The 113996-nt window shown below is 57.9% G+C and carries 101 protein-coding genes and 6 pseudogenes (1 of these 107 only partly in view); 39 read left to right on the top strand and 68 right to left on the bottom strand.

The genetic code is table 11. The annotated features are described in order from the left end of the window. The 4 genes in view from ABRP30_RS15370 to ABRP30_RS15355 are tightly spaced (at most 21 nt apart) and all read right to left on the bottom strand, a layout consistent with a single transcriptional unit that may run on beyond the window. Positions 1-3029: the 5' portion of an amino acid adenylation domain-containing protein gene (locus ABRP30_RS15370; protein WP_349975816.1), read on the bottom strand. 76 nt of this gene lie to the left of the window's left edge; only the first 3029 of its 3105 coding nucleotides appear in the window; its start codon is at positions 3027-3029; the stop codon falls past the left edge of the window. Further along, positions 3026-8569 (bottom strand): amino acid adenylation domain-containing protein, encoded by a 5544-nt coding sequence (locus ABRP30_RS15365; protein ID WP_372490320.1) that lies wholly within the window; start codon positions 8567-8569, stop codon positions 3026-3028. The genes ABRP30_RS15370 and ABRP30_RS15365 overlap by 4 nt, the downstream gene beginning before the upstream one ends. 21 nt (positions 8570-8590) lie before the next feature. Further along, positions 8591-11959 (bottom strand): amino acid adenylation domain-containing protein, encoded by a 3369-nt coding sequence (locus ABRP30_RS15360; protein ID WP_349975817.1) that lies wholly within the window; start codon positions 11957-11959, stop codon positions 8591-8593. A 6-nt stretch (positions 11960-11965) separates the two neighbouring features. After that, complete coding sequence (locus tag ABRP30_RS15355; protein WP_125859231.1) at positions 11966-12943, bottom strand: TauD/TfdA family dioxygenase; 978 nt, start codon at positions 12941-12943, stop codon at positions 11966-11968. Between the two features lie 200 nt (positions 12944-13143). On the opposite strand from ABRP30_RS15355, the gene ABRP30_RS15350 reads away from it, so the two are divergent. Continuing rightward, complete coding sequence (locus ABRP30_RS15350; RefSeq protein ID WP_125859230.1) at positions 13144-13359, top strand: MbtH family NRPS accessory protein; 216 nt, start codon at positions 13144-13146, stop codon at positions 13357-13359. A 4-nt stretch (positions 13360-13363) separates the two neighbouring features. Then, entirely contained in the window at positions 13364-14779 is a 1416-nt protein-coding gene (locus tag ABRP30_RS15345) for a diaminobutyrate--2-oxoglutarate transaminase (protein ID WP_349975818.1), read from the top strand. A gap of 128 nt (positions 14780-14907) precedes the next feature. On the opposite strand, the gene ABRP30_RS15340 is transcribed toward ABRP30_RS15345, so the two are convergent. The 13 genes from ABRP30_RS15340 to ABRP30_RS15280 form a co-directional block, all read right to left on the bottom strand. Continuing rightward, positions 14908-15636, bottom strand: coding sequence for a TIGR03747 family integrating conjugative element membrane protein (locus ABRP30_RS15340; RefSeq protein WP_125859228.1), 729 nt, complete (start codon positions 15634-15636; stop codon positions 14908-14910). Between the two features lie 24 nt (positions 15637-15660). Next, entirely contained in the window at positions 15661-17787 is a 2127-nt protein-coding gene (gene traD / locus ABRP30_RS15335; protein ID WP_349975819.1) for a type IV conjugative transfer system coupling protein TraD, read from the bottom strand. A gap of 9 nt (positions 17788-17796) precedes the next feature. Next, the gene (locus ABRP30_RS15330) at positions 17797-18216 is read right to left on the bottom strand and encodes an integrating conjugative element protein (protein ID WP_125859226.1); all 420 of its coding nucleotides are present in this window, start codon (positions 18214-18216) and stop codon (positions 17797-17799) included. Continuing rightward, positions 18213-18767, bottom strand: a complete 555-nt coding sequence (locus tag ABRP30_RS15325; RefSeq protein ID WP_125859225.1) for a transglycosylase — start codon at positions 18765-18767, stop codon at positions 18213-18215. Before ABRP30_RS15325 ends, ABRP30_RS15330 begins: the two co-directional genes overlap by 4 nt. Further along, positions 18749-19468: a TIGR03759 family integrating conjugative element protein gene (locus ABRP30_RS15320; RefSeq protein ID WP_186556085.1), complete on the bottom strand. Its 720-nt coding sequence runs from the start codon at positions 19466-19468 to the stop codon at positions 18749-18751. The genes ABRP30_RS15325 and ABRP30_RS15320 overlap by 19 nt, the downstream gene beginning before the upstream one ends. A 10-nt stretch (positions 19469-19478) precedes the next feature. Continuing rightward, on the bottom strand, positions 19479-20150 hold the full coding sequence (locus ABRP30_RS15315; protein WP_349975820.1) for a hypothetical protein: 672 nt from the start codon (positions 20148-20150) through the stop codon (positions 19479-19481). Further along, the gene (locus ABRP30_RS15310) at positions 20147-20656 is read right to left on the bottom strand and encodes a PilL N-terminal domain-containing protein (protein WP_186556083.1); all 510 of its coding nucleotides are present in this window, start codon (positions 20654-20656) and stop codon (positions 20147-20149) included. The genes ABRP30_RS15315 and ABRP30_RS15310 overlap by 4 nt, the downstream gene beginning before the upstream one ends. A gap of 131 nt (positions 20657-20787) precedes the next feature. After that, the gene (locus ABRP30_RS15305; RefSeq protein WP_349975821.1) at positions 20788-21501 is read right to left on the bottom strand and encodes a hypothetical protein; all 714 of its coding nucleotides are present in this window, start codon (positions 21499-21501) and stop codon (positions 20788-20790) included. A 64-nt stretch (positions 21502-21565) separates the two neighbouring features. Beyond that, positions 21566-22060: a JAB domain-containing protein gene (locus tag ABRP30_RS15300; RefSeq protein WP_349975822.1), complete on the bottom strand. Its 495-nt coding sequence runs from the start codon at positions 22058-22060 to the stop codon at positions 21566-21568. A 68-nt stretch (positions 22061-22128) separates the two neighbouring features. After that, the gene (locus tag ABRP30_RS15295) at positions 22129-22386 is read right to left on the bottom strand and encodes a hypothetical protein (protein WP_349975823.1); all 258 of its coding nucleotides are present in this window, start codon (positions 22384-22386) and stop codon (positions 22129-22131) included. 67 nt (positions 22387-22453) lie between these two features. Beyond that, positions 22454-22981, bottom strand: coding sequence for an STY4534 family ICE replication protein (locus ABRP30_RS15290; protein WP_349975824.1), 528 nt, complete (start codon positions 22979-22981; stop codon positions 22454-22456). A gap of 743 nt (positions 22982-23724) precedes the next feature. Continuing rightward, positions 23725-25692: a DNA topoisomerase III gene (locus ABRP30_RS15285; RefSeq protein ID WP_349975825.1), complete on the bottom strand. Its 1968-nt coding sequence runs from the start codon at positions 25690-25692 to the stop codon at positions 23725-23727. 193 nt (positions 25693-25885) lie between these two features. Then, a complete protein-coding gene (locus tag ABRP30_RS15280; protein WP_372490319.1) occupies positions 25886-26050 on the bottom strand; it encodes a helix-turn-helix domain-containing protein in 165 nt (54 codons plus the stop codon). Positions 26051-26273: 223 nt separating this feature from the next. Between ABRP30_RS15280 and ABRP30_RS15275 the strand changes: the two genes are divergently transcribed. Further along, positions 26274-26501, top strand: a complete 228-nt coding sequence (locus ABRP30_RS15275; RefSeq protein WP_349975826.1) for a hypothetical protein — start codon at positions 26274-26276, stop codon at positions 26499-26501. 94 nt (positions 26502-26595) lie between these two features. On the opposite strand, the gene ABRP30_RS15270 is transcribed toward ABRP30_RS15275, so the two are convergent. From ABRP30_RS15270 to ABRP30_RS15230, 9 genes are all read right to left on the bottom strand, one after another. Further along, positions 26596-27024 carry a single-stranded DNA-binding protein gene (locus ABRP30_RS15270; RefSeq protein WP_349975827.1) on the bottom strand — a complete coding sequence of 143 codons (429 nt, stop codon included), beginning with the start codon at positions 27022-27024 and terminating at the stop codon, positions 26596-26598. A 4-nt stretch (positions 27025-27028) separates the two neighbouring features. Next, positions 27029-27523, bottom strand: a complete 495-nt coding sequence (locus ABRP30_RS15265; RefSeq protein WP_349975828.1) for a DUF3158 family protein — start codon at positions 27521-27523, stop codon at positions 27029-27031. Beyond that, on the bottom strand, positions 27520-28275 hold the full coding sequence (locus ABRP30_RS15260; RefSeq protein WP_349975829.1) for a PFL_4669 family integrating conjugative element protein: 756 nt from the start codon (positions 28273-28275) through the stop codon (positions 27520-27522). The genes ABRP30_RS15265 and ABRP30_RS15260 overlap by 4 nt, the downstream gene beginning before the upstream one ends. A gap of 150 nt (positions 28276-28425) precedes the next feature. Next, positions 28426-29643 (bottom strand): STY4528 family pathogenicity island replication protein, encoded by a 1218-nt coding sequence (locus ABRP30_RS15255; protein WP_349975830.1) that lies wholly within the window; start codon positions 29641-29643, stop codon positions 28426-28428. Next, positions 29637-30188: a DUF2857 domain-containing protein gene (locus ABRP30_RS15250; RefSeq protein ID WP_349975831.1), complete on the bottom strand. Its 552-nt coding sequence runs from the start codon at positions 30186-30188 to the stop codon at positions 29637-29639. The genes ABRP30_RS15255 and ABRP30_RS15250 overlap by 7 nt, the downstream gene beginning before the upstream one ends. 16 nt (positions 30189-30204) lie before the next feature. Further along, positions 30205-31743 (bottom strand): ParB family protein, encoded by a 1539-nt coding sequence (locus ABRP30_RS15245; RefSeq protein ID WP_349975832.1) that lies wholly within the window; start codon positions 31741-31743, stop codon positions 30205-30207. Between the two features lie 14 nt (positions 31744-31757). Further along, entirely contained in the window at positions 31758-32636 is an 879-nt protein-coding gene (locus ABRP30_RS15240) for a ParA family protein (protein WP_349975833.1), read from the bottom strand. 2 nt (positions 32637-32638) lie between these two features. Next, complete coding sequence (locus ABRP30_RS15235; RefSeq protein WP_349975834.1) at positions 32639-32854, bottom strand: AlpA family transcriptional regulator; 216 nt, start codon at positions 32852-32854, stop codon at positions 32639-32641. Between the two features lie 113 nt (positions 32855-32967). After that, positions 32968-33696 carry a hypothetical protein gene (locus ABRP30_RS15230; RefSeq protein ID WP_349975835.1) on the bottom strand — a complete coding sequence of 243 codons (729 nt, stop codon included), beginning with the start codon at positions 33694-33696 and terminating at the stop codon, positions 32968-32970. Positions 33697-34264: 568 nt separating this feature from the next. Between ABRP30_RS15230 and ABRP30_RS15225 the strand changes: the two genes are divergently transcribed. From ABRP30_RS15225 to ABRP30_RS15215, 3 genes are all read left to right on the top strand, one after another. After that, positions 34265-34558, top strand: coding sequence for an OprD family outer membrane porin (locus tag ABRP30_RS15225; RefSeq protein WP_372490318.1), 294 nt, complete (start codon positions 34265-34267; stop codon positions 34556-34558). Then, positions 34516-34632, top strand: a complete 117-nt coding sequence (locus ABRP30_RS15220; protein ID WP_372490317.1) for an OprD family outer membrane porin — start codon at positions 34516-34518, stop codon at positions 34630-34632. The genes ABRP30_RS15225 and ABRP30_RS15220 overlap by 43 nt, the downstream gene beginning before the upstream one ends. Positions 34633-35179: 547 nt before the next feature. Next, positions 35180-35371 (top strand): OprD family outer membrane porin, encoded by a 192-nt coding sequence (locus ABRP30_RS15215; protein ID WP_372490316.1) that lies wholly within the window; start codon positions 35180-35182, stop codon positions 35369-35371. A gap of 282 nt (positions 35372-35653) precedes the next feature. Here ABRP30_RS15215 and ABRP30_RS15210 read toward each other — a convergent pair whose 3' ends face one another. Beyond that, a complete protein-coding gene (locus ABRP30_RS15210) occupies positions 35654-36991 on the bottom strand; it encodes an aminotransferase class III-fold pyridoxal phosphate-dependent enzyme (protein ID WP_349975838.1) in 1338 nt (445 codons plus the stop codon). A 37-nt stretch (positions 36992-37028) separates the two neighbouring features. Beyond that, complete coding sequence (locus ABRP30_RS15205; protein ID WP_349975839.1) at positions 37029-38075, bottom strand: PhnD/SsuA/transferrin family substrate-binding protein; 1047 nt, start codon at positions 38073-38075, stop codon at positions 37029-37031. A 169-nt stretch (positions 38076-38244) separates the two neighbouring features. On the opposite strand from ABRP30_RS15205, the gene ABRP30_RS15200 reads away from it, so the two are divergent. Further along, positions 38245-39183, top strand: a complete 939-nt coding sequence (locus ABRP30_RS15200) for a LysR family transcriptional regulator (RefSeq protein WP_349975840.1) — start codon at positions 38245-38247, stop codon at positions 39181-39183. Between the two features lie 660 nt (positions 39184-39843). After that, positions 39844-40317, top strand: a complete 474-nt coding sequence (locus tag ABRP30_RS15195) for a TonB-dependent receptor plug domain-containing protein (protein ID WP_349975841.1) — start codon at positions 39844-39846, stop codon at positions 40315-40317. 501 nt (positions 40318-40818) lie between these two features. Here the strand turns inward: ABRP30_RS15195 and ABRP30_RS15190 are convergent. The 5 genes from ABRP30_RS15190 to ABRP30_RS15170 all read right to left on the bottom strand — a co-directional run bounded on the left by ABRP30_RS15190 (position 40819) and on the right by ABRP30_RS15170 (position 46271). Further along, entirely contained in the window at positions 40819-42237 is a 1419-nt protein-coding gene (locus ABRP30_RS15190) for an aldehyde dehydrogenase family protein (protein ID WP_349975842.1), read from the bottom strand. Next, positions 42234-43979 (bottom strand): thiamine pyrophosphate-dependent enzyme, encoded by a 1746-nt coding sequence (locus tag ABRP30_RS15185; RefSeq protein ID WP_349975843.1) that lies wholly within the window; start codon positions 43977-43979, stop codon positions 42234-42236. The genes ABRP30_RS15190 and ABRP30_RS15185 overlap by 4 nt, the downstream gene beginning before the upstream one ends. A gap of 106 nt (positions 43980-44085) precedes the next feature. Beyond that, complete coding sequence (locus tag ABRP30_RS15180) at positions 44086-44544, bottom strand: MarR family transcriptional regulator (protein ID WP_349975844.1); 459 nt, start codon at positions 44542-44544, stop codon at positions 44086-44088. Positions 44545-44645: 101 nt separating this feature from the next. Then, complete coding sequence (locus ABRP30_RS15175) at positions 44646-45857, bottom strand: FAD-dependent oxidoreductase (protein ID WP_349975845.1); 1212 nt, start codon at positions 45855-45857, stop codon at positions 44646-44648. A gap of 3 nt (positions 45858-45860) precedes the next feature. Next, on the bottom strand, positions 45861-46271 hold the full coding sequence (locus tag ABRP30_RS15170; RefSeq protein ID WP_349975846.1) for a hypothetical protein: 411 nt from the start codon (positions 46269-46271) through the stop codon (positions 45861-45863). Between ABRP30_RS15170 and ABRP30_RS15165 the strand changes: the two genes are divergently transcribed. Then, positions 46270-46473, top strand: a complete 204-nt coding sequence (locus ABRP30_RS15165; RefSeq protein WP_349975847.1) for a hypothetical protein — start codon at positions 46270-46272, stop codon at positions 46471-46473. The two genes, ABRP30_RS15170 and ABRP30_RS15165, sit on opposite strands and share 2 nt — an antisense overlap. Here ABRP30_RS15165 and ABRP30_RS15160 read toward each other — a convergent pair. Genes ABRP30_RS15160 through ABRP30_RS15150 form a run of 3 tightly spaced genes read right to left on the bottom strand, consistent with a single transcriptional unit; the run spans position 46457 to position 49168 of the window. Continuing rightward, positions 46457-47005 (bottom strand): 3-phenylpropionate/cinnamic acid dioxygenase subunit beta, encoded by a 549-nt coding sequence (locus tag ABRP30_RS15160; RefSeq protein WP_349975848.1) that lies wholly within the window; start codon positions 47003-47005, stop codon positions 46457-46459. The two genes, ABRP30_RS15165 and ABRP30_RS15160, sit on opposite strands and share 17 nt — an antisense overlap. Next, positions 47002-47799 (bottom strand): SDR family oxidoreductase, encoded by a 798-nt coding sequence (locus tag ABRP30_RS15155; RefSeq protein ID WP_349975849.1) that lies wholly within the window; start codon positions 47797-47799, stop codon positions 47002-47004. Before ABRP30_RS15155 ends, ABRP30_RS15160 begins: the two co-directional genes overlap by 4 nt. Before the next feature lies 1 nt (position 47800). After that, positions 47801-49168: an aromatic ring-hydroxylating dioxygenase subunit alpha gene (locus ABRP30_RS15150; protein WP_286113681.1), complete on the bottom strand. Its 1368-nt coding sequence runs from the start codon at positions 49166-49168 to the stop codon at positions 47801-47803. 601 nt (positions 49169-49769) lie between these two features. On the opposite strand from ABRP30_RS15150, the gene ABRP30_RS15145 reads away from it, so the two are divergent. Then, the gene (locus ABRP30_RS15145) at positions 49770-50090 is read left to right on the top strand and encodes a 2Fe-2S iron-sulfur cluster-binding protein (protein WP_349975850.1); all 321 of its coding nucleotides are present in this window, start codon (positions 49770-49772) and stop codon (positions 50088-50090) included. A gap of 162 nt (positions 50091-50252) precedes the next feature. After that, a complete protein-coding gene (gene hpaR, locus ABRP30_RS15140) occupies positions 50253-50693 on the top strand; it encodes a homoprotocatechuate degradation operon regulator HpaR (protein ID WP_349975851.1) in 441 nt (146 codons plus the stop codon). Between the two features lie 35 nt (positions 50694-50728). Here the strand turns inward: hpaR (ABRP30_RS15140) and hpaI are convergent, their stop codons facing one another. The 7 genes from hpaI to ABRP30_RS15105 all read right to left on the bottom strand — a co-directional run bounded on the left by hpaI (position 50729) and on the right by ABRP30_RS15105 (position 56747). Further along, complete coding sequence (gene hpaI / locus ABRP30_RS15135) at positions 50729-51532, bottom strand: 4-hydroxy-2-oxoheptanedioate aldolase (protein WP_349975852.1); 804 nt, start codon at positions 51530-51532, stop codon at positions 50729-50731. A 10-nt stretch (positions 51533-51542) separates the two neighbouring features. After that, positions 51543-52346 carry a 2-oxo-hept-4-ene-1,7-dioate hydratase gene (hpaH, locus tag ABRP30_RS15130; protein WP_349975853.1) on the bottom strand — a complete coding sequence of 268 codons (804 nt, stop codon included), beginning with the start codon at positions 52344-52346 and terminating at the stop codon, positions 51543-51545. 18 nt (positions 52347-52364) lie between these two features. Next, positions 52365-52769 carry a 5-carboxymethyl-2-hydroxymuconate isomerase gene (locus ABRP30_RS15125; protein ID WP_349975854.1) on the bottom strand — a complete coding sequence of 135 codons (405 nt, stop codon included), beginning with the start codon at positions 52767-52769 and terminating at the stop codon, positions 52365-52367. Between the two features lie 62 nt (positions 52770-52831). Next, on the bottom strand, positions 52832-53755 hold the full coding sequence (gene hpaD, locus ABRP30_RS15120) for a 3,4-dihydroxyphenylacetate 2,3-dioxygenase (protein ID WP_349975855.1): 924 nt from the start codon (positions 53753-53755) through the stop codon (positions 52832-52834). 93 nt (positions 53756-53848) lie between these two features. Next, entirely contained in the window at positions 53849-55309 is a 1461-nt protein-coding gene (hpaE, locus tag ABRP30_RS15115; protein ID WP_349975856.1) for a 5-carboxymethyl-2-hydroxymuconate semialdehyde dehydrogenase, read from the bottom strand. A 2-nt stretch (positions 55310-55311) separates the two neighbouring features. Continuing rightward, complete coding sequence (locus ABRP30_RS15110) at positions 55312-56079, bottom strand: fumarylacetoacetate hydrolase family protein (protein ID WP_349975857.1); 768 nt, start codon at positions 56077-56079, stop codon at positions 55312-55314. Then, positions 56076-56747, bottom strand: a complete 672-nt coding sequence (locus ABRP30_RS15105; RefSeq protein WP_349975858.1) for a fumarylacetoacetate hydrolase family protein — start codon at positions 56745-56747, stop codon at positions 56076-56078. The genes ABRP30_RS15110 and ABRP30_RS15105 overlap by 4 nt, the downstream gene beginning before the upstream one ends. A gap of 265 nt (positions 56748-57012) precedes the next feature. Here ABRP30_RS15105 and hpaR (ABRP30_RS15100) point away from each other — a divergent pair, with 265 nt between their 5' ends. From hpaR (ABRP30_RS15100) to ABRP30_RS15080, 5 genes are all read left to right on the top strand, one after another. Then, complete coding sequence (hpaR, locus tag ABRP30_RS15100) at positions 57013-57435, top strand: homoprotocatechuate degradation operon regulator HpaR (protein ID WP_349975859.1); 423 nt, start codon at positions 57013-57015, stop codon at positions 57433-57435. A gap of 653 nt (positions 57436-58088) precedes the next feature. After that, positions 58089-59396, top strand: coding sequence for an MFS transporter (locus ABRP30_RS15095; RefSeq protein WP_349975860.1), 1308 nt, complete (start codon positions 58089-58091; stop codon positions 59394-59396). A 341-nt stretch (positions 59397-59737) separates the two neighbouring features. Next, positions 59738-61063, top strand: a complete 1326-nt coding sequence (locus ABRP30_RS15090) for an MFS transporter (protein ID WP_349975861.1) — start codon at positions 59738-59740, stop codon at positions 61061-61063. 167 nt (positions 61064-61230) lie between these two features. Continuing rightward, entirely contained in the window at positions 61231-62652 is a 1422-nt protein-coding gene (locus ABRP30_RS15085; protein ID WP_349975862.1) for an MFS transporter, read from the top strand. A 58-nt stretch (positions 62653-62710) separates the two neighbouring features. Further along, complete coding sequence (locus ABRP30_RS15080) at positions 62711-63973, top strand: OprD family outer membrane porin (protein ID WP_349975863.1); 1263 nt, start codon at positions 62711-62713, stop codon at positions 63971-63973. A gap of 47 nt (positions 63974-64020) precedes the next feature. Here ABRP30_RS15080 and ABRP30_RS15075 read toward each other — a convergent pair whose 3' ends face one another. Continuing rightward, positions 64021-64446 carry a MarR family transcriptional regulator gene (locus ABRP30_RS15075; protein WP_349975864.1) on the bottom strand — a complete coding sequence of 142 codons (426 nt, stop codon included), beginning with the start codon at positions 64444-64446 and terminating at the stop codon, positions 64021-64023. A gap of 178 nt (positions 64447-64624) precedes the next feature. Here ABRP30_RS15075 and ABRP30_RS15070 point away from each other — a divergent pair, with 178 nt between their 5' ends. Next, positions 64625-65809, top strand: a complete 1185-nt coding sequence (locus tag ABRP30_RS15070) for an amino acid aminotransferase (protein ID WP_349975865.1) — start codon at positions 64625-64627, stop codon at positions 65807-65809. A gap of 588 nt (positions 65810-66397) precedes the next feature. Here the strand turns inward: ABRP30_RS15070 and ABRP30_RS15065 are convergent. Continuing rightward, positions 66398-66514 (bottom strand): hypothetical protein, encoded by a 117-nt coding sequence (locus tag ABRP30_RS15065; RefSeq protein ID WP_372490494.1) that lies wholly within the window; start codon positions 66512-66514, stop codon positions 66398-66400. 958 nt (positions 66515-67472) lie between these two features. On the opposite strand from ABRP30_RS15065, the pseudogene ABRP30_RS15060 reads away from it, so the two are divergent. Together ABRP30_RS15060 and ABRP30_RS15055 are read left to right on the top strand one after the other, a co-directional pair. Next, positions 67473-68444: pseudogene (locus ABRP30_RS15060) on the top strand (cache domain-containing protein); the annotation flags it as partial. Positions 68445-68555: 111 nt separating this feature from the next. Beyond that, complete coding sequence (locus tag ABRP30_RS15055; protein WP_372490493.1) at positions 68556-69350, top strand: methyl-accepting chemotaxis protein; 795 nt, start codon at positions 68556-68558, stop codon at positions 69348-69350. A gap of 138 nt (positions 69351-69488) precedes the next feature. On the opposite strand, the gene ABRP30_RS15050 is transcribed toward ABRP30_RS15055, so the two are convergent. Next, on the bottom strand, positions 69489-71549 hold the full coding sequence (locus tag ABRP30_RS15050; protein WP_349975867.1) for a TonB-dependent receptor: 2061 nt from the start codon (positions 71547-71549) through the stop codon (positions 69489-69491). 76 nt (positions 71550-71625) lie between these two features. Continuing rightward, a complete protein-coding gene (locus ABRP30_RS15045; RefSeq protein ID WP_349975868.1) occupies positions 71626-72030 on the bottom strand; it encodes a DUF2946 family protein in 405 nt (134 codons plus the stop codon). A 160-nt stretch (positions 72031-72190) separates the two neighbouring features. Here ABRP30_RS15045 and ABRP30_RS15040 point away from each other — a divergent pair, with 160 nt between their 5' ends. The 3 genes from ABRP30_RS15040 to ABRP30_RS15030 all read left to right on the top strand — a co-directional run bounded on the left by ABRP30_RS15040 (position 72191) and on the right by ABRP30_RS15030 (position 73790). Beyond that, positions 72191-72574, top strand: coding sequence for a DUF2946 domain-containing protein (locus ABRP30_RS15040; protein ID WP_349975869.1), 384 nt, complete (start codon positions 72191-72193; stop codon positions 72572-72574). A 190-nt stretch (positions 72575-72764) separates the two neighbouring features. Beyond that, positions 72765-73139, top strand: coding sequence for a DUF2946 family protein (locus ABRP30_RS15035; protein WP_349975870.1), 375 nt, complete (start codon positions 72765-72767; stop codon positions 73137-73139). Positions 73140-73214: 75 nt separating this feature from the next. Then, the gene (locus tag ABRP30_RS15030; RefSeq protein WP_349975871.1) at positions 73215-73790 is read left to right on the top strand and encodes a putative natural product biosynthesis protein; all 576 of its coding nucleotides are present in this window, start codon (positions 73215-73217) and stop codon (positions 73788-73790) included. Between the two features lie 34 nt (positions 73791-73824). On the opposite strand, the gene ABRP30_RS15025 is transcribed toward ABRP30_RS15030, so the two are convergent. The 4 genes from ABRP30_RS15025 to ABRP30_RS15010 all read right to left on the bottom strand — a co-directional run bounded on the left by ABRP30_RS15025 (position 73825) and on the right by ABRP30_RS15010 (position 77146). Next, complete coding sequence (locus tag ABRP30_RS15025; RefSeq protein ID WP_349975872.1) at positions 73825-74256, bottom strand: copper uptake system-associated protein; 432 nt, start codon at positions 74254-74256, stop codon at positions 73825-73827. A 56-nt stretch (positions 74257-74312) separates the two neighbouring features. Then, positions 74313-76229, bottom strand: coding sequence for a TonB-dependent receptor domain-containing protein (locus tag ABRP30_RS15020; protein WP_349975873.1), 1917 nt, complete (start codon positions 76227-76229; stop codon positions 74313-74315). Positions 76230-76332: 103 nt separating this feature from the next. Further along, complete coding sequence (locus ABRP30_RS15015) at positions 76333-76710, bottom strand: DUF2946 family protein (protein WP_372490315.1); 378 nt, start codon at positions 76708-76710, stop codon at positions 76333-76335. 145 nt (positions 76711-76855) lie between these two features. Continuing rightward, complete coding sequence (locus tag ABRP30_RS15010; RefSeq protein WP_349975875.1) at positions 76856-77146, bottom strand: c-type cytochrome; 291 nt, start codon at positions 77144-77146, stop codon at positions 76856-76858. Positions 77147-77540: 394 nt separating this feature from the next. On the opposite strand from ABRP30_RS15010, the gene ABRP30_RS15005 reads away from it, so the two are divergent. The 3 genes from ABRP30_RS15005 to ABRP30_RS14995 all read left to right on the top strand — a co-directional run bounded on the left by ABRP30_RS15005 (position 77541) and on the right by ABRP30_RS14995 (position 81786). Further along, entirely contained in the window at positions 77541-79847 is a 2307-nt protein-coding gene (locus ABRP30_RS15005) for a TonB-dependent siderophore receptor (protein WP_349975876.1), read from the top strand. 149 nt (positions 79848-79996) lie between these two features. Further along, a complete protein-coding gene (locus ABRP30_RS15000) occupies positions 79997-80677 on the top strand; it encodes a Fe2+-dependent dioxygenase (protein WP_349975877.1) in 681 nt (226 codons plus the stop codon). A 2-nt stretch (positions 80678-80679) separates the two neighbouring features. Continuing rightward, positions 80680-81786 carry an alpha-hydroxy acid oxidase gene (locus tag ABRP30_RS14995; RefSeq protein WP_349975878.1) on the top strand — a complete coding sequence of 369 codons (1107 nt, stop codon included), beginning with the start codon at positions 80680-80682 and terminating at the stop codon, positions 81784-81786. Between the two features lie 426 nt (positions 81787-82212). Here the strand turns inward: ABRP30_RS14995 and ABRP30_RS14990 are convergent. Beyond that, positions 82213-82596 (bottom strand): annotated as a pseudogene (locus ABRP30_RS14990) (MarR family winged helix-turn-helix transcriptional regulator); the annotation flags it as partial. Positions 82597-83089: 493 nt separating this feature from the next. On the opposite strand from ABRP30_RS14990, the pseudogene ABRP30_RS14985 reads away from it, so the two are divergent. After that, positions 83090-84073, top strand: a pseudogene (locus ABRP30_RS14985) (cache domain-containing protein); the annotation flags it as partial. Positions 84074-84388: 315 nt separating this feature from the next. Further along, the gene (locus tag ABRP30_RS14980) at positions 84389-84976 is read left to right on the top strand and encodes a methyl-accepting chemotaxis protein (protein ID WP_372490492.1); all 588 of its coding nucleotides are present in this window, start codon (positions 84389-84391) and stop codon (positions 84974-84976) included. Between the two features lie 465 nt (positions 84977-85441). On the opposite strand, the gene ABRP30_RS14975 is transcribed toward ABRP30_RS14980, so the two are convergent. Continuing rightward, on the bottom strand, positions 85442-86209 hold the full coding sequence (locus ABRP30_RS14975) for an IclR family transcriptional regulator (protein ID WP_349975880.1): 768 nt from the start codon (positions 86207-86209) through the stop codon (positions 85442-85444). Positions 86210-86572: 363 nt separating this feature from the next. On the opposite strand from ABRP30_RS14975, the gene ABRP30_RS14970 reads away from it, so the two are divergent. Both ABRP30_RS14970 and ABRP30_RS14965 read left to right on the top strand, forming a co-directional pair. Next, complete coding sequence (locus ABRP30_RS14970; RefSeq protein WP_372490314.1) at positions 86573-87721, top strand: aminotransferase class V-fold PLP-dependent enzyme; 1149 nt, start codon at positions 86573-86575, stop codon at positions 87719-87721. A gap of 133 nt (positions 87722-87854) precedes the next feature. Continuing rightward, positions 87855-89147 carry a dicarboxylate/amino acid:cation symporter gene (locus ABRP30_RS14965; protein WP_349976649.1) on the top strand — a complete coding sequence of 431 codons (1293 nt, stop codon included), beginning with the start codon at positions 87855-87857 and terminating at the stop codon, positions 89145-89147. Positions 89148-89287: 140 nt separating this feature from the next. Here ABRP30_RS14965 and ABRP30_RS14960 read toward each other — a convergent pair whose 3' ends face one another. Further along, positions 89288-89827 (bottom strand): peroxiredoxin, encoded by a 540-nt coding sequence (locus tag ABRP30_RS14960; protein WP_349976650.1) that lies wholly within the window; start codon positions 89825-89827, stop codon positions 89288-89290. A 17-nt stretch (positions 89828-89844) separates the two neighbouring features. Then, positions 89845-90837, bottom strand: coding sequence for a GlxA family transcriptional regulator (locus tag ABRP30_RS14955; RefSeq protein ID WP_349976651.1), 993 nt, complete (start codon positions 90835-90837; stop codon positions 89845-89847). Positions 90838-90972: 135 nt separating this feature from the next. Here ABRP30_RS14955 and ABRP30_RS14950 point away from each other — a divergent pair, with 135 nt between their 5' ends. Together ABRP30_RS14950 and ABRP30_RS14945 are read left to right on the top strand one after the other, a co-directional pair. Further along, positions 90973-92085 (top strand): S-(hydroxymethyl)glutathione dehydrogenase/class III alcohol dehydrogenase, encoded by a 1113-nt coding sequence (locus tag ABRP30_RS14950; protein ID WP_349976652.1) that lies wholly within the window; start codon positions 90973-90975, stop codon positions 92083-92085. Positions 92086-92153: 68 nt separating this feature from the next. Beyond that, a complete protein-coding gene (locus ABRP30_RS14945) occupies positions 92154-92537 on the top strand; it encodes a VOC family protein (RefSeq protein ID WP_349976653.1) in 384 nt (127 codons plus the stop codon). A gap of 101 nt (positions 92538-92638) precedes the next feature. Here the strand turns inward: ABRP30_RS14945 and ABRP30_RS14940 are convergent, their stop codons facing one another. The 5 genes from ABRP30_RS14940 to ABRP30_RS14920 all read right to left on the bottom strand — a co-directional run bounded on the left by ABRP30_RS14940 (position 92639) and on the right by ABRP30_RS14920 (position 97025). Next, on the bottom strand, positions 92639-93736 hold the full coding sequence (locus ABRP30_RS14940; protein WP_372490313.1) for an aminotransferase class V-fold PLP-dependent enzyme: 1098 nt from the start codon (positions 93734-93736) through the stop codon (positions 92639-92641). Between the two features lie 88 nt (positions 93737-93824). Then, positions 93825-94577 carry an amino acid ABC transporter ATP-binding protein gene (locus ABRP30_RS14935; protein WP_349975715.1) on the bottom strand — a complete coding sequence of 251 codons (753 nt, stop codon included), beginning with the start codon at positions 94575-94577 and terminating at the stop codon, positions 93825-93827. A 12-nt stretch (positions 94578-94589) separates the two neighbouring features. After that, on the bottom strand, positions 94590-95339 hold the full coding sequence (locus tag ABRP30_RS14930; RefSeq protein WP_349975714.1) for an amino acid ABC transporter permease: 750 nt from the start codon (positions 95337-95339) through the stop codon (positions 94590-94592). Positions 95340-95343: 4 nt separating this feature from the next. Continuing rightward, the gene (locus tag ABRP30_RS14925; protein ID WP_349975713.1) at positions 95344-96081 is read right to left on the bottom strand and encodes an amino acid ABC transporter permease; all 738 of its coding nucleotides are present in this window, start codon (positions 96079-96081) and stop codon (positions 95344-95346) included. Between the two features lie 56 nt (positions 96082-96137). Further along, positions 96138-97025, bottom strand: coding sequence for an amino acid ABC transporter substrate-binding protein (locus tag ABRP30_RS14920; protein ID WP_349975712.1), 888 nt, complete (start codon positions 97023-97025; stop codon positions 96138-96140). Between the two features lie 394 nt (positions 97026-97419). Here ABRP30_RS14920 and ABRP30_RS14915 point away from each other — a divergent pair, with 394 nt between their 5' ends. The 3 genes from ABRP30_RS14915 (at position 97420) to ABRP30_RS14905 (ending at position 98916) form a co-directional block, all read left to right on the top strand. Further along, positions 97420-98160 (top strand): IclR family transcriptional regulator, encoded by a 741-nt coding sequence (locus tag ABRP30_RS14915; protein ID WP_349975711.1) that lies wholly within the window; start codon positions 97420-97422, stop codon positions 98158-98160. A gap of 283 nt (positions 98161-98443) precedes the next feature. Next, the gene (locus tag ABRP30_RS14910; RefSeq protein WP_349975710.1) at positions 98444-98764 is read left to right on the top strand and encodes a transposase; all 321 of its coding nucleotides are present in this window, start codon (positions 98444-98446) and stop codon (positions 98762-98764) included. Then, a complete protein-coding gene (locus tag ABRP30_RS14905; RefSeq protein ID WP_349975720.1) occupies positions 98761-98916 on the top strand; it encodes a hypothetical protein in 156 nt (51 codons plus the stop codon). The genes ABRP30_RS14910 and ABRP30_RS14905 overlap by 4 nt, the downstream gene beginning before the upstream one ends. Here the strand turns inward: ABRP30_RS14905 and ABRP30_RS14900 are convergent. The 8 genes and pseudogenes from ABRP30_RS14900 to ABRP30_RS14865 all read right to left on the bottom strand — a co-directional run. After that, positions 98890-99057 (bottom strand): annotated as a pseudogene (locus ABRP30_RS14900) (GGDEF domain-containing protein); the annotation flags it as partial. The gene ABRP30_RS14905 and the pseudogene ABRP30_RS14900 overlap by 27 nt on opposite strands. Beyond that, a complete protein-coding gene (locus ABRP30_RS14895; RefSeq protein WP_372490491.1) occupies positions 99038-99298 on the bottom strand; it encodes a PAS domain-containing protein in 261 nt (86 codons plus the stop codon). The pseudogene ABRP30_RS14900 and the gene ABRP30_RS14895, both read right to left, overlap by 20 nt. Positions 99299-100568: 1270 nt before the next feature. Continuing rightward, positions 100569-101516, bottom strand: coding sequence for an alpha/beta hydrolase (locus tag ABRP30_RS14890; protein WP_349975708.1), 948 nt, complete (start codon positions 101514-101516; stop codon positions 100569-100571). Between the two features lie 200 nt (positions 101517-101716). Beyond that, complete coding sequence (locus tag ABRP30_RS14885; RefSeq protein WP_349975707.1) at positions 101717-102442, bottom strand: transporter substrate-binding domain-containing protein; 726 nt, start codon at positions 102440-102442, stop codon at positions 101717-101719. A gap of 13 nt (positions 102443-102455) precedes the next feature. Beyond that, positions 102456-103691, bottom strand: a complete 1236-nt coding sequence (locus tag ABRP30_RS14880; RefSeq protein WP_349975719.1) for an OprD family porin — start codon at positions 103689-103691, stop codon at positions 102456-102458. Positions 103692-103782: 91 nt separating this feature from the next. After that, on the bottom strand, positions 103783-105003 hold the full coding sequence (locus tag ABRP30_RS14875; protein ID WP_349975706.1) for a lactonase family protein: 1221 nt from the start codon (positions 105001-105003) through the stop codon (positions 103783-103785). Between the two features lie 71 nt (positions 105004-105074). Then, entirely contained in the window at positions 105075-106223 is a 1149-nt protein-coding gene (gene prpF, locus ABRP30_RS14870; RefSeq protein ID WP_349975705.1) for a 2-methylaconitate cis-trans isomerase PrpF, read from the bottom strand. Continuing rightward, on the bottom strand, positions 106220-108850 hold the full coding sequence (locus ABRP30_RS14865) for an aconitate hydratase (protein ID WP_349975704.1): 2631 nt from the start codon (positions 108848-108850) through the stop codon (positions 106220-106222). Before ABRP30_RS14865 ends, prpF begins: the two co-directional genes overlap by 4 nt. A 302-nt stretch (positions 108851-109152) precedes the next feature. Between ABRP30_RS14865 and ABRP30_RS14860 the strand changes: the two genes are divergently transcribed. The 5 genes and pseudogenes from ABRP30_RS14860 to ABRP30_RS14840 form a co-directional block, all read left to right on the top strand. After that, entirely contained in the window at positions 109153-110475 is a 1323-nt protein-coding gene (locus ABRP30_RS14860; RefSeq protein WP_349975703.1) for a CitMHS family transporter, read from the top strand. An 87-nt stretch (positions 110476-110562) separates the two neighbouring features. Further along, a complete protein-coding gene (locus tag ABRP30_RS14855; protein ID WP_349975702.1) occupies positions 110563-111870 on the top strand; it encodes an MFS transporter in 1308 nt (435 codons plus the stop codon). A gap of 68 nt (positions 111871-111938) precedes the next feature. Further along, positions 111939-112865: a GntR family transcriptional regulator gene (locus ABRP30_RS14850; RefSeq protein ID WP_349975701.1), complete on the top strand. Its 927-nt coding sequence runs from the start codon at positions 111939-111941 to the stop codon at positions 112863-112865. Between the two features lie 163 nt (positions 112866-113028). Then, a pseudogene (locus ABRP30_RS14845) lies at positions 113029-113618 on the top strand (Fe(3+) dicitrate ABC transporter substrate-binding protein); the annotation flags it as partial. 4 nt (positions 113619-113622) lie between these two features. Next, a pseudogene (locus ABRP30_RS14840) lies at positions 113623-113814 on the top strand (iron chelate uptake ABC transporter family permease subunit); the annotation flags it as partial. Positions 113815-113996: the final 182 nt, after the last annotated feature.

Genomic DNA, 113996 nt, shown 5'->3' with positions numbered 1-113996 from the left:
ATGCGACGCAGCTCGGCGATCTTCAGCAGCTTGCCTGGCTGGCTTTCCTGGGCGCGCAGGGCATCTGCCAGCGCCGCCACGCTGGGGTGGTCGAACACCAGCGCCGGGGCCACTTCCAGTTGCAGCAGGCTGCGCAGGCGGGTGCACAGCTTGATGACGATCAGCGAATGGCCGCCGAGGTCGAACAGGCTGTCGTCGATGCTCAGGGCCGCCCGTTCGAGCAGCTCCTTGTAGAGGTCGACGAGCAACGCATCGAGGGCGTCGCGCGGTGGCAGCTCGACCCGCTCGCTGGCCTGGCTGTCGGCGCTCGGCAGCGCGCCGAAGTCGACCTTGCCGTTGGCCAGGCGTGGCAGCTCGGCCAGGCACAGCAGTTGCGCCGGCACCAGGAAGTCGGGCAGCCGAGTGCGCAGTTCGCCGAGCAACGCGGCGCTGTCGCGCTGGCTGACGGCATAGGCCAGCAGCCTGGCGTTGTGGAACTGCACCACGGCCTGGCTGACCCCTTCGAGGGCGGCCAGGGCCGCTTCCAGTTCGCCGGGCTCGACGCGGAAACCGCGGATCTTGATCTGCTTGTCGCTGCGCCCGGCCAGTTGCAGCTGGCCACTGGCCGACAGGCGCGCCAGGTCGCCACTGCGGTACAGGCGCTGGCCGGGTTGCAGCGGGTCGTCGATGAAGGCATCGGAGCTGCGGTTCAGGTAGCCACGGCAGACCTGGGCGCCGCCGATGTACAGCTCGCCCAGGGCGCCGAGCGGGGCCGGTTGCAGGCCGGCCGGCGTGGCTTCGAGCAGGCGCACCCAGGTGTTGGCCAGGGCGTGTTCGAGGCCAAGCGGGGCGCGTGGGCTGTAGCCCTGGTCGAGGCTGTACAGCACGCCCACGGTGGTTTCGGTGGGGCCGTAGTGGTTGTGCACGCGGCTGCCCGGCGCCAGCTGTTCGATGCGCTGGCGCAGGCTGCCGGGGCAGGCCTCGCCGCCGAGGATCAGCACCTGGGGCAGGCTGCAGGCCTGCTGGCCTTCGAGCAGCGCCGCCAGGTGCGAAGGCACGATCTTCAGGCAGTCGACTTGCCCGGCTTCGAGATAGCGGGCGAAGGCGGCGGCATCGCGGCTGGCCTGGTCGTCGGCCAGCACCAGGCAACCACCGGTCCACAGCGCGGCGTAGAGGGTGGTGTTGCCAAGGTCGGCGGCCACCGAGGAAATCAGGGCGAAACGCCGGCACTGCGCCAGGCTGAGCGCTTCGCTGACCGCGGCAGTGTAGTTGAGCAGTTGGCCGTGCTCGATGAGCACGCCCTTGGGCTCGCCGCTGGTGCCGGAGGTGTACAGCAGGTAGGCGGCATCGGCCAGGCTGATGTCAGGGTCGGCCGGTGCGGCGGCGGGGGCTTGGAGCAGCTCGGCCAGGGCGTTGCCCTGCGGGCCGCCGATCAACAGCTGCGGCTGGGCGTCGGCGAGGATCCGCTCGACGCGCGCCTGTGGCCAGGCCGGGTCCAGTGGTACGTAGGCGGCGCCGGCGCGCAGCACGGCGAGCAGGCCGAGCAGCAGCTCGGCCGAGCGTGGCAGCAGCAGCGCGACGTTGGCGCCGCGACCGATGCCGCGCGCCTGCAGCACCCCGGCAAGGTGCTCGACCTGCGCATGCAGCTGGGCATAGCTCAAGGTCTGCCCCGCGGCCATCAGCGCCGGGGCGTCGGGGCTGTGCCGCGCCCAGTGGGCCAGGCGCTCGATCAGCGGGCGGCTGCCGAAGTCGCGCTGTGGGCCGCGCAGGCTTTGCTGCAGGCGCTGATGCGCCGCCGGGCTCAGTGGCAGTTCGCCGATGGCGCGCTGGCGTGGCTGTTCGACCAGTGCTTCGAGTAGCTGTGCATACTGCTCCAGCAGGCAGCGCAGGTCGGCCTCGAGGTACTGCGCGGTGGGTGACTGCAGGCTCAGTGGCTGCAGCTGGCCCTGGGCGTCGAGGGTTACCTGCAGCGCCAGTTCGAAGCCCGAATCGGCGCCGGGCAGGGTATCGACCGACCAACGCAGGCCGCCGCTGGCGAACGCCGCGCTGTGGCGCACCAGGTTGAAACCGACGGTGCGCTGCAGCGTCAGCGTGGTGTCGGCGACGTTCCAGTACTCCTGTTGCTGGGCATGGCTTTCGAGCTGTTCGGCCAGGCGTTGCAGCCAGGCGCTGAAGGGTTGGTCGAGCGCAGGTGCCAGGGCCAGGGGTAGGATCTTCTCGTAGACGCCGATGCCGTTGGCCAGGGTCTCATAGTCGAAGCGGCAGTCCTGTTGCCAGCCGGCGATGAACTCGGCGTTGCCGCCGATGCGCGCCAGCAGCGCCCACCAGGCTGCCTGCAGCACGGTATCCAGTGCTTGCCCGGCGCTTTCGGCCAGTTGTTGCAACTGTGCCTGCAGCGTTTCGGGCAGGGCCTGTTGCACGGCGTTGCCAGGGGCCTGCGGCGAGGCCTCGGCGAGGCTGCCCAGGCGTACCGGGGCCAGGTGTTCCAGGCGCAGGCCGGCCCAGTAGGCACGCCCGGCGGGGGCTTCCTCATCGGCGTCCAGGTCGTTGCGCCACTCGACGTACTGGCTGTACTGGAAGGCTTCCTCCAGTGGCGCATCGGGCTGGGCATACAGCGCGGCCAGCTCGCCGAGCAGGTTCTGCAGGCTCAGCCGGTCGCTGGCGCAGGTGGCGACGTACAGGTCCAGCCGCCACTGTTCGGGGCCCTGCTGGCGCAGGACAGCGCGCACCAGGGCACCCTGGTCGATGGCCAGCGGCTGGGCGGCCAGGGCCTGGGCCTCGGCGTGCTGCCCGGCGTCCAGCAGGTGCCAGTCGAGGGTGCTGGCGACCACGCTCTGGCGCAGGCTGCGGTAGAGGGTCGATGGGCGCAGCGCCACGCGCAGGCTGGTGTGGCGCTCGATCACCTGCAGCAAGGCTTCGTGCAGGCGGCCCGGCTGCAGGGGCCCGGCAAGGTTGACGCCCAGCTGCAGGGGCGCGCGGCCGTGCTGCACGGCCAGGGCCTGTTCGGCGCTGAGGGGTAGGTCGTGGCTCAAATCCAGGGTGTGGTTCATTGCGCGGTCTGATCCTGCAGTTCCATTGCGGTGTGTCGGGCGGCCAGCTGGGCCGGTTCATGCATGTCGCCCATGGCGACGGCGATCTTGCGCGGGCCTTCGTACGGGTCGCGGGCGTGGGCGGCGATCAGGTTGTCGAGCATCACCACGTCGCCGCGCTGCCAGTCGAAACGCACCGCGCAGGCTTCGTACAGGCGACCGATCAGGGCCATGCTGGCGTCGTCGATCGGGCTGCCGTCACCGAAGTACACCTGGCGCGGCATACGCTCCTGGCCGACCATGTTGAGCAGGTCTTCGCGTACCTGGGGCTCCAGGCACAAGGTGTGGTGCAGCTGCAACTGGTTGAAGAAGCTGCGCTCGCCGCTCAGCGGGTGGCGGATCACCGCCGGGCAACGGGTACGGGTTTGCAGTTCGTCGTTGGCCAGCCAGCGGAACTCGGTGTTGCTGGCCCGGCACAGGTCCTCGACCTGCTCGCGGCTGTCGGTCTTGAAGAACTCCCGCCAATTGACGTCCAGGCGCTCGGTGAAGGTGCGCACGTACAGCAGGCCCTTGCGTTCGAAGGCTTCGGCCAGCTCCGGCGGCAGTTGCCGGTACAGCTCGCGGCAGTCGACGATCGGCGTGGCGCCGCCGACCGGCGACGGTTGCTCACAGTAGAACCACTGCTTGCGCGGCGAGCGGGGCAGGTGCGAGCTCTCGTTGTGGAACAGGATCATTTCCCGCTCCGGGTAAGGCGTGGAGCGGTAGATGTTGCGCCCACCTTCCTTCTTCGGCAGGTCGCCGTAGCCGCCGAACAGGCCGGGGTGAATGGCTTCGGCGAAGGCTTCGAAGGCTTTCGGGTCGTCCAGGGCGAAACCGCGGAACAGCAGGCCACCGTGTTGGCACAGCAGGGTGTCGATCAGGTCGCGGGAGCTCTGCGCCCAACCCACCGGGTCCAGGTCCGGGGCCACGGGCTCGATCAGCAGCGGGAACTCGCGGCCGGGTTGCAGCGCCGAGGTGCGGATCAGTGGCCGGGGCGCGGCGGCGCGGGCCGGGAGTTTCTTCAGTTTGTCGAGCTTGCTGGACGATGGGGCTGGTTTTGCCAAGGCCGGTGTCTCCACGGTGGGCAGCGTGACGGTGAAATGGGCAAGGGCGGCGTGGGGCTGGTCGACCACCTGTTGCAGCAGGTTCAGCCAGGCGTCGATCAGTGCGTCGATGCGCTCGCCCTTGAACAGGGCGCGGGCGTAAACCCAGTCGCCGCGCATGACCTCGCCGTGGCGCTCGAGGAACAGCGCCATGTCGAACTTGCTGGTGCGTTCGGCGGCAGGCCGCATGCGCACCTCGAGCCCTGGGATCGAGAAGTCGCCCTCGGGGGTGTTCTGCAGCACGAACAGCGCCTGCACCAGTGGGTTGCGGCTACGCTCGCGCGGGACCTGCAGCGCCTCGACGATGCGGTCGAACGGCAGCGCCTGGTGCTCCAGGGCCTGCAGGCAGGTGTCGCGGGTGCGGCCGAGGAACGCGCGCAGGCTTTCGCCGGCCAGCCGGCGCGAGCGCAGCGGCAGGACATTGACGAAGAAGCCGATCAGGCCTTCGAGGTTGGCCTCCTCGCGGCCGGCGACGTCGGTGCCCAGCAGCAGGTCGTCGGCACCGGTGACCGCGTGCAGCAGCAGCTCGAAGCTGGCCAGCAGGAGCATGTACAGGCTCACCCCTTCGGCCAGGGCCAGGGCTTCCAGGCGGGCCAGCAGTGGCGCGGGAATTTCCAGCGCCCTGGCGGCGCCGCGGGCGTCGGCCTGGGCCGGGCGCGGCCAGTCGCTGGGCAGGGCCAGCACCTGGGGCGCGTCGTGCAACTGGCCCTGCCAGAAGTCGACCTCGCGCTCCAGTGCGGCGCCTTGCAGGCATTGGCGCTGCCAGGCCGCGTAGTCGGCGTACTGCACCGGCAGCGCCGGCAACGGTGCCTGGCGCCCCTCGCGCAGGTTGGCATACAGCTGGCTGAACTCGTTGACCAGCACGCCCACCGACCAGCCGTCGGCGACCATGTGGTGCAGGGCCAGCAACAGCAGATGCTGTTGCTCACCGAGCTTGAGCACCCGGGCCCTGATCAGCGGGGCCTGGCGCAGGTCGAATGGCAGGCGCAGGTTGTCCAGGCTTTCCTGTTCGGCCACCTGCTGGCGCTGGGCGTCGTCCAGCGCGCTGAGATCGCGCAGGGTGACGTCCAGTTCCAGCTGTTCGGCGATCAGGGTGATCGGCTCGCCGTCGATGTCCTGGTAGCTGCTGCGCAGCACTTCGTGGCGCGCCAGCAGGGCATTGAAGGTGGCGCGCAGCGCGGGCATTTCCAGCGGCCCGTCCAGGGTCAGGCTGGCGGCCATGTTGTAGGCCGCCGACGGGCCGTGCAGGCGATCGACCATCCACAGCCGTTGCTGGCTGAGCGACAGCGGCATGTGCGCCTGGCGCGCTACCGGCAGCAGTTGCGGGCCCGCCGTGGCCTGGGCCGGCTCGGCGGCCAGGGCATCCAGGCGGGCGGCCAGTTGCCACAGCAGCGGTGCCTCGAACACGCTGCGCAGCGGCAGCTCCAGGGCGCAGCGCTGGCGAACCCGGGCGATCAGCCGGGTGGCCAGCAGCGAGTGGCCGCCGGCCTCGAAGAAGTGGCTGTTGCGCCCCAGTGGCTGGGCGGGCAGCAGCGTCGCCCACAGCTCGCCCAGCAATCGCTCGTTTTCGCTGGCCAGGGGTTCGACCTCGGCCTGTTGCAGCGACGGTGGCGGCAGGGCCTTGCGATCGACCTTGCCGTTGGCGTTGGTCGGCCAGGTGTCCATGGCGACCCACAGCGACGGCACCATGTACGCCGGCAGGCTGTCGCGCACGTGCTGGGCCAGCAGGTTGTCATCGAGCTGATGGCCGCTGCGTCCCTGCCAGTAGCCAACCAGCATGTCGCTGCCGCCCAGGTGTTGCAGGCTGACCATGGCGCGCAGCACATCCGGGTGGCGCTCCAGGTGCGCCTCGATCTCGCCGGGCTCGATACGGAAGCCCCGCAGCTTGAGCTGGAAGTCCTTGCGGCCCAGGTACTGCAGGACGCCGTCGGCGTCCCAGCGGGCCAGGTCGCCGCTCAGGTACAGGCGGCTGCCCGGCGCGCCGAACGGGTTGGGGATGAAGCTGGCGGCAGTACGTGCCGGGTCGGCCAGGTAGCCGCGGCTGACACCGATACCGCCGATGGCCAGTTCGCCGACCACGCCGTCGGCCACCGGTTGCAGGTCGTGGCCCAGCACGTACAGCTCGCTGTTGGCGGTGGGCCGGCCGATGGCCACGTTGGCGCCTTGGCCAGGGGCCTGGTACAGCGGCTGGAAGGCTACGTCATCGGAGCATTCGGCCGGGCCGTAGGCGTTCATCAACGGGATCTGCGGGTAATGACGGAACCATTCCTGAGCGGTGGCGACCGGCAGCGCCTCGCCGGTGGGCAGTACCCAGCGCAGGTGCGGCAGTGGCAGCGGCTGGCCATCGAGGCTTTCGAGCATCGCCTGCAGCAGCGCCGGCACCGGTTCGAGCAGGCTGACCCGGCGCTCGCGCACCAGCTGCAGCAGCGCCTGCGGGTCGCGGACCAGATGATCGCCGATGATCTCCACGCAGGCGCCGAACAGCGGTGCGGTGAGGGTCTGCCAGACCGAGATGTCGAAACAGGCCGGGGCGGTCTGGGCGATCACGTCGTCGGCGTTCAGGCCCAGGGGCCGCAGCTTGGCCAGCATGTTGTTGAGCATGCCGGCGCGAGGCACCATCACGCCTTTGGGTTGACCGGTGGAGCCGGAGGTGAACAGCACGTAGGCCAGCTGGTCGGCGCGCGCCGGCTCGCTCGGCAGCATGCCGGTGGCGCTCATCTCCAGCAGGTCGGCAGGCAGTGCGCGGTGGCCCTGGTAGACCGAGGCCAGGGGTTCGGCGTAGGCCTGGCTGCAGACCACCAGTGGCGCTTCCAGGCGCGCCAGTACCTGTTGCCAGCGTGCCGGCGGCTGCGAGGGCTCCAGCGGCAGCCAGGCGCAGCCGGCACGCAGCGTCGCGACCATCAGGCAGAACCATTCGATGCCGCGCTCGGCCAGCAGTGCCACCGGCTGGTCGGGCCGCGCGCCGAGGGCCTGCAGGCCGCGGGCCAGGCGTTCGGAGTGCTGCCACAGTTGCGCGTAGGTCAGCGACTGCTCGGCACAGCGGGCGACAATGCGCTCGGGGTGGGCCGCGACCTGGGCGGCCACCCGCGCTTCCCAGCTGTGTTCGAGGCTGTAGTCGGCCGGGTTGAGCCCCCAGTCCAGCAGGCGTCGATGCTGTGCCGGGCTGAGCGTGGTGAGCTGCTCGAGGCGGGTGTCCGGCGGGCAGTCCAGCGCCTGCAGCAGGTTCAGCAGGTCATCGCCCAGGCGCTCCAGCGCGACGGCGGGCAGGCGCTGGGCGTCGGCGCTGAACAGCACTTCCAGGCAACGGCCTGGCAGCACTTCGACGGTCAGGCCGTAGCTGGTCTGCTCAAGGTTGTCGAGGACCTTGAAGGTCAGTTCGCCAGCCTGCAACTGCCGTTCGCTGAGCGCCGGCAGGTTCTGGAACACCAGCAGGGTATCGAACAGACCGGCACCGCGAGGGTGCTGCTGGAGGATCTGCGCCAGTGGCGTCTGCTCGTGCTCACGCATGGCCACGCTGACCGCCTGCACCTGTTGCAGGTAGTCGCACAGGGCCATGTCGGGGGCCGTGCGCAGGCGCAGCGGCAGGGTATTGATGAACACCCCGAGCATTTGCCCGGCATCGGCCAGTGCGTCCGGGCGGCCGCTGCTGGTGACGCCGAACATGACCTCGGTGTGGTTGTTGCCGCGGGCCAGTAGCAGGCCCCAGGCGGCTTGCATCAAGGTGTTGAGGGTGACCCGGCAGGCCTTGCCAAGGTCATTCAGGCGGCGGCTGTGGGCCTCGCTCAGGCGCAGGCTGTGGCTGTGGTAGCGCGGGGTGACGGGCTCGGCCGGGTTCAGGGCCGGCAGGCTGCCGACGCCCTCGAAGTTCGCCAGGTGCTGCTGCCAGTACTGCAGGCTGTGCTCGGCCGGTTGCGCCGCGAGCCAGGCGATATAGTCGCGGTAGGGCGGGCGGGATGGCACGGCGAGGCCGTTGTAGCGGGCCAGGATTTCCTCCATCAGCATCACCGAGCTCCAGCCGTCGGCAATCAGGTGGTGGCGGCTCCAGATCAGCCAGCTGTGCTGCGCGTCGAGGTAGATCAGCGCCACCCGCTGCAGCGGTGGGCGCTGTGGGTCGAAGCCTTGTGCGCGGTCGGCCTGGCAGTAAGCGTCCAGGGCCTGCTGGCGCTGCGTCGCGTCGAGGGCGCTCCAGTCCAGGCGTTGCACCGGCAGGGTCAGTTCACTGCACACGCCTTGCATCGGTTCGTCCAGCCCTTGCCACAGAATCGCCGTGCGCATCAGCGGGTGCGCGGCGAAGGTGGCGTGCCAGGCGGCCAGGTAGCGCTCGGCGTCCAGTGGGCCTTGCAGCTCGGCCTGCAGCTGGTTCACGTACACCCGGCTGGCGCCTTCGAGCAGGCTGTGGAACAGCAGGCCTTTCTGCAACGGCGAGAGCGGGTAGGCGTCTTACAGGGCTGTGCCGACCAGCGGTTGCAAGGCTTGGCGCTGGTCGGCGCCGAGCGACACCGAGACGCTGGCTGGTGTTGCCGGCGCTGGCGTGACGGGGGCGGGCTGTGTCGGCTGGCGCTGGCTGACCAGCAGGGCCAGGGCGTCGATGCGCGGGTGGGCGAACAGTTCCTTCGGGCTGAATTTCACGCCCAGCTTGCGGGCCTTGGCGATCACCTGCAGGGCGATGATGGAGTCGCCGCCAACGCCGAAGAAGTCATCCTCGCGGCCGATGTCCGGGCGCTCCAGCACCTCGCGCCAGACCGCCAGCAATTGCGCCTCCAGGGCCTTGAGCGGCGAGTCCAGGGTGGCCGCGAGGCGGGCGATGGTGGGGTGGGCGAAGAAATGCTTGGGGGTGAACTTGAGCTGGGCCTTGCGTGCCTTGGCGATCAGTTGCAGCGCCATGATCGAGTCGCCGCCCTGGGCGAAGAAATCGTCATGGATCGACAGTGTCGGCTTGTCCAGAATTTCGCGCCACAGTGTCAGCAACACTGCTTCGACCGGGTCGCGTGGGGCGTCTTGCTGCTGCGCGGCGGGTTGGCCCGGGGTCGGCAGTGGCAGGTTGTGGCGGTCGACCTTGCCGTTGCCCAGGCGGGGCAGGCGGTCGAGCTCCAGGTACAGGCTGGGCACCAGCGGCTCGGGCAGTTGTTCGGCCAGTTGCCGGCGCAGTCGATCATGGTCCAGCCCGGGCTCGGCCACCAGGTAGGCGATCAGCCGTGGTGCTTCGCCTTCGTTGAGGGCACGGGCGAGCACCGCCGCTTCGCGCACCCCGGCACAGGCGCGCAGGCAGGCCTCGACCTCGCCGGGTTCGACACGGAAACCGCGGATCTTGACCTGGTCGTCCATCCGGCCGAGGAATTCGATGGCGCCGCTGGCCAGCATGCGCACGCGATCGCCGGTGCGATAGAGGCGCTGGCCCAAGCCTGAGAACGGGTCGGGAATGAACTGGCGGGCCGTCAGGCCCGGTTGGCCCAGGTAGCCGTCGGCCACCCCGGCGCCGCCGATGTACAGCTCGCCGATGCTGCCCAGCGGCAGCAGCGTGAGGTGCTGGTCGAGCACCTGGGCCTGGACGTTGTCCAGCGGCTGGCCGACCGGGGCGAACCCGGACAGGCTCGGGGCGTCGTCCTGCACGGCGTGGGTCAGGCAGCCGACCGTGCTTTCCGTGGGACCGTAGTGGTTGACGATCCGGCAGCCCGGGGCCAGGGCCTGGATGCGCCTGATCAGGGCCAGGTCCAGGCCTTCGCCGCCGAGTACCAGGCACTGGTGGGGCAGCAGGCGTTGCGGTTCGGCCACGGCGAGCAGGGCACCGAGGTGCGAGGGCACGATCTTCAGGCAGTCGACCGGGTTGCTCGCCAGGAACTGGGCCAGTTCCTCCGGGGCGCTGGCCAGCTCGTCGCTGATCAACTGCAGGGTGCGGCCGCTGAGCAGTGCGCCGAACCAGGCGGTGTAGCCCAGGTCGGCGGCGACGCTGGCCAGCGCGGTCAGGCTGGCGTCAGGGCTCAGGGCCAATGGCTTGAGCACGGCCTCGGCGTAGTGGATCAAGTTGCCCTGGGTCACCCGCACCGCCTTGGGCGTGCCGGTGGAGCCGGAGGTGTAGATCAGGTAGGCCAGTTGCAGCGGGTGCGCATCAGCGCTTGCGACGCTGGCGTTGCGGGCCAGGCCGTGCAGCGTGTGGGTGGGGTCGATCAGCACGCTGGCGGCGCTGTCTTCGAGCAATTGCCGCTGCCGTGCGGTGGGCAGGGTTGGGTCCAGGCACAGGTAGGCCGCGCCGAGTTTCCAGCTGGCCAGCATGGCGGTGATCAGTGCGCGGCTGCGGGGCAGGGTGATGGCGATGATCTGACCGGCGCCGGCGCCCGCTTCACGCAAGCGCTCGGCCAGCGCGCTGGCGGCCTGGTCCAGTTCGGCGTAGCTCAGGCTGCCGTCGGCATCGCGCAGGGCGGTGCGCTGGCCGTGGTTGCGGACCTGGTGATCGAAGGCGGCCGTGGCAGTGGCGAAGGCCGGCGGTTGGCAGGCACCGGCGCGACGCGCGCTGTTGGCCGGTGGCGCTGCGGGCAACTGGTGAACGGGGGCGTCCAGGTGCGCCAGGGCGTTGCCGGCGAACCAGGCGAAGTCTTCAGCCAGGCGGGCGATACGTTCGGCATCGAACAGGTCACTGCGATAGCGCCACTGCGCCAGCAATTGTACGCCGTCGTCCTGCCAGCGCAGGTTCAGTTCATTGGCGGCGCCACGCTGGGTGAACAGGTGCTCGCGTACGCTGTAGTCGGCGAAGGCATCGTCACGCCGGCTTGGCATGTAGGTCATCATGCAGTGGAACAGGGGGCCGCTGGCGACCTCCTGTTGCAGGAGCGCCGCCGGGTAGCGGCGATGGCGCAGGGCTTCGCGCAGTTGCTGGGCGGTGTCGCGCAGGCAGTCGGCCAGGCTCGGGGCATGGCCGAAACGGGCGCGCAGCGGCAGGCTGTTGAGGGTGAAACCGATCAGTTCCTTGTAGCGGGCCTTGTGGCGGTCCATGGTCGGCGTGCCGATCAGGAAATCGTCCTGGCCGGTGTAGCGGTGCATGAATACCTGGAACAGGGTCGCCAGCACCACGTACAGGCTGACGCCATGCGCCTCGGCCAACTGGCGCAGCTGGTCGCTGCGGGCCTGGTCCAGCAGTAATTCGACTTCGCCGCCGGCAAAGCCGGGCGTGCGTGGGCGAGGGCGGTCGGCGGCCAGGGTCAGCGCCGTCGGGTTGCCCGTGAGCTGCTCGCGCCAGTAGGCGGCCGCGCCGAGCTTGTGCTCGGCCTGCAGTTCGCGTTGCTCGTCCAGCCAGTCGAAGTACAGCCCGGCCTGGGGCAGCACCAGCGGCTCGCCGGTGAGTTCGGCATGGTAGGCGGCGAAGGTCAGCTTGAGCATCCATTCGACGCTGAGGAAGTCGCCGCTGATATGGTGGGCGGCCATGCACAGGTACAGACGCCCCTGGCACTGCAGCAGGCGCAGTCGGCAGATGTCCGCCGCGGCCAGGTCGAACGGCTGGTCGGCGTGTTGTTCGATCCAGTCGGCGACGCCTTTGCTGTCCAGGCTATCGTTGTGCTCGACGCTGGCGTTCACCCGGACCTGCCCGGGGTGGTACATGAACACAACGCCGTTCTGCTCGCGGTAGCCGCAGTGCAGGGTTTCACAGTGCTCGACCACCCGTGCGAACGCCCGGCACAGGGTGGCGGGGTCGAGGTCGGCGCGCAGTTCGCGGGCGGCGACCATGTTGTATGCCGGGCTGGTTGGGTTGAGCTGGTGGTACTGCCACAGCGCCTGCTGGCCGGTGCTGGCGGCGTGCTGCGAATGGGAGGTCGTCATCCTGGGTCACTCCTGAGCCGGTTCGGCCATGGCCACGATCACTTGCCGTGGCCCTTTGAAGCTGGCGCGGCCATGGGCCACCAGCATGTTGTCGAGCATCAGCACATCGCCTTGTTCCCAGGGGAAGCGCACGGTGCATTGCTCCAGTACACCGCGGATTTCTGCCAGCGCGCTTTCCTCCAGCTCGCTGCCATCGCCGTAATACACATTGCGCGGCAGGTCGAGCGGGTCGTCGACCACGGCCAGCAGGCTTTCACGCACCGCTGGCGGCAGGTTGGAGACGTGGAACAGGTGGGCCTGGTTGAACCATACCCAGTCTTGCGTGACAGGGTGGCGAGCGGTGGCTTGGCACACCTGGCGGGTGCGCAGCTCGCCGTCGTCCTTCCATTCGAAGGCGATCTGGTTGGCCCGGCAGTAAGCCTCGGCGACGGCGCGGTCCTCGGTGTTGAAGGCCTGTTCCCAGGGCAGGTCGAGGCCATTGCCGTAGTTGCGCACGTACATCAGGCGCTTGTCGCTGAAACGTTGGCGCAGGGTGGGGTCGAGCTGCTGGTAGATCTGCCGGCTGTCGGCGATCGGTGTTTCGCCACCCTCTGCACTGGGCTGGACACAGTGGAACCAGATCTTCATCGGCCACTGCAAGGTATACGACTGCTCGTTGTGCAGCGGGATGACCTGGTGCGCGGGGTATTCGGTGGAGGTGTACACCCCCTGCTCGATTGCCTTGCGCGGGGTGGAGCCGAATTCGTAGTTGAGCAACGGGTGGCCAAAGCTGCGTACCAGTGCCTGGAACGACTGTTCACCCAGCACATCGAAACCCCGCAGCAAGAGGGCGCCACTTTCATGTAGGCACTCGTCGGCCAGTGCATGCAATGCCTCGATGCTCCATGCGCCGGGCTGCTCCGGCTTGACCAGCAGCGGCAGATTGCGGTCTGGCATGAGCGCTTGCACCGACAGGCCATTGTTCTGCCCGACACCTCGTCCCATGAGCTTGCTCCTTTGTTCTCTTAGTTGTCACAGCCAAATGCCATCGTGGGTAGACCACCGGGCGCCGGCGAAATATATACGAAAGATATGGCAAGTGTTAATGCTATTTATTAGCATTCGCACGTTTCGTAGCGCGCCTCGACTGGGCCTTAATCGGGCAGCCGGGATCCATGAAAAAACTCTTGTCCAAGGAATAGAAAATGAGTTGGGAAAAGGCTGAAAGCGGGTTCGTAGTGGTGGTCAATCATGAGGAGCAATATTCGATCTGGCCGGATTACAAGGCCCTGCCTGAAGGCTGGCGCGCGGTTGGCCAGCAGGGGGACAAGGCCCAGTGCCTGGCCTGGATCGAGCAGCACTGGACGGACATGCGTCCGCTGAGTCTGCGCGTTGCCCTTCAATCCGGCGGCCAGCGCTGATTACATGCAGACGAGGAGTTCATCCATGGAAGATGTTCAGTTCCCTCTGTTCAGCCTGGCGCATTTTCGCCAGCAACCCGCCCGCAGTTTCGAGGCTGAGCGAATGCTGGAGCGGCAGGCTGCGCGCGAGTCGAATGCTCGCTCCTACCCGCGTCGCATTCCGCTGGCGCTCAAGGAGGCGCACGGTCTCTATGTTCTCGACAGCCGTGGGCAACTGTTCATGGACTGCCTGGCGGGCGCTGGAACCCTGGCGCTTGGCCACAACCATCCGTGCACCCTGGCGGCGATGCGCGAGACCCTGGACAGCGGTGTGCCGCTGCACACCCTCGACCTGACCACCGCAGTCAAGGACGAGTTTGTCGAGACCCTGTTCAATGCCTTGCCGCCGGCCTTCGCCGCCCAGGCACGCATCCAGTTCTGTGGGCCGACCGGCGCTGACGGCATCGAGGCGGCGATTAAGCTGGCGAAGATCGCCACTGGCCGCAAGGGGATCTTCTGCTTCTCTGGCGGCTACCATGGGATGACCCACGGCGCCCTGAGCCTGATGGGCAACCTGGGGCCAAAGCAACTGCCGGGTTCGCTGATGCCTGATGTGCAGGTGCTGCCTTACCCCTATGACTATCGCTGCCCGTTCAGTATTGGCGGTGAGGCTGGGGTGGACGCCGGCCTCAGCTACATCGAGCAACTGCTGACCGATCCGGAGTCCGGCGTATCGCTGCCGGCGGCGGTGGTGGTGGAAGTGGTGCAGGGCGAGGGCGGCGTCATTCCGGCGCCGACGCGCTGGCTCCAGGGCCTGCGCAAGCTGACCCAGGCGCACGGTGTCGCGCTGATCATCGACGAGGTGCAGAGCGGCATCGGGCGCACCGGGCGGATGTTCGCCTTCGAGTACGCCGGCATCGAGCCGGACATCCTGGTGATTTCCAAGGCTGTCGGCGGCGGCCTGCCGTTGGCGGTAGTGGTTTACCGCGACAGCCTCGATGTGTGGAAACCAGGGGCCCACGCCGGAACGTTCCGCGGAAACCAGCTGGCGATGGCCGCCGGTACCGCGACCTTGCGTTACATCCAGGCGCAGGGCCTGGTGGCCAATGCCGAGCGCCTGGGCGAGCATCTGATGGCGCGACTGCGCGAGGTGCAGCGCGACTTTGCCTGCATGGGCGATGTCCGTGGGCGCGGTCTGATGGTCGGTGTGGAGCTCGTTTGCACGGCGCCGGGCCAGGCACGGGTGCCGGCTGGCGATGGCGCACTGGCCAAGGCCCTGCAGCAGCAGTGTTTGCGCGAGGGCGTCATCCTCGAACTGGGCGGGCGGCATGGTGCGGTGGTTCGGTTCCTGCCGCCATTGACGATCAGTGCCGAGGAAATCGACGTGTTGGTGGAGAAGTTCCAGCACTGTCTTTCTAGCGTTGTGGCCAGCACACACTGAAGTGTGTTTTGTTAACGCTGGAATAGTAGGTATGCAAAGCACGTCCCACATTGAATGGATCATCGAACAGTGAGTGGAAAAATCCGAATTTGTGGGATAGTGCGAGCTCTGATACTGCAGTCCATTTATCAGAGATATTTTTTGAAGGTAGCAGCTGTGATCGCCACCATGCAGCCGAGCAGTGCTGCACAAGGCACTAAGACCCAGATGGGGTTGAGTGTCCAAGGTAGGGAAAGGTAGATCACCCATGGGCTAACCATCAATGGAAATAATGTCCGCTTCGCTCGGTGGTAGACAAAACTGCTCTCGCGATCGGCGCTGAATTTGCGAAGGTCTCGGCGCATCAAGCCATCGACAGCGCCGGTGATCACGGCGAGCAGGAATAGCGGCGTGGCTAGGGTGAGGACGGCGAGGCGCACGACGAAGGTGAATACGGTGAATAGGGCGGCCAATAGGTAGTCCTGCAGCACAACGTACGCTTGAGCAAACTGACCCTGCACCGAGACTTCATGACTTAGGAGTTTCAGTTGAGTGTCTGAATGCGCCCAGCCGGTGCGGACCACGACCCAATCGCTCAAGTGCTGAAGCACTTTAGCGGTGGCTTGCGCGGGTTCCTCCACGAGCAGCGAGTTTTTGAAGTGATCGCTTAGCCATCCCAGCTCACTCAGCCACATGGCATGGCTGTGATGCCAGCCCTGCTCGGGCCAGAACCAGACCATGCCCACGAACTCCAGGATGATGGAGAAAATCAGCGAAGCGAACAGCAGACCGAGCAGCCGCAGACAAAGCTCAAGCGTGCCGAAGATCAGCCCCGGACGTTTTTGCGCAGGAGGTTGGCTGACTGGAGTGGTCGGCATAGGGGCTCCGCAGTACTTGGTCGCTTACGGCGCGTGCCTGCGCCCTGGTGGAGGCATCTCGGGATCGAAATCTGCCGTGGGTGCGCCTCCCGCGTTACTCCACCAACTCCCCGCATTGGCGTTATAGGACTCTCGCATACGCGCCGCCAGGGTCTGCAGGTCTTCTGGCATAGCATCATCGCTGGCCGGTTTCGGTAGCGGCATGCGCACCTTCCACAGTTGCCCGCCTTCCTGAAACGAGAACATCTGGCCCTTGGGCAGGGCGATAATTTGCGCCGGTTCGATCAGTGGTACGGCAGTGGTGGTGACCCGGTCCTGCGAAGAGGAGGTGAAGTCGGTACGGGCATCCGGATCGGCGGTGTCCGTCGCTCCGGAGACCAAAGTGCGTGTCTGCACGTTGACCTTGGGCAGCTGGTTGGTCAGTAGTTCAGCGGTGGCGGTTTCCCGTACGCGCAGCATCTGCAGGGTGTTGAAGTTGCCGATGACCTGGCCGGCCTTGGCCCGGTTGCCGATACGTGCCTCGATGTCGCTCAAGGTCTGGGTGTAGGCCGTGACCTGGATACCGGCACCGCCGCCCTTGTTGATCAGCGGGATGAACTCGTCGCCCATCAACTCGTTGAACTCGTCAGCGTGCAGGTTGATGGGCACCTTGTCCGCTGCGCTTGAGGAGCCGGGCAGGCCGTGATCGATGCCGTGTTTGTAGATGTGGCCGGCGACGGAGACCAGGTCGGCGAACATCGAGTTACCGACTGCGGCGGCCACTTCGGCATCCGATAACGCGTCCAGGCCGACGTAGACGATGCCGCGTTTGCGGATGACCTGTAGCCAGTCGAAGATCGGTCGCGGATCATCCAGGTCGGAGTAATTCGGGGCCAGCAGTTGTGCAGTCTTGCCACTGGTGAGTTTTTCCAACAGTGGCAGCAGCGACGCCACGATCTTGTCGAAGTAGGTGCGGTCGTAGCGCACGGCAGAGCGCAGGCCGTCCATTACCGGGTCGAAGATGCGCTTGGCGGTCAGGTACTGCTCGATGGCAACGACGCGCTTTTCCCGGCCAACCATATGCCGCGGAATGTTCTTCTCGTTCAAGCGGCCTTCGATCTGCACGATCGCTTCCCAGGCCAGCGGATCATGGCGGGCGAAGAAATGCTGGGCATACTCGATAAACAGCGCATCGATGTTCACCACATGGCGCTGGATCTGCAGGTAGTCCGGGCGGCGACCGAGCTCAATCAGCGCCCTCGCGATGATGTTGACGAAGCGCCAAGCAAACTCGCGAAAAGCCGCCGAGTTGCCTTCACCGCTCAACTGGCCGGCGATCCGGGTAGCGACTTCCGAAATGCGCCCAAAGCGGCCGATGGCGTTGTAGCGTGCGGAGATCTCCGGCCAGCCCAGGTGGAAGACATAGAACTCGTGCTCGCGGCCAGCGCGCCGCGCCTCGACGTACATGCGCTTGAGCAGGTCGGCGTCGCCCTTGGGGTCGAAGACGATGACCACTTCCCGGCTCGGTCGATGGATGTCCTGGGTGATATACACCTCGGCCAGGCGAGTCTTGCCCACCCGTGTGGTGCCCAGCACCAGGGTATGTCCAACGCGCTCGCTGAGCGGCAGACTGGCTTCCTGCTCCTTCGGTTCGACGCCGTGCAGCAATGGCGAGCCGCCTACCGGAGGTAATGGACGCACCGGATTGAACGGGCTGTCCCACGCGGTCAGGCGAGGCAGCAGTGATAGTACCGGTGGGGCTTTCTCCAGTAGCTGTTCCATGCGTCGCGCCCACTGGTGGGCAGTCGACTGGTTGACATAGCGGGCCAGCGCCGGGTCCTGAGCTTCGAGCAGGCGCTGCGTGTGCAGGCGGGTCCAGCGGAAGCCGCGGCCCATGAAAAGGCGCTTGCTGCTCACCGGAATCTGCCGGCTGGTCAGCGAATAGCGCGGCAGGCGGCGGATATTGCGCCGGTAGCGCAGGACGATCCGCGCTTCGTTGAGCCGCTTCAGACCGAACGCGGTGTAGGCCAGGGCCATGCCAGCCCCTACCTCAGGCGACAGGGCCACGGCCCAGGGTGAATGCAGGCACAGCGCACCGGCACCGGCGCAGAGACCCACGGTGTACAGTTCCACCGCCGGTCGCAGCAGGGATTCCATCGCATGCTCGCCCATGAAGTACCCTCACTGTTGCAGGTTGGTGGGCGTGATCAGCACCGGGTAGTGGTCCAGCTCCAACCGTTCGGCAATGTCGTCACCACTGACTGGCCAGATGTTCAGCCCGGGCGCTGCCGTCTGGATGCGACGCAGCGCCTGCACATTGTCTACTTCGACCGCCAGCCCGTTGGCGCCCAAGTCTTGTAGCGCCTGGGCGTGTCGCGACAGCCACTCCAGGGAAGTGGTGTCCTGGCCAACCAGGAACAGCGGCGTCATGCCGGGCAGGCTCAACGCCCTGGGCGGCACGGTGCCTGGCGAAAGGAGAGCGCTGCGCACCGGCAGCACCCAGTTCAGCGTGGAGGGGGCGGGTAGGCTGCTGGACTCAGCGCTCGCGGCAAACGACAGCCAAGGGCAGAGGGCCAGGGCCACCAAGCGCAAGCAGCTCATGGCTGTGTCCGTCCGGGGGCCGTCGCGACGGGCTGGACGCGCTGCCAGTGACGGGTGAACTGACGGCGATAGTGCGCCGCAGGAGGACCACCGGCAGGCCGGTGATAGCGGCCGGCGGCGACAACCCAATCACCGGTATCGGCAAAGTGCGCGCGCAACAGCTCGGCGGTGACAGCGAGGTTGGTGCGGGGATCGAGGGCATCGCAAGCGCTCGGGTAGCGGTCCGGGTGATAACCCAGGTTGGTTTGTCCCAGCCCGACATCAATGCGCTTGGGGTCGTGGCGACTGAGCGCTTCCCTCAGTGCGGCACAGGCCTGGCCGCGTCGGGCAAACCGCAGTGGTGAACCCGCCACATTCAGGGTCCACGGCCAGGGCATAAGCTGTCCGCGCAGCGGTGTACCACTTTCCTGCAGGGCGATGGCGAACAGCACCGAGGCGGGGATACCGGCACGCGCGGCCGCCAATTGATAGGCCGGCGGCGGCAGAGTATCTGCGTGAACGCTGGCCGCCCCGACCATCGCCAGGGCGAGAATCAGTCGACGCGCTGCCATTTTCCATCCACCTGCTGATAGCGGGCTGGCAGGGGCCGGCTGGCGCCCAGGGCAAACCAGCGGCCGCGGTCATGGTTCAAGGTGACCTGGCCGCCGCTGACCTGTGTGGCGGTAATACCTGCACCCTGCGCCCATTGGCGCAACCGCGTATCGTTGCCTTGGCTGCCGACCAGGTACACATCCAGCCGCGCCCCGGCCCGCAGCCATTGCTGGAGGCTGGTCACGCAGGCGGCGCATTTGTCTTCCACGAAAAGCGCCGTACGGCTGCTGTTCGAGGGTTCGGCATCGTCGCTCATGCCCTGCATGGGCTGCAGACCTGGAAACAGCCGTGCCCAGGCCGCGGAGTAGGCCTTCTGGTAGGCAAGTTCGCGCTCGGCACGCTTGGCTTCCAGACGGACCTGCAGCTCGGCGTAGCGCTGCCGCTCCTGATCCGAGTTGGCCTCGACACCCAGGGTGGTGAGCGGGTCAAGTTGCGGCGACCAGTAATGGCGGGGGCCGGTCTGCAGGCGCTCAAACGTGGCCCATTCGTCATCCGTCAGGCCCCAGGTCTTGGCCTGGTCTGCAGCAGACGCCTGTCGTGCCAGCGGCGACTGCTCACTGAACTGCACCTGAGCGTCGACATGCTTGGGGACACTCGAGCCCTGATCGGCGAACACGTAAGCCGGCAGTAGGATGAGCGCAAGCGCAGAGAACCTATGCACGTTCACCTCCTCATGGGATGGGCAGGGTGCGATCGCCATGGCCCGGAACGTAGAACACGGCCTGGCCCTCCCGAATCGCCCGCAGTTGCCAGCCGTTCAAGCTGTCACCGGGCTGAAGCAGGTGCACGGTGGACAGTGCATGGGTGCCGGCAGGCAACGCAGTCACGAACCTGATGGTGCCGCGCATCTCGATACCCTGCAGGGTGAAAGGCGGCTGCGGCGCCGTGGCTTTTGATTTTTCGCGGAAGGAGGCAGGTTGGGATGCGGCGGTAGCTGCTGGCACCTTAGGACCGGTCGAGAGCTTCTCGAGTGCCGCTTCTGCCTCCCTCATGCGTTGCGCCAGGGCGGTCAGATCGGCGCTGCTCGGTCCTGGCGGTGCCGCTTGCAGGACCCTGACGGAGGTCGCCAGCTCGTCGAGTTGCTGGCCGAGCGTTGCCTGCGCAGTGGTCTGCTGGTGTTGTGCGTCTTCCAGGGCCGCGACTTGTGGCGTAAGTGTGGCGAGTGTGGTGCGCAATTCCCCGATGTCGCGACGCAGTGACGGGCCAGGGTCAGCCGGCGCATTCCGTGCAGCAGTCTGCAGTTCTGACAGTTGCTGATGCTGGTTGTAGCTTTCAGCCGCGAGGACGGCAGCCCCCAGGCATAGCGCGCCGATCACCAAGGCCTGAAAATGGTGAACCTTCATGGTGCGGTCTCCAGTGTCGAGAAGGGCGGCTTGGGCGGGGGCAGGCGCAGGGCGTAGCACACGCTCCGCTCGACCGAATCAATGTCGAGCCGCCAAGCGGGGCCGCCGATGACGGTCAAGGCATCCAGTAGTGAAATCGGCCCGAGGTCGTGATGCACGGCAGGCAAGGGGCGGTGGAACAACCGCGCCACGGCAGGGTCATCGGGACAGAGGGAGTAGCCCGAGTGCTGCAGCACGTGGCGCAGCGCTTCACCGACCGTCGCGTGCAGCGCTGGAGCGATCTGGACGTTGATCAGCTGATACAGCGGTTGGCGCTGCTCCAGCGTTGGCCGGGTGCTGGCCAAGGTGTAGCGGTCCTGTCGGACCCAGGCGGGTACCGGGGATTTTGGCTTGGCCATTGCGGTCGGGGCCGGTGCAGGTGGCGTAGGGGTGGGCGCCGGTTGAGGCGTGCTGCAGCCCAGCAACGTGAGCATCAGTCCGAGTGTGAGGAGCGTGGGGGTATGCATGACCAGATCTCGACAAAAGATGCCGACACCTTGTCGAAAAGCCAGAGCGCGCCCCTACCGAAAAATCGAATCTCCCCGGCCGATTTACGCTGGCGCAACCATGAAAAAGGCGCCCGGAGGGCGCCTTGAGGTCAATCTTCGGTGAACAACGGCAGTTCGGGGAGCGGCCGCGCATCAGGGTCGAAGATCAGCAAACGGGTGTCTGCTTCACCGGCCATCAAGAGCAGGCGCAGCAGGACCGGTGGCACATGATCTGCGCGCAGACGTGCAGTCACTTCCTCAATGCGGCAGTAGCTGCCGCTGGCGGCAATGTTTCTGAGCCAGGGCGTCGAGTACAGCTTGCAGCCCACCGCGTTGTTGCTAGTCAGCACGAAGAATTCGAAGAAGCCCGACGGTGAGCGACACCAGGCGCACATCTGCAGGAACTCGAACTCATCTGCTGGTAGGTGCGCACTGCTGATTTCCCAGCTGCGGCTGTAGTGCCCGTTGGTGAATGACAGCTGCTCAATCAAGTGCTGTGCGGCTTCCTCGTTGGGGAGATCGCTGACGTGTTGCCGGCGGCCATGGTGCAGCCCTGTGACCTGGTAGAGCACCTGGCTCACGGTACCGTCGGCAGGGAACGGCATACGGACAAACTCGGGCACGCTTTTGCCGTCGGTGATCACCGCGAAGTCATCATCGAACAGGCACGGCTGGAAATTAATGCCGTCATCCGGCAGGTCATGCAGCGCAGGGTGAAGGGATCGGTAGCAGGGCGGGCAATCGTCGGCGTAGCTGATCTGCACCACGCGTTCGTAGCTCAGGTCCTGGAAGCCGCGGAGGAAGGGATTGGGAAGAGTGGACATGATGGCGCTCCAAAATGTGAAGGTCACCCCGTGCAGGCAGTGACCCTCCAAGTGGTGGGGATGGTCAGATCCAGCCGTATTCGGCCAGCGACAGCGGCGTGCCTTCACCCACGATGATGTGGTCCAGCACACGGACCTCAACCAGGGCCAAGGCTTCGATCAGGCGGGTGGTGAGCACCCGATCGGCGCCGCTCGGTTCCGAACAGCCAGAGGGGTGGTTGTGGCTGAAGATCACCGCAGCGGCGTTGTGCTCGAGTGCCTTGACGACGACTTGGCGCGGGTACACGGAGGCCCCATCGATACTGCCGGTGAAGAGGATGTCGAAGCTCAGCACGCGGTGCCGGGAGTCCAGGCAGAGCAGCGCAAACACCTCATGGTGATAGGGTGCGAGCTGCAACTTCAGATAGGACGCGGCATCGCACGGTGTGATCAGTTGTTCGCCGCGCTGGAAGAAACGTTGATCCAACAACTCCAGCGCTTCGGTCAGCAACGCATCCTCGCGGGCACGCTGGGCCAATGCAGGGTCGAGACGCTCGACTCGGTTCTGGGCAGTGTTCATGGGTAATTCCTCGTGGGAGACGGAGCGCCCCCAGGGGGAGAGCCCCAGGCTGGTGAGAGAGTGGTGAGTCACAGACGCGTAAAGCGATGTCGAGCTCCGTGCAGTGGGCTGTGGCAGCCCTCGCACGGTCGGGTGGAGAAGACCTCAGTGCCGGTGCCAGTGCAGGGATCGAAATCAGCACTCAGTGGCAACAAGGTTTGCAGTTCGCTGCGCAGATGGACGATGCGTTGGTCGACCTCAGCCGCGCTGTAGTAGAGCGACAGTGCACTGAAGTCGTCATAAGCAACTGCCTGCAAGCAGTCCTCGCATAGCCAGAAGCTTTCCATGGCGGCCTCCGACGTAGATGAACCACAGGCGATCGGGAGAACGCCTGTGGTTGCCGGTCAAGCTGCCTCAGGCAGACTGGCGAGCTGTGGTGGATTTACGTGCAGCGGCCGGGGCAGGCTGAGGCTGGTCGGCAGCAGTGTCTGTCTCGTCCACTTCTGCTTCGGCCTCAGGGGCGGCAGCAGATTCGGTGCGAGCAGGTGCGCGGTAGCTGAACTGACCATCGACCTTGATCCATTCGATGAAGATCAGCCGGCCTTTGAGGCTCGCGCCGGGTTGCCCCTTGCGCTCGCCTTTCTCGTACATGAACGGATCAACCCAAAGGTCGCCAATGCGAAACGCGATTAGAACCTTGCGTTCCGCGCGGACGTCTTCCAGGTGCTCACGGATCAGCCGGTCGGCTTCACCGCTGGCAACCTTGCAGTCGAAGCGGGTGTACTCGACGTCGTCAGCGGCACCGTGCAAGGCGGCAATGTCACACGCCATGAACGCTTGCCCACGGCGAACCGGGACTTCGCGCACACGGTTCAGGTAACCGATGCCTTGGGTGTGCAGATTGAAGTAGGTGGTAGGGGCGTTGTTGCTTGCAGTAGTCATGATTGATCTCCTGGTGACCAGAAACGCGGACAGCCACCGGCCCTGGCGGCTGGTGATTTCCGCAAGGGGACGTACACAAACGTGATCGTTTAGAGGGCGCTCATCACTGCCGGAGGCAGTAACCGTGCGAGCTACCGAACGCGGATCGCACTTGGGGAGAACCACCCGAAACGGGCGCAGCCTTGAAGGTTCTGGCTACCTGGGCGCTGTCAACGACAGCGGCGTGCAGCCCATCTATAAAACCCCGGGAAAGGCCCGTCAACTGCGAATTCATCGAGGTCTAGGCAAGCGGAAGCGGGTGGCTTTCAGTGGATTCTTCGAGGCGAAAAAATAGCCCAACGGTCGTCAGGCTAGGAGAAGTTGGACCACGCTTGACCCGGCAATCGGACACCGGGGTTCGTCGCAAAACCACCGCTATCGATCCACCTGAATCAACCGACCCTTGTCGTGGCCTGGGTCGGAATCAACTGGCACGCATCCGCGCACAAAAGGTGCCCAGTGTTTCGCCGGCGGGCACCGGAGCTGAGCATCGTCGCCGAAGCGGATGACCTGTACGACCTGGCATAAGTCGCACAGGTCATCCGCCTGGGTAACTTGAAAACGCTGAGAAGCGATCTGAGGACGCTGAGTAGTGTGGCTCCGAACTCTATGAGTCCGACCGAGCTGCCCGGAGCGAATCGGTCTTTGGTCGCCAAACGGCGAGGGCCGTGATCACTACACCAGCGCCGCTGCCCGGCGTCAAGTTATGCGTCCTTCGAACGTTTGGACTTGGCCACCGGCTTGGTGCCCTTGCAGTCCGGGTAGCGGGTGCACGACCAGAAGCTGCCGGTGCGGCCCTTGCGCTGGCGCATGGCGCTGCGGCAGACCGGGCAGTGCGGTCCTGAGACGGGAGGTGGGCGTAGGGTCAGCGAGGCATGGGCGCGGACCAGGTGGGTCAACCACTCCGCCTGCTTGGCAAGAAAGGTGTCGACGCCCAATTGGCCCGCTTCGATGCGGTCCAGCGCCTGCTCCCACAGTGCCGTCAGCACCGGGTCAGCCACCTCCGGCGGCACTGCCTCAATCAAGGTGTGGGCTGCGGCCGATGCCGCCAGGCTGCGTTTCTTCTTGGTCAGATACCCGTGGTCGATCAGGCCCTGGATAATAGCCGCACGGGTCGCCTCGGTACCCAGCCCGCAACTGTCTTTGAGCTTCTGCTTGAGCCGCGGGTCTGCCACCTGGTTGGCGATGGTTTTCATCGCCTTGACCAATGTGCCCTCCGTGTAAGCCTTGGGCGGCTGGGTACGCTGGGCCACGGCGATGGCATCCGTCAACGCCACCACGGCGGATTCGCGTAGCGTGGGCAAGCGTTGGGCCTGTTCGCCGGCCTCGTCGCCGTGGCTTTCGTCGATCACTGCCTTCCAGCCACGCGCCAGAATCTGCTTGCCGCGGGCCAGCAGTTGATCGGTCCCGCTCTGCAGCAGCACCTGTGATTTCAGGTATTCGTGCTCTGGCAGAAACTGCGCCAGGTAACGGGCGCGGATCAGCGCGTACACTGCCTGCTCGCGCTCGCTGAGCTTGGACAGGTCCAGGGAGACGGCAGTGGGGATGATGCCGTGGTGCGCGGTGATCTTGCTGCTGTTCCAGGCGCGAGAACGGCGGCAGGGGTCGACCTCTTGCAATATCTTGCCCAGGGATGGGCTGGCGGCAGCCAAGGCCCGAAGGATTCGCGGCACCTCGTCGAGCATGTTTTCGGGCAGGTAGCCACAGTCGGTGCGCGGGTAGGTCGTAGCCTTGTGGGTTTCGTACAGGGCCTGTGCGGTGGCTAAGGTTTCCTGCGCGCCTAGGCCCAGCTTGGCTGAGCAGATCTCCTGCAGCGTGCCCAGATCGAACGGCAGTGGCGGTCCTTCGTGGACGTGCTCGATATCGATGCTTTGAACGCGTGCTGTCGCCTGCTGGTTAAGGCGCCGAGCCGCTTGCTGCGCCGCGAGCTCTTCAGTGCAGCGGCCTGCGGCATCACAAGCGGATTCCGGCGGCTGCCAGCGCGCTTTGAAGGTGACGCCTTCAGCCTCCACTTGGGCATCGACGATCCAGAACGGCTGCGGCAGGAAGCTGGCAATTGCCCGGTCGCGCTCCACCACCAGGCGCAGTGTCGGGGTCTGCACCCGTCCCACCGGCAGCAATCCCTCGAAGCCAGCGCGGCGACCGAGCAGGGTGAACAGCCGACTCAGGTTGATGCCCACCAGCCAATCGGCGCGGGAGCGGGCCAACGCACAGTGGTACAGCGGCAACGTTTGCTCACCCGGGCGCAGTGTGGCCAAGGCGCGGCGGATCGAGGCATCGTCGAGCGCGGACAGCCACAGGCGCAGAATCGGGCCCTGGTACTGGCAGCGTTCGAGAATCTCCCGGGCAATCATCTCGCCCTCGCGGTCTGCATCCGTGGCAATGATCACCTCGCTGCAGGTGCGCAGTAGCTGGCTGATTACCTTGAACTGACTGGCGACCTTGGGTTTGACCACCACTTTCCAGCGCGCGGGGATGATGGGCAACTGCTCGAGCGACCAGCGCTTGTAATTGCCATAGGCTTCCGGCGGCGCGGTTTCCAGCAGATGCCCGACGCACCACGTCACGGTGACGCCTTGCCCCTGCAGGCAGGCGTCGCCGCGACGGTTGGCCTGTAGGACGCGGGCAATGTCCCTGGCTTGGGATGGTTTCTCGCAGATAAACAGGCGCATGATTTGGCCCTCTCGGTGAGTACCGACAGGGTGGCGGGGTGATACGTGAGTGCTAGCAAAAATGCGATGGCGCCGCGCTCATATCGACGGGACAGTACTACTTGCGTTGTGCAAGGTGGCTGGCCAGCGTTTGCAAAAACTGCAGGGCAAACTGCTTATCCGCTTCGCTCAGCTCCTTGATGATCGAGGTGATCTACTGACCTTGATCCTGCGGGCGCGGACTGATGGCCAACAGCAACTCATCGGCGGGGCAGCCATACAGGTCGGCCAAGCGCAGCAGCTTAGTGACCGAGAGCCCGACCTCACCACGCTCGAGACGCGACACGGCTTCACTGGAGATCCCCAGGTGTTCGCTCACCTTCGCCTGGGTCAGATCTCGGGCGCGACGGTACTCCGTCAGCTAGCGACCAATGTGATGTGGGCTAGGCTCTTACACGGGCAACGGGGCACTCTCCTTTTCGACGCATGTGGTCGACCAGCCACCCAAAGATATGAACGACCTGAAAGGTTTGCTGCCAACCCTATGAGGCGTATCACCAGAAATACCTGTAAGACCCGCCCGTCACTACGGAGGCAAGCCCTTGCACGGATCAAACCAGCGTCAGACGGATGCGCTCGCGATCAAGGCCTACGAGTTGTTCATGGCCACCCACCTGGAACCCGACAATGCCGAGGCGCGCGCCACGTTGATCGCTTGGGTTCAGGAGAGCCCGGAGCACTGGCAGGCGTTCCTTGCCCTGGACCAGTACTTGGCAGAGGTGTCGCACGTGTTACAGGGCGATGGGGAAGGGAGGTCCCGGCGGAGCTGAAGAGTGCCCGATAGCCTGGATTGCCCGCCGGGCAAGGCGTACGGACCCCAGAGGTATCGCGCGGCGGGCGCTCGTTCCACTGAGTATCACCTGATCAACTGGCGTTGCGTGGGGCTTTCTTGCCGCCCCCCTTGCGCCCGGAACCAGCGTTTTCCTGCGCCTTTTCACGCATGGACACCGACGCCAGGCGGTGCGGCAGGATGCCGATGCGTCGAGCCTCCACCTTGAAGGTCACCCGCGCGTTGTCCTCGCTGTCCTCCCATTCCTCTTTGACCGTGCGGCCCTCGACCAGGATGCGCATGCCTTTCTGGTACAAGGTGCTCCAGTGCTCGGCGTCGCGATGCCACAGCTCGACCGGGGCCCAGTAGCCGCCGCGGTCCTCGTAACCGCCTTCGCGCGGCACCGGGTTGTCGAAGTAGACGTTCAACCGCAGCAAGCGCCGCGGTTCATCCGGGTTGGTGTTGAACTCCTGATATTCCGGCACGCTGCCGATGTTGCCTTCGCCAACAAATAACGTACTCATGGGGCTACTCCTCGGTGGGGGAACAGGTAAGGGCGTGTTCGGCGGCCTCGAGCTTGCTGACACCGCTGCTGGCTTGGCGATACAGCGATTGCAGGCTGCTCATCTGCAGGTTCAGCACCACGCGGTTGGTCTCCAGTTGGTACAGTGCCTGCCGCAGTTCCGGGTGCAGGTACGGATGAACCACCGCTGTCTGCCACACCTGCACGCCCATGCGCTGAAAGTCAGGACTGCGCCAGCGCAGGAAATCGGTACCCGTCGCGCTGTGCTGGATGACCAGTCGTAGGTCCAGCAACACGAACGGCGGTTGCGCCATGATTGCCAGCATCACCCCCATCAATTCGGCGACCTGGGTGCGCAGGCGCAGGATCGTGTCGGCGAATTGCTGCAGCTCCCCCTTACCCTTAAAAGGCTTTAAAAGGCCTTTTAGGGAGGCACCTTGTGCGAACCCGCGATAGGCATCCGTCGATAAGCGTCGGGCAATCGCCTCAGCCAAAGTCATGCCTCACCCCCTTCGTCCGAGACATCCGGAAGAAGTGGGGGCTCGCCCTCCAGCGATTCAGCCGGCTCAGTTACAGAGCCCGCGCTGGTGCGCACAATCGGAGGCGCGAACTGGGAGCGGCGGGTGCCTTCCAGAATGTCCATGGGCGGCGTGCCAAATTTCTCGAGGGCTTCACGGGCTCGGGCGTTGTTGGCGGCCATATCCCCCCGAGTGACGCCCGCCAGGCGGTAGTTCTGGGCCAGGCCGAGCAGGCTGCGCAGGTGATGGGCGCCGCCATCGATCCAGCTTTCCATGTCGACCCGGCCGATCAGCGCGGTGTGGTGGGCGAGCAGCACACGACGGACCAGGGTGTCGTAATCGGTGAGCAGGTAGACCGCGAGAAAACCGAGCTGGCTGCCGATGTACAGCGGTAGGGTCACCGGGTGGATGTTGAGGTTGTCACCGATATCGACCTGGGTGGGCAGGTCGCGCTCCACCTGGCTGACCTGTTGGACCAAATTGCGTATCTCGGCCTTGGTCTGCAGCAGCTTTTCTTCCAACTGCAGCATGAACCAGTCGGCGTACGGGTCATCCTGACTGCTGGCTTGCTTGAGCAGATTGGTGACGGCGATGTAGCCAGGCATGCCGAGGATGGGATGCACGCCCTCGCGGCGGGAGCGGCCCTGCCACAGCCGCGCCGCATGATGGGTGTGCAGGGTCAGGGTGATGCTGCTGCGCAGAGACCCCAGGTTGAGTTGGTAGTGATCGGCCATCGCCTGTACCTCGCCGTCGGAATGACGCCGACGATGGGCTGGCCCAGGTAGTCCTCCTAGCATCAACACGAAGATGATCAGGTCGCATTTTTCCGGCTGTGGACGTCTCTGGAAATGATTGCAGAGGCATTGATTCCACTGAGGTCCACCCTACGTCGGCGCACTGACCCCGCGACAGCGTTGCTTCAGTTCCTCGAGGCAGGAAAGGGCCAGGGGCGAGACAGTACGTTGGCCGCTGCGGCGCGGTGGTTCGCTGCGTGGCTGTGGCATGGGTTCGGACTTCGCCGCCCGCGAAGGGGGGAGCGCCGAGGTCGACGCATCAGTGCGGGCGGCCCACAAGGTGAATTCGCCCTGGCAAGCGCGTTTGATCAAACCCATCAGGTAGGCGACCGGTTTGCGGATCTCTCCGCGGGCGCAGCGCACCGCTGCTTCGTTGATTACCGCTTGTTGCTGTTCCGGCTCGAGCTGACGCATCGCCTGGGAGGCCATGCGTCGCTCGGTCGGGTTTAGCGGTAAGTCTTCAGGCCATCGCGCTAGTCCAAATTCCACCTGCCCCAGTACCGTACTTTTTTTGCTTTTGTCTTTCTGTACTGTACGGCCAGCGTCGGCATTCCGAACGTCAGCCGAAACCGGCGCTTTGTCGCGAGATTCGGAATCGGTGGGGGCAGCGCGAGAATCCCGAACGGGGTGGCGCCCGCCTGGTTCGGAATTCTCCGCATTGCCACACATCAGCGGCAGCGTCTGCTGTTGCACCGGTGGCACTGCGGCGACTAGCCGGTCCTTGTCGACCTGGGCCACCTGCGTATCGGCCTGGATTTCTTCAATGACGTGCTTCGTGACATCCCGTACGCCTTTGGTGGCATGGCCAAGGTTCTGTTGCAGCAGTGTCGCGTAGCCGTTGTCGAGTTCGAGCTGCTCGGCCGGGGTCAACGGATCGCCGTGCAGCACGTAGATACAGCCGCGCAGGCAGCCCTGAGCATCACGTGAGCGGTCGACCAGGCTGAGCCAGCGTGTGGTCCGCAAGACGTTGAGCGCGCGCGCAATAGTTTCGCGCGAGGCTTGGGTGCCGCAGGGGCTGGTGGCCAGATACGGTTGCAGGTCTTGGTAGCGCGGGGTTCTGACCTTGCGCTCGGTGATGAGCCAGCGCAACACCTGCCAGGTATTGCGTTCCAGGGGGGTCAGTCGGCGATCCAGCAGCAGCGCCATCGGCAGCGGATTGTTGTCGCCGTAGTAGATGGTGCGCAGCGCTGGCGTCTCATCGGCCTCGGCCAGCTTGTCCTGCGCCGCTTGCCACTCGATCCGCCGGCGTAGTGCGTCGTAGCACTGACGCACCACGTCTTGCCAGTCGACTTCGTAGAAACTCAGCACGGTGCACCTCCGTACAGTTCGACCTGCTGCCAGACCAGGGTGAGGGTGATATGTTGTTCCTCGGCCAGCATCATCATCGTGTCCAGCGGGTCATTGTCAGGATCCTCCGCCCGCAGCTGGCTCCATCGGTTCCACACCGCATGCTCTTGGGCTTCGCTAAGTTGAACCGGTCGGCCGCGGTGGGTCTCGATCTTCAGCACGCGCCGGCGCAAGGCGGTTTCCGAATGGTCCAGACCAAAGCACCGGTACATGATGTTGGAGCTCGCTCCGAGCTTAAGTGCCCGGTTGATCAGCCGCTCGTTCTGCTCTTCACGTTCGGCCTGGGCAATGAGGCGACGCAGCACCGTGGTATCAACTTTTACTTCGACCCAGGCGATCGACGAATGCGCCAGGTGCGAAAGGGTGGACGGCGGCAGCGACTGCAGCACCTCGATGTCCTCATCGGCCAGCCCCAAAGCTTTGCAGCGCTGCAGCCGGCCATGGCGCAGCTCATGCAGCACCTGGTTCAACATCGCATGGTTCAACAGATTGAAGGTCGTGCTCATGAGGCAGTTCCTCACGTTAGCGAGTGGTCGACAGCGTCAACTCAATGAGCTGCCGGGCGTGGCGAATCAGTGCGAACAACTGCTCGAGTTGCGCGTCGGGGAGCCGCTCGAGGCCCACCGTTAGGGCCGGGCGTTCGGCAAAGGGGAGATCATAGGCACCGATTAGCAGTTGTCCGAACAGTGCTGCGGGCAACTGCTGACGTTCTTTCCAGCTCACGTCGTCCTGCAGCCGTAGCAGCGCGGAAAGCAGCAACTGAACGCCGGTATGCCGCGCACTCATCTGTTCGCCGTGTTCGGGTGCCAATGTGAAACCCAAACCATCCGCGTGAGGACTGACCATGGCAGTTGCATCGGCGAAGGTGGCGAGCTCCGACGCGAGCGCGGCGCAGCGCTCACGCAAGGCGTTGAGGTCATCCTCTGCCAAAATCTGGAGTGGCGCCGAGTCCACCGGTACCTGAACAAGTTCAGGGTCGTCCGATCTTTCGTCGAACGGCGGTTCGTCACTGAGTGCTTGGCGGATGTGGGGAAGACGTGGCGCTTGCAACGGGGTGGTGTCGCCGCCGCTTTCGCCCTGATCTGGGCTGGGCGACTCTGTCGCTGATTTGCGGACGTCGTCGATGGCCGATGACTGCGGCGGTGCATCGGTTGGTAGATCCTGGAGCAGGGGCCGGGCGGGACTCGACTTAAGTGGCGAAGGTTGGTGTTCTTGGTGCAACTCCAGGGCCAGCAGTCGAGGTGTCTGCTTGAGGATCACCGACATTCTGGCCAGCAGGTCGTCCTGCAACTCCCCCGCGTCCAGCTCGGGCTTATCACCGTCATACATCGACAGTACTTCGAGCCAGAGTTGTACGAACTGTAAAGCGTCGCCGAAATGCTGGTTCCAAATTGACTCCGCCCGACGTTGCAAGCTGATGAGCCGGGCAATGGTGGGTTTACCGAGGCCGGCGTAAAGTACCTGCGGAATAGCAGGCAGCAGGTACTCAAGCGTGTCGAACATACGGCTAATATGCGATTGTGAGATCGGGTAGCCGCCTTGGCTCAGGCGTAAAGAAAGCTCGCGCTGACTCAGTGACTCAGTTGGTCCTTGAAGCATGCCCTGCAGTTGCGCCACCGCCAGCGCCCGCTCAATGAAGGTGAGCTGGCCATGCAGATCGCTTTCGGCCAAGTGCCCGAGCAATGTATGGGCCTCGGACTGCCAGGGCCGGAACAGGCAGTGGATGCGGAAAAACCGTTCTTCGCGGGTTTCTTGCCAGAGTTCGCCAAGGATACTCAGGCGCGTGTTGCCACCGTTGCGGATGATGAAGTGCGGTTCGTTAGGGCGGCGTGTGATGGACGGCGGCTGGTCCAGCCCGCGTTCGCGGATCGAAGCCTTGATGTCGTCGTAGAGAGGGTTGCGAACCACACGTGGGTTCAGCTCATACGGGCGCAGTTGCTCGAGGCTGACCACCATCGGGGTATCGGCGATCGGTACGGACGAAACCTCGCGGCCGGGAGCTTGAGGAAAATGCGCCTGCTGCAGCTGACGCGTAATATCTTCGGATGTTGGCGGCTTCATTACCCATCCTCCGTTTAGCCGCGACGGACCAGTTCGTGCCCGACAACTGAGTTTTGGCCTGGCAGGTGTGCTTCCAAAGCAAGCAGCTGCTCGGTCCACTGAGGGAAGAGCTCGACGGCCAGTGCACGCATCACCCGGGCAGCGCAAGGACTGCGGCTACCAGAAGGTGGCGTAGGTTCCACTCGGTGCACAGGAAGCCCCAGCGAGGCCGCATTGGTGTAGGCCACGCGGTCGGGAATCGTCGTGTTGCAAAGGCTGACATGCGGATCGGCTTGGAAGGCAGCTTGCAGGCTCTGCATGATCAAGCGAGTGTCGCGGCGATTGGCATTGACCTGGTTGAGCAGTAACTTTACCGACGGCAAAGTGACGCCTAGGTAGCGGTAGGGCTCCAACTCTTCAAATAGACCCAGGGTGCCACGGCGTAACTCGCGTGCAGCGAGCATTTCCGGCGGGACCGGACACAACGCACAGTCGGTGGCAAGGATCACCATTTCGACCACCACGCTGCGGGCACCTTGAGTGTCGATGATCAACACATCGTACTCATCTTCGAAGGCTGACAGCAGGTTGCGCAGCCGCAGGCGGCCATCGGCCGCATGTAAGAGCAGGGTGCTGATGTGTCCCGCACGGTCGTTGGACACGATCAGGTCCAGGTGTTGAATGACGGTGGCGGAAATCACTAACTCAGGCGTTGTGAGCCCCTGCGCAATGAGTTCGTAACTGCCTGCTTCACGGGGCAAGCGCAAAGCGTAGTAACTCGACAGCGTCGGCTGGCTGTCCAGGTCCAACAGCAACACACGAATGCCAGCATCGGCAAGTAATCCACCCAGGTTGGCGGCGACGGTGGTCTTGCCCGCTCCGCCTTTGGTTGAGATCAGCGAAAGAACGTCCATGATCAGCTCCCGCAGGACAGCCGGTCCTGGACCCACTGCTCGATTTCCAGCGAATCCCAGCCGACAGCGCGGGTGCCGATGCGGCGACACTGCGGGAACTGGCCCGCCTTCATCAGGTTGTAGATGTGCGAGCGCTTGAAGCCGGTTTTCTGTTCCACCTCATCGCGGCGCATGATGTGGCGGTCTGCAGACACAGGGGCAGGGCTGGTCGATTGCATGATGTCACTCCTTAGCACCAGGTGGTGCGCGGTGGGAAGTGACGTTCAGTCAACAGCCGATGTCAGTAAAAGTCATTGCCTGGCAATTGTTTGGATTGCCAGGCAGTCACGTGTCATGACTGCTGCATCTGGGCGAGCCGCCGTCGAGCTTCAGCAAATTTCCGATCAAGGGTACGTTTGCTTAGACCTGGGGTCTCCGGAAACTGCAGAGTGATCGCGTCGACGATCGCTGACTGATTCCCGTAAATGGACTGTGGTTGACCATTTTTCGATCTGCCCAATGTAACTGAAAGGATGGAACCGATGATCGTATACAGCACTGTTGCTTGTGCCTCAGATGGATTTTCGATAGCGTCGATATGAGTGGGTGAAGTTACATGGTTGCCATGGCTTTCAGAGGGTCTCGTGACCAGTGTCGAAAACTCTTTGCGTAGTTTTGCAAGCTCTCGGTCGCTCGCATCTAATTCTGCCTTGAGCTCCAAGTAAGCACCGAGACTGATGCCGCAGTGTTGAGCGTTTTTATTTGGAGAGGCAAGGATTGACGATCCGCCAGGAGGGTGTTTGAGTATTGACTGTAAATATGTGGAAGTTGCCTTGGTTTTTAGGCTTTCGCTAGCATTGTCGTGGCTTATTGTTGGCGTGGCAAGGTGTAAATCAAACACCTGGCTAGAGCTGCCTGGGCCTCGCACCTGCTCGAAATAAATCTGTATAAATGGTCGTTGAAGTGAAAGCTCAAACAGGCTGTTGAAGTCGGGCCGCGCAGTTTTCGCCATGCCTCTTTTGAGCGCAGGCCAAGTCAGGATCCAACGGGTGGGGTGGTACAGTGATATGGCGAGGTTCATGGTCTAACTCCTGTGCCAAGGGCAATTCCATGCCTGTGTCCGTAGTGGTGATTATCCCTTGTGTTTGATTGCTTATATTTGAATCATATATGTTAGGCGATTTTTTTGAGTGAGCTAATAGTGTAGCTCTATTCTATCGATTTGCTGCAGTTATCGAGGCAGGTCAAGCTACATTGGGGTCTAATATAATCCTGGGTTTTTACGTGCTGTACTTACAGTTTCGTTTTTAGAGTCTGAATTAGTCAGGTATGGCGCTCACTCGGGCAGTAGGCTGAGAGATCCGCAGGCAGGAATCCAGTCATATGATAGAACGTGGAGTACGGTGTTCTCGAGGATTACAGTTTCGAGTCAGTCTTGTGCGACAAGCTTGAGGCTTGGCCGGCGTGCCGGCGAGCTACATCGCTGCGCGCACTGGGACAAGAGAAGTGGTGTGGGCGATACCCAATGCTGCCGCCAGAGGTAGCATTATGAAGTTGGCATTACTGAGTGTGGCGGCGGTACTGTGGTGTTGGAGTGCTGCGCTGGCTTCGGAGCATGAGCAGTTGGCAGATTTCGGTGAGGGGCGGGGTTGACGTTCAAGGCGCGGAATGACTATTTCAATTGTGAGCAGCGCGACCGAGGTGCGACCCAGAGCTATGGTGAAGAGTGGGAGCAAGGTTTCATCGGTACATTCCAGTCCGGGTTTACCACAGGTACGTTGGGCCTTGATGCGCTGAGCCTGTCTGGGTTACTTCAAGGTACCGGCGATGGCCGCACTGCGGTGGTGGAGCGCGTTTGTTGGAGCAGTGCAGCAGTGGCGCTAAATCGGCTTATAGGTCGATGGAGGACGTGGTCAAACTACGGGACTCCAATACGACGTTGAAATTATGTGACCAGATCGTTAATACACCGTTTTTGGACATGTCCGATAGCCGGTTATTACCTGAAACCGTGTAAGGGTTGTTGATCACCAGCAACGAAATCCCTAGGTCGGAGTTGCAGCGCGGTAATCTCACTGAACTCAAGCTGCATAATGACGGTACCACGACAACTGTGGTCTGACTGGCATCAACCTGTTCGGTGCAGTCTATGACTTCAATGCCCAGGTCCAGGCTGGTCTCTACCAGTCTAATGTGGACGTCCACTGGCGCATGACTTATGGCATGCTGGCCTGGTCTGGACCGTGCTCCTGAGCGATGCGCAGTCGTTGAAGTTCGACGCGAACTTGTAGCGCCCTCAGCAAGGGGGAGGAGCGGGGCGGCGAACTGGGCAACCGCATCTGGAACTAAGAGGCTTCCAACAAGACCTGAGCCCACAAGCTCATGCTGGAGCAACAGTAAGTCCGTGACACAGGGAACTTCCGCTACCGAATCGAGGGCAACAGCGCCATTTACGTCGCCAACTCCAGCCGGTATTCCGATTTCATTTACGAAGGCGCAAAGTCTTGGCAGGTGCGTTACGGGCCGAACGTGCCTTCCCCTACGGTATACTGGGCTTGGAGCTCATGGTGCGTTACATCAGAGGCATCGATTTCACGGCGGCAACTGAGCGAGACGGCATGGGATGGGAAAGGGATATGGAGTTGCGTTACGTCGTGCAGTTAGGACCTGCAAGATCTGAGTTTTCGCGTGTGCAATGCGATATACCGCAGCTCGGATCGAGGAGGAGATCTCAACGAAATGGTGATAACTACTGAATGGCCGATGAGGGTGTTTTAGTTCTGGGGTCTTAGTCATTTAACTTGATTTTTTTTGGTACGACTCCCGAGGTTCCCTTTGGCTGGGCCCCATCAATACTCCCTAGAGCCAAGCACAATGACTTTTTAAGTTGGTTTTGTGGAGCAAGAGCGTTTGTTGAGTGCTTGAATACAAATGTCATTATGTTTGGGTAGGTTTCTGCTGTGGATCACCGAAGGCTAGCGTTCCGCCCTTAAGCTTTTATTGCGATGGCTGAGTTTAGTTGGGCCTGGGACGCTTCCTCAGCCAGTCGAGATTACAGAGGTGAGGGCGTGCTTGAACGTTTCCACCATATGGTCGATTTCTTTTAGAGTTACTATATAAGGTGGTGCGAACATAACCGTATCACCGTTCTGGCCATCGACAGCTCCGTTACCACTATGAAACAAGACTCCTAACTCCTTCGCATGACCTACAACACGTTCTGCAAATTGCGACTTGCGTGAATAGGCGGCCTTGCTCCGTTTATCACTGACCAGTTCCACGCCCCAGAGAAGGCCTCGGCCGCGTATGGCACCTATGCTCGGGTGTTGGCTCAGTGTCGCCAGCTTGGCTTCGAGATACCGACCAAGCATGTTGACCGACTGTAATGTCTGGTTCTCTTGAATGTACCTCAACACTGCGTGACCAGTGGCGGCCAGCAGCGGGTGGCCTGTGAATGACTCGCTGTGCAGGAATGTACTGTTTGCCGCCTGAAGCACATCATGTACACGCTGTGCAATTAACAGCCCCCCTATCGGTACGAAGCCTCCCCCCAAACCTTTACCAACGGTAATGATGTCCGGGCATATGCCACTTTCATCAATGCCGAACCAATCCCCGGACCGGCCAACGCCGCTCACGACCTCATCCACGATTAGTAAAACGTCGTAGGTGTCACAAATCTGCCGCACCCGACGCAGATAATCTGGGGGGGAGACAAGAGCTCCCAATGGTGCCCCGGCGATGGGTTCGACGATGATTGCCGAAACGTTCTCTGCACCTAGTTCCTCGATTGCTGCTTCGAACTCCTGCGCACACGCCAATACGTATGTCCTGTCGTCAATACCCCCAGTTTTGCGATACAGGTCAGGAGGCGAGACCTGAGGTGCATCGAGCAGGTAAGGAGCAAAAGGTTTTCGCCTCGCTTGGGAGCCGGTAAGGGACAGCGCTCCGAGTGTGCTGCCATGATAGCTGTGCCGTCTGGACAGTACCTTGATCTTGTTGCTCGAACCGCGGCTCAAATGGTACTGCCGGGCAAGTTTTAGCGCCGCTTCGTTAGCCGTGGAGCCCGATGTGGTTAACATCGCATGGCTGATCCCCTTAGGTGCAATGTTTACTATCTCTTTGCAGAACTGCTCTTGGGAGTCAGAGGTGAAATGTGAGTTGTGAGCAAAGCTCAGGCGCTCCATCTGCCGGCTTATTGTTTGAGTCACCTGATCGTTGCAATGTCCTAAAATGGCAACGAAACCGCTGCTGGAGGCGTCGAGGTAGCGTTTCCCGGTATGATCCACAATCCAGCAATCCTTGGCCGTTACTGCGCGTGGTCGGATCGTTTTGGCGAGTGGAGCGTGGAAAACCGCGCTGGTGAGTTCTTCCATAGATCAGAGCACCTTTAGGGTTTTGTGCGAAGAAATGTCAGATGTCTTCCAATGCCAGCTGGAGTGCAAAGGAGCTGTCAATGTGCTGAGCGAAATCAAGGTTTCCCTTTTTGATCTGGCCTGCCTCGACGAGAAAATCAGCTTGTAGCTTTAGGCTGCGGATCACACCGCTGTCACGATCCCCAGGTGTACCCAGCCATTGCGGCGTTACCATCTCGCGCGGTGTAATAGGTTGGAACGTTTCCACATACTGCCGGGTAAGCTCGGGCGATAGGCGAAGGTAGTCTGAAAAGGCAGTGATTAACTTTGCCTGCTCATTTTTGTATAGTTTGGTCGTGCGGTTGAAGTCTCTCAGGTACTTTAGTAGCAAGTCAGGGTGCTTTGCCTTGAACTCATTTGTGACAATGATGCCATCAAACATGATAAGATCTTGACTTTTCAAGTCACCAATGATTGTCACGACAACCCCATCGTCTTTGACTAGCTGGCCCATCACAGGGTGCCAGACAAAAGCAGCATCTAGGCTCTTGGATGCCCAGGCAGAGGCTAGGGCATCGGGTTTTAGGTTGATCAGATGAACATCAGTGGCGGCGATGTTTGCCTCTTTTAACGTGGCAAGTAAGCCGAGGTGAGAACTTGTGTTAAAGGGTACGCCAATGCGTTTGCCTCTTAGGTCTGACGCTGTTTTAATGTCAGAATTTTTCCTGATGATCAAACCTTCACTGGAAGTGATTTCACGCTGCAAATAAACTAGGGAAAAATCAAGTTTGTTGGCAACCGTTGTAATAAAAGGGCTGGAAGCAATTGAACAGGTGTCCAAAGCACCCGAAACCATGGCGCTGATAAATTCTGGGGCGCTCTGTAGCGCATGGAAGGTAACCTTCGGGACACCCAGTTCGGATTGTAACGATCCTGTTATTTTTTCAAAGGTCTGGGGAGTGGCGTTATTAAAGTGTCCCAGTCGCATTGCTGCTGTGTCGGCAGCTAGCACGTTGGGAATCACGCTGGCAAGGCCGCCAATGGCCAAAACGTTGCGTGCTAATAAATTGAAGTCGCGACGTGAATACTTTTTCGTTATAACCATATACCACCTTCTGATTGTGGAGGGGTGCCGTCCTTTTTTGGTGGTCTGGCTTAGTAATCTTAGCGGATTATCCGAGTATCTCACCGGCTCTTCAACTGAGATTTATACATCTTGCCTGAATAAAATTCATGTCATAATGCATTCCTGGCAGACCTCCATGAGACACCCCATGAATGAATTGCTCCGCTTGCCATCTCTAACCGCCTTGCGTGCCTTTTACGCGACTGCACGCTTGGGCAGCATGAAGGAGGCCGCATCGTATCTATTCGTGACCCCATCATCCGTTAGCCATCAGATCCGTAATCTTGAAGAGGAATTGCGGACGGAACTTTTTGAAAGGGGCTTTAGGTCTTTAAAACTGACTGATAAAGGAAGAGTTCTGTTTGATGCTCTTCATCAGGCATTTCGACAAATTTCAACTGGCATCGAGCGTATTAGTCAGCAGGCTACACCCGCCGTACTGAATGTCTATACATCACCGCTCTTTGCCGCTAAATGGTTGTTACCACGACTCTCAGATTTTGAAGTGGCGCACCCTCAGATTCCGATTCGGGTCGAAACCACCCAAACTGTGGATTTGACCCACGGTAACCCTGACGTGATTCTTAGGTATTCCAATAGCGTGCCGGACGAAACGAGTAACGCTATCCACCCGCTTATTGATGTCACATTGATCCCAGTTTGTTCCCCCGATTTTTTTGAGCGTAATCCAATCAAAAGCCTTTATCAACTCAGCCAAGCAGTATTACTTCATGATGAGGGGGCGAACAAAGATAATTGGCTCATGGGTTGGCAAGAGTTTTTTTCTCGAGTGGGTCTCCAGCAGGTGGGGGGCGGACTCCAAGGCAAGTACTTCAGCAACACCTACATCGCAATGGAGTCTGCTTTGGCAAGTCAGGGGTGGGTCTTGGCGATCGAAGGGTTGGTAAGACAGGATATTCTCAGTGGACGTTTGGTTAATCCACTCGACATTAAGGTGGAAACGGAAGCTAAGTATTGGCTTCATGTGCATAATCGATTGGCCTGCCGTCCTGAGGTAGATTTATTCTGTACGTGGATCCATCAGTACTGCATAGCCGAAGCACATACAGGCTTCGTCCCAACGTGAGGTACATGTGGCTCATCCAAAAGCAATGATCGGTCCATTTGCCCATATTGGTACGACTTTATATTTTCAGTGGCCTGGCTCATTCGCGGCTGCTCGGACTTATAGAGACCAGCCTCATGGGAACTAGTGCTCTTGGCGTAACGGTTGGACTCACTGTGTTTTCGGGCGTTGCGTTCAGCTTTGACACTACTGAGACAAAGGTGTTCGCTTGGTTGGCCTGTCCATCTTGACGGGGCGTTGTAACAATCGACTTGATGTGGCTTGAAGATTGGCCAGGGCGGGTAACGGTCGATCAAGTTGTGGATTACCGATGCTTTTAAATTCGTTTTTCTTGGAGCAAGCGAACAGCTTGGCGTCCGCGCGGAGCGTCACTTGGAGGCTGAGCGGTTTATCCTGACTTTCAGTCCTGTACGTTTTCAGCGCTAGCCACCTGTAATATTTGTCAGGCGGCTTTCCATTGATGCTTGAGTGGTGAGGGGCGTTTCATAGGAACGGAGTGCTCGGGAGAGGGGGAAAGAATCAAGTTATATTCCGCGATTAGTCACTGGAACCGCCGGAAAATGCGAGTCTGCTCCGTCGTTGCCCAGGAATAATATTCCACCGCCATGCCGATACCCATTCGTAATTTGCACGAGGTGTAGGCCGAGGTATTCAGTCTCGGTGGTCACCCGCAAGCAGATCAAGGACCAGAACCTCACCAGCCTGACAGAGATAATGGACAAGACGACGGGCGTTACCCACTCGCGTGCCTCGCAAACAGCGGGTTCATCCCTTGGTAATGACAGCAACTTCTATTCACGTGGTTTAAAGGTCAATAACATCCAGATCGACTGTGGCCCCCTGGATACCGTCATGGTCGGGTTCGGTTCCGTCAGTCAACTCGACATGGCGCAGTTCGACCATGTCGAGTTTCTGCGGGGCGTGGATGGCTTGTATTCGGGGCCCGGAGATCCAGGCGGTAGGATCAACCTGGTACGCAAGCGTGCACTGGACCATATAGTGCAACCGTCAAGGGCGGACTCACCTGTTCGAACAGCACCACGACGTGGTGTTCGGCGCCGACTACCAGAAATTCAATGCCTGGACCGTGCAACGCACCAGTCAGTTCGTCGGCACCCCGGTGAATGTCATTGATCCACAGCTGCCAGACGAAGGACCAACCTACCCGCCCAAAGATGATTATACGTGCTACGCTCCTTGCGGTCCGCGAGGAGTTGAGTTGCCGGCGTCATGACCTTGTTCGGGTGCAAAGGCAATCGCTGAAGCGTTTGGTGAGCGCTGACTTCAATTACCACGCGGTGCCGGGGAACCTGATACGTCTTGTCGGTTTTCGGCTGGCGATTGTGCCGTCTCTGACGGTAAGTCCTCAAGTGCCGCAGTCAGCGCAACCGGCTTCAATAGTCACGTTTCGGACGCCTCGCTGACCTTTGTGTGCGGAGTCCTAGAAATGCGCATCCTTACCCTGAGGAACGCTTCGCGTCACATACCCGAGGCAGGAGTCGTATGCGGTAGGTCCGCACGTACGGATCTGGGCGGGAGACGGCAGGTAACTGCCGTTCCTGCTGCGACCGATGAGCAGGGAAACAAAACGCCGAGGCGCAAGCGCCCCAGCGTTGGCGCGAAACACACTCGTCGTTAACCGCCTTGGATTGATCTAAACACCAGCAGATCTTCGATGCCAAATTTGCCGTTCTCGCGACCGAAGCCAGAGTCTTTCCAGCCACCGAATGGCGTCGCCAGGTTCTGAGGTGCGCCGTTAATGACCACTTGGCCAGTCTGCAGTTGTTCTGCCACTTTGTTTGCTCGATTCAGATCGCGCGACCAGACCGCACCAGAGAGGCCGTACTTGGTGGAGTTGGCGATTTCGATCGCTTCTTCCTCGGAATCGTATGGAAGCAGGCAAACGACCGGGCCGAAGACCTCTTGTTGAGCGATCTCAGACCCAGCGTCGATGTTGCTCACAATAGTGGGAGCAACGAAGTACCCACTCTCGAAACCAGCAACGGGCAGGTCACCTGTCGAGCGAATTTCAGCTCCGGAGTCGACCGCATGCTGGATCATGCGCTGTACATGGCGGAACTGCTTTTCGTTGGCGACGGGGCCTAATCGAGTTTCCGGCTGGCAAGGGTCCCCGAGCTTCCACTGCTTGGCTTCGCTCAAGTAGCGCTCGGTTATTTCACCAACGAGTTTACGTGGAGCAATAATCCTCGACTGACTGACGCAGGTCTGACCCGAGTTGGCCAGCGACATGCGTACGATGTGAGGCATGGCTGCATCGAGGTCGGCATCTTCCAGCACCACTGCCGCTGACTTTCCGCCAAGCTCTAGGGTCAGGCGTTTAAGGCTTTCAGCCGCCTTGGCCATGATGGCCTTGCCAACAGGCGAGGAGCCCGTAAAGCTTACGTGGTTGATGTCAGGGTGAGTGACCAGATACTCACCTACGTCAGCCCCGCCCCAGACCATATTGAACACCCCCGCCGGCAGCGAAGTCTCGGCCACGCATTCGGCAAAGATCTCACCAACACCAGGGCTCACTTCACTGGGTTTGAGCACCACCGAACAGCCTGCGGCTATTACGGCTGCGACCTTGGCGACGATCTGATGCAGTGGGAAGTTCCACGGTGTCAGAGCTGCTACAACGCCCGCACCCACGCGCTGAACGCGGCCGTTGCCGACGGTCTCTTCCCAGGTGATCTGATCGATGCCTTCGATGGCTAGTTCGATTCCCTTGGTGGCCATACCCAACTGCATGCTTTGACCCAGGAATTTCGGGCAACCGATCTCAAGTGCCAATGCTTCAGCGATGTCTTCACTGCGAGCAGAGAGTGCAGTAGAGAGCTCGGCGAGCGCTTTTTTTCGATCTGAAAGCGAACTTCGGCTCCAAATGCGCTGGCCTTGTTTCGCACTGGAAATGGCAATATCCACGTCTGCGAGCGAAGAGAAGGTAACTCGGCCCACAACACGACCGAGCACGGGTGAGACCACGTCATAGCCGGTGTCACCAGAGCAGCGCGAAGCGCTGCCTTGGCTGAAGAACTTGTTGTATTCGATCATGAGAATACGGCCTTCAGGGGGTTGGCTGGGGTGTTAGGGGCAACAACGCCACCAAGCGGCTGCAGACGCAGCAGATGCCATGGGCTTGGCATGACCCCGACTTTTACTTCGATCATCAAAGGGCCATCCTTGGTGATCGATTCGCTGACCGCTTTGCCCAGGTCGGCTGGGTTGTCTACCGAAACGAAGTCAACACCAAAGGATTGAGCCAGCAGACCGAAATCAGGGTTGGCCAGTTCTACCGCCACTTCAGCGCCAAACTGACGTTTCTGGATCGCACGAACATTGCCGTAGTGGCCGTCGTTGAAAACGATCAGAGTGATCGGCAGGTTGTAACGGTTAGCGGTAGCCAGTTCCTGGAGGTTCCAACCGAAGCCGCCGTCACCGGTAATCGATACGACGCGACGGCCATCGCCTCCAACCGCAGCGCCCAAGGCAACCGGGAACCCGTAGCCGAGAGTGCCTTGGTAGCCTGGGCCAATGTAGGTGCGAGGCTCATATACTGGGAAGGCGATACGCGCCAAGTAACCAATCTGAGTCAGTTCGTTTACGAAGATCGCGTCGTCAGGCATGGCGTTGCGCAGTTGTGTGACATAGCTTGCCTGCGGTTGGATTTCCTCGATTTGCTGGGAAGCCCATTCTTTGACGGACAGGGCTTGTTCATTGGTCAGCGCTTTACGAGCTTTGACCAGGTTAGCAATCGCGGGAACTACATCACCCACATCAGCTTCAATTGCGACGCTAGGGGTGCGAGGTGCCGTCATGTCATCGGCGTCGATGTTGACGAAGATGAACTTGGCTTTATCCATCGGCCAGGATGTGTCGGGGCTCAACACGTCCATGAAGCGGCTGCCCAGCACTACCACCAGATCCGCATATTCGAACACAGCACGGCCGGCGAGCGAGTTCATTGCGAGAGGGTGACGATCGCTGATGGCGCCTCGACCGTTGTCGCTCATTACCACTGGGGCGCCGATTTTTTCGGCCAGGGCCAGCAGGCCTTTACGGGAAGCGGTGGAAAGCGATCCACCGCCAGCGTAGATCACTGGCAATTTGGCGTTGTTGATCAGGGCCGCGGCGTTGTCGATCAGCGTCTGATCCAGCTTGGGGGCAGCCAGGGTCGGCACCGCTGGAACTGCATCAGGCAGATCGTAGCTTTCTTGAAGGAAGTCGTGAGGAACTTCAACCCCCACTGGACGCGGGCGACCTTTGTTGATCTGCGCGAACGCCTCATCCACTGCACCGGGGATGTCTTCGCCTTTTTTAACAAGGGTGTTCCACTTGGTCAAACCCGCTACGAAGCCCGTCTGGTCTTTGATCTCGTGGAGTAGGCCGTAGCCTTTGCCGATGCCTTTGGAGCAGATCTGTCCCGTTAGGAACATGACTTTAGAGTTGGAGGCATAAGCGGTCGACAGGCCTGCGCCGGCGTTAAGAGCCCCAGGGCCTGGCACCACCATCGCGGTACCGACTTTGCCAGAGGCACGGAAGTAACCGTCTGCCATGTAGGTCGTGGTCTGCTCGTGGCGCGGAACGAACAGCTTCACCTCGCCATGCTTCTGGCGCAAGGCGTCTACGGCCCAGTCGAGTTGAATGCCAGGGATCATGAAGAGATCCTTGACGCCGTTACGAATCAGGCTTTCCGTAAAGATCATCCCACCAGTCTTTTTCATTGCAAGGCACTCTCTAAATAGTGATTGTTTTAAGGTTGCGAGTTTTGTGGAAGCGTATAAAGCAGCTTCCATTTGGAACTCTTAGAGGCCTAGTGGGGTATGTTTAAATGCTTGGTCGCTCTGAGCAAGAGCGACATGGTCGCATGCATAGCTCACGGAAAGCACAGCGAAGCATAAACTACCCTGGTTGGCGTCTAATTTTTTCCAAGTCTTTCAAAAGCTCAAGTAGCAGCTCGGCTTTTTTTCGGCCATATCGCTCGAACAAGTCGTCATAAATAGCTTGGGTCGCATCTGCTGCACGTTGGGCCAACTTGCGCCCCTCAGCCGTCAACGACACGTTATAAGCGCGCAAATCTACCTGGGATTTTTTCTTCTCCATCCAGCCCAGATCGCTTAAAGCAGAAACAATTCGCGCCATACTGACTTTATGGATACAGCTCAGTCGGCACAGCTCAGCGAAAGGGATCTCCTCGTATTCAAACGTGATGCGCATCACTCGCCATTGTTGTTCGGTGACATTGAGCTCTTGCAATATGGGCGAGAAGTTTGAAACCACTGCGTCCCTGGCGCGTAGACACGCTAGAGCTAAAGAGTGCTCAGCGTATCGGAAGTCCAGATCCTGATCTGTGGGCGACATGCTTTTATCCTGGTTTTCAAGTAATTGACTGGCCGTCTGAGGACGTTCCTGTGCTTAATCGTACCGCAGCAGAAAAGTCAAGAAAACCAAGATATCAGCGATTATGAGAAGATTGTTTTCAAATCCTGGCTGCTGTCAGACAGCTGCGCTTTTTTGGCCACGGCAGTGCCAACGTGTTTTTTGGCGAGCATGAATGCGCGTGGGTCACTGATCGAGTCGACGGCTTGCAGCACTTCACCCTTGAAGTACCAGAAGCTTGCGCTTGAGCCATCCGGGGTGATCCGGGAGATGACGTGGTCGTGATCAAAGCTCAGGCCTGCGATTTGCATTTTGTAGCTGTATTGGTCAGACCAGAACCATGGCTTTGGAGCATACGTGCCAGCGAGGCCCATGATGTCCCGAGCGGTCGTGTCGGCCTGCTCCAGAGCGTTCTGAACCGATTCCAGTCGGATGGTTCTGCCGTGGAAATCAAAGCTTGTGCAGTCACCGATCGCATAGATGGAGTCGACGGAAGTGCGGCACTGGGGATCGACCTTGATGGCGTCCAGCGTCAGCTCAACACCTGCTGCGCTAGCGAGTTCGGCGTTTGGAATGATGCCGATGCCAACTACCAAGACATCTGCTGGTAGCTCTTCCCCAGATTTGAGCAGAACGCTGGATACAGCCCCGTCCTGGACGTTGTATCGCGCGACTTCAGCGTCTTCGAAAATCCGCACGCCACGCTTGCAGTGGAAATGGCGTACAAAGTTCGATGTTTCCTGGCAGGCCACGCGCTGAAGAATTCGCTCGGCTCGCTCAAGTACCGCTACCTCGACATTGGATGCGCGTGCGACTGCTGCGATCTCCAGGCCGATGTAGCCACCGCCGATGATCACCATGCGCTTTCCAGGCTGCAGGTAGCTGTTCAGCGCATCCGCATCCTTCAAGTCACGGAATGTGTACACGTTCTTCAAGCCTTCGCTCGGGAGTCCCGGCAAGGGGCGTGCACGCGAACCCGTCGCGAAGACAAGCTTGTCGTAGGAGAAAGACTGGCCACCCTGAGTGATGACCTCTTTGCGCTGAGCATCGACGCTCTCGACCTTTAGATTGAGACGAACATCGATTTTTTCCTCATCGTAGCTGTTGGCCGGTCGGATGAAGAGATCTTCAATAGGTGCGAGCCCGTTAAGGTATTTTTTCGAGAGAGGAGGGCGTTGATAGGGATGAACCGCCTCTTCACCGATAATAGTGACCTCACCTTGAAAGCCATGCTCTCTGAGGCGGAATGCACAAGTTGCTGCGGCTTGGCCTGCTCCGACAATAACAACTTTCATTTTTTATACTCCGGACAGCAAGTAGCTATCGTCAAATTCACCAAACATGACTTTGGCGCGAATCTCTCCAACGTATCCAATTTCCAGGAAGCTTGATCCAGATTTGTCGCCGGACTCAAGAGACTCTGCGATTTCCTCAGCGAATTTGCCTGCAGTTTCCTGGTCGATTTCCCATTCAAGATAAAGTTCTGGGGCTCGATGGAAGATCAGGCCGCGCGTCTTATGGTCTCCGACCAGTTTGATGGTGACATCGTGAGTGGCCGATGTGACAAAGGCGAGCTTTTTGATATCTACATCGCGTGGGTTGACCGAAAATGCGTCGAAGAATTCTTGAAGCTGCAAAACATCGCTGCGCTCTCCTACAATTAGTAGCAATGGGTGAAAGTCGCTCGGCATATAGTGGAAGCGCAGCATGGCTTTAGATCTCTTCTTGGATTACGTGTTCGAGGATGTCCTGGCTGTGAACAAGCTCTCGTCCATTGGAGTCTTCAACCTCCACCCACTGCCCATCGCCCATGTTTTCAACGCAGACGACGTGGCGGTCGCCTTTGATGACAAGTTTGTCGCCTGGTTTGATTTCGTAGAGATTGATCATAGTCTTAGAAGAACGCCGTGAGGTTTTTAACGAGCAGGACGTTTTGGTCGAGGATGATTTCTCGCTCAAGTACACGCCAGCCATCTTCGGTCTCAACAAGAGTGTCGTACCGCTTGCCCACCATGGTGTTCACCTCGTACTCCACCCGGTTGAGGTAAACCATGAAGCGGCAGCTGGTCTTCACCGTCCGCAAACCATTTTCATCCTTGCTCTGCTCAAGAACGCGGACGTTGGTGATCAGGTGAGAAATCCGCGACAGCGGTTCCTCGGCATAGTGAACACCGGTCAGGATCTGCTCAACACGCTTGGTGAGCGTCCATTTACCTTCGTCAAACCAGCTGATGTCGGAGCCCAGCTTGGTGTTCTCTTTCTCGGCGTGCTGGCCGAACTTGACGTTGCGGCGCATTGGCATGAAGTACTTGATGTCTTCATGGAGAAGGTCGAGCCACTCATTGTAGCGGCGCTCGTCCATGAGATCGGCTTCGTAGTAGAAGAAGCTAGCGATCTCTGGAGTGATATCCAGATGCTCGGTCAGGAATTCTTTTGTGCTCATGAGTGTTTACCCAATGGAATAGAGGAGCCTTGGTGAGCGAAACAGCCCACATCGATGATGGTGCCGCTGATTGCTTGGGCATCATCAGAAATGAGGAAACGGATGGCTGCCATCATGTCCTCGCCAGTAATCGCGCGGCCTGCCACAGACCCTACGAAATTGGTTGGGAATGCAGCGCCTGCCTCTTCGAGCCGGCCTCGAGTCATGCCGGCATCGATACCGCCGCCACCAGGAATGACCATGTTCACGCGGATTTTTTGCGAGAAGTGATCAAGAGCCAGGGCGGCGTTCAGGGCGACCAGGCCACCCTTGCTTGCGGAGTAAGCTGTCATGTTGGGTTTCCCCCAGCCTGCGCCGGAACCCACATTGACAATGCTTCCACCACCTTGGCTTACCATGTGTGGGATGGCTGCACGAGCCATCAGGAACGGGCCGCGCAGATTGACTGCGAAGATCTTGTCCCAAAGCTCTGGAGCCGTATCCAGTACTGTGCCCAGTGGGCCAATTGCGGCGTTGTTCACCACGGCATCGACACGCCCATAGGCTTCGAGAGTCGTGTTAACGACACGATCAACATCGGCTTCAAGGGTGACGTCAGCCTCCAGCGCGATGAGCGGAAGCTCTTCGGCCCGGGCGTCCTGGTTCATTGCGTCGATGGTATTGGTCGCAATGCTGCCTGCCTGTTTTTGCCCAATACCAAACGCCACTACCTGATAGCCCGACCTGGCGAGGCCCATGGCAACGCCATGGCCCAGGCCGAAAGTGCCACCCGATACGATGACTACTTTGCTCATCTCACTCGCTCCGGTTCTGGAAGCGTGGATCGTGCTCGCCGCTGAGTACGCTCCAGTCCTTCTCGAAGATGTAATCCTGCCATCGGAGGTAAAAACCGCGAGCCATGTGCTCGGTGACGGATGTACTCACGTCGCCTTTGATGCGCAGGCCGTTCACGATTGGGTCGGTCGTGTTTTTGTTCAGCGACTGCTGATAGTTGAACGGGTACCGTTTGGAAATGGTGCCGCCGCAAGCTTTCGTGGCGTACAGCCAGTTTTCCATGTCGTCCTGTTCGGTCATGCCGGCGGGGCCCGAATAGCGCATGTAGTAGTGGCGCAGGAAGTCCTTAACCTTTTCGGGTGCGTCGGCGTCCACTAAGAAGAAGCGCCACCCTTCAGTTTCATTCGGGCTGTGCGGGTGCCACACGCAGAGGCTGCGCGGCTGTGTGCCGTGGAACGAAGTATTCGGGAAGATCGTGCCTACGAATGGGCGCAGACGGTAAGCGTCACCCTTGGCAGCCTTGCGCTTATTGAAATTGTCGCGGAAGTACTGCTCGATTTCCGGATCATTTTTGAACTGCTCTACATACTCCTGGCCTTCGGGCTGGACAGCCGAGTGCACACCATGGCCGTGCGGGAAGCTAACCCACACGTGTTTGGAGAATTCCAGTTCGTTGTCGCGGCGACCTTTCACACCCTGCTCAGCCGATGGGCCAATGCCGATCAAGTCAACCGACCGGTGGCTTGGGTTGTGGTAGGTATCGCCGAGGAAGTTCTCAGCAGCGTATTTCCAGTTGGCAGGGAAGATCCATTTGTGGACGCCAACCACTTCCGATCCACCTGGACGACCGTCACGATGATCCAGGGCGAGATCCAAGTGGGTGACCGCGTCGCCCAAGTAGTCCATGAACTCAGGTGCTTCCGGATCCCACGTGGCCCACACGGTGCCCTTGTAGATTGCCAGTTTGGCGACCTCAATCAGCGACCAGTCGGCTTTATCGAAGCAGTCACCGTAGATGTCCTTGGCCATTGGCACGCCACGGAGTTGGCCATCGGTCGAGAATGTCCAGCTGTGATAAGGGCAGGTGAACAGCGAGGTGTTGCCGGACTCGTAGCGGCACACTTTCATGCCGCGATGGCGGCAGGAGTTCAGGAACACGTGGACTTTCGAGGCCTTGTCACGAACCAGGAGAACCGATTCTTCACCCATACGGGAAGAGAAGAAGTCACCCGGGTTCGGGATTTGGCTTTCGTGACCAACAAACAGCCAGGCGCGAGCAAAAACCGTTTCCAGTTCTTTTTTATAGATCTCTGCATCAGAGAAAATCTTACGATCGATAACGCCGTTTTCGACGTCAACAAATTTTCCTGTTGAAGCGATGATGTTCATTTGTCATGCCTATCGTGGATGAAATATTTAGGCTTTGCTCGACCGGTTGCTGATGTGTCAGGTAGCCACGCAACGCCCCCACCTTCAGCGCAATGCTGGGTGTTTGGAGCGTCGATCAATCAAAAGCACGGGGCTCAGCTTGATAGCCTTTCAGCGCGGAGGGCTCCGGCTGAGGGTAGGCAGTGGCGCCGGCTGGTTTGGTAGCCAGCGGTTCGGGGGATGTCAGACAAACGCAACGGTTCATGGCAGTCCTTCCTGATTTTGAGGCCAGGATCTTGTTTTTTTAGGTTCTGCTCGCCGGCTCACTCGATAGGAGCAGATACGGCTTGATTTCGAGGCTATTCCTGCAAAACCTAAAAGTCAACATGTTAACTATATTGTCCTTTGCATTTGTGATGCTTTTTGGCGTTGCCTGTCTGCCAGAAATAGCGCTGTAGCCCGTATTTATTAGGGTTCATTGATTTTTATGAGGCGTTTTTGGTGCGTATTGATAGTGAAGGCGGATAGTAAAGAGGTGACAAAAGGAGGGTAAAGGAGCTTGCCATAGCTTCGTCAATAGCGTTTACTTGGTTAACATGTTAACTGTGTTGGGGTGCCAAAAATGACAAAAATTACATTCATCCAGCCTGATGGAATTGAGAAGCAGGTTGATGCCGCTGATGGTCACTCGCTGATGGATGCAGCTATCCGAAATGGTGTGAAGGGAATTGAGGCCGAGTGCGGTGGTGCGTGCTCCTGTGCCACCTGCCATTGCTACATCGAGGAACCCTGGTTCGACACGGTTGGGCCTGCAGAGGGTGACGAAGAGGGCATGTTGGAGTTCGCCTTTGAGGCGAAGGAAAACTCCAGGCTTGGCTGCCAAGTGAAGGTAAGTCCTGAGCTGGACGGTTTGGTTGTTCGACTGCCCTCCAGCCAGGGCTGAGTCTTAGCAGCACTGGCTATCGATTCAAGGTAACTGAATGGGCCTGAATCAAGCGGCATAGGTCCTTTGCCGCTGATTCGGGCCCATCGATGTTTCGGGCTATCACATGCGCTCTCCTGCACACCTCGCTCGAGGCGCTGGCATGCCTCTCTATGGATTCAAATGTCTAACGCAACCTATCGAGTTTCCTTAACGCTTGCATTGCTTCAGGCTCGGGCTTCAGCAATGAGTTTTTTCCGGCCGGTACTCAATGAGCATGGCGTTACCAGTCAGCAGTGGCGGGTAATCCGCGTGTTGCATCAGAACGGGCAAACGGAGATCTATCGGCTGGCTGAGCTGGCTTGTATTCTCCAGCCGAGCTTGACCGGGGTTCTCAAGCGAATGGAGGCCCAAGGATTGGTCAGCCGGCAGCGTTCTGAAGTCGATCAGCGATGCGTATTGGTGACTCTTTCTGGTCGTGGGCAAGTGCTCTATGGGCTGGTCGAGCAAGACATCAACCAGTGCTATGACCGGTTGGAGATGGAATTGGGGAGAGACAGCCTGCGCGATCTTCTGGATTTGTTAGATGAACTCAAGAGAATCAGCCCCGTCAATCAGGATTGAGGGGCTGCCGTATGAACAGCTGGAGCCGGGGTGGGTTAGTACACGCTGCCGCCATTCTGATTTGGAAGCTGAGTGTCCTTGAAGCGTGCCGCGAGCGTCTGCAGTCCGCGCATAAAGACAGTAGTGTCAACACCTACCGCGACGAATTTGGCGCCAAGCTCAAGATATCGACGAGCAAGTTTTTCATCTGCACTGAGAATGCCAGCGGCTTTCCCAGCCTTGCTGATTCGAACGATTGCATCTTCGATTGCTGCTTGTACCTCGGGGTGGCCGGGGTTACCGCGGTGGCCCATCGCAGCACTCAGGTCTGCCGGGCCGACGAACACGCCATCCACCCCGTCGACTGCGACGATCTTGTCCAGGTTAGCCAAGCCTTCCTTGTTCTCGATCTGCACCAGCAGGCACATCTGCTCGTCGGCGTGGTCAAGGTAGCCGGGGATAGTGTTCCAGCGCGAAGCCCGCGCCAGCGCGCTGCCGACCCCCCGTACGCCCTGGGGAGGGTAGTGCACCGCCTTTACCAGTTGCCGCGCTTGTTCAGCGTTTTCAACCATCGGCACCAGCAACGTCTGCACGCCGATGTCCAACAGTTGCTTGATCAGCGCGGTATCGCCAATGACCGGGCGGATTACCGGCTGGCTGGGATAGGCCGCTACCGCCTGTAGCTGTGCGAGCATGCCGCGCAGGTCGTTGGGCGCGTGTTCGCCGTCTATCAGCAGCCAGTCGAAGCCGGCATTGGCGGCCAGCTCGGCGCAGTAGGCATTGGCCAAGCCAAGCCACAGGCCAATCTGCGGCTCACCGCTGCGCAGGCGTTGCTTGAAGTGATTGATAGGCATGTCCATGGGCAGGTCCTCAGACAAAGCGGCAGGCGATGGAGCCGAGCATGTCGTAGTCGACGTGGAAGGTATCGCCGGGGCGCGCGGCGACCGGGCGGGTGAAGGAGCCGCCGAGGACGATCTGGCCCGGCTGAAGGGTGACGTCGTACGCGGCCAGCTTCTTGGCCAGCCAGGCGACGCCCTTGGCGGGGTGGTTGAGCACGGCGGCGCTGACCCCGGACTCCTCGATCACGCCATTGCGGTACAGCACTGCTGGCACCTTACGCAGGTCGATGTCGTTGGGGCGAACGGCGCGCCCACCCATCACCACGCCGGCGTTGGCGGCGTTGTCGGAAATGGTGTCGAACACCTTGCGCGTGGCCTGGGTGTGCGGGTCGACCTGCTGGATGCGAGCGTCGATGATTTCCAGTGCAGGGATCACCCACTCGGTGGCGTCGAGCACGTCGAATACAGTCACGTTAGGGCCTTTCAGTGGCTTACCCAGAATGAACGCCAGCTCCACTTCGACGCGCGGCACGATAAAGCGCTCGAAGGGGATGTCGGTGCCTTCATCGAACAGCATGTCGTCGAGCAGGGCGCCGTAGTCGGGCTCGGTGATGTTCGACGACACCTGCATGGCCCTCGAGGTCAGGCCGATCTTGTGGCCCACCAGTTTGCGGCCGCTGGCGATCTTCTTGGCGACCCAGGCGCGTTGGATGGCGTAGGCGTCTTCGATGGTGATTGAGGGGTGTTCCCGCGAGAACTGGCGGACCTGCTCGCGGCTGCGTTCGGCTTGGTCGAGGCGGTCGGCTGCTTGCTGGATGATTGCGTTGTCTAGCATGGGGAAAAGTCTCTCGAACTAGCGGTTGAACAGCGGGTGCAGGGTGCTGTGTTTGGCGTCGTAGACCTGGGCGGTGCTTTGGTCTATTTGCAGGGTGATGCCGATCGGGCGTTGCTGCAGCAGCGGGTCCAGGCGGGATTTGAGCACTGCCAGCAGGTTATCGCCGACGGTTTTGTGCACGTACTCGCTACGGCCCGTCGCCATGCGCAGGTTGGCGTACAAGAACCCGTATTCGCCCTTGCCATCCGCCACTGCGCAGTGCGCCGCAGGGTAGGCCAGCACGCGGGTGCCGCCCGTGGGGAATACCGCTTTGCCTTCGGCATCGCGTTGTTCAAGCATGGTGTCGGCCAGGGCGCGGCACAGGCCGGGAATGTCGGCCTCTTTTTCGAGGTCTGGGGTATAGAGCAGAACTAGGTGTGGCATAGGGGCATCCTCGGCGAGGAACGGCTGGCCATCGCCGGGACGGCCAGGTCCGAACAGGTGGGTTACAGGCGGCTGGTGGACACTACGTTGGCGGGGTTGGCGGCCTGCGCTGCCGGGATGGCCGTGCCGTCCTGGGGGGTAACCGGGAAGACCGCGTTGATCTGGCCAGTGCCCGAAGAGCCAAAGTAAGGCGTTACCACTTCGGCCTTGCCATCGTACTTGGACCAACCCAGCGCACCCATCAGCATCGCCGTGTCGTGCATGAAACCTTCGCCGTGGCCTTTGGCGGCGTATTCCGGAAGCATCCCGCAGAACGCCTCCCACTCACCGTCTTCCCACATTTGCACCACACGGTGGTCGAGGGTTTCCAGGAAGGGGCTCCACACTTTGGTGGCGAAGTCCGGCGCCTGGCCGTTTTGGGCAAAGCGGTGCGACAGCGAACCGCTGGCCAGAAATGCCACGGTGCCGTCGTAGTGGTCTTCCACCGCCTTGCGCATGGCCCATCCCAAGCGTGCGCTGTCGGCGAGGTAATGCGAGGTGCACAGCGCCGAGACCGAAATCACCTTGAAGTGCTGGTCCTGGTTCATGTAGCGCATCGGTACCAGGGTGCCGTACTCCGGGCCGAGGGTGGTGGCGTGGTGGGCCATGGTCTCGACGTTGAAGCGGTTGCATTCATCGGCCAGCAGCTTTCCCAGTTCGGTGTTGCCAGGGAAGGCGTATGGCATGTTGCTGATGAAGTGCGGCAGTTCGTTGCTGGTGTACACGCCTTCGAAATGCGGCCCGCACAACACGTGGTAGTTGGCATTGACCAGCCAGTGGGTGTCGAATACGACAATGGTGTCCACGCCCAGCTCACGGCAGCGGCGGCTGATTTCGTAATGCCCGTCGATGGCTGCCTGGCGAAAGCCGTGGCGCGGCCCTGGCAGCTCGGACATGTACATGGAGGGAACATGAGTGATCTTGGCGGCGAGTGCCAGCTTGCCCATGATGAAACTCCTTATTGTTGTGAGGTCACCGGGGGGGGGGCAGCGCGAGCTATCCGTCAGAACGACCCACGCTGCACCCCGGTGGAACAAGGGTTACACCCCCCAGCGAGGGATGTGGTGGCTACCCATTGAAATACACACGTTCTTGATCTCTGCGAAGACCTCGAAGCTGTATTGGCCACCTTCGCGCCCGGTGCCGGAGCCTTTCACACCGCCGAATGGCTGGCGCAGGTCGCGTACGTTCTGGCTGTTGATGAACACCATGCCGGCCTCGATGCCACGAGCCAGGCGATGAGCCTTGCCGATGTCCTGGGTCCAGATGTACGAGGCCAGGCCATATTCGGTGTCGTTGGCCAGTAGCAGTGCCTCGGCTTCGTCCTTGAACGGGATCAGGCACACCACAGGGCCGAAGATTTCTTCCTGGGCGATGCGCATCTTGTTGTTTACGTCGGCGAACACGGTTGGCTGGATGAAATGTCCTTTGGCCAGGTGCGCCGGCAGGTTGGCTGGGCGCTCCAGGCCGCCGGCGACCAGGCGAGCGCCTTCTTCCATGCCAATCTTGATGTAACCGGTAACCTTGTCGTAATGCGCTTGGGTGATCATCGAGCCGATTTGGGTTTTTGGGGCGGTCGGATCGCCAACGATCAGGCGTTTGGCACGGGCGGCGAAGGTTTCGACGAACTGCGCGTAGACGCTTTCCTGGATAAAGATGCGGCTACCGGCGGTGCAGCGCTCACCGTTAAGCGAGAATATGGTGAACAGCGCGGCATCCAGGGCACGGTCGAGGTCTGCGTCCTCGAAGATCACCACAGGCGATTTACCGCCCAGCTCCATTGAGTATTTTTTCAGGCCCGCAGTCTGCATGATCTTGCGACCGGTGGCGGTGCCGCCAGTGAAGGAAATGGCCCGCACGTCTGGGTGGCGGACCAAGGCGTCACCGGCGGTTGCGCCGTAACCTTGGATCACGTTCAACACACCGTTAGGGATGCCGGCTTCGACGGCCAGGCGGCCCAGTTCGTTGGCGGTCAGCGGCGACAGTTCGCTCATCTTCAGGACCGCGGTGTTGCCTAGTGCCAGGCACGGTGCAGTCTTCCAGGTGGCGGTCATGAACGGCACGTTCCACGGCGACACCAGGCCACATACACCCACTGGCTGGTACAGGGTGTAGTTGAGCATCTGGTCATCGACCGGGTAGGTGTGGCCGTCCATGCGGGTGCACACTTCGGCGAAGAAGTCGAAGTTGTGCGAGGCACGGGGGATCAACACGTTCTTGGTCTGGTGGATCGGCAGGCCGGTGTCGAGGGTTTCCAGTTCGGCCAGTTTCGGCACGTTCTGGTCGATCAGCTCGCCCAGCTTGCGCATCAGGCGGGCGCGTTCCTTGGCAGGCGTGTTGGCCCATTTCGGGAACGCGTCCTTGGCTGCGGCAACGGCTTGTGCCACTTCTTCTGCACCGCCGCTAGCGACTTCGCCAATGGCCTCGCCGGTAGCTGGGTTGTAGTTGATGAAGGTGTCTTTGCTCTCGACCTCACGGCCGTGGATCCAGTGCTTGATCATGTTCACGCCTTGTTGTTCTTGAAGAAGTCAGCTTCGCTGACGATACGGTTGACCAGGCGACCGACGCCTTCCACTTCAACGACCACTTCATCGCCTGGTACCACGTCGGCCAAGCCCTCTGGGGTGCCGGTGGCGATCATGTCGCCCGGCTGCAGAGTCATGAAGCTTGAGAAGTATTCGATCAGGTAGGGGATGTCGAAGATCATGTCCGCGGTTGTGCCTTCCTGTTTCAGCTCACCGTTGATCCAGGTGCGCAGCTTGAGGTTGGACGGATCTGGAACGTCGGCAGCGTCGACGATCCACGGGCCTACCGGAGTGGTGGCGTCGCGGTTTTTTACTCGCAGGTTTGGGCGGTAATAGTTTTCCAGGTAGTCCCGGATCGCGTAGTCGTTACAGACTGTGTACCCAGCCAGATACTGAAGAGCATCTTCGCGTTTAACGTTCTTCGCCGGCTTGCCGATTACGGCAACGAGTTCGCACTCGTAGTGCATGTACTCGACGTTATCCGGGCGCCAGGTGACCTGGTTGTGGCCCGTGTAAGTGCCTGGCGATTTGATAAATGCGAGCGGCTCGGTTGGCGGAGTGAAGGCCAGTTCGCGTGCATGGTCGGCATAGTTCAAACCTAGCGCGAACATATTGCCATTGGCTGGAGGAAGCCAGGTGACTTCATGCTCGCCGAGCACCTGGCCATTGTCGAAGCGCACGCGATTGCCATCGATCACTTCGACGCTGTAGCTCTGCCCGTTGAGTTGAACGCGAGCATGTTTCATGCGGATTTCCCCTGTTCAGCTACTACGGTGTTGCTCAGGCGACCAAGGCCAGTGATTTCAACCTCCACCAGGTCTCCTGGCTGAACGTCGACGCGGCCTTCCGGGGTGCCGGTGATCAATACGTCACCCTCATCGAGAGTCATGAACTCGCTCAGCTCGGCAATCAAGCGGGCAACGGAGCGCACCTGGTTAGCGGTGGTGTTTTCCTGAACAACCACGCCGTTTACGTAGAGCCTGATGGTGAGGTCTTGTGGAGCAGCAACCTCGTCGGCTGGGATGATTTGTTCGCCGAGAGAGCAGAAGCCGTCCCGGCATTTGGCTTTCACCGCTGGTCGGTAGTAACTGTCTTCCGGCAGGCTGAACTCATTAACGATCACGTATCCGGCAACGTGACTCAGGGCATCGCCTTCGCTTACTCGGCTTGCGCGTTTGCCAATGACAACCCCGAGAGCGGGGCCAGGCTGGAGGCGCTCTCCGGTCGGGCGAACAACCGCCGCCCTGTGCTCATTGCGAGTGTTAGGCGTCTTGATGAACAGGACCGGCTTTTGGGGAGGCTGCTTATAGGGCAGCTCGTGGAAGTCAGCTAGCTGTTGATCAAGCAGACCTTTGTAGTTCAGCGCGATCCCGAAGAGGGTTCCGTTCGCTCTAGCGTGCGGAATAGGGGGCATCAAGTGTCTCCTGGTGGGTTTGATCGCACATGACGGTAACGACCAATATAGTAAACATGTTTCCTTTATAGTTAAGATGTTAACAATGGTCAAGCGGCTCGAAATCGTCCCCAACCTGGATCGGGCGAAGGTCGCTAGGGGGTGGCACACCCTGGTGCGCGGGGCATTGATTGCTAATTGTCGGCGCGGGTGCGGCAATGAGAGGGCTTGCGTGGGGGGTAGGACCTACCTAAGCTGCTGAACATTTAGTTCACTTGAATACATTATGTCGAGCCCAAGACCTTCGTTAACCCTCTCCCTGCTCCAGGGGAGGGAAGCTGCCATGGCTTTTTTCCGTCCCTCGCTGAATGCGCGTGATCTCACAGAGCAGCAGTGGAGGATTATTCGAATTCTCCGTCAGCGAGGGGAGCTGGAAGGTCATCAGCTAGCCAAGCTGACTTGCATCCTCAAGCCCAGCATGTCGGGTGTTCTTACCCGCTTGGAGCGAGACGGGCTTGTGCGCCGGTGGCGATTGGTTGGAGATCAGCGGCGCGTATTGGTAGGTCTAACTGAGCAAGGGCAGCAGCGCTTCGTCGAAATGTCAGGCGACATGGAGCAGAATTACCGTCGTTTGGTTGAGCAGTTTGGGGAGGAAAAGCTAGGTCAACTCCTGAAGCTTTTGGATGAGCTAAAAGCCATATCTCCTTGATCACCCCCCCCCCCTTTTTTCCGCCTGGGCTCTCCCTCGGGCGCAACTTTTCGCTCATATCACCTATCCAGCACACCCTTGGTTCCGCGAAGGCGGGGTGGGTGTGCTCGCCCCCTCTCTTCGCCAGCGGGGCTATGCTTAGCTAGCTTAGTAAACATGTTCACAATGTTTATTGGCTGGTCCCTTCCAAGCTATCTCCATGCGCTCGAGTGCTAACCCCCTGAAAGCTCTATGTTTTAAGGCTTTTATCTCGTTTAGCCGACAACTGAAGAGATTTTTCTATCCTGATTCGCTTGCGTGCGTGAATGAAATCACGTTTACTAGGTTAACATGTTAACCATGTGGCGAGGGCGCGATAATGACAACGAAACGCTATAGGCATGATCCGAGCATCAGCGCAGTTGATGCCAGGAAAAGAGGCAGCTCTTGGTTCCGCTTCCGAATTGGCATGTCCGTGAACGGTGGTCATCGACGCCGCCAGCCCCTGGCGTTTGATCCGCTGACGACGGCAGGGCCCGCGCTACGTTACGTTTGCGGCGTGACGCGCTGATTCGACACTGTCTTTGCAGGTTCCTCCAGCTTGGGGCAGAAGGTGATCACTGGTGAGCATCTGCAATTGCTCGTGATACAGCCTATAAAAGAAGAACAAAAATATGAGCCAATTCTCTGCTTCAAGTCAGTCTTTGTATGAAGAGGTCGATAGCGTCTGGCGTAAGGTGTCCTTGCGCCTGATGCCTTTGCTGATTGTCTGCTATCTGTTTGCTCACTTGGATCGGATTAACATTGGCTTTGCCAAGAGCCAGATGAGCGCTGATTTGGCCTTCAGCGAAACCGTATATGGCTTCGGTGCTGGCCTGCTGTTCGTTTCGTACGCATTGTTCAGTGTTCCCAGCAACCTGGCATTGGTGAGGTTTGGCCCCCGCAGATGGATCGCCTTTCTGATGTGCGCCTGGGGCGCGATGTCGACAGCGATGTTCCTCGTAACTACCCCGCAGGAATTTTACTTCCTCCGGTTCTGCCTTGGAGCGGCCGAGGCGGGCTTCTTTCCTGGAATTCTTTATTACATAAACTGTTGCTTCCCGAAGCATTATCGCGGTCGCATCATCGCCTTGTTTGCGCTCGCGGTTCCGATTGCAGGCATTCTAGGTGGCCCACTCTCCGGAGGCATAATCGTAGGATTCCATCATGTCCTCGGTCTCCATGGCTGGCAGTGGATGTTCCTGTTTGAAGGTGTGCCTGTTGTGCTGCTCGGCCTTGTTGTGTGGAGATTTCTGCCCGACACGCTGACCAGCGTTAAGTGGCTCAGCGACGAAGAGAAGGCTTATGCAGTAAGGGCTGTCAGTCAGCCTCAAGAAGGCCCGAAAGCTAGCACCTTCAGAGAAATCATTAGCAATAAGAACGTCTGGCTACTGGTATGTATCTATTTTGCGGTCCGCTTGTCCGTCAATACTACGGCTTTCTGGCTGCCGACTTTTATTCATGGTACTGGAATCGGTAACGACGGTGTAGTTGGGTTACTTTCCGCAGTCCCCTATATCTTTGGCGCAGCATTCATGGTGTACATGGGGCGATCCTCCGACCTCAATGACGAACGCAGATGGCACCTTTTTATCTCTTTGGTTATGGCAGCGATCGGGCTGGTAGTGGCGGGTGCGTTCCCAGCAAACACATGGGTGGTAATGATTGCGTTGATCTTCCTGGGTATGGGCTCGAGTGCAGCGCTATCCATGTTTTGGCAGCTGCCACCAACCTTCATTGCGCCGGCAGTTTTGGCGGGTGGCTTGGGTTTGATCAGTAGCTTCGGAAGTATTGCATCCTTCTTGGCGCCCTCCATGATCGGTTGGGTACGTGATACCACTCAAAGCTCTTCACTTGCCTTGTACGTACTGGGGGCTCTGATTGCGCTAGGTGCGTTGCTTGTGCTGGCGACCCCTGAAGATAAAGACGGGGTGCATAACTGATACCGTCTTGAAATTTTTGCACGTCCCATTATTGGGTCGCATCACCGGTGGTCTCTTTGCATCTGCATTGTTCAAGTTTTCACGCTTCTTGAGTTATGTAGGTGCTTTTTTTACTTGCACAAGATGGTTTTTATATTTTCCTCCACTGCAATGTGTGGGGTCGGCTGTTAAATGAAGTCCTGGTATGCAAATTGCCGGCAAAGTGACCTGGGCAAGATTTTTTAATCTGACCGGCACTGTAAGGGTGCAACGAAAAGGGAAGTATCCAAAGGTGAAGTGTTCAAAAGGATTTGACACTCATTTATAAGTAGGTAGGCTAACTAATAATAATAAGCTAGCCAATGAACAATCGCGATCCGGAGAATAAAATGAACACAGCGACTGGCTTGAAGCCTTGGCGAGTTATCCTTGCGGCTACAATCGGTAACGCCTTGGAATGGTACGATTTCATTGTGTACGGTTTCCTGGCAGCTACAATCAGTAGATTGTTCTTTCCTACCGATGATCCGTCGGCGGCTCTTCTACTTGCGACACTAAGTGTCGGGATTGGATTCGTGGCCAGGCCGCTGGGCGCGATCATGCTCGGCCTGTACGCAGACCGTCACGGGCGCAAGAGTGCACTGAACGTTGTAATTCTGCTGATGTTTATTTCGACCGCAATGATTGCTTTTGCACCCACCTATCAGCAGGCTGGAATTTGGGCGGCGGTCCTTATCGCAGTTGCACGCCTGATCCAGGGCTTCTCTGCAGGCGGTGAGTTCGGCAGCGCTACTTCGTATCTTATTGAATGCGCTCCTGCACATAAGCGGAATTTCTATGGGAGCTGGCAGATGTTTGCGCAAGCATCTGGCGCTCTTCTGTCGACCATAGTAGGTGTGATGCTCTTCGAAGTATTTTCGCAGGAATCCATTGATAGTTGGGCATGGCGTCTGCCATTCTTGGTCGGATTGCTCATTGGGCCGGTCGGTTTGTATATCCGCCGTCATCTCGATGAGCCTGAAGAATTTAAGAAGGTGCAGGGCGTCAAGGTTCCGCTCAGCAAAGTGTTTACTACCTACCCTGCTCAATTGACGGCTGGCACCATCGTCAGTGCAGCGGTCAACGTCATGTCGTATGTCATCATCACCTACCTGCCACTGTATGCTAAGCAAACACTCGGTCTGAATCAAAGCGAGGCGTTTAAAGCCCTCCTGATTGCAGTCCTGCTACGAATGGCTCTGATACCGATGTTTGGTATGCTCAGTGATCGAATTGGGCGAAACAAGGTTTTGGTTGTTGGTCTGGCGTTGTTTACCTTCACCATCTACCCAGCGTACGGGTATATCATTGACAATCCGAGCTTCTACTCCCTAGTTTTGGTCGAGTGTTGGTTTGCCGTTTTGATTGCGGCGGTCTATGCGCCTAGCCCAACTTACCTGTCGGAGTTGTTCCCAGTAGAAGTTCGAGGGATCGGGCTTTCAATTTCCTACAATCTTGCGGCTACGGTGTTTGGTGGCTTCTCGCTCTTCTTTGTTACTCTGATTCAGCAGTGGACTAATAGTCCGTTTGCGCCCGCCCACTATTGCGTAGTCTTCTTTGCAGCAGCTGCCGTGGCAATATTGGTAACAAAGCCTAAAGTGGTAAGTTCCGAGAAAATTCAACCTAGCCTTGAGGGTAATACGGTCTGAATTTGATCGTTGGTTGAGAGGGTGGGGCCCCCCCCCATCCTGGCTGCATACAAGACACGTATCGTCAATCCTGTAGTTGTGAGCGCTGTATCTGTATTGTTGCGTGCTATTGATTTGATGCGCATGTATGCCCGTGCGACTAAATTAAGAATTAAGCGAGTATTACAGTGAGCTACGCGACCCCTAGGTTTAAGGGAATTGCCTCTGATAGCGGTTCAATAACCGTCCTGATGACAATGTGCGTCGCGCTGATGCTAGCGATGTTCAATGCGTCAATGATTGGTGTGCTGTTGCCAGATATCGGCAAAGATATATTGGCGAGTCCGACTGACATGCAGTGGGTTGCTACTGTATATATGCTGGGGCTTGCGACTTCCTTAATGCCTGGTTCTGCGCTTGGGCGGCGATTTGGTCGTCGTTGGGCAATGCTGGCTGGCCTGGTGATCTTCCTTGCTGGTGCGTTAATTTGCACGTCGGCGAGTGAGCTTATGTGGCTGTTGATTGGACGAATGATTCAGGCTGTTGGAGTGGGGATTTATATTCCTCAGACGTTGGCGATCTTGGTAAATGAGTACACCGACATGAAGCGTCGATCAAGTGCGATCGGCGTATGGTCTGGTGTGGCTAGCATTGGTCTGATAATCGGTCCTCTTGTGGGAGGTGTGGCTGTAAAACTGGTAAGTTGGCGCGCGGGCTTTTTACTGTCAGTGGTGCTCTGTGTATGTGCGTTGGTTTCTTGTTGGAAGACATTGTCGATACATCAACATGGCCTACCAGCTGAGAGATACTCTTTGGATGTGTCAGGTACACTGATAAGTATAGTGTGGCTGTCTTGTTTGGTGTTTGGTCTTAATGAGTCTAGCAGGCTCGGTTGGGATTCGATGCTTGTCTGCTGTGCGTTCTTAGTGGCGGGGCTGGGGTTGATTGCATTTCTTGTGGTTGAGCACTTGAAAACAAGCCGCGGTCAGCAGGTGTTGATGCCATTAAGTATTTGGTACAACCGAAAATTTGTCATGGCAAACGTCGGTGGCGCTGCTTTCTTTATGTCATTGTTTGGCGTACTTTTTTTCTATTCAATTTATTTCTACAAAGAATTTGGTTATGGCTCCGTCACGGTCGGAGCTGCCTTTATTCCCATGACCCTCATGATGAGCGTTTCTGCGTCGGTAGGGGGTAGGGTTATGGCTCGAGTGGGGGCTTTTAACGGTTTTATCGTCGGAGCTTTCTGTGCGGCAGGAGCGATGTTGCTTTTGGCGGTTGCTACGAATCTAAGGTCTCAAGTGTTAGTAGAGGTTTTCCTTGCTCTAACAGGGTGCGGGTTTGGATTGTTGAGCGTATCAACAAGTAATGGTGCGGTTTCCAGTGTGCTGCCCCAACTTAGTGGTTTGGCTTCCGGAGTCCATACAACCTGTCGCCAGGTTGGTAGCACTCTTGGTATTTCATTGCTCGGGCTATTCGTATACGGGCGGGGGGCGGTCGCGGAATCTGAATTTTTTTCGGAAGGACTGGCGCATGCAATGATCTTCTCGGCTGCGGTTCTTGCCTGTGCTGGAGTAACGACATGGTTACTGCTGCTGAGAAAGTGGTGAGTTAGGGAGTGCTGTAATCGCTTTAAGTTGAGAAAAAATAATCTAGAGGTCAACTTTTATGAAGAGCTTTAAGGGTTGTGCGTTTCTGCTAATGCTAGGTTCGGGGACAGTATTTGGCGCCGACAACTTAGGGGCTGTAATCGATGACAGTAAACTCAGCGTTTTGTTGAGAAATGCAGTTTTTGATCGGGACTTCAAGCACGGTGTGCAGGATCGCCGCGAGTGGGGTCAGGCGGCAATCGCAAAATTTACTTCCGGCTATACCCCGGGGTTAATTGGGGTGTCGGCAGATGTTTTCGGTATGTACGCTGTTCGCCTGGATGGCGGTGGTGGTCGGACAGGTAGTAGTTCTATCGATATGTTCAAACAAGATAGTTCCGGTAATCCGGCTGATGATCTGGCGCGTGGCGGTGCGGCTATCAATGTGAAGGTTTCAAAAACGATCATCAAGTATGGTGATCAGATGCCTGAATACCCTGTGCTCAATTATTCGAATTCACGCTTGCTGCCAGAAACTTACACTGGAGTGTCGGTGAGTTCCAAAGAGATTGCAGGGCTCGATCTAAATGCGGCACACTTTACGTCTGAAGTACGAAAAGGGGCAGAGGGGCATGATAGTGCAGGGCTGAATCAAATTGATCTTGTGGGTGGCACGTACTCATTTTCAAAAAATTTCCAGGCAACAGCATACCGTTCCTGGGATAAAGACTTTTTCGAAAAGACATACGGCGCACTTTTGTACACGCAGCCCTTGAGCAAAAGCTCTTCTTTAACCATGGATCTGCGGGGGTATCACACAGCTCTTGATAATGAGTTTTCCGCTCGCCTTGGGCGTGGTGATGAAAATAATATCTGGAGCTTGTCTGCTACTTACAAAATTGAAGGTCATTCTTTTGTTCTCGCCTACCAAAAAAGTAGCGGTAGCGTTGGATACCCATACGGTGGTAATCAAAGCCTGGGCCGTCCGGGTGATGGTGGCTCGACATTCCTCCTGGCGAACTCCTTTTTCTCAGACTTCAATGCTGAAGATGAAGTGTCCTGGCAGATTGGCTATGGGTATGACTTCGCAGCGGTCGGCATGCCGGGGCTGTCCTATCGCTTTGCTTATGTGAAAGGGGAGAACATCTATACTCCTCAAGGCGACGGCGATGAGAGTGAGCTATTCAACCAAATTAGGTATGTTGTACAGGATGGCGGTTTGAAAGACCTGAGCTTCAAGGTGCGTAGCTCGATCGTTCGTGTCTCTCGTAACGCAGCGGCTTATAACGTCAGTGCCAATGAAGTTCGTGTCTATTTAGAGTATCCAATCAATATTTTTTAAAGGTTCTCTGCCGGGCGCCGCTCAGCGGCGCCACGCAGTAGCATAGATCAACACCTGGGTGCGCCCATCAATTTGTCCAGTAGTGCCAATGTGGATTTGATTTTATCAATATCCTCAGCGCTCAATGACTTGAAGCGCTCATTAAGGGTTTGGTTGCGCCTGGTTTTAACTTCTTCGCAAAGAAGTTTGCCTGAAGTGCTGAGGCAAATTACCTTGCCTTTACCCGTGCCTTGCGGGCGTTCTATCCAGCCCGCCTCTTCCATCCGTGTGAGAATCTGGCTCATGGTCGGTGTTCTTATTCCCTCCGCCGTCGCCAGTTCGCTAACAGTCATCGGAGCGACTTGTAGCAGACTGAGTACGGCACCTTGTGTTGTAGTTATAGGAAGGGATTGTGTATCTCGACGCATAATTTGGCTGATGACCAGAAGTCGTTTGCGCATTTCATCGACAAGTGTCAAATGCTCAGCATTCAAGCTTTTATCTCCTTTCGTAGGGATGTATAGTTAGCCTGGCTAACAATGATGACGTATTATGATCGCATAGCGTCTATTGGAAATGAAGATCATTTTTCCTCTCGTCGCTATGCATCGTGCGTGTAGTTGTCTACTCCTATTCAGCGCAAATAAATCTAACCCTGCAGGAGGATTTCGCATGCTCGAAGTGCTTAAAGAATTGCCAAGCGACTCCGTTCTCGGCTTGATCAAACTGTTCGCCGCCGACCCAAACCCCCAGAAAATCGATTTGGGTGTAGGCGTCTACAAGGATGATCACGGAAAAACACCGGTGATGGCGGCTGTAAAATTGGCGGAAGCTCGGATCTTGGAAGCCGAAAGCTCCAAGACCTATTACGGGTCGGACGGTAATAGTGCCTTTTTGGATGCTGTCGCGCCGCTGGTATTCGGTGAAGCCAGCCCTATGTCGGGCCGCGTCGTTGGTTGTCAGACTGTGGGTGGAACGGGTGCTTTGCAATTGGCAGCTAAGCTGGCAGTGACGTGCAACCATCAAGCCGCGATATGGGTTGGAACTCCAACCTGGCCGAATCATCTGCCTCTGTTTTCTGCAGCAGGGTTGGAAATCAAGACCTACGAGTACTATGATGCAGAGCACCAGAAGATCAATTTCGACGGTATGATTAAGGCCCTGCAGTCCGGGCGCGCTGGGGATGTCGTGCTCCTGCACGCCTGCTGTCATAATCCGACGGGCGCGGACTTGAATATTGATCAGTGGGCGGAAGTCGCTGACCTCATCGCGGCTAAAGGCATGCTGCCTCTCATTGACTCTGCTTACATAGGCTTGGGTCACAACCTGGAACAGGATGTAAAAGCGTTACAGTTAGTTCTGTCTCGCGTTCCAGAAACCATGATTGCCTTCTCGTGTTCCAAAAATTTTGGGCTCTATCGTGAGCGTATTGGGGCACTGTTTGTTGTCGGCAAAGACGGACAGTCTTCGTCAGCGATAAAATCACATATTCAATACCTTGCCCGAACTGTTTATTCTACTCCGCCTAATCACGGCGCGGCCGTTGTTACCGCTATTCTGACTGATCCTGCATTCAAGAAACTGTGGGTCTCGGAGCTCGTGGAGTCTACCCAGCGTATCAACAGCATGCGTCAACAGCTTGCCAGTCACGGAAAAGTTGGGCAGATCGATTTGGCGACCCTTGGGAGTCAGAAGGGCATGTTTGCTCTGCTGCCACTCTCAGTAACCCAGGTTAATATGCTGAGGGATGAATTAAGTATCTATATGGCGCCTTCAGGGCGTGTAAATCTGGCAGGGTTGAATAAGGATAACATCCCATATCTCGTCAGCGCTTTGGCCAAAGCTTTAGTTCCTTGAGCCTCAAGCTGACTATTGAGTTGTACTGCTTTAGAAGTGGAAGGGCTGGTTTCACTCGGGAGGCATAGATTTGCTATCTATGCCTCTGGGTCAGTATGAATTCCTGCTATTTATCCCGTATTCTTGGGTGTTTAGAACGTGGCCTGAAAGCATGGTTTGTTCTCCATTTATCGTTATGTTCGGTGGGGTATTAAGTCTGGATGCAATTTGACAATTGACGCTGATTTGTATGAATGGGCGTACGTGTCTACAGATAGATTGTGTGAGATCGGCGTGCTTATACTAATTTACTAGCAAAATCGCTTCACGGCACGGAGCGCAGGTGCTCGCAGAATGCCTTAGGTAATTCAAAGGCGCGCCGATCTCTTGTGGGGCTCGCCTCACTCAGACAGTAGGTCCTTATATGCTCAATCACCGCCAGCGCGCACTCGATGTCCATGGCTTCGGATACTCCGAAAGCTACAATTGCACCGATTACTTCCACTTCCCCATCCACGATTAACGGCTCCTTGCCTCTAAGAAGAGCCATGCCAGTTTGCAGTGCTAATCCTTGTTGGAGTGCTGATAAACATAGATGAAGACGTTTTTTTACTCGCTAGTAGAGATGCCAAACCCTGCAGCAATGCTAGCCGTGTTTAACGCGATTTCTCGACTCTGCAGAGGAACATTGTCCATATGAACCATATGGGTCACGTTACCGCTAATGTCGACGATCGCGATGTTTGCTTTGACGTTTATCGAAGCCGCTTTCTGTGTGCCGCGCTGAACTTTTAATGGCCAGGACTAGAGCAATTGTGATCCGATTAAAAGTGATTTGGGGCATGACAATTTTGTTTCTGGTTTATTTATTAGTATATTCAGATTTCTAGTGTTTTTTATGCTTTGTTGGTTGGCTGTACTGAAAAATCCTGAGATTAAGTTGACGCTAGTGCGGTAGATTTCTTGTGTGGTTTCCAATGGTGAAGAGTCTAAAAGGCTTCGATCCCCTTTGACTCCCTACCGTGGAGATATTTTGGTGGGTCCGGGCTGGTGGCAGCGTTTGGAGAAGTATCAACGTTGCCAGAGCTATATATTGGTGGTTGCCAGAGCTATATATTGGTGGTTGCCAGAGCTATATATTGGTGAGAGAGCGCCGAGAGGAGAGGGAATGTGATATGTAATACCAAGGATTACACCAGGTTCGAGCAGGTAGAAAGCAGGCCGAGCGTTAGGCAAACGAGATTGATTCGGAGCTGGTTACATAATTAAAAACGGCACAAAAAAAGTAGTTCAGTTGTTCGATGACGTTGTGCGGATAATGATTTTTGCTTTTCCAAGTATATGGGCTGTGTTTTGAAACTCATTGTGATAGCGAGTGGTTGGGCGTAGGCATAATACATTTTTTGTGGGCGATAGCCGGCTTGCAGCTATCGACGCGTTTGACACATTTAGTTTAAATTCTGATTTGTGAGTATTTGGTTTTGCACTCACATGATTTCGGAAGTTCCAGGGGTGAGTATGAAGAAGAGGCTTGAGGCTTTGCGGAGTTTTGCCATTCTCTCGGTTGGCAGGACTTCTCTTCTAGTGGGGGCATTCCGGCAGGTGGACAGGCAGCAGATCGGAATCGCCTAGAGCTTTTTCAGGTGGTGGGGCTGAACAATAAAATATTAGCAGGCTGAAAAGTATGAAAAAAAATATTGGCTTTAACCATAAAATTCTGTTGGCAGCCTCTCTGATCGTCGTGCTCGCATTTTCAATTTTCACTTTGTACAGCGATTTCCTTCAGCGGAATTCGATGCGTGAGGATCTTGAGCGCTACCTTTCTGAAATGGGTGATAGTACTTCAATAAACATAAAAAATCAACTTGAAAGCCGTATCCAACTCGTCCAAAACGTTGCTCAAAACATTGCCGCGTTTTCGGGTGCTGAAAACTTTGGCATTCTCTTGAGCCAACACGCCCTTGTCTCAAGATTTCTAAACGTTTATCTAGGTGACGTCAACGGTGGTTTTATTATAAGCCCTCAAACCAAGATGCCTGAGGGCTATGATCCACGCGTTCGTAATTGGTATAAGGATGGTATGGCTGCCAATAGGCCCATCCTAACTGAGCCGTACAAACTCAGCACCGGCGAGATGGTAATTTCTGTCGTAGCCGTCGCTGAACGCAATATCGGTGTAGTAGGCGCCGATTTGTCTCTTAACGGGTTGAGTGAAATCATAAATTCGCTGAACTTTGGTGGCATGGGTTATGCTTTCTTGGTGAACGACCAAGGCAAGATCTTGGTGCACCCAGACAAGAATCTGGTGATGAAGAACCTATCAGATCTATTCCCGGGACACTCTCCGCGTCTAAGTAAGGAATTAAGTGAGGTTCAGCTCAATGGCCAGACTCGCCTGCTGACCTTCACACCAGTTAGAGGCCTGCCCTCAGCTAACTGGTACATCGGTCTATCCGTCGACAAGGACAAGGCGTATTCAATGCTGAGCAAATTCCGTGCGTCAGCGGTGATTGCTACCTTGATTGCTGTTGCTATCATCATCGCCTTGCTCGGCCTATTGATCCGTATTTTGCTAAAGCCACTACATGCAATGATCTACGCTATGGAGGGCATTGCCGAAGGTGAAGGTGATCTGACAAAACGCCTTACCATTTATAGCCAAGACGAATTCGGTGCATTGGGTAATGCGTTCAACCGATTCGTATCGCGTATCCATACCTCGATTCGTGAAGTATCATCGGTTACAGAGCATGTAACGGAAGTTGCTATGAGAGTGGTGAGCGCTTCGAGCTCTTCAATTGTAAAATCTGACGAGCAATCTAATCGCACCAATAGTATGGCGGCTGCGATCAATCAACTGGGCGCAACTGCGCAAGAGATCGCGCACAACGCCGCCCAAGCCTCACAACAAACAAGTGCTGCGAGATGCTTGGCCGAAGAGGGTCAGCAGGTAGTTGCCCGCAGCATCGCTGCCATGAACCAATTGTCGAACCTAATCTGCAACTCCAGCTTGAATATCGAAGCGCTCAATAGCAAAACGGTGAACATTGGTCAGATTCTGGAAGTTATCACCAGTATCTCGCAGCAAACTAATCTGCTCGCACTCAACGCAGCAATCGAAGCAGCACGCGCCGGAGATGCCGGTCGCGGGTTCGCCGTGGTTGCCGATGAAGTGCGCAATCTGGCTCATCGTACTCAGGATTCCGCTCAACAGGTGCAGAAGATGATTGAGGAGTTGCAAGTTGGTGCACGCGCGTCCGTCAATACCATGGGCCAGAGCCAACGCCACAGCCAGGATAGCGTCGAGATTGTCAACGATGTGGGCGAGCGCCTTGGCAGTGTGACCCATCGAATTAGTGAAATTGACGGTATGAACCAATCGGTCGCAACAGCAACCGAGGAGCAGACCGCCGTTGTCGAATCGATCAACATGGACATTATTGAGCTCAATACGCTCAACCAGGAGGGCGTCGAGAACCTCCAATCTACACTGCGCGCCTGCTCTGAGCTTGAGCATCAAGCCAGCCGTCTAAAGCATCTTGTTCGCAGTTTCCGTGTCTGATCACTTTCGGGCAGCTATACGTCGCCGCATGCTCACTCCCTTGAGTGGATTCGGTCTGACCGCAGACGAGGCTCCCACCGGGAGCCTCGGCCGATCCAAACACAGTTCATTTCAGTGAAAACCGAAAGCCTGTCTCCTTCAAAAATCGAAGGTCAGTCCGGCATACACCGCACGGCCATCACCTGGCGAGTGCAGTGAGGCATCCGCCCCATCCGGGTCATACCAGACATACTCGTAATAACGGTTGGTAAGGTTTTTCAGCTGCAGGTCCACGCTCATCGTCTCGCTGAGCTTGTAGGTCGCGCCGAGGTTCATCAGCACGTAGCCGCCGTAGGTGCCCTGCGTGTTCTCGCGTTCCAGATAGTAGTTGGTCTGCCCGTTCGCCCAGGCTGTCAGTTGCAGCGCCGGGGTGGCCTGGTAACTGATGCCGATATTCCACAGGTGGTGGGGCACGTGGTCGATTTCCTTGCCCTTGCTGCCAGGTAGCGCACTGCTGGGCTCCAGGATCTTCGAGTACTGCCAGGAGTACGACATCCACACCTCGGTACGCTCGTCAGGGTGCAGGTTGACCTGCAGGTCGTATCCCCAGCGACGTGTTTCGCCGACGTTGTCAGACTCGCCACTCGCGTCGTTCAGGCGACGACTGACTTCACCGGTGGCGTCCTGGCGCCAATAGGCGACACGGCCATCGATCCAGCTGGCCGGCGTGAACTTCACACCGGTTTCCCAACCTTCGTTGATCGACGGTTCCAGGTCTTCATTGCGTGGCGGTACCTTGTAGGCCGCCGCGCCGGTACCGACCTGGAAGGTCCGCCCCCAGTTGGCGTAGACGCTGGCGAACTTCCACGGCGAGTAAACGATGCTGAGCTTGGGCTGCTTGATCAGCCCATAGTCGTTGATGTCCGACTCCCGCCCAGTCATCTTGTTGGTGAAATCACCGCTGATCTTGTCGACGCGGTAGGCCGGGACGATTTTCAATGATTCGAACGGCTCGATTTCGGCCTGTACGTAGGCCCCGACGGTGTTGAAATCGAAGTCCTGATCGCGGGTCTGCGCTTGGCGCACGCGACTGACGGTGCGATAGCGCTCGCTGCGGTTTTGCTGCTTCTGCACATCGTTTCCGCCCTCCAGGGCGAAGGCATGCAACCAGTCCACCTCTGGCCGCCAGGTCAGCGAGGTGATGGCGCCGTACTGATCCTCGTAGGTATCGCGTTCCTGCTGCGCGCTGGTACGCCAGTATTGCGTCCAGCGACGATCGTCGAAGGTATTGAGGTAGGTCTTGGCCGACCACGACAAGGTGTCGGTCAGGTCGGTGTCGAAATGCACGCTGACCTGGTTCATCCGCCGCGTGCCCTTGTCAGTGGCGTTGTAGTCGTTGGTCATGCGCGGATGATGGCGGGCGTCATCCTCGGTCAGGTAGCCCACCTCCTGGGCTTCTGACTCGTAGTGGCGGGCAATCAGGCCAAGACGGTAGCTACCATCGTCGGGGGTGTAGAGCCACTTGCCGCCGAAGCTGTAGCGCTCGGTATCGGCATGGTCACGGTAGCCATCGACCTGCTGGCGGGCAAAGAAGTAGTTCTGTGTCCAGTTGCTGGTCTCGATACCTTTTGCCAACTGCACTTCACGGGTATTGAAGCTGCCGTAGCGCAGGCGGGCCTTGTTGTAGTTGCCGCCGGTACGCGTGTTGATATTGACGTTGCCGGCGATGTTGTTCAGGCCGTAGCGCGGGTCGCTGGTACCGCGCACCACCTCGATGCTGTCGATGTCCATGGGAAACACCGAGTCGATGAAGGGCATGTTGCCGTCGTTGGTGTTGCTGGGGATGCCGTCGATCAACAGCTTCACCGCATTGACTTCGCCTTCGCCGTTGAAGCCGCGGAACGACAGTTTGCCGGACGTGGTGCCCTGGTTGAATTCGGTGAGCACCACGCCGGGCGCGCGGCTGAACAGTTCCCAGGTGTAGGTAACGGGCATCTTCTCAAGGATATCGCCACCGAGAATGTCGACCGAGCTGAGCACGCTGCTGGTGGCCAAGGGGCCGGTACTGGCACCGCTGACGGTGACGGCGCCGAGGGTCAAGGTGGAGTTTTCGCTGGGTAGCGTCTCGGCTACTGCCCGGGACAGAGGGCTCAAGGTCGAAACACAGGTGATGGCAAACACGGGTAATGCAGCACGTGCGGCGCTACGGAACGCAGACATGGACAAGCTTCCTGGCAAAAAAGTCGGGCACGGTCAGCACGCGCGTCATGCGCGGGACCGAGAGGTTGTCGACAGTTCAGGCCAAGGGAGAGGCGCGAGGATTCAGGTTGGGCCACTGCTCACGCGGTAGCGGCAAGGCGGGGGCATGGCCGAGCAGCAACTCGGCGGGCCAGAAACGTGGGAACAAGTGCTTGAAGTAGTCGCCGGCCAACAATGCTTGGCCGGCGTGGCCGCAGCAACAATCACCGGCTTGCAGCTTGCTGTTAGCATGGTCGGCCAGCTCGGGCTGATTCAGTTTGAGTTGTGCAAGCAGCGATTTGGGCAAGCTCTGCACGCCGTGCAAGCTGCAGAAACTACCGAGAATCAGTGACTCGTCGACAGCCGGGGCGCGCAAGGAGCGGTCGAGCGGCATCGCCAGCAGGTTGAACACCACTGCAAAGCAGGCGAGCAGCCAGAGGTGAGTGCGAACGCGTGACAGCATGGACCGCCCCATGAAGTAAGTTGCGCATTAAGCCGCATCTGAAGCGGTCTGTAAAAGTTCCAGGTCGCGCTATTTTGCCGCAGACGCACTTTGGCAGTCCAGCATGCATGCCGCTTCCCGCGCTTCTAACCCGATGGGTTCGATGCTAGAGTCGCCGCCCATGAACCGTGCGACCTCCAATCGCCCCCTTGTTGCCTGGGCCCTGTATTTCAGTGTCCTGTTCAATGTTTTGTGCTGTGGCCTGGGCCACGGGCAGGCACTGGGCTTTGCGCTAAACGGCGTTGGCGGCGGCGGTTTCTGTAGCTTGGGCAGCGACACTTCAACGTTGCAGGCCAAACAGGATAGTGGTTTGACCGCCGCTGACTGGAGCAACCCGTTCTCCTGCCCGACCTGCTCAGCAACCTTCCTCACGCTGCTGTTCCTGCTAGCTGTTGCCTGGCTCTTGGCCTGCGCCAAGCCAAAGCCGCTCAAACGCGAGCTGCGTAGCCAGGCACCACCGCGCTACTGCTGGCCATCGGCCAACCCTCGAGCTTCTCCTCTCTGACGTTGCCAGCGCTCAAGCGCTGAAGCGGGCTTGTACCCGCTTTTCGATTGCAGTGCTTTCGGCTGTGCCTACCTGTTCGTGTGCACAACCAGCACTGCGACGTATGTCGTCGTTGGAGGATCAGCTCTGTCATGAAGACTCTGAACCCCGCGCACGCTCCGTCTAGCGAGACGTGACCGTGCGCTGCGGCTTGCGCAGTAGCACCTGGGACAATCTCTGGGTCGCTGCGTTGCTGGCCATTCTGTTCAAGGTATCGGTGCTGCCGATGGCCAGTACCTTGGGCGAGCTCAGCCTGGCGCAACTGCTGACCGGCAGTTACTGCTCGTCAGGGGGCATGCAGCCAGTGGTGTTGGACATGGATGCCGCCGGAAAGCCGGTGGTATCGGATGCTGGTCACTGCTGTTGCGCGAACGGTGGTGCAGCACCGCTGCCCGTCACGCTTACCGTGCCGCCAATGCGGTTCGGACAGGTGCAGCCTCCAACACACCCTGATACCAACCCCTGTTCTCCACGAGAGCGCTGGCCATCAATCAACCCGCGTGCCTCCCCAGATCCGATCGCCTGAACGCTATGAGCACAGGTCGCCCACCTGATTCCAGGTCGGGCCCTGTTGAAGGCTATCTGACGTATGGAGCACGTGATGTCGCGCCCTTTGACCGTGTCGACCTTATTCGACACCCAGACTCGCCCTGCGCGTGGAAATGAGTCCCGCCTGCCGTTTCCCGATTACCCCTGCAACGCCCGCAGCTTCGTCCACCTGGATGCTCGACTGCTGCCGTATTGGCACACCTTGTTCGATGTGTGCCCAGGCCTGCTCAAGCTCGACCCACCGGAAGGGTTGGAGCTGTTCCGCCGTTTCATGACGTGGGCCTACCGGCATCATCCGGCGCTGGACTGGACGTATTACATCAGCGTCTGCCGCTGGCTGCTGGGCTCGCCCTATAAAGAGCGGGTAACCGAAGAGCATATTGAGGCGTTTTTGGCCGCTGCAGCTGCCCTGTGGGTCGCCGCAGACATGTCACAGGCACGTGGCCTAGTGATCGCCTGGCAGCCGATGGCGGATGTAGTGCTTGAGTGGAAAGCCGGTATACGCCCGGCGACGTTCACTCTGGAGGAAGGAGGCGGACTGCCGCCCCCGCCCTGGGAGTTTTCCTGGAGCCCACTCAGTGGCAAGGGGCCGGAGAGCTTTCGTCGTTGGTTGCCCGTACCTGGCTAGATAGCCCGTTCCGGCATTCGGGCACTGGCGAGCGTCAGTGATTGCCGTGCCCGGCATCTTTGTCGACCTTCACCACGCCCTGGAACATGGCGAACTGTTTGACCCGCTCTGGCGGCTGGGTGGCTTCGGCGTTGCGTACTGCCTCGCTCAACTGCGCCGCGTCGGCGTCGGCCAGCCCGGCGCTGCGCAGCGTGGCCGGGTCGAGCAATGAGTCGCCGGCGCACAGCACCACCCGCCACCCATGCGCGCCCTTGCGCAGCAGGGCGCGGCCGCCACGCTGGTCCTGCACCCAGCCCGCGATGGCGTGGTCGCCCTCGACTGTGATTGGTGCCACGTCCAGCGGTGCATCGGGACGCTCGAAGTTATGCCGCATCAACTGCTGGATGCTTTGCTTTTCCTGCGCGGTGTCGGCCATGGCCAGCAGCGGGCTGCAGGCCAGCAAGAATGCGAGAATCGGTGCTTTCATCTGTGTCGCTTCCTTTCAAAGGCTGCCAGCGTTTGCTGGCAGCGTCCGGTTGGGGCTTAGAAGCCCATTTTCACACCCAGTTGCGCGGAGGTGCCCGGCATTGGGTAGTTGGTACGGTAGGCATAGTCGCGGTCAAACAGGTTTTCCACGGCGACGAACACTTCGCCGACCTTGCCCAGCGCAGGCACGGCATAGCCCACGCGCATGTTGACCACGGTGAAACTGTCGACCTTGGAGAAGTTACTGGCCCCTGCGCTGCGCTCCTCAGCCAGCACATACATGTCCTTCTGATACTGAGCATCGGCCGACAGGCGCCATGGACCCACCTCGTAGGTGGTGCCGAATGACAGCGACTTCTGCGGAGCATACGGCAAGGTTTTGAGCGACGGATCGAGCCAGGTAAAGCCGACGAAGCTGCTCCAGTTGCTGTTCCAGCGCTGCTGCCAGGTCGCTTCGGCGCCCTTGATGCTGTAATCGCCGAGGTTGATGTAGGACGGGCGAGCTACCGAAGGCGGGAACGCGAACAGGTAGCGGTCCTGCAGCTTGTCCTTGAACACCGCAAGGTCCACGGTGGCGCCGTCAGTTGGGTTGAAGCGCACGCCAAGCTCCTGGTGATCGACTTTCTCGGGTTTGAGATCCTTCCAGGTTTCACCCAGGGCTGGGATCAGGGCCGACATAACCGAAGCTTCAAGGCCTGGATAGTTGATACCGCGCGAAGCATTGGCACGGAACTCGACACTGCTCGACGACAGCAGCAAGCCTGCGTGCGGAGCGGTGGCGTTGTCGAACAAGTTGTGTTCATAGGTGCGCAAACCCGCCGACGGCGTCAGGGTCCAGGTATCGTTGAGGGCAAAGGCGTGGCTGATGGCGGCATGCGGCGATGTCACGCGCAGGGTCGGTGCATCGAACTTCGCTTGTGGCGCCGGGGCGATACGCTTGAAGTGCACCTCACCCTTGCTCTCGTCGATGTCCAGGCCCAAGGCTACTTCGCCACCTTGCCAGGGCCGCAGTTGCTCTTCCCAGCGAATTCCCTGCAGGGTGAAATCACTGATGGTGTCGCCGTCCTGGCCGGTCTGATCCAGAGCCGAGCCTCGGCCTTCGTTGTGGTAGACCTTGAGGCTGCCATTGCCCCATGCGTGATTATGAGCCAGGGACAGCGAGGCCAGGGTGCCACGGGTGTGGAACTCGCCGTTCTTGGTGTCCGGCAGGCCCTTCTGGCCAGGGTCGGAGACCTGGTTGTTGGCGTGGAGTACCAGCAAGCCGGTGCTCCAGTTTTCATTCAGCCGGTAGCCCAGGTGTGCCATACCGTTGTTGAGCCGGCCGTCACCGTCGCTGCGATCGCCGTCCGAGTGGGCCGCGCCCTGGGCCAGCAGGTAGTCGAAATTGCCTTCCCGGCCGATCAGGCTGGCCTGCTCGGTGGCGGTGCGGAAGCTGCCACCAGTCAGTTGCAGTTCGCCATGATGATTGTCGCCCTGTTCGGCGACTTTGGGCGCAAGGTCGATGGCTGCGAAGGTATTGCCGAACTTCTGCGGCTGCGGCCCCTTGTAGACGCTGATGCTCTGCATGGCGTTGATCGGCAGCAGGTCGAGTAGCGGGTGGCCCCAGACGCCCATATAGAAAGGAACGCCGTCGATGTAGGTCTTGATCTCGCTGCCGGGGCGGCTGGCACCCATGCCGCGAATGTACACGGCGCCGCCCTCGGCACCGCCGAACGAGCCGACCGGGTTGAAGCGTGACACCACTACGCCGGGTGTGCGGCGCAGGGCCGAGGACAGGTCAAGGGCGTTGAGGTCGCGGATCTGCTCCTGGCCGACCACGGTGGTCAGGCTGGCGAAGCTATCCACGCTGTTCTGGTCGATGATAGAGGTCCCTACTACCGAGGTCTCAGCCAGTTCCACGGTGCTGCTCTGCGCCATTGCAGCTGTGCTGGACAGTGCGAGTGCGGCAGCGCAGCAAAGTGTTTTGTTCTTCATGCTCTGGGTGTTCCTGTTGCGAAATACAGCCGTGACGGGCATGTCTTGTGTGCATGACTATTCGCCATGGTCATCAAGGGGCACGAGTGGGTATGAGCCTTGATCAGGCTGCAGCAGGTGAGGCGCGTGGGTTGGCTGTAGGCCAGAGTCGGCGGGGCCAGGCGATGAGCACAATGAGCGAAAGCGAACTGGCGAGATGGACAACGGGTAGGTCGGGCAGCAGAGGCGTGAACGCTAGGCCAGTATGGCTGCACAGTGGGCAGTCGATCATGCTGCCGCTTGCCAAGGTGTCGCCAGGCCAATGATCGAAACGGGTGACGTTAGGCGCCGCCCCGGCATGGCCGCAGAACGCTCCACCCATGCCATTGAGGGTAAGGCTGATTGCCTGGCCGTGCCCGAGGCCACAGTGAAGTGCGGCGAACAGCAGGCTTGCGTAAAGCGTCCAGGCTATTGAGCGGCGACGTCCTGTTTGTCGATGCATATCCATTGCTCGATGGCCGCTGCGTTTGGAGTGGGCCAATGGGGCACTTTAGCAATGCTTCGCGCTTACGCCAGGTGCGACACCCTGCCGCACCTGTCATCGCCTCCGTTCAGCAGAGCTGCACCTAGGGCGATAGGTACCGGGGTTATTTGGACATATACTCGATGACTGCCTTATAGTCTTCGGCCGTACAGTCCATGCACAAACCGCGTGCCGGCATCGCTTTGAAACCCTCAGTCACGTGCTTGACCAGTACCTCGTTACCCTGTGCCAGCCGAGGCTTCCAGGCTTCGTGGTCGCCTTTCTTCGGCGCCATGGGTAGCTGGCCGTTGTGGCACATCTGGCAGGCGCGGTTGAATACCGCCTCCGGATCTCTAGCCGCTTGGGCCAGGCTCGCGATTGCCAGACAAGCAAGCATCGTCAATGTTTTTTTCATGATCGACCTCTCAGGTTTTTACGGGAAGCCAGAGTCTATGAGGGCGGCGGGATCTGTCAGGTGCGACCTCCAGCCGCATAGGTGCAGGGAGGACGTTGTCCGGTAGATTTTGATACACGGTGCGGCAGGTTGTCGCAGGCCTGCACCGTTCGGAAGCCGTGCTACGTTGAACCTGATCCGGTGTTTTACTCTTGGCAGGGTTTTTCATCGGTCAAACAAAAGCCGGGACGGCGTACCGTCCCGGCTTTTGTCTATCTGCGCCTCGATGGGCATCATGCACCCTATGCCTGATAATACGATGTTACAAAATTACATGTGTAAATTAAATGTAAATCTTGATTGATATCAATTCGCAATTAGAATCACGATCAGTTCTCAAACAGGATCGATTCTCATGCGTGACAGTAGGACTAATCTCGAAAGCCTCCCACCCCGGCGCTTGCTGGCTTCTGCCATAGGTCTCACCGTCGCCTCTTGGGCCGGAAACGGTTTGGCAGCGGAAAGTACAGAGGGGCGTAAACACCCAGTGACCTTGGGTGATGTCAAAATCACCGATGTGCACGAGCAAGGCTACAAGGTCGACAAGTTATCCTCGCCTAAGGCGACCGCGCCGCTGTTGGACACACCGCAAACCGTCAATGTGATCACCGAGCGGCTCTATAAAGAACAGGGTGCACGCAACCTGACTGACGTACTGAAAAACACCCCAGGAATCAGTTTCAGCGCTGGCGAGAACGGTTTTTCGACCAACTCCAACAACTTCAGCCTGCGTGGTTTCGATACTAGCGGCAATATCTTCGTCGACGGTTCGCGTGACTCCGGAAGCTACAGCCGTGATGTCTTCAATATTGAGCAGGTTGAAGTGGTCAAAGGACCGGCGTCTGACAACGGACGTGGCGGTGCTGGTGGTTATGTCAACTTAGTGACCAAGACGCCGACCTTGGCAGAATTCCTTAACGGTGGCATTAGTTATGGTTTTGACGATTATGATTCGGAGGCGCGCAGGCGTGCTACCTTGGATACCAATCAGGTACTCAACGAGACCACGGCCCTGCGCCTGAATCTGATGCTGGAAGGCAGTGGCGTGGCCGGTCGCGAGCATGCGGAAAAAGACAGTTGGGGCCTGGCGCCGTCCCTGGCCTTTGGTCTCGGTACCAATACGCGGGCAATTTTCGCCTATGAGCACCAAGTGCAGAATGATCGTCCTGATTGGGGCACACCTGCTGCCGCGGTAAAGGATATGCAGCGCTACGACCCGAGCACTTCGGGTGCTGATCGCGATGCGTTCTATGGCCTGAAGTCTGACTACGATGACACTACCGTCGACTCCTTCCTCGCGCGTTTCGAGCATGACCTATCCGATGGCTTAACGATCAGCAACCAGACTCGCTGGGCACGCGTTGATCGCGTTGCGCGCTTTACCGTGCCGACTGGGTACACCACAGCGACACGCATGGTGAACACGCAGACTCAATTCTACGATCGGGTCAACACTAGTCTGACCAACTTGACCAACCTGTCTGCAACCTTTCAGGCAGGCTCAATTAGACACACGCTTGCCACTGGTTTGGAGTTGACGCGTGAGGAGTCGGAGGCTGACCGTTTTGGTACTGTGAACCGCACCGCAACTAGCGTTTTTGATCCTAACGAGGATCGTAACGGGCCGCTCAGCCCGGCGGCCGTCGAGACCAACGACGTGAAAATCGACACTGTGGCGGTCTATCTCTACGACACCTTGGCGTTTAACGATCAATGGCAACTGACAGCTGGTTTGCGTTTCGAGAACTACAGCGTGAACATTGATAGTAAGAACGCTGCAGGTGCGTCCACTGGTGGTGTGGATGGCTATGATGATACTGAGTTCACCGTTGGTGGCAAACTCGGTCTGGTTTACAAGCCCGCAGAGAACGGCAGTATCTATGCCGCCTATGGGGTTTCTACGACACCACCAGGCTCCTATCTGTCCAGTTCGGATATTTCCCGTACCGGAGACAACGCGTTCCCCGGATTCGTCGATGGTGCTGATCCAGTGAAAATCGTGGGTTATGAGCTCGGCACCAAATGGGACTTCTTCGACAATCGCCTGTCCACTACGGCAGCACTATTCTATAGCGAGAAGAAGGATGTGCCGATCACTGGGCGCGATGTGGGTGAAGTTGTAGATAGTCTGAAAGGCCACGGCAAGCAGGTGGTCAAAGGCATCGAGCTTGGTGCATCGGGCAAGATCACTGATGCCTGGGATATCTACGGCGGGGTCGTACTCATGGACAGCGAGCGTAAGCACAGCAGTTACCTCGACGAAGCGCGTAAACGCGCTAACCCGGGTGACTATGGTAGCGTTGTTCGCACCAATGGTGATGAGCTGGCGTTCTCCCCGAAAATGACCGCAAACCTGTGGACCACTTACCGCCTGCCTATTGGCCTGACCCTGGGCGCTGGTTTGCAGCACAGCGCCTCCTCCTATCTGGGGCGCCCGGATGATGCTAACCGCATAATCCCTAATGGTACCTTTGGCAAGTTGCCTAGCTTCACGACCTTCAACGCCATGGCGTCCTATGCGGTGAACGAGAATGTCGATGTCCGGCTGAATATTGATAATCTGACCGATGAGGAGTACGTCAGCTCTTCGAACTGGAACGGCACTCGTGTGTTCTTGGGGAACCCTCGAACCTACCTGGTCAGCACCGAGTTTCGCTTTTGATTCTCTTAGCCGTTTGACTAACGCCCGGAGCATGTAAGGTGCTCTGGGTGTATTTATTGGGGGATGGTGCTGTCAGCATGTGTCAGCGTGCCGTTAACCTACAGGCCCTGGAGCACATGCTTGATCACAGTCCCTGGAGATAATCGACCATGATGCTGACCATTCCTGATGTATTGACAGCAGAACAACTGCAGCAATGTAGGGAGGCACTGGACCGCGCCGACTGGCAGGACGGGCGTAGTACCGCTGGCCATCTCGCGGTCAGGACAAAGGCCAATCAACAATTGGCCCAGGACGATCCGCTGGCGCAGCAACTGGCGGACTTTATCCTTGCTCAACTAGGCCGCTGCCCGCGTTTTATGGCAGTGACTCTGCCACTAAAAGTACTACCGCCATCTTTCAACCGTTACACGGATGGCGGTACCTACGGCAACCATATCGACAATGCAGTTTTCAGCGTACCGGGTACACCGCACCGTATTCGTGCCGATGTCTCGGCAACGCTGTTCTTCAGCGAACCGGATGAATACGATGGCGGCGAACTGGTGGTGCAGGACAGTTTTGGCTGCCAACGTGTCAAGTTGCCGGCTGGTCATCTTGTGCTTTACTCGAGCGGCAATTTGCATCGGGTCGAACCGGTCACTCGTGGTAAGCGCCTGGCCGCTTTCTTCTGGACGCAGAGTCTGGTACGCGAAGAAAGTCAGCGCAGCCTGTTGCTAGAGCTGGATGAGACGATTCAGGCTTTAACTCTGCAGGTGCCTGAAAGCCCTGAGCTGATTCGCCTGACCGGCGTTTATCACAATCTGCTACGTCACTGGACAAATACCTGAAGATGACGAATATACCCCTGCCTGCATTGACACAGATTCCACCGACGATTGCCTCCGTCACTGACTATGAGATCTTCGCCAGTCAGCGTATGAGTGAGCAGGCGTGGGCCTACATCGCCGGTGGTGCCGCCGATGAGTTGACTCTGCGAGAGAATACTGCGGCGTTCCAGCGCCTGCGTTTGCGGACCAGCGTGCTGGCTGACCTGGCCGGTGGTAATACCTGCCTGCAGCTCTTTGGTCAGACGTTCGCCCACCCGATCTTTCTAGCGCCAGTGGCTTATCAGAAACTGGCGCATCCCGATGGTGAGCTGGCTACGGTGCTGGCTGCCTCGGCGGTACAAGCGGGCATGGTGGTCAGCACCCAGGCTAGCGTCGAGCTGGAAAGAATTGCCCACGCGACGCAAAATCCGTTGTGGTTTCAGTTATATCTCCAGTCTGATCGTGACTTCACCCGTGATCTGGTACGCCGAGCGGAAATCGCCGGTTATAAGGTTCTGGTACTGACGGTGGACGCGCCAGTCAGCAGTGCGCGAAACCGCGAGCAGCGTGCCGGCTTCGAACTACCGGCGGGGATCGAGGCGGCCAATCTTCGCGGTATGCGGCGTTTTTCAGGCGAAGGTGCGCCGCCAGCAGGTGGGTTGTTGCTAGGCGGCCCTTTGTTGGCCGCTGCCCCTACATGGCAAGATGTGCAGTGGCTGCGTTCGCTGACACGTCTGCCGATTGTGCTCAAGGGCGTGATGACGGGGGATGATGCACGTCGAGCATTAGCCGAGGGGATCGATGGTATCATCGTCTCAAATCACGGTGGTCGAATTCTAGATACCGTGCCCGCGACGATCGAGGTGCTGGCTGAGGTCGCTAGCGCCGTCAGTGGCCGTGTGCCATTGTTGCTGGATGGTGGGATTCGCCGTGGTAGCGACGTGTTCAAAGCCTTGGCACTGGGCGCTGATGCGGTCCTGGTAGGGCGCCCTTACATATGGGGACTGGCGGCGGCTGGTGCCCCTGGAGTCGCACATGTAATCCAGATCCTACGTGCTGAGTTGGAGGTGGTGATGGCCTTGACCGGTTGCCGCAACCTAGCTGGTATTGGCGCGCGCACGCTTAGTTGAGGCAGTACCTAGTCCAGCATCGGCGATGCCCTAAAACTCGCTTTTTAGCTCGGTCAAGATCAAGTTAGTTCACACACATACACACACAACCTGCAAATCAAATCTAAATTGTATGCCAGGTACGCCTCGGCGATTGCGGGTATCGTCAGCAATTCGCGGCGTCTACGTGGGCTGGTTTTTCGCAAGCCGCCATGACCTTCTACGGTCGACGTAGAGATAGTCATTCGTACCGTACGTCACCGCGAAATAGAAGATCTTGTCTCTGAGTTCACTCAGTACGCGCACTGCCGTGGCGTAAGCCGGTGGCAGGGCAATGTCAGCACGGTGGGGCGCTCAGCCCTAGGATTCATGCGCCGATGTTAGATGGGTCTCGTTTAGACCTGATCTGGGCTGCAAGGCGAGCTCAGTAGTCTCTCTTTTGATTTCTCAGGTTTGGTAAATCTTTTTTAGCAATCGCAGCAACTCCTCGCGCTCAATCGGCGTGAGTGCGGCAGTGGACTCCTGATCACTCTCAGCCGCGAGCGTTTTCAACTCCTGAAGCAGCGTCCCACCGCTCTTGCTGAGGTAGATGCCATAGGAGCGCTTGTCTGGCTTGCAGCGTATCCGCACCGCCAGGGCCCGGCTTTCCAGTTTGTTCAGCAGAGGCACCACTTGTGGTGGTTCAATCGCTAAAGCCTTGGCCAGGTCGGACTGCATCAATCCGGGGTTCTGTTCAATGATTGCTAGGGCCGAGAACTGCGCAGGTCGTAGGTCGTGTGTCGAAAGCCGTGCGATCAGGTTCTGGAACAGTTTCAGTTGTGCCCGGCGCACCGACAAAACAAACTGAACCGAACCGTCGGTGTGAGTGCTTGAGCAGATCAGTGCCTTCGCACCTTGTGCCACCTCAGTTCCGCGGGCTACGGCCACCTCAGCCGGCTTGCCGGCGGACGGCTGTTCCACAAGACGGAATCTGCACGCATTCGTGTCTAGCGTTTCTAGGAGGAGAGCGTGAGGTGTGCGATTCTGGTGGCGCTTACCTACGTCGAGGGGAAGGTCTTGTTGTGGCGTTAGACTGGCCTTCGAGCATGGAAGGGCAGCCTGCGAAACCTGCATCGCGCTCAAGCTGTTTCGCATCATAGTCACCCCATTGAAAAGCGTGCTCATCAGCGCTCTGACTTCATACGAATTTCTAAAGAGTGAAGCCCTCCCCATGCGCGTGGGATGTATTGGTGCGCACATTGCCTTATTATATTTATCTGGAACTTAGTGTTCCGATAATCGGGATTGAAGTATTTTGCGGCGGGTGTAGGGGAGGGGCAGCGTAATGAGGATGAGATTTTCACAGAAGGTGACTTTGGTCGTCATCGTGGTCGTGTTGATTGGGTTTAGTGGATACGCCGCAGTGAATGATCGTATTCAGAAAAGGACGATTAACGACGGTCTTCTGCAAATGGTGGATCAGGTAGCCGCTGTCACTGCCCAGAATATACAAGAGTGGCTTAACACTCGTGTGCAACTGCTTTTGAGCGTCCGCCAGGGTATTGAGATCGATCCCAGACGTGAGGCAATCACCAGCTCGATCGCTCGTCCGGTCATGTTGGATGCGTTTGGTATGACCTACGTGGGGTTCGCAGATCGTGCGGAGTTCATCAACAGCCCGGCCAAGAAAATGCCTGACGGCTATGACTACCGTACGCGCCCCAGGTACCAACAAGCAGTAGCCGCGAATGGCGTAATCCTCTCTGAGCCCTACGTTGATTCAGCTACTCAAAAGCTAGTCGTGTCCATTGCTACTCCGCTCTTTGGGCAAGGCAATCTGGTGGGTGTGTTGGGTGTAGACCTTGCGCTCACATCCGTCGTGTCCAGCCTGGCGGCTCAGACACTTGGAGGTCTGGGATACCCCTTTATTATCAATGCTGAAGGAAAGGTGTTGGTGAGTCCTGACGAGTACATGCAACTGAAAGTGCTGAAGGATATCTACGGTAAGGAAATTGATATCAAGACCCGCGCTCTGTGGCAGGTGAGCAGAGATGGCGGAGACCAGTTGCTTTATTTCGTACCCATTAATGGGCTTCCAGGGCAAACATGGTACTTGGGCGTGGCAATTGATTACGCAAAGGCGTTTGCAGGATTGGACAACGTGAGGGCTGCAGGGTTGATCGCCATTGTTTTGACGATCCTATGCGTCAGTATAGTGCTGCTCATCTGCATCCGACTCCTCACCACCCCGCTGCGCGCGATGGGCGAGGCGATGAACAACATTGCTACAGGCGAGGGCGATCTCACTCAGAGGCTTCAGATCACTTCAGCTGATGAATTCGCTGACCTTGCAAAAGCGTTCAATGGGTTTGTTGGCAAAATACACCAGGCGCTTGTATCGGTAAGGGCGGTGGCGGGCGGAGTGGTTGAGATTTCAGGCCAGGTGGTCAGCTCTACAAATGCAACTCTTTCGAACGCGGGAGAGCAGTCAAGTCGGGCCATCTCGGTTGCTGCCGCGATACAGGAACTTGGGGCTGCTGCCGGCGAGATTGCAGGGAATGCATCGCAGGCGTCGAAGGAGGCGACGTGGGCTAGGGAGGCATCGCTCCGAGGTCAGGGGCTCGTTGAGGAGTCCTCGAGCTCAATGGGGACTTTGTCGACAAACCTCGCACTATCCCAAGACAACATCCTTGCGTTGAACAAGCAGACGGTGGGTATCGGGCAAATCCTAGACGTCATCAAGGCCGTTTCCGAGCAGACCAATCTTTTGGCACTGAATGCTGCGATAGAAGCGGCACGAGCGGGTGACGCTGGGCGAGGATTTGCGGTCGTCGCCGATGAAGTCAGGGCCTTGGCTCACCGGACGCAAAAGTCCACCGAGGAGATCAACAGCCTTATCGTCGGGCTTGAGCACCAGACGCAACTAACCGTTGAGGGCATGGCTGAAAGCAAACGCCTGGGTGAGGCGAGTGCGACGGTCATAGAGTCCACGGGGCAGCAGTTGAGCACCGTGCTGCAAAAGATAAAAGACATCGATGGCATGAACCTGTCGGTAGCTGCAGCTACAGAAGAGCAGACTAATGTCGTCGGAGCTATTGGAGAGGATATGGCTCAGATCGAGGCGCTGACTGCTGCGTGCGCGCATAACCTGGAGCTCATTCGTAGTTCCTGCGTGAGTCTGGATGCGCAGGCGCTTGAGTTGAATCAGATGTTGACGCGTTTCAAACTGTGACGGGGATGCCTCACCCATGCTATCCGACTAAGTGTGGTTGGTAGCGATCATGACGCACACCCGATGACGGTTTGCTTTGATTTGCAGTGCAATGAGGCCCGGTGCAGTTATGCGTGGCCTCGTTGCCTGTACTAAATACGTGATCAAGTTGTTCGCCACGATTGGTGATAGTAGGTTTTCGTCGGGACGAAAAAAAACGCCAGAGTGTGGGCTGGCGTCTGAGAAAGGGTCAATCTGGTAAGCGAGTGCAATATTACTGAGTGCGGCGAAAAAATACAGGTTTAGCTCCGATTATCGGAACCATTTGTACCGATATTTTCGTTGTGGTGAGGTTTTCCGGCTGCGAATGTTCGCGAGCTGCCGGTTTCAAAGACTTTTGCCGGAGCGTCCTATGATGGTGCCTAAGACCTTTAACCGCGATGAATACCTAGATCTTGCAGAGCCACTGCAGATGCCGCCGTTTTCTCAGATATCATCTTCCTCCGCCGCTGCGAGACAAGCTGTAACTCGTCTCGCAGCGTCATTCAGTAGTGGGATAATTTTAATCAGATCTTCCTCGGTTTTCCGGGCTTGAGGCGCTGAAACGCTCACACACCCCACCAGTCGGTTCTCCGCTGTGAACACAGGAACCGCGGCTCCAATCACACCTAATGTGTATTCGGAATCGGTGATGGCGTAGCCATTCTCGCGGGTTTTCTCGATAACCGCCTCCAGCTCATCGCGCTCACAAACAGTTTTTGGGGTATACCGTTCCCAAGGCCCGCTTGCTAAGTATTTTGAGAGATCACGATTGCTCATCAGCGAGAGAATCACCCGTCCGCTTGAGGTGCAATGGAGCGGGGCGCGCTGGCCTGCCTGGAATTGCAGTGTCAGACGAGTATCGGCTGTTGCGCTATCGATGTACTCGAGCTGGTGACCATTCAAAATACCAAAGCTTGCGCTTTCGCCAGTGGCTCGGGTCAGACCGACCAAGATTGAGTGGACAGGAGCCTGGGCATGGGAGGCAATGGAGATCATTGCTGACAACTCCAACAGGCGGGGCGCAATCCTGAAACCTCGTCCTTCCGACTTGCGAATATACCCGAAGCTCTCAAGGTTGCTCAGCAACCTATGGGCGGACGTTTTGGGCATGTCGAGATGTTGGATGAGATCCGAAATATTGATGCTGCCCCGGTTGGCCAGCAGCTCCAACGCAAGAAAAGCACGCTCGGTAGGGGATATTTCTTCAGTCATTTTATATGGCATCGCTCACAGTGAAGAATGCCGCCTGAAACGGTAGCGTTCCGTTAAACGGAACTGTTGCACGCTATCTGCGGATAATCAAGGCTTCGATTGGAAGGATTATAATCTGTTAAATCTTCATAAATCGGGACATTTGGTTCCGTTAATCGGGATTTTGTGTTGTAAGGCCACGCTGCTCGCCCTAAGGTGATCCCATCTTGGCACTGAGCGATAGCCCAAGGTGAGTCGATTCTTACGCCGACTCAGGGCCAATCCTTAGCGGACAAGGGCAGTAATGCTCCCGCAACGGTGCCAGAAGACCTCACAGATCACCTGATTTGTGTCATTTCAAAGCCTAAGCTTGGCGAGGTTCTCATGACGGCGTTCAACGGCGATATCCGCAAACTCTTCCCTGCAGCTGACAACACCCTGTATCTCGATTCTGCTCACCAGACACCGTTGTCCGTGCCTGTAAAAGCTGAACTGGACGCCTTCAACACCGCAGCATTGAACTACGCAGGGCCTAAATACGGTTGGCTGAACCGTGTTGAAGAAGTCCGCGCCAAGCTGGCTACATTCATTGGCGCCCGGCCGGATCAGATCGCCTTCACCAAGAACACCTCGGAAGGTCTGAACATCTGTGCCAATGGCATGCAGTGGGAAGCCGGGGACAACGTACTGCTGCTGGACACCGAGCACCCAAACAACGCCTACGCCTGGCTCTCGAAGCGCGAGGAAGGCCTGGAAGTGCGTCTGGTACCATCTGACAAGAAGTGGGCTGATGCTGACACCTTCGCCCCTTACGTTGATGAGCGCACCCGCGCGATCGCTATTTCTCACGTGATGTTCCACAACGGTCAACGCAACGATATGGCCAGCATCACCGCCTTCGCCAAATCCAAAGGCATCGCTGTCATTGCTGACTCCATGCAGTCCATCGGTGTGTTCCCCATCGACGTGAAGACCCTCGGCGCTACTGCAATTGCATCCGGCAGCCACAAGGGCCTGCTGACTCCGCAAGGCCTGGGCTTCCTGTATACCGAGAGTAGAGACATCGTACCGACCTACGTTTCCAATGCCGGCGTCGCCAACGCTCGTGCTGACTTGGTACCGGTGAGCGAGCCGATCAGCCTGCGTGACAACGCCCATCGCTTCGAGATCGGCAACTTCAACCTGCCAGCGATCCACGCCCTGGGCGGCGCCTTGGACTTGATCAACTCGCTCGGCCTGGAGAACGTCGCGGAACACGTCCTGAGCCTGGGTGACGAACTGATCAAGGTTTGCGACGAACTGGGTGTTGAACTGGTCGGCCCGCGCGAGCGTGAGTTCCGCTCCCACATCTACGTCCTGGATCTCACCGAGCCGGAATGGGCTGAGTTCTTCAAAGCCGAGAACATCCGCCTGTCGCCAGTGCGCGATGGCATCCGCGTATCCTTCGCGATCTTCAACACCGTTGACGACGTCACCCGGTTCGCGAATTCGCTGCGCAAAGGCTTGAAGCAGATCAAGCGCAAAGCCGCTTAATCACCTAGCTCTAACGGCAAACCATCAGGGACATGGTTTGCCGTTGGTCATGGACGACTTCCTGAATAATAAGAATGCTAAAGTTTAAGACTGCCCGTAGTTAGTAAAAAAACAAAAATTTCGAGGTGTGGTCGTGAATCATAAAAGTCTTCCTAGGTTAATTGGCTTGGCGATTGTTGTTGGCGTGATTGTTGGCTGGGTCAGCCATAATTATGCGGTCGATGAAAAAGCTGCCAAGGAAATAGCGTCGTACTACGGATTGATATCAGAAATATTTCTTCGTCTGATCAAGATGATCATTGGCCCCTTGGTGTTCGCTACGCTTGTATGCGGCCTCGCATCGATGGGGCAATCAAAATCTGTCAGTGGTATCGGTATCCGTGCCATGGCGTGGTTTGTAACCGCATCCTTTATTTCGCTGTTAATAGGTCTTGGCCTTGTTAATTTGTTCCAGCCTGGTGTTGGGCTGAATATGGATGCTCATCAGTCTGCTGCTCATGCAGTGCCGGTAAATGCTGGGGTGTTTAATCTCGCCAGCTTTATTACGCATGTGTTTCCGAGAAGCTTTGCGGAAGCAATGGCCAATAACGAAATACTTCAAATTGTTGTTTTCTCCATTTTCTTCGGTTCCGCACTCTGTGTAATGAAAGGAAAAGGAACTAGCGTGATTTTTTATGCGCTGGAAGAATTGTCGAGAATCATGTTTCGCATCACTGACTATGTGATGATGTTTGCTCCCTTGGGAGTGTTTGCAGCGATTGCCTCGGCGATAACTGTGAGCGGGTTGTCCCTGCTGGTAGATTACGGCTGGCTTATCCTTCAGTTCTATCTGGGGTTGGCAATTCTCTGGGTTATCTTGTTTGCGGTAGGCTTTTTCTTCCTGGGGCGGTCAGTATTTGATTTGCTCAAGCTCATTCGTGAGCCATTGATGCTTGCTTTCTCGACCTCAAGTAGCGAAACCGCATTTCCGAAGACGATGGAAGCATTGGAGAAGTTTGGCGCAAATAAGCGTGCGTCCAGCTTTATCCTTCCTCTTGGCTACTCGTTCAACCTAGATGGGTCGATGATGTACCAGGCTTTTGCCGTTATCTTCATCGCCCAGGCTTTCAACGTTGACCTAACCTTCACTCAGCAACTGCTTATCCTCCTCACCCTGATGCTTACCAGTAAAGGTGTTGCCGGCGTGGCAAGAGCTTCGGTTGTAGTGGTAGCCGCTACTTTGCCTATGTTCAACCTTCCTGAGTCCGGTATCCTTCTCGTTCTCGCGATTGATCAGTTCTTCGATATGGGGCGTGCAGCTACCAATGTCGTGGGTAATAGTATTGCTACTGCCGTAATTGCGAAAACCAGCGAGCGAGATGGTTTGCTCGATGCTGATTATTCTGGAGTTATTGAAGCTAAGAATGCAGAGTCAGTATCTGCCTAAGTTAAGTATTGCGTTATGAGAAAGCCTATACGATGGTCGTGATATCGGGAGTGTGTCACTAAATCTGAAGCGGTTGGTCACCCTAGGCGTTGCTCAAAGGCTCTCGTTGCTCATACGAGAGCCTTTTTTATTTCGGATATTCAGCTTGGTAGATTGTCTTTCAGCCACGTAGCGACGGTGCTGGCATTTTCCCCTGGGTTAGGAATTTCGGTGAAAATCTGAAGTAGAACTCCGTCCTTAATGATCAAGGCGGCACGTGAGTAGAGCAAAAGCTCACCCGCTTGGAACGTTGGCAATTTAAGGGAGGAGGCGAGGCGGCAAGCTTCGTCTGACAGCAGTTCGTAATTCAGCGATTGTCTGCTTTTTAGCTCGCTCTGATAGGAACTGTCTTGCGAGGAAAGCCCATAAATGTGGGAGACTCCCAATGCAGAGAGTTCGTCAAGATGGTCACGGAACCCACATGCTTGAGGGGTGCAGCCCTTCGCTCCAGGGATGGCTTCGAGTTCAGCAGGTGCTGGGATGGCCGGATTGCCCGTGCGCGGGTAGATGAATAAAACGGTGAGGCCGGTTAGTTTAGCTAGGTCGACTATCGAGCCGCTCGTAGAGACAAATGGAATGTTAGGTAACTTTTGCCCTATCAGTGATTTTTGCAGTTCTGCTTCAGTGCGATAGTAAGCCATAGCGGCATCCTCTCATATTAAGATCCAACAAAACGGTCGCGATATTCTTTCGGTGTCACGGACAGATGCTTTCGAAATCCTACGCGCATTTGATCTGCTGTGGCGAAACCACATTTGAAAGCGATGCTTTTGAGTGGCAATTCGCTTTCACTCAATAATCGGCGGGCCTTATCGATCCGCGCTTTCTCGAGGAATTCGGATGGTTTGAGTCCGGCCTCTTTGTTAAACAGGCGAGTAAAGTTCCGCAAGCTCATGGCTGCGTGCTCAGCCATTTGCGGTATGGTGATTTTCTTGTCAATGTTGGCTATCACCCACTCCTGTACGTCCCGCATGCACGTAGAGTGAGTCATTTGGCTGGTAAGGTTAGCACTGAACTGAGATTGGCCACCTGGGCGTTTTAGGAATATCACCAGATCCCTTGCGACGTCCAGGGCTAACTCATGCCCGAAATCTTGTTCAACGAACGCTAATGCTAAATCAACAGAGGCGCTGACCCCCGCCGAAGTCCAAAGATTATCCTGCTTGATGAAGATTGAATCAATTTCAACTTCAATCTCGGGATGGGACTTTTGGAGAACGTCGGCCATTCTCCAATGAGTAGTAGCACGTTTGCCATTCAAAAGCCCAGCAGCAGCAAGAAAAAAAGCTCCGGAGCACAGTGCAGCGAATCTTTCCACCTTCGGTGCGATGTCTTTTGTCCACTGAACGATTTCGGGATTTTGATCAACGGCTCTCTCAATTTCATGTGCGCCGACAATCATGACTGTATGAGGTAACTCATTACAGTTCAGTGCGCTCGTAGCGTGCAAACTCATGAGCGTATCAGATTGAACTGCTCCAATTCGAGTCGATACTATCCGCACCTCATATCCAGAACTTTTTCCTTGAGTTTCAAGGTGCTTGTTGGCGTATGTGAAGACAGTCATCGGCCCAATGGCTTCAAACGACTTAAACTCTGGGTAGATGACCATATCTACGGATCGGGGCGCTGTGGTCTCACTATTCATCATGTTTAGCTCCAATATCTAGGCCTTGGCCTAATTTCGTGCAAGCTTGGCCGGATTTACTGTGAGTTTGGCGTGCGGACAGGCCTCGTTTTCAATATCGTGGGGTACCTGCAATACAGTCAATAGGTACTTATTCCCATGATCAAGTCGCGCGCCGCTGTTGCATTCGGGCCAAATCAACCTCTGAAAATCGTTGAGGTCGATGTTCAACCACCAAAGGCTGGTGAGGTATTGGTTCGCATTGTTGCGACCGGTGTCTGCCATACGGACGCCTATACGTTGTCTGGCCAAGACTCCGAAGGTGTCTTCCCCTGCATCCTGGGGCATGAAGGTGGTGGCATCGTTGAAGCGGTAGGCGAGGGTGTGACTTCGCTGAGCGTCGGCGATCATGTTATTCCGCTGTATACCGCTGAATGTGGCAAGTGCAAGTTTTGTACTTCTGGAAAAACCAACTTGTGTCAGGCCGTTCGAGCCACTCAAGGTAAAGGCTTGATGCCAGACGGCACCACACGGTTCAGTTATAACGGCGAACCAGTTTACCACTATATGGGGTGCTCGACTTTTTCTGAGTACACCGTTCTTCCAGAAATTTCTCTCGCCAAAATTCCGAAGGAAGCCCCACTTGAGAAAGTGTGTCTGCTGGGTTGTGGCGTTACCACCGGTATCGGAGCAGTGCTCAACACCGCAAAGGTGCAAGAAGGCAATACCGTAGCTGTCTTCGGTTTGGGCGGTATCGGTCTGGCGGCGATCATTGGCGCCAAAATGGCCAAGGCATCTCGCATCATTGCAATCGATATCAACCCAACGAAATTTGCAATCGCCGAAGAACTGGGGGCTACAGACTTCGTCAACCCTAAAGAATTCGATCGCCCAATCCAGGATGTCATTGTCGAGTTGACTGACGGTGGCGTGGATCATTCCTTCGAGTGCATCGGCAACGTACAACTGATGCGAGCAGCTCTTGAGTGCTGTCATAAAGGGTGGGGCGAATCCACCATCATTGGTGTAGCTCCTTCTGGCGCAGAGGTTTCGACCCGTCCGTTCCAACTGGTCACCGGGCGTGTATGGCGTGGCTCGGCATTTGGCGGCGTCAAAGGTCGTACCGAGCTTCCTACCTACGTGGAGAAGTCCGAGCAAGGCGAAATCCCCCTCGACAAATTCATCACCCACACCATGGGCCTGGATGAAATCAACGAAGCGTTTGAGCTGATGCACGAAGGCAAGAGCATTCGTTCTGTCGTTCATTTCTAACTCCGAATTCGGCGTCGGCTCAGCCGGCGCCAATTTTCAGCAACCCCACTACATCGATGGAGATTCAAATGTCTGTTTTCACTCATGTAACTGTTGGCACCAACGACCTGGAAAAAGCTCGCAAGTTTTACGACGAAGTGCTGGGTCAAATCGGCCTGAAGCGCATCGCTGACCTGGGCGACAATGGTTCGATCTGGGGCGTCGATAAGCCATCCTTCTTCGTATTGAAGCCAGCCAATGGCCAGCCAGCAACCGTTGGCAACGGCGGCACTGTCAGCTTCGAGGCTCCAAGCCGTGCTGCAATCAACGCATTCCACGAAGCCGCTCTGGCTGCCGGTGGTAAGGACGAAGGCGCTGCAGGAACCCGTGGTTGGGCTCCGAATGCTTACGCTGCCTACGCTCGCGACCTGGATGGCAACAAGCTTGCCGTCTACAGCTTCAAGGCCGAGTAATTCGGTTCGCGGCATATGAAAGCCGCATCATAAGCACGGCTGCAAACGAAACCCCTGAGATAGCTCCCGCTAGATCAGGGGTTTTTTTAACGAGGGGCGTATCAGGCACCGGACTTCTTGATGCTGCTGATGCCCTTTCTCAACAACTCACCAAAGCGCGCCACATCGTCGGTGGTGTTGTAGATGCCAAACGAAACACGGATGCCATCGCGTACTGGCGACAGGCGAACGTTCTCGGCTTTGAAGAACTCAGCCCATTCCGGCTCGGCGAGATCCAGGACGTAGATGTGGGAGCGGAATTCACGCTCGCGCGGGCCGACCAGCTCAACACCCAGTTCGTCGCAAACCTTGATCAGTTCGTCACCCAGGCTCAGGACGTGTTCCGCGACGTTCTCCAGGCCGAGCGAGTTGATCAAGTCCAAGGCGCCGCCCAGGGCGTGGATCGCTGGCAGGTTGAAGTTGCCGATCTCGAAGCGATGGGCGTTGTCACGCAGGCTGATCGGCTCGCTCACCGGTACCAAGTCAGCACGAGCGTTGGCGACGCCGGCATTGGAAACGTAGGTCGGTACGATGTCTCTACTCTCGGTATACAGGAAGCCCAGGCCTTGCGGAGTCAGCAGGCCCTTGTGGCTGCCGGATGCAATTGCAGTAGCGCCGAGGGTCTTCACGTCGATGGGGAACACACCGATGGACTGCATGGAGTCAGCAATGACAGCGATGCCTTTGGATTTGGCGAAGGCGGTGATGCTGGCCATATCGTTGCGTTGACCGTTGTGGAACATCACGTGAGAAATAGCGATCGCGCGGGTGCGCTCATCAACGTAAGGGGCGAAGGTGTCAGCATCAGCCCACTTCTTGTCAGATGGTACCAGACGCACTTCCAGGCCTTCCTCGCGCTTCGAGAGCCAGGCGTAGGCGTTGTTTGGGTGCTCGGTGTCCAGCAGCAGTACGTTGTCCCCGGCTTCCCACTGCATGCCATTGGCACAGATGTTCAGACCTTCCGAGGTGTTCTTGGTGAAGGCGATCTGATCTGGCTGGGCGCCAATGAATGTGGCCAGCTTGGCGCGGACTTCTTCAACACGGTTCAGCCAACCGTATTTGGGCCCTGCGTAGTTCAATGCTGCAGTATAAAAGCGGTCAAGCTCCGCTTTGACTGGGAGTGAAAGTGGAGTTTGGTGTGCTGCATCTAGGTAGAGCATATTTTTGACAGCAGGGAACTGTTCACGAATGCTCGCAAAGTTAGTGTGTTTCATTTAAGTAGGCCTCTAATTTATGTGAGTGTTTGAGTCAATGAGCGATTTGACGAAGGAAGTTTTGTACTCGAGGCTGACTTGGCGAATTAAAAAATTCTTCAGGTGGAGCCTCTTCGATGATCTTGCCACCATCAATGAAAATGACTCGGTCGGCGACTTTTCTGGCGAAGCCCATTTCGTGAGTCACGCAAAGCATGGTCATACCGTCGTCTGCTAACTTGCACATGATGTCGAGCACTTCCTGAACAACCTCGGGATCAAGGGCTGAAGTGGGCTCGTCGAAAAGCATGACGGAAGGAGACATGCACAATGCCCTGGCAATGGCTGCTCGCTGTTGCTGCCCACCTGACAACTGGCCTGGATACTTAAGGGCATGCTGAGAAATCTGTACCTTTGCCAAGTAGAGTTCGGCTCTTTCGACCGCTTCTTTCTTGCTCAAACCAAGAACGCTCATGGGCGCGAGGGTGCAGTTTTCGAGGATGCTGATATGAGGAAACAAGTTGAAGCTTTGGAAGACCATGCCCACTTCACGGCGGATGTCACGGAGGCCTTTGATGAAGCCATTGCCTTTGGGATCTGCCACCTTGATTTCGCCGGCTTGGTAGCTTTCCAGCCCATTGATGCATCGGATGAGGGTAGATTTCCCTGATCCGGATGGGCCGCAGATGACGATCTTCTCGCCACGCTTCACCTCCAGATCAATCCCCTGAATTACCTGATGATCGCCATAGCTTTTTCGAAGGTCTTTTACGGTCAGGACGATATTGTTGTTCTGCGACGAGGTCATATCAGTGCTCCCTCAAATAGTTTTCGCGTTTTTTGTGGTAGAGGCATTGCTACCAGTTGTAGGGGTGCCCCGCAGCCCAGACCTTCTTTTGCGCCGTTTCTCCATATAGTTGACCAATTCAACTGCGACGGAGCTAATGACGAAGTAGATCACCGCGACGGTGACGTACATTTCCAGCAAGCGGGAATCTCGCTGCGCTACTTTCGAGGCCGCACCTAGTAAGTCAGTCAGCGACAGGACGTACACTAGGGATGTGTCTTGGAAAAGAATGACTGCTTGGGTCAGCATGATTGGGGTAGTGGTGACGAGTACCTGCGGAATAATCACCTTGCGATACATCTGAAATTTAGTCAGCGCGAGTGCCTCGGAGGCTTCGTACTGACCCTTAGGAATTGAACGCAGGCCGGTTCGAATGATTTCGGCAAAGTAGGCGGCTTCAAAAAGCGTGAAAGTTATGAACGCAGTGTTGGTGGGGCCGAGCGGGATAGGGCGTCCATCAGGGCTGATCAATTGCAGAATCAGCGGCATCATGAAGAAGAGCCAGAACAGCACCAGGATCAAGGGAATAGAGCGCATCACGGCCACGTAAATGGTCGCTATCTGCGCTAGCACAGGAACGTTAAGGTGCCGAACCATAGCCAATACCAACCCGAGCGCCAACCCCCCAAGGAACGCTACAGCGGTAAGCTGCAGAGTGAATGACAGCCCCGTCATTAAGTACGGTAGGGAATTGATGATGACCTGGAAGTCGAAATCGTACATGTTGCTACCCCTTCTTGACGTTGAGTTGATGCACTGGGGTTAATCCAGGCACATGCATCCGCCGTTCAATCAATGTCATTACCGTGTATACGGATAAAGCCAGGAGGATGTAACACACCGTTGCGGCGCTGAAGGCCTGGAATGTCTTGTAAGTAAACTCGTTGATCTGTTGCGCTTGGGCAGTTAGCTCGACCAACCCAATGGTGAGCGCTACGGATGTGTTCTTGAAAACACCCATAGCCTCACTCGTGAGGGTTGGAATGATGATGCGAAGAGTTTGTGGGATTAGAACCTTCTTATAACGCTGAAATGTGGTGAGCCCCAATGCCTCGCAAGCCTCACGCTGACCCACGGGAAGGGCGGCAAGCCCGGCTTTCACCTGCTCAGCAACACGTGAGCTGGAATAGAGACTAAGACAGATGAGGGCAGGCCAGAAGCTTCCCCATGGCTGGGCGAGCTGCTTGATGGCGTCTCCCCATGCAACAGGCAATAGCTCCGGTAGGACGAAATACCACAGAAACATCTGAACGATGAGCGGAATGTTTCGGAAGACCTGTACATAAGCTCTGCCTGCGATGGCCATGGGTTTGTTACGGGAATTCCTTGTAATTCCAACCAGAACTCCCAGGCAAAACGAGAAAAACGCGGCGCTCAGGGCGAGTGTCAATGTCCAAACCAGTCCGGACAGAAGCCACTGGATGTAGAGCTCACCGTCAGGTGATGTTTCAAAGAGAATGTTCATAGTTTCCTCGGCGACTTCCAGCGCCCACGGAGGTGCCGTGGGCGAGCAGCTCAGTATCAGAACGGTTGGTCGCTAGGCTGCTTGATGCGCTCTTGAAGTCCCTCGCTCAAAGGAACGTTCAAATTGGTGTTGTGAGGCGCAATTGGCTGGGTGAACCATTTGTCATAGGTTTTGACGAAGTCACCGGAAACCATCATTTGCTTGAGGGTTGAATCGACTGCGTCCTTAAGAGGCGCATCCCCTTTGGGCAGCATGAGCCCGTAGTAGGTCTTCGAGTACCCTTCCGGAAGGATGGTAAGTGTTGACGGGGCGCGTGCCTCTGCCTTTTTGGCAGCCAGGAGAATGTCGTCCTCGAGGAAGGCGCTGGCCCTTCCTTGCTCGAGCATGAGCATCGATTCGGCGTGGTCTTTGCCCTGAATGATGCGAGCCTTCAACCCATCGGCAACAAGCCTCTTCGCGAGGGGAACAGCGTTGGAGCCTTGGGTCACGACCACAGCTTTGCCGGCGAGATCGGAAGCGCTTTTAATGCCGCTGTCAGTTTTCACGAGCCAGCGTGGTTGGCTAACGAAGGTGGCAATCGAAAACGCTACCTCCTGCATCCGCTCAGGGGAACTCGACGTCCCACCGCATTCGACGTCAATGGTGCCGTTTTTGATTAATGGCATGCGATTGGACGAGTTCACAGGTAGATACTTGACCTCCAACTGGTCAAGTTTGAGCTGTTGCTTCAGGTGTGCCACCACCTGCGAGCACAGATCAATGGAGTAGCCGATAGGCTTCTGCTCGTTGTTCAAGTAGGAAAATGGAACCGAGCTTTCGCGATACCCCAGGGTGATGGATTTCGTTTCACTGATCTTATCGATAGCGCTCCCCGCAGCGTTGGCTTGGGTAACACACAGCGCCAACAACGATGCGATGAGACAAGCTTTTGGCTTATGGGGCATGACTGCTTCCTCAGTGATGTTTTTATTCCGAAAAACGGAACAAGATGTTCCGATGAATAGGGTAAGCAATTCACGTGCCTAATCCTTGCAATGGCGAGTCAAGCCCCTAGGTGCACGCTCTCTGCTTCATTAAACAGCTTAGTCCTGAGCACCTGCTCAGAAGGCGGTCGGCACGGAAACGGGGCGTGATGGGCGCATTTGGTGCGCCGTCGAAAGGAGGGTAGTGGGTTGAAAAGTGCCGGTGTGTTACCAAGGGCTACGGAGTATTGCGTAACACAAGTCCCGATAAAAGGGGCTTTACGATCCATAAATCGGAATTTATGCTTTGCGTTACGAGTTTTCATAACAACAAAACATAACCCGGCTGATTTCCCGGGATCGAGAGCGACAGCATATGGACTCTCCGACGGCGAAAGCTTTCAAGCTCATTGAGCTCTTCAGGGATCGCTCTGAGGTTCGATTTTCAGACCTTGTTGCGCAACTTGGTATGTCTCGCACCGCTGCACACAGACTGTTGGCCACCCTTGAGGAGCAAAGGTTACTCCATAGGGCTGTGGGCGGATTCGAGTTGGGCCCCAGGCTCCATCAGCTAGCCACTCAGTCCATCTCCGCAGCTCTGTCCAGCGGAGGAATTCGAATGATTTTGACGGAGTTGTGCAAAACGACAGGAGAGAGCTGTGGGCTGTCGATACTCAAAACTGGAGAGGTTGAGTATGTGAATACCATCACAGCTGGGGCGAGACTCACATCCATGTTTCAGCCTGGTCATCGCGGCCCTCTGCATTGCACTTCGAGCGGGCGGGTGTTCTTGGCTTCGATGGCGCAGGTCGACATAGAGCATTTCTATGCTTCAGCACCATGGACGCGATTCACAGACCAAACAGTATGCGATGCTCGGCAGCTTCGTCGGGTCATAGAAAACACCCGGCGGCAGGGCTTTGCTGTGACAGGCGCAGAATTTACGCTAGGGCTTGTCGGAGGGGCTGTCCCCGTTTACACGCCAAGTGGTGCCATTATGGCTTGCTTGAACATATTTGCGCCCCAAGTTAGAAGAACTGAACAGGATATACAGGGGTTCGTTCCGGTGCTGAAGGCGGCTTCGGCGCGCATCACCGATTATTTCACATCGATTTGAATGGAAAAAAGCAGCTGCCGGTTTGGACTATGACTTCGACCGCCACACTGAAGTATGGCCCGCGCCTAACGATTAAGACGTCGGCTGGTTGAAAGTAGACGTTTCTTCGCCGAACTTTGAGCCAGGCCCCTTCTGCGAGAATGCTGAGAGCGGCGTCTGTCAGTTTGACGATTGGTACTGCTCCGTAAGCGTCCGGCGAACTCACCTTCCGAGCTCCAGCATTATGGGCGATGGCGTCCGCGTATTTTAAGCGGACGCGATCGCCCTTATCGCCAGGATTTCCATGCGCCAACGAAGCTCTTATCCGAATCCATTCAAAGCTCAGGTCGTTCAGGAATGCCTGCAACCTGGCGCGACGGTGTCCAGTGTCGCCATCAGCCACGGCATCAATGCCAACGTCATCCGTAAATGGCTGCCGCTCTATCGAGATCAGCCCGCAGAGACTTCACCACCGGCTTTCGTCCCGCTAAAAGCCCCGCCTAAACGGCCAGTCGAAGCGTCAGTGATCATCGAGTTGCCCGTGGCCGGGCAAGTGATCACGGTGAAATGGCCAGCCTCGGATCCCGAGGGTTGTGCGCAATTTATTCGGGCTGTCGCTCAATGATCCGCATCGATGCCATCTGGCTGGCCACCGAGCCGATGGACATGCGCGCCGGTACCGAAACCGCTTTAGCCCGAGTGATCGCGGTGTTCGGTGCGCAGAAGCCGCACTGCGCTTATCTGTTCGCCAATCACGGCGACGAACTCGTCGCCTGAATGCCGTCCGGCGATGTCTGAGGAGCGTAGGGCGTTCTCCAATCGGCCCGCTATCGTGCACAGCAATTCGTCGCCAGCCAGATGCCCAAGGGAGTCGTTGATCTGTTTAAAACGATCTAGGTCAATGAACAATACGGCCAGTAGCTTCAAGCCAGCAACTGGTGCCGTCCTGACGTAACCGCTCGATCTTGTCGGAGTGGGCTATGCCGGCACGTAAGTGCTGCCAGAGTGCTGGATACTCTTCGCTTTCGACGAAACTCGGCTGGCAGAAGCTTCGGTGATGCCGACCAGGCACATCTTTCTGGCTGTACCCCAGTAGGGCCAGGTAGTTGTCATTGGCGCGATTTAGTGTTCCATCCAGCGCGAATTCGGCGATAGCCATGACACGCTCCAAGGCCGCGCGCTGCAATGCTTCCGGTGAGTTTTCCCGCATGTTCTTTTCACTCCACTCACCGATTTTACGCAATGGTGCCATAACTGAAGGATTCTGGAATATCTGGGCGATTCAGCGTGCTATGGTCGTGCCAACAAATACAGCAGCGATCATTGCGTGTCGATCATTATCAAGCAGCCTTTTGGCGTGTCGGGTGCGATGATACCCTAGGATTTTCTTGCATATAGCGGAAAACGACACATGCTCTGGCGGCAGAATAGTTCTTGATAATATGCGGGTTGATTGTTATGCACCGTAAGGTTTGTCTAGTATCCGTAGTTTCGCAGGCATGTCGACGCAGAGAATTTTGCTCGATAGCGTGGCTGTAAAGGGCAGTGACCTTCGATAGGTTGTAATGGAAAATTGACAATCATGATAGCTGTAGAAATGTAGAAATGTAGAAATGTAGGAGTTAGTTAATCGGAAGATTAAGTGGTGCGGGTCCGCTGCATTTTCCTTTGATAAGGTTCTATAGAGTCTGCGCGACTTATATTTTAATAAATTGGGGCTGTTTGTTTGCGATTGACGGGTGAAGAGCATGCGAAGTCTGGTATGGCTGTGCGGTTTTCTTAACTGGCAGTCATTAATGCTTTTCTTTCTAGAGAGATTTATGGTGGCTCTTTTTTGTCAAGGCTGGTGGCGAGATGACCTCTGTCACAAAGGCCATCGAACTGAATACTGATATGCACAGCCATCGGGCTATCAGACGGCTCTTGGAGTAGGTTAAACCTAAATGAAGAATCGCAGGTTCAAGCTATAAATTTTTAGCAATCTTGAGTAGTAACAAGCGAAGAAGTAAGCATGGCGCGAGCAACTGCGGCGATTTCGCGTAGTTCATTTCTTGGCGTTCCAGTATGCGCTTGAAGAGACATGCCTTCTAAAAGTTATTCAATGCCTGTGCTGGCAGGCGAGTATTTTTTCTGCTAATTTACCCAAATGCTGCGCGTGGTCTAGGCGCTGCGGCAGGAAGTGGCGACAGTACTCTCTATGGCGCTAAGAGTGGCCGAAACCTCAGGTTCATTTTCGGGCACGGTAACGGCCGAGGTCACGATTATGCAGCCACAAGGAGCGTCCGGGGCCGTGAGATATCAGCGGCCTCCCGAAAAAAGTCACTGATCGCCCGCGATACGTCTGGCTCGTCGCTCATGCGCGTCCATGTGGCCTTCCAGTATGTTGATTCGTAGTAGGCGACTATGTGGCTAAAATACACATATATTGACTACGTGAAAGCCTTGGCGTCAAAGAATTGAATTGTTGTGTTCAGGGCTTGCAGGTTGGTTTCACGGGTGATCGAGCTATCGTGTGTGCAAATGAAGCTATGGCCAACATCAGGGTAAACAATAAGTTGGTGTGAAATGTTCGCCGCTTCCAGGGCCTCCTTTAATTGAACGCTCTGTAGATAGGGGACTTTCTCATCCTCTTTCCCAACCAAAATTAAGGTTGGTGCTGTTTCGCTGGTGATTTCCAACGCTGGACTAGCCCCTTTGGGAACATCCGATGAACCTGGCGGGTTGCCCAGTAACTGCCACTCCGGAGCGAGCTCGTGCGGGGTAAGAGGTAAGCCGATGACCTCAGCTTGGGATTGAAGGGTTTGAAAGCAGAATACTCCGTACCAGGCCGCTATGGCTTGAACTTTTATTGTGTTGCACCCTTGTTTGACCATAGGGGAATTGCAATATGTCCATGGGTTGCCCAAACTGGCAGCGATATGTGCGCCAGCGGAAACTCCCCAGACGTAGGTGTTGCCGGTGTCAAATCTAAGTTCTTCAGCCATTTTCGACAGGCAGTGCAGTGCAGCTTTGGCATCTTCAAACTGCGCAGGCCACCTCGCCTCTGCACTCAGTCGGTAGTTGATCGAGGCTACGGCATAACCTCGGGCAGCTATCTCAGATAATAGCTGGGGGAAATCACTAAACACACCTGATCGATGACTATCTCCTCGTCTCCATCCTCCGCCGTGTATGTATACCAACAAGGGTGAAGGAGACGACCGGCGTGGGGTGGGGGGCAAGTAAAGATCCAGTGTCAGGGGGCGATACCCCTCGATCCGTGCGTAGGGTAACGCTCCGATGAAGGTCACGCCATTGTCAAACTCAAAAGTCCACGGAGGCATCGCGTCTTTGTATACCATTGAAGCACTGGTCTTTGCGGTAATCCAACTATCCATTCGATTGGGATGCTCTTTTGATAATTTGTGATCGACCTCAATAAGCCGAATTTGCCGAATTATTGCGATTGGTGCAAGGAGTGTAGATCGTCTTGATAGATTTTAAGTGCGGCGACCGAGCACTTTGACGATCAGAAGTGCGATGCGCAATACCATTGCTTGCCCTGCTTTACTGAGTATTTAACATTGTTTGGAACAATTTAGCGAGGTGCGCTGACGTCTGTTTGTCCACTGGCGAGTAGCGCGCCCCGGACGAAACCCTCGACAAGTCGTCGCTCGACGAAATCCCGTACATAGGCTGCTCCCGCATCACGGCCGCGGGGAACTGCGACTGCTTGGCGGATGGCGGTGAAGGCTCCCTGCATCACGCGGTAATTCGGATTCCTGGCTGCGACTTGCTCCAGCGGTTGTCTGACGCCGGCGGCAGCATCCAGGTGTCGATCAATGAAGAGGTCTACAGCACCGGCAGAGGTGTCAGCTCTTTGGAGCTCGGCATGTTGCAACGTACGGGAGAGGTACAGGTCGTAAGCGGCGCCGTTACCTACCGCAAGTCGAAGTCCCGGTTGATCCAGCTCTTCGACTTTGGAGTAGGGGGCGTCGGCTTTGACCAGATAGGTCCCTTCGATCAGGACGTAGGGTTCACTGAAGCTGATTTGGGCGGCGCGGACAGGCTCGATAGCCAAAAAGGCCAGCGTCCAGGCATTCTCTTCAAGTGCAGCGAACACTTTCCCGGCTGCGTCGTACGTGTGCAGTTCGAGACCTACGCCCAGCTCATCGGCCAGCGACTTGGCCAGCGCTACAGAAACGCCATGCAGTTCTCCGTCAGTGCCTGGCTGAGCCAGCACTGGATTACCGAAGTTGATCGCGGCACGCAGAATGCCATTGGGCGCCAGGTCATCAAGGACCTGCTGGGCTATAGGGCTCATCGTTTCTCCAGATTCAGAAAATTGGGAATGTGTAGGACACGATCAGGCGATTTTCATCAGCGCCACGTGCAAAGCTTGATCGATAGCTCGCGTTACGCCAACGGACCGATACGTTCTTCAGGGCGCCGGACTGCACTACGTACTGCAGTTCGGTGTTGCGCTCCCATTCATGACCCTCGCCGGAAATGGTCGCTGCGCCAGCATGGTCGCCCCGCAGGTAGCGGGTCATGAAGGTCAGGCCAGGAATGCCGACAGCCGCAAAATTGTAGTCGTAGCGCAGTTGCCAAGAGCGTTCGCTGGGCTCGGCGAAGTCGTTGAGCTGGACAAAGTTGGCCAGGTAAGGATCGGTTCCGTCCAGATACGGCATAGAGGTGGAGCCGTTCATCTTTTGCAGTCCGAGGCCAAGCGCATGGCTTCCCACGCTGTAGGTGAACATGCCGGAAATCGCTCGGCTGTCGATACGGCCACCTAGGGCTCGTCCGTCATCGTCGCTATCCATGTAGCGAAGATCGGCTTTGATTTTTCCGGGGCCGACAGGGGTCGAATAGTTCGCCCCCATGAAGTGTTGGTGATAGACCTGTTCCAGCTCTGCGTACTGATAGGTCAGCAGCAGGTCCTTCGTGAGTTGGTAATCCACACCGCCCAGCCAGAAGGCGTCGCCTTCTGCATTGCCTGTGAAGCGCCGGTTCTTGTTGTTCAGTGTGATAGGCACGCGGTCTGTCGAGTCTCGATCAGTTTGGCGCTCGAATCGCGCACCGATGAAGGACAGCGAATCGAATTCTTTGCTGGTGAGCAGGCCACCCTCAAAGGTCTGAGGGAGGAGGCGGCCAGTATTGGCCTGAGCTGTTGGAAGCTTTGGGATCAGGGTGCCGTATTTAAGCTCGGTTTCGGACAGGCGCATCTTGCCAGCCAGGCCCAGGCGGCTGAACGCGTCAGCTGCGCGACCATCATCATGAGTCGGTAGCAGGCCCGTACCGGTCCGATCGGGGCTTGAATCCAGCTTCACGCCGAGCATGCCCAGGGCATCGACTCCAAAACCGACGGGGCCAGGTGTGTATCCCGATTTCGCATCGAGGATGAAGCCGTGGGCCCATTCTTCGCGCTTCGACTGGCCGGCACCGTCACGGAAATCGCGGTTGATGTAGAAGTTCGTCGTTTGCAAGGTGATCTTGCTGTCGTCGATAAAGCCATCCCCATAGGCTGTGGCGGCGGCCAGGCAAGGAGTAACGGCGAGAAGCTTGCAACCCATTTTGTTCTTGTTATGCATGTGCTGCTCCATCAATTGGAACCTGGGGTGTAGGCGTGCCTCCCGGCACGCCAGGATCAGGAAAAGATGAGGTTCAAACGGTGCGGAAAATCATGCAGACCGGGCTGCCGGTCTCGATCTGATGTTCCAGCAAAGCCAGTTCGCCTTTCGGGCTAATGGAGAAGGTCTTGATGTTGTCGCTGTCTTCGTTCGCGACGAACAGGAAGCGCCCGTCAGGGGAGGTCGTCATGAAACGGGGCTTCTTGCCTTGACTCGGTACGTTGCCGATCGGGTTGATCTTGCCGGTAGGCTGATCCACCGAATAGATGGTCACGCTGTCATGCCCGCGATTAGAGGAGAACAAATGTACTCCATTCGGCGCCATGACCAGTGCGGCTGCACGGCTGTCCCCCACAAAGTCCTGAGGGAGGGCTGGAACCATCTGGAATGCAACCAGGGCGCCGTCGTTCTGGTTGTAGCGGTAGCTGGTGATCGTGCTGTCCAGCTCGTTTACCACGTAGGCATAAGAACCGGAGGGAGAGAACACTACATGCCGAGGGCCGGCACCTTCGCGAGCTTTGATTTCATGAGCCAGTTCAGGCTTCAGCACCGTCCCGTCCAGTTTCAGATCGAACACGAAGACCTTGTCCAGCCCTTTGTCCGGAACCACCAGGTAACGGCCCGATGGGTCGCATGGGATCATGTGCGGGTGGGAGCTCGCCTGCTCGATCTTGTGCGGGCCAGGGTTGCCCGGAAGGTCGTATTCGCTGATGACGGGTTGCAGGTGGCCGGTTTTATCGAACGGCAGAATGACAATGTTGCCGGTGGCATAGTTGGCTACAGCGAGGAATGTGTTGCTCTTGTCCACGGTAAGGTGGACGGGATTGTTCCCTTCGCAACTAACCGAGTTCACCTTGGTGAGCGTTCCGCTGTCAGGTTCGATCTGGAATGAGCTGACCGTGGACTGGTCGCCATGCACGCAGAACAGCAGGCTTTGAGTTTGGTCAAGACACAGGAAGGATGGATTGGTCAGATCGCCGACGGTTTGAACCCGTTCGGAGCGACCTGTCTGCGGGTCATGTCGATAAACCGTGATGCCTGCACCGCGGGCGTTTCGCTCGCGAGTGGTTCTGGAACCCACATAGACAATTTGGTTTTTGTTCGAGTTGGCAGGCTGCATGGAGTTCTCCTCAGGTCCTGATTTGGCGTCTGCCGCTCCCGCGCCGAGGCCCAGAATGGTTGCTGCAGCGACGATGGAAGTAGAAGAGAGCAGCGTGCGTCGAGTAATGGCGGGTGAGAACGGTGATGGGTACATGGCAAAATCTCATCGTTGTTTTTGTTGTGATGAGTACCGCCGACCTTCGGAGGCCGGCGGTAGCTGAGCAATCAGTACTTCGACGGGACGAGCACCCAACCCTCCATCAGGCGACGGGCGCTTCGGCTCATGACGGCCTTGTCCACAATCCAGTTGCCATCGACTTGAGCGGTCTGCGCGCCTACGGCAACGGTGCCGGCGGTGTGGCCCATGTTGACTTGGCGTTTACCGATATCGCCGACGATACGGTTGACCAGCGTGCCTTCCAGGGCGGCAGCGACGGCAACCGCTACAGCGCCTGTACCGGTGATTGCGTGGTGCAATTTGCCCATGGAAAGGATGCGAGCGATCACATCGATCTCGCCGGCTTCGACTGTCTTGCCGCCGGCAGCGCCGTAGGTTTGCGGCGGAGCCACCAGGCAAAGTTTCGGTGTATGAGGGCGAAGGCGCGTGGCTTCCTCGGCGGTAGCTGCAAGGCCCATCGCAACGGTGCAGTGCGCACGGATGGTTTCCAGCGACTGCAGCAGCTCGGCATTGCCGTTGACCTGGTCTTGCGTCTCGGTACCCGTCAGGCCAACGCGCTGGGCATCTACAAAGATCGTGGGGTTGCCGGCATTGAGCAGCGTTGCTGGCAGGCCTGGGAAGCCTGGGATATCCAGTTCATCAACGACATTGCCAGTTGGCAGGATGCTGCCGCCCGAACCGCCAGGCTGAAGGAATTCCACGACGATTTCGGCGGCAGGGAAGGCGACGCCATCGAGCACGAAATCACCTTCTTCAACGACCTCACCATCCTTCATCGGGACATGGGCGATGATGCGTTTCTGAATATTGGCCTGCCAGATGCGGATGGTGGCGATCCCGTCACGAGGTGCATCGACGAGCCCTTGGCGAATGGCGAACGGACCGACGGCTGCACTCAGGTTGCCACAGTTACCCGACCAGTCGACCACCGGGCTTTCGATAGCCGGCGCACCGAACAGGTAGTCGACATCGCAGTCTGGCCGGCTCGACTTTCCGATGATAACGACCTTGCTGGAACTGGAGGTCGCAGCTCCCATGCCATCGATCTGTTTGCCGTAAGGGTCTGGGCTACCGATCACACGGAGCATCAGCGCATCACGCTCCGGGCCGGCAGCCGGAACATCTTGATCAAGGAAAAACACGCCTTTACTGGTACCGCCACGCATGAAGACGGCAGGGATTCGAACTTGGGTCATTGCACTGCTCCTTCCGGTTGTTTCGCTTGTGCAGCCTTGTCCATGCTCTCTACCAGCAACTGCGGCAGCAGGCCGCCGCGGCGGAAGTAGCGCACGTCTTCGTGCGTATCCAGGCGGCTGGTTACGCTCACGTTTTCAGTGCTGCCGTCTTCGCGCTCGATGACCAGTTGCAGCTTTTCGCCCGGAGCGAAAGCCTCATCAATGCCTTCCACCGAGAAGTTTTCGTGTCCAGTCAGGCCGAGGGTTTTGCGGGTCACGCCCTCTGGGAATTGCAGAGGCAGAATGCCCAGGCCGGCCAGGTTGGTGCGGTGGATGCGCTCGAAGCTCTCGGCAACGACGACGCGTACGCCCAGCAGGCGAGGGCCTTTGGCTGCCCAGTCACGCGACGAACCGCTGCCGTACTCCTTGCCTGCCACGACGATCAAAGGCTGCTTGCGCTCGGCATAGGCTTTTGCGGCTTCGAATACGGTGCTCACACGATTCTCTGGCAGCAGCAGTGTCCAAGGACCTTCACGGCCGTCGGTCATCAGCTCGTTCTTCAGGCGTGGGCTGGCGAAGGTGGCGCGTTGGGCCGCCTCGTGGTTGCCGCGACGCGTGCCGTAGGAGTTGAAGTCATCAACCCCGATGCCGTGGCCCTTCAGGTACGAACCGGCGTCGCTGTCCGACAGGATGGCGCCCGATGGCGAAATGTGGTCGGTCGTGATGTTGTCCGACAGCATCACCAGCACGCGCATGTCTTTCAGGTCGCGCTGAGGGTCGCTAGCCGTCAGCTCGTCGCTCCAGTACGGCGGTTTGCGGATGTAGGTGCTGCTCGGGTCCCAGGCGTACTGATCGGTGACGCCGGCGCGCAGGTCAGAGGCGATGACGCCCGCCTCGCGGGGTACTGCGCTGTAGGCCTTGTCGAACAGGTCGGCCGACAGTGCCTTCTGCTCGATCTCGTCCAGCTCCTGGTCGGAAGGCCACAGCTCGCTCAGGTAAACCGGCTTGCCTTCGGCGTCGGTGCCGAGTGCATCTGTTTGCGGGTCGATGCGATAGGTGCCGGCGATCGCGTATGCCACGATCAGGGGAGGGGACATGATGAAGACTTCACGAGCCAATGGGTGCACGCGGCCTTCGAAGTTGCGGTTGCCAGAAGTGGCGGCAACGGTCTCCAGCTTGCGGGTGCGGATTTCGTCTTCGATCTCTTTGCTCAGCAGTGGACCGGACATGCCGTTGCAGGTGGTGCACCCGTAGCCAACGACGTTGAAGCCGAAGTTGTCGAGATCGACATTGAGGCCGGCACGCTCCAGGTAGTCGGCGACAACCTTGGAGCCTGGCGCGAACGAGGTCTTTACCCATGGAGCGCGCTGCAAGCCGCGCTTGAGGGCGTTGCGTGCAACCAGTGCAGCAGCGATCACGCCGCGAGGGTTGGAGGTGTTGGTGCAACTGGTGATGGCGGCGATGACGACCGAGCCATTGTCCAAGCCGGTTGGGACGTCCTTCGCTGCTTCACCTTTACCCAGCAGGATGCGCTGGTGAGGTTGCTTCGGCCCGGCAATTGCGCGACCAACGCTGTTCAGGTCGAGGCTGACAACACGGTCGTACTCGACGGATTCCAGGCTGTCATGCCACAGGCCCTGGTGCTTGGCATACGCCTCGGTCAGCTCGGCAATCTCACCGCCACGGCCGCTCAGGCGCAGGTAGTGCAGGGTGCGCTCGTCGATCGCGAACATGGCTGCGGTCGCGCCGAATTCGGGCGCCATGTTGGACAGGGTGCCACGGTCTGCCAGGGACAGTGCCGCGACGCCTGGGCCATGGAACTCCAGCACACTGCCGATCACGCCGGCTTTGCGCAGGCGTTCGGTCAGGGCGAGCGCGATGTCGGTGGCGATATAGCCGGATGGCGGCACGCCTTCGAGGCGCACGCCGACAATTTCCGGGACCCGCATCATCAGGGCTTTGCCCAGCATTGCCGCTTCGGCTTCGATGCCGCCCACGCCCCAGCCCAGCACACCGATGCCGTTGATCATGGTGGTGTGGCTGTCAGTTCCGACCAGCGTATCCGGGAACGCCCACAGATCACCTTCGACTTCGCGAGTACCGATGACGGTGGTCAGGCGCTCCAGGTTGATCTGGTGAAGGATGCCGTTGCCTGACGGCACGATCGACAGGTTGTTGAAGGCCTTGTTGCACCAGTCGAGGAATGCAAAGCGCTCGGCATTGCGCTCGCGCTCGATGGCTTCGTTGTCGGCCAAGGCGTTGGCATCCCCCCACCGCTCTACGTTCAGCGAGTGGTCCACTACGAGGTGGGTCGGGGTGACCGGGTTTACCTGGCGTGGATCACCGCCAGCTTTGGCGACAGCGTCACGCAGGCCGGCCAGGTCGACCAGGGCAGGGGTGCCGAGCAGGTCCTGAAGCACCACGCGTGCGGGGCGGAATGGAATGTCGCTGTTTTTAGAGCGAGTGCAAATAACTTTCAGCGCTTCGTTCGGCTCTGCTTCGGTGCGCAGAACGTTTTCAGCAAGGATCCGGAGACTCATTGGCAGGCGGGAAAAGTCGCCGCCTATCGTTTTTACAGCTTCCGATACGTTGCAGACGCGGTACTCGCGACCGTTGACGGCCAGGATTTGGCCAGTGTGCTTGCTCATGCCGGGGACCTCACAGGCGTGTTTTTTGTGAGGCGATATTGCACTTTGTCTAAACTTGAGTCAATTTAACTCCAGCAGAAATGCATTGGCCATGCGCCGAGTGGTCGCTTCCAGGCCTGAATGGAAGCCATTCGTATCTCTGTCAGCCTCAAGCCAGATAGTCCCGAACAAAGATAAAAACGAGGAAAATCAAGATGAAATGCAATCAGACCTACCGTAAATCCGTCCGGCATCAGCCCGCTTCTTCCTCTTCGTACCGCTAAAGCCTGGCTTCGCGGCACCAAAACAATAAGGAGAGCGACATGCTTCTGACCGTACTCGGTTTTTCGATGGTCACCTGTTTCATGTACCTGATCATGACCAAGCGGCTGACCGCCCTGGTTGCCCTGATCGTGGTGCCCATCGTGTTCGCGCTGCTGGGCGGCTTCTACGCCGGCCTGGGCGCAATGATGCTCGACGGCATCAAGACGCTGGCGCCGACCGGCGTCATGCTGACTTTCTCGATTCTTTATTTCGGCATCATGATCGACGCGGGTCTGTTCGATTCACTGGTGCGCTGCATTCTGAAAATCGTCAAAGGCGACCCCCTCAAGGTGCTGGTCGGGACCACCATCCTGACCATGCTGGTGTCGCTCGACGGCGACAGCTCCACCACCTACATGATCGTGATCGCCGCATTCCTTCCGCTGTATCAGCGGTTGGGCATGAGCGTTCTCGGGCTGACCTGCGTGGTCAACATCGCCAATGGCATCATGAACATCTCCCCGTGGGGCGGCCCGACCGCACGCGCTGCAGCTGCGCTGCATGTCGACGCCATGGATATATTCCTGCCCATGGTGCCGTCGATGTTGCTGGGTTGTGGTTGCTTGCTGCTCATTGCGATCATGCTCGGGCGGCGTGAACGTGCACGGTTGGGGGTGATTGCAGTGGATGATTTCCACAACGGTGCGATCGCCTTGGGTAACGGTTCGCATGAAGAATGTGACCGTAATCGTCGTCCGCGCATGTTCCTGCCAAATCTGCTGCTCACCGCCACGATGATGGGCCTGCTGGTGATGGGCGTAGTACCGATCCAGGTGCTGTTCATGGTCGGCTTCGCCATTGCGGTGATGCTCAACTATCCCCATCTGGAACAGCAGAAAGAGCGGATCTCTGCCCACGCCGGTAACGTTCTTGCCGTGACGTCGGTGATTTTCGCTGCGGGTATCTTCACCGGCATTCTTTCCGGTACAGGCATGGTCGATGCGATGGCGAAGGGCATGCTGGCTGTCATCCCGGATGCCTTCGGGCCTTACCTGGCGGTATTCACCGCGCTGGTCAGCATCCCGTTCACCTTCTTCATGTCCAACGATGCCTTCTACTTCGGCATCCTGCCGGTGCTTGCCCAGACTGCAGCGACCTATGGCATCACACCGCTGGAAATCGCGCGGGCCTCGGTGGTGGGGCAGCCGGTCCACTTGCTCAGCCCGCTGGTGCCTTCGCTCTACCTGCTGGTGGCGTTGGCCAAGGTCGACCTGGGTGATCACCAGCGCTTTGCGTTGAAGTGGGCGCTCCTGGTGAGCATGGCCCTGTTGGTAGGTGGCGTGATGTTCGGAGCGTTCCCGCTCTATCACACAGCTTCGTGAGTCGGTGGCCGACCGTCGGCGCTGTCGACGGTCGGCTGCCGGTGCTTGTAGCGGCGCAGCCGCGCCTGGAAAAACAAAGGTGTAAGCATGCCGTACCGTAGAGCCTGGATTGCCGTGTTTCTGTTCTCTCTGGCGATGATCAACTACATGGACCGTATTGCCTTGTCCATCGCTGCCAAACCAATCGCCGAGGAATTCAATCTCAGTGCAGTCGGCATGGGATATCTCTTCTCCTCGTTTATCTGGAGTTACGCGCTCTTCCTGATTCCTGTCGGTCTGCTGATCGATCGCTATGGTGCCAAGCGCATCGGCGGTTTTGGCATTCTCGTCTGGTCGGCGGCTACGGCGCTGACCGGCGCGGCGATGAGTTTCGCTTCGCTGCTGGCGGCGCGTCTGGTCATGGGTGCCGGTGAGTCGGTCAGCAACCCGGTGGGTGCCAAAGTGATCCGGGAGTGGATCCCGAGTCAGGAGCGCGGCACCATCACGGCCGTTTTCAACAGCGGCTCGTACGCCGGTCCGGCGATCTGCTCGATCGTGCTGGCGATGCTGGTAGCCAGTGTCGGATGGCGCTGGTCCTTCGTGATTGCTGGCGGTGTCGGCTTCGTCTGGCTGCTGGCCTGGTATCTGTTCTACGGCAAGCCCGAAGAGGTGAAGTGGCTCGGCGACCAGGAGCGTAAAACCATCCTGGATTCGCGATCCGGTGGTGGCAACCCCGGTGGTGCGGCAGTGGCGGCCTACGGCTTGAAGCGGTTGTTGAAAACCCCGACCCTTTGGGGGCTTGCGCTGACCCAAGGCTGCAATGTGTACACCCAGTATCTGTTCCTGACCTGGTTGCCAAGCTATCTCCAGCAGGAGCGCCACCTGACCCTCGAAAAAAGTGGTCTGGTGACGGCGATCCCGTATGCCGCAGCAGTCGTGCTGTGCATCGCGCTTGGCAAGCTCAGCGACTGGTATCTGACCCGTGGTGGTGGCGTCAGTTCGGGTAAGCGCCGCAACGTGATTGCAGTCGCGATGGTGGTTGCCAGCTGCATCCTGCTGGTGCCGTTTGCCGGCAGCACGGTGACGCTGGTACTGATTTCCTCCCTCACGTTGGCAGGTATTGCTTCCACCACGTCATTGAATTTTTCCTTGCTCAATGATCTGCTGCCAAGCGCAGGCGATGTGGGCAGGGCGATGGCGTTCGTCGTAGTGGGTGGCAACCTGTTCGGTATGGCCGCTCCGATTGTCACGGGTTACGTCATCCAGGCCACCGGGTCGTACAACTGGGCCTTCATGATTGCGGGTATCCTGCTGGTGGCTGGAGCGGTTATTGCACTGACTATGACTCGCAAGCCAATGGTTCCCCCGTCAGTTGAGATTGAGCCCCATTTGGAAATGAGCCCGCAAAAGGCATAATGTAGAAGCTGTGGGGCTCGTTTCACCGGGGGAACCCCCACAATCTCATGCCTTAATTGGGAAAAGATATGAATCTGACGCCACTTCAAGCCCGCGTAGCTCGCGATATCGTTGCCTATGTTCGCCAAGAACAACTGGCTGCGGGGCATCACGTCTCCGAACTGGGACTGGCCAAGGCTTTGAAGACGTCACGGACTCCTATCAAGATTGCTCTGAACTACCTCGCTGATCGAGGCATGTTGAACCAGGACCGCAACCGCGGATTTTTCTTGGCTAAACCGTATGATGACTTGGCCGAAATTGCTCAAGATTTATCGGTCTCCATTGATGACCCTATCTATCAGCAGATCGCGGTGATGCGGCTGAACGGACAGATTCCTGAGCAGTTCGCAGAGACGGATCTGATGCGTTTATTCAACATTTCACGCTACATGCTCCGTGGTGTGTTGATGCGTATTCAGCAGGAGGGTTGGATCGAGCAGCGTACAGGTCAGGGCTGGCAGTTTCTGCCGATGATCGACTCGGTTGAAGCCTATGAAGAGAGCTACTCCTTCCGAGCGATCATAGAGCCGGCAGGCCTGCTTGCCCCTACGTTCATGGTTGATACGGAAGCATTGGCTCGCTGCAAGAAGCAGCAGCAATTCATTGCAGATGGCGGATACCTGACCATGACACCTCAGGAGCTGTTCGAATCGAATGCTCAGTTCCACGAGACGCTTGCCGGTTTTTCCGGCAACAGATTTCACGTGCAGACCGTTCGCCGTCTTGACCAGCTTCGCCGTTTGGTGGAGTACCGGCAGGCAAGCAAGCGTTCGCCTCGCCGTGAGCAGGCAGTCGAGCACCTCGCTATTCTGGCCTGTCTTGAGCAGGGTGATCGCCTTGCGGCGGCTGACCATATGCGTAAGCACCTGGAGCAAGCTCGCCGTCATAAAGTCGCAGCAGAGTTGTTCGAGGCAATTGAACTGCCTGTTGAGGCTGCTTTTGAGTCGGCCTGAGCCGGCATTCTGAACAGCTTGCTCTGTGCCGTTGTCTTTGCGCTTCGAATCGCCCAACGCTGCGCCTCGCGTGCCAGCGTGCGCCCATCCCCCCTGCACCTGCTGATTGTTGGCAGAGTGACGTCACCAAGGGACCTCTATGCGAACCGCCGCACCACTCAGGATGCTTTTTTTCTGCGCGTTAATCGCGTTCTCCTGCATCAGCCAAGCAGCCCCGATCGAACTGAATGACGGCCAACACACAGTCAAACTGGCGGATGCGCCAAGGCGAGTGGTAGTCCTTGAATTTTCGTTTTTGGATAGCTTGGCTGCAGTAGGGGTGACCCCCGTCGGCGCCGCCGATGACGGCGACGTGCAACGGGTGCTTCCAAAGGTTCGCGAAGTCATTGGTAAATGGACTTCAGTTGGGCTGCGTTCGCAGCCAAGCATCGAGCAGATTGCAGCGCTCAAGCCCGACCTGATTGTGCCTGATTTGAATCGACACGAAACGCTCTATGACGACCTGTCCCGTATTGCTCCGACTTTGCTGTTGTCATCTCGGGGAGAGGATTACGAAGGAAGCCTGAAGTCAGCTCAGTTGATCGGTGTGGCGCTGGGCAAAGGCCCAGAGATGAAAAAGCGAATCTCTCAAACCTTGCTCACCTAGCAGGGGTGGCGAAGTAGATCCTGTCCGACGTGACCGTCCTGTTCGGTATCGCTCGCGAAGGCAGCTTCTCTCTACATGGCCCGTCCTCTTATGCGGGCAGTGTGCTATCAACTACCGCTGAGTGCCGGCCTTGGCGCTGTGATCATATTGGCAACTGATCAGGTGGGGCGGATGGTTGCCTTTCCGGCTGAAACACTAGCCGCTCCTGTCACTGCGATTGTTGGTGCGCCGTTCCTCCTGTTTCTCGCAAGGCGCAGCTTATCAGCGCTAGTCGTGTCCGCATGGCAGTTCTTGTCGGCTTGATGGCGTTGTCGGCACTCGCCAGCCTAAGCATCGGTACAACCTGGTTGAAGCCCGGTAATTGAGCGTCTGCTAGCCTCTGATGGCACCGACTTCGAGGTGGAATCACCATTTGCTAAAGCAATACTCGCCATTCTGCTCGTTGCGGCGTTTGGCTTAGGTAAAATTATGGTTCAGTAATAATT

The organism is Pseudomonas sp. WHRI 8519, assembly GCF_040224055.2.
GTDB lineage: Bacteria > Pseudomonadota > Gammaproteobacteria > Pseudomonadales > Pseudomonadaceae > Aquipseudomonas > Aquipseudomonas putida_X.
This window is presented reverse-complemented; position numbering and strand designations above follow the sequence as displayed.

Bases quoted from the DNA above. Each gene is read 5' to 3' on its own strand.
- ABRP30_RS15360 (WP_349975817.1), bottom strand. From the start codon at position 11,959: ATGACGACCTCCCATTCGCAGCACGCCGCCAGCACCGGCCAGCAGGCG.
- ABRP30_RS15355 (WP_125859231.1), bottom strand. From the start codon at position 12,943: ATGGGACGAGGTGTCGGGCAGAACAATGGCCTGTCGGTGCAAGCGCTC.
- ABRP30_RS15350 (WP_125859230.1), top strand. From the start codon at position 13,144: ATGAGTTGGGAAAAGGCTGAAAGCGGGTTCGTAGTGGTGGTCAATCAT.
- ABRP30_RS15345 (WP_349975818.1), top strand. From the start codon at position 13,364: ATGCAGACGAGGAGTTCATCCATGGAAGATGTTCAGTTCCCTCTGTTC.
- ABRP30_RS15340 (WP_125859228.1), bottom strand. From the start codon at position 15,636: ATGCCGACCACTCCAGTCAGCCAACCTCCTGCGCAAAAACGTCCGGGG.
- traD (WP_349975819.1), bottom strand. From the start codon at position 17,787: ATGGGCGAGCATGCGATGGAATCCCTGCTGCGACCGGCGGTGGAACTG.
- ABRP30_RS15330 (WP_125859226.1), bottom strand. From the start codon at position 18,216: ATGAGCTGCTTGCGCTTGGTGGCCCTGGCCCTCTGCCCTTGGCTGTCG.
- ABRP30_RS15325 (WP_125859225.1), bottom strand. From the start codon at position 18,767: ATGGCAGCGCGTCGACTGATTCTCGCCCTGGCGATGGTCGGGGCGGCC.
- ABRP30_RS15315 (WP_349975820.1), bottom strand. From the start codon at position 20,150: ATGAAGGTTCACCATTTTCAGGCCTTGGTGATCGGCGCGCTATGCCTG.
- ABRP30_RS15310 (WP_186556083.1), bottom strand. From the start codon at position 20,656: ATGCATACCCCCACGCTCCTCACACTCGGACTGATGCTCACGTTGCTG.
- ABRP30_RS15305 (WP_349975821.1), bottom strand. From the start codon at position 21,501: ATGTCCACTCTTCCCAATCCCTTCCTCCGCGGCTTCCAGGACCTGAGC.
- ABRP30_RS15300 (WP_349975822.1), bottom strand. From the start codon at position 22,060: ATGAACACTGCCCAGAACCGAGTCGAGCGTCTCGACCCTGCATTGGCC.
- ABRP30_RS15295 (WP_349975823.1), bottom strand. From the start codon at position 22,386: ATGGAAAGCTTCTGGCTATGCGAGGACTGCTTGCAGGCAGTTGCTTAT.
- ABRP30_RS15290 (WP_349975824.1), bottom strand. From the start codon at position 22,981: ATGACTACTGCAAGCAACAACGCCCCTACCACCTACTTCAATCTGCAC.
- ABRP30_RS15285 (WP_349975825.1), bottom strand. From the start codon at position 25,692: ATGCGCCTGTTTATCTGCGAGAAACCATCCCAAGCCAGGGACATTGCC.
- ABRP30_RS15270 (WP_349975827.1), bottom strand. From the start codon at position 27,024: ATGAGTACGTTATTTGTTGGCGAAGGCAACATCGGCAGCGTGCCGGAA.
- ABRP30_RS15265 (WP_349975828.1), bottom strand. From the start codon at position 27,523: ATGACTTTGGCTGAGGCGATTGCCCGACGCTTATCGACGGATGCCTAT.
- ABRP30_RS15260 (WP_349975829.1), bottom strand. From the start codon at position 28,275: ATGGCCGATCACTACCAACTCAACCTGGGGTCTCTGCGCAGCAGCATC.
- ABRP30_RS15250 (WP_349975831.1), bottom strand. From the start codon at position 30,188: ATGAGCACGACCTTCAATCTGTTGAACCATGCGATGTTGAACCAGGTG.
- ABRP30_RS15245 (WP_349975832.1), bottom strand. From the start codon at position 31,743: ATGAAGCCGCCAACATCCGAAGATATTACGCGTCAGCTGCAGCAGGCG.
- ABRP30_RS15240 (WP_349975833.1), bottom strand. From the start codon at position 32,636: ATGGACGTTCTTTCGCTGATCTCAACCAAAGGCGGAGCGGGCAAGACC.
- ABRP30_RS15235 (WP_349975834.1), bottom strand. From the start codon at position 32,854: ATGCAATCGACCAGCCCTGCCCCTGTGTCTGCAGACCGCCACATCATG.
- ABRP30_RS15230 (WP_349975835.1), bottom strand. From the start codon at position 33,696: ATGAACCTCGCCATATCACTGTACCACCCCACCCGTTGGATCCTGACT.
- ABRP30_RS15220 (WP_372490317.1), top strand. From the start codon at position 34,516: ATGGAGGACGTGGTCAAACTACGGGACTCCAATACGACGTTGAAATTA.
- ABRP30_RS15215 (WP_372490316.1), top strand. From the start codon at position 35,180: ATGGTGCGTTACATCAGAGGCATCGATTTCACGGCGGCAACTGAGCGA.
- ABRP30_RS15210 (WP_349975838.1), bottom strand. From the start codon at position 36,991: ATGGAAGAACTCACCAGCGCGGTTTTCCACGCTCCACTCGCCAAAACG.
- ABRP30_RS15205 (WP_349975839.1), bottom strand. From the start codon at position 38,075: ATGGTTATAACGAAAAAGTATTCACGTCGCGACTTCAATTTATTAGCA.
- ABRP30_RS15200 (WP_349975840.1), top strand. From the start codon at position 38,245: ATGAATGAATTGCTCCGCTTGCCATCTCTAACCGCCTTGCGTGCCTTT.
- ABRP30_RS15190 (WP_349975842.1), bottom strand. From the start codon at position 42,237: ATGATCGAATACAACAAGTTCTTCAGCCAAGGCAGCGCTTCGCGCTGC.
- ABRP30_RS15185 (WP_349975843.1), bottom strand. From the start codon at position 43,979: ATGGAAGCTGCTTTATACGCTTCCACAAAACTCGCAACCTTAAAACAA.
- ABRP30_RS15180 (WP_349975844.1), bottom strand. From the start codon at position 44,544: ATGTCGCCCACAGATCAGGATCTGGACTTCCGATACGCTGAGCACTCT.
- ABRP30_RS15175 (WP_349975845.1), bottom strand. From the start codon at position 45,857: ATGAAAGTTGTTATTGTCGGAGCAGGCCAAGCCGCAGCAACTTGTGCA.
- ABRP30_RS15165 (WP_349975847.1), top strand. From the start codon at position 46,270: ATGGCTTTAGATCTCTTCTTGGATTACGTGTTCGAGGATGTCCTGGCT.
- ABRP30_RS15170 (WP_349975846.1), bottom strand. From the start codon at position 46,271: ATGCTGCGCTTCCACTATATGCCGAGCGACTTTCACCCATTGCTACTA.
- ABRP30_RS15160 (WP_349975848.1), bottom strand. From the start codon at position 47,005: ATGAGCACAAAAGAATTCCTGACCGAGCATCTGGATATCACTCCAGAG.
- ABRP30_RS15155 (WP_349975849.1), bottom strand. From the start codon at position 47,799: ATGAGCAAAGTAGTCATCGTATCGGGTGGCACTTTCGGCCTGGGCCAT.
- ABRP30_RS15150 (WP_286113681.1), bottom strand. From the start codon at position 49,168: ATGAACATCATCGCTTCAACAGGAAAATTTGTTGACGTCGAAAACGGC.
- ABRP30_RS15145 (WP_349975850.1), top strand. From the start codon at position 49,770: ATGACAAAAATTACATTCATCCAGCCTGATGGAATTGAGAAGCAGGTT.
- hpaR (WP_349975851.1), top strand. From the start codon at position 50,253: ATGTCTAACGCAACCTATCGAGTTTCCTTAACGCTTGCATTGCTTCAG.
- hpaI (WP_349975852.1), bottom strand. From the start codon at position 51,532: ATGGACATGCCTATCAATCACTTCAAGCAACGCCTGCGCAGCGGTGAG.
- hpaH (WP_349975853.1), bottom strand. From the start codon at position 52,346: ATGCTAGACAACGCAATCATCCAGCAAGCAGCCGACCGCCTCGACCAA.
- ABRP30_RS15125 (WP_349975854.1), bottom strand. From the start codon at position 52,769: ATGCCACACCTAGTTCTGCTCTATACCCCAGACCTCGAAAAAGAGGCC.
- hpaD (WP_349975855.1), bottom strand. From the start codon at position 53,755: ATGGGCAAGCTGGCACTCGCCGCCAAGATCACTCATGTTCCCTCCATG.
- hpaE (WP_349975856.1), bottom strand. From the start codon at position 55,309: ATGATCAAGCACTGGATCCACGGCCGTGAGGTCGAGAGCAAAGACACC.
- ABRP30_RS15110 (WP_349975857.1), bottom strand. From the start codon at position 56,079: ATGAAACATGCTCGCGTTCAACTCAACGGGCAGAGCTACAGCGTCGAA.
- ABRP30_RS15105 (WP_349975858.1), bottom strand. From the start codon at position 56,747: ATGCCCCCTATTCCGCACGCTAGAGCGAACGGAACCCTCTTCGGGATC.
- hpaR (WP_349975859.1), top strand. From the start codon at position 57,013: ATGTCGAGCCCAAGACCTTCGTTAACCCTCTCCCTGCTCCAGGGGAGG.
- ABRP30_RS15095 (WP_349975860.1), top strand. From the start codon at position 58,089: ATGAGCCAATTCTCTGCTTCAAGTCAGTCTTTGTATGAAGAGGTCGAT.
- ABRP30_RS15090 (WP_349975861.1), top strand. From the start codon at position 59,738: ATGAACAATCGCGATCCGGAGAATAAAATGAACACAGCGACTGGCTTG.
- ABRP30_RS15080 (WP_349975863.1), top strand. From the start codon at position 62,711: ATGAAGAGCTTTAAGGGTTGTGCGTTTCTGCTAATGCTAGGTTCGGGG.
- ABRP30_RS15070 (WP_349975865.1), top strand. From the start codon at position 64,625: ATGCTCGAAGTGCTTAAAGAATTGCCAAGCGACTCCGTTCTCGGCTTG.
- ABRP30_RS15055 (WP_372490493.1), top strand. From the start codon at position 68,556: ATGAGAGTGGTGAGCGCTTCGAGCTCTTCAATTGTAAAATCTGACGAG.
- ABRP30_RS15050 (WP_349975867.1), bottom strand. From the start codon at position 71,549: ATGTCTGCGTTCCGTAGCGCCGCACGTGCTGCATTACCCGTGTTTGCC.
- ABRP30_RS15045 (WP_349975868.1), bottom strand. From the start codon at position 72,030: ATGCTGTCACGCGTTCGCACTCACCTCTGGCTGCTCGCCTGCTTTGCA.
- ABRP30_RS15040 (WP_349975869.1), top strand. From the start codon at position 72,191: ATGAACCGTGCGACCTCCAATCGCCCCCTTGTTGCCTGGGCCCTGTAT.
- ABRP30_RS15030 (WP_349975871.1), top strand. From the start codon at position 73,215: ATGTCGCGCCCTTTGACCGTGTCGACCTTATTCGACACCCAGACTCGC.
- ABRP30_RS15025 (WP_349975872.1), bottom strand. From the start codon at position 74,256: ATGAAAGCACCGATTCTCGCATTCTTGCTGGCCTGCAGCCCGCTGCTG.
- ABRP30_RS15020 (WP_349975873.1), bottom strand. From the start codon at position 76,229: ATGAAGAACAAAACACTTTGCTGCGCTGCCGCACTCGCACTGTCCAGC.
- ABRP30_RS15015 (WP_372490315.1), bottom strand. From the start codon at position 76,710: ATGCATCGACAAACAGGACGTCGCCGCTCAATAGCCTGGACGCTTTAC.
- ABRP30_RS15010 (WP_349975875.1), bottom strand. From the start codon at position 77,146: ATGAAAAAAACATTGACGATGCTTGCTTGTCTGGCAATCGCGAGCCTG.
- ABRP30_RS15005 (WP_349975876.1), top strand. From the start codon at position 77,541: ATGCGTGACAGTAGGACTAATCTCGAAAGCCTCCCACCCCGGCGCTTG.
- ABRP30_RS15000 (WP_349975877.1), top strand. From the start codon at position 79,997: ATGATGCTGACCATTCCTGATGTATTGACAGCAGAACAACTGCAGCAA.
- ABRP30_RS14995 (WP_349975878.1), top strand. From the start codon at position 80,680: ATGACGAATATACCCCTGCCTGCATTGACACAGATTCCACCGACGATT.
- ABRP30_RS14980 (WP_372490492.1), top strand. From the start codon at position 84,389: ATGGGGACTTTGTCGACAAACCTCGCACTATCCCAAGACAACATCCTT.
- ABRP30_RS14975 (WP_349975880.1), bottom strand. From the start codon at position 86,209: ATGACTGAAGAAATATCCCCTACCGAGCGTGCTTTTCTTGCGTTGGAG.
- ABRP30_RS14970 (WP_372490314.1), top strand. From the start codon at position 86,573: ATGACGGCGTTCAACGGCGATATCCGCAAACTCTTCCCTGCAGCTGAC.
- ABRP30_RS14960 (WP_349976650.1), bottom strand. From the start codon at position 89,827: ATGGCTTACTATCGCACTGAAGCAGAACTGCAAAAATCACTGATAGGG.
- ABRP30_RS14955 (WP_349976651.1), bottom strand. From the start codon at position 90,837: ATGATGAATAGTGAGACCACAGCGCCCCGATCCGTAGATATGGTCATC.
- ABRP30_RS14950 (WP_349976652.1), top strand. From the start codon at position 90,973: ATGATCAAGTCGCGCGCCGCTGTTGCATTCGGGCCAAATCAACCTCTG.
- ABRP30_RS14945 (WP_349976653.1), top strand. From the start codon at position 92,154: ATGTCTGTTTTCACTCATGTAACTGTTGGCACCAACGACCTGGAAAAA.
- ABRP30_RS14940 (WP_372490313.1), bottom strand. From the start codon at position 93,736: ATGCTCTACCTAGATGCAGCACACCAAACTCCACTTTCACTCCCAGTC.
- ABRP30_RS14935 (WP_349975715.1), bottom strand. From the start codon at position 94,577: ATGACCTCGTCGCAGAACAACAATATCGTCCTGACCGTAAAAGACCTT.
- ABRP30_RS14930 (WP_349975714.1), bottom strand. From the start codon at position 95,339: ATGTACGATTTCGACTTCCAGGTCATCATCAATTCCCTACCGTACTTA.
- ABRP30_RS14925 (WP_349975713.1), bottom strand. From the start codon at position 96,081: ATGAACATTCTCTTTGAAACATCACCTGACGGTGAGCTCTACATCCAG.
- ABRP30_RS14920 (WP_349975712.1), bottom strand. From the start codon at position 97,025: ATGCCCCATAAGCCAAAAGCTTGTCTCATCGCATCGTTGTTGGCGCTG.
- ABRP30_RS14915 (WP_349975711.1), top strand. From the start codon at position 97,420: ATGGACTCTCCGACGGCGAAAGCTTTCAAGCTCATTGAGCTCTTCAGG.
- ABRP30_RS14910 (WP_349975710.1), top strand. From the start codon at position 98,444: ATGCGCCAACGAAGCTCTTATCCGAATCCATTCAAAGCTCAGGTCGTT.
- ABRP30_RS14905 (WP_349975720.1), top strand. From the start codon at position 98,761: ATGATCCGCATCGATGCCATCTGGCTGGCCACCGAGCCGATGGACATG.
- ABRP30_RS14895 (WP_372490491.1), bottom strand. From the start codon at position 99,298: ATGGCTATCGCCGAATTCGCGCTGGATGGAACACTAAATCGCGCCAAT.
- ABRP30_RS14890 (WP_349975708.1), bottom strand. From the start codon at position 101,516: ATGGATAGTTGGATTACCGCAAAGACCAGTGCTTCAATGGTATACAAA.
- ABRP30_RS14885 (WP_349975707.1), bottom strand. From the start codon at position 102,442: ATGAGCCCTATAGCCCAGCAGGTCCTTGATGACCTGGCGCCCAATGGC.
- ABRP30_RS14880 (WP_349975719.1), bottom strand. From the start codon at position 103,691: ATGGGTTGCAAGCTTCTCGCCGTTACTCCTTGCCTGGCCGCCGCCACA.
- ABRP30_RS14875 (WP_349975706.1), bottom strand. From the start codon at position 105,003: ATGTACCCATCACCGTTCTCACCCGCCATTACTCGACGCACGCTGCTC.
- prpF (WP_349975705.1), bottom strand. From the start codon at position 106,223: ATGACCCAAGTTCGAATCCCTGCCGTCTTCATGCGTGGCGGTACCAGT.
- ABRP30_RS14865 (WP_349975704.1), bottom strand. From the start codon at position 108,850: ATGAGCAAGCACACTGGCCAAATCCTGGCCGTCAACGGTCGCGAGTAC.
- ABRP30_RS14860 (WP_349975703.1), top strand. From the start codon at position 109,153: ATGCTTCTGACCGTACTCGGTTTTTCGATGGTCACCTGTTTCATGTAC.
- ABRP30_RS14855 (WP_349975702.1), top strand. From the start codon at position 110,563: ATGCCGTACCGTAGAGCCTGGATTGCCGTGTTTCTGTTCTCTCTGGCG.
- ABRP30_RS14850 (WP_349975701.1), top strand. From the start codon at position 111,939: ATGAATCTGACGCCACTTCAAGCCCGCGTAGCTCGCGATATCGTTGCC.